Origin of the sequence: Bacillus sp. FSL E2-0195 (assembly GCF_038003645.1) — a bacterium.
Lineage (GTDB): Bacteria > Bacillota > Bacilli > Bacillales > Bacillaceae_G > Bacillus_A > Bacillus_A mycoides.
This window is the reverse complement of record NZ_JBBOPN010000001.1, coordinates 1,170,071-1,285,413: the sequence shown is the minus strand read 5'-3', so window position 1 is coordinate 1,285,413 and position 115,343 is coordinate 1,170,071. Positions and strand designations below refer to the sequence as shown.

119 protein-coding genes, 1 tRNA gene, 1 riboswitch and 2 other annotated features (2 of these 123 running past the window's edge) are annotated in these 115,343 nt (G+C 36.2%); of the genes, 46 read left to right on the top strand and 74 right to left on the bottom strand.

From position 1 onward, the window contains the following. From phaP to MHH59_RS06565, 6 genes are all read left to right on the top strand, one after another. Positions 1–76, top strand: the 3' end of a protein-coding gene (gene phaP, locus MHH59_RS06590) for a polyhydroxyalkanoic acid inclusion protein PhaP (protein WP_002011575.1). It extends 449 nt beyond the left edge of the window; the window shows 76 of its 525 coding nt (coding positions 450–525); the start codon falls outside the window, past its left edge; it ends in the stop codon at positions 74–76. A 101-nt stretch (positions 77–177) separates the two neighbouring features. After that, positions 178–621 carry a MaoC family dehydratase gene (locus MHH59_RS06585; protein WP_002186362.1) on the top strand — a complete coding sequence of 148 codons (444 nt, stop codon included), beginning with the start codon at positions 178–180 and terminating at the stop codon, positions 619–621. A gap of 142 nt (positions 622–763) precedes the next feature. After that, positions 764–949: an alpha/beta-type small acid-soluble spore protein gene (locus MHH59_RS06580; RefSeq protein ID WP_000241212.1), complete on the top strand. Its 186-nt coding sequence runs from the start codon at positions 764–766 to the stop codon at positions 947–949. A gap of 113 nt (positions 950–1,062) precedes the next feature. After that, positions 1,063–2,382, top strand: a complete 1,320-nt coding sequence (locus tag MHH59_RS06575) for a TrkH family potassium uptake protein (protein ID WP_002126145.1) — start codon at positions 1,063–1,065, stop codon at positions 2,380–2,382. Between the two features lie 38 nt (positions 2,383–2,420). Beyond that, a riboswitch (yybP-ykoY riboswitch) is annotated at positions 2,421–2,593 on the top strand. A 79-nt stretch (positions 2,594–2,672) separates the two neighbouring features. Next, positions 2,673–3,467: a TerC family protein gene (locus tag MHH59_RS06570; protein WP_002011580.1), complete on the top strand. Its 795-nt coding sequence runs from the start codon at positions 2,673–2,675 to the stop codon at positions 3,465–3,467. Positions 3,468–3,676: 209 nt separating this feature from the next. Beyond that, the gene (locus MHH59_RS06565; RefSeq protein ID WP_002011581.1) at positions 3,677–4,528 is read left to right on the top strand and encodes a formate/nitrite transporter family protein; all 852 of its coding nucleotides are present in this window, start codon (positions 3,677–3,679) and stop codon (positions 4,526–4,528) included. A 27-nt stretch (positions 4,529–4,555) separates the two neighbouring features. On the opposite strand, the gene MHH59_RS06560 is transcribed toward MHH59_RS06565, so the two are convergent. The 9 genes from MHH59_RS06560 to MHH59_RS06520 all read right to left on the bottom strand — a co-directional run bounded on the left by MHH59_RS06560 (position 4,556) and on the right by MHH59_RS06520 (position 12,718). Continuing rightward, on the bottom strand, positions 4,556–4,870 hold the full coding sequence (locus tag MHH59_RS06560; protein WP_098632980.1) for a cyclic-phosphate processing receiver domain-containing protein: 315 nt from the start codon (positions 4,868–4,870) through the stop codon (positions 4,556–4,558). Between the two features lie 14 nt (positions 4,871–4,884). Further along, positions 4,885–5,607, bottom strand: a complete 723-nt coding sequence (locus MHH59_RS06555; RefSeq protein ID WP_340850979.1) for a prepilin peptidase — start codon at positions 5,605–5,607, stop codon at positions 4,885–4,887. Between the two features lie 112 nt (positions 5,608–5,719). Then, positions 5,720–6,430 carry a LutC/YkgG family protein gene (locus MHH59_RS06550; protein WP_002126142.1) on the bottom strand — a complete coding sequence of 237 codons (711 nt, stop codon included), beginning with the start codon at positions 6,428–6,430 and terminating at the stop codon, positions 5,720–5,722. Next, complete coding sequence (locus tag MHH59_RS06545; protein ID WP_002011586.1) at positions 6,430–7,851, bottom strand: LutB/LldF family L-lactate oxidation iron-sulfur protein; 1,422 nt, start codon at positions 7,849–7,851, stop codon at positions 6,430–6,432. Before MHH59_RS06545 ends, MHH59_RS06550 begins: the two co-directional genes overlap by 1 nt. Positions 7,852–7,867: 16 nt before the next feature. After that, a complete protein-coding gene (locus tag MHH59_RS06540) occupies positions 7,868–8,587 on the bottom strand; it encodes a (Fe-S)-binding protein (protein WP_002011587.1) in 720 nt (239 codons plus the stop codon). 168 nt (positions 8,588–8,755) lie between these two features. Continuing rightward, entirely contained in the window at positions 8,756–9,445 is a 690-nt protein-coding gene (locus MHH59_RS06535) for a FadR/GntR family transcriptional regulator (protein ID WP_201053587.1), read from the bottom strand. A 229-nt stretch (positions 9,446–9,674) separates the two neighbouring features. Beyond that, positions 9,675–11,075 (bottom strand): sensor histidine kinase, encoded by a 1,401-nt coding sequence (locus MHH59_RS06530; protein WP_002011591.1) that lies wholly within the window; start codon positions 11,073–11,075, stop codon positions 9,675–9,677. A gap of 3 nt (positions 11,076–11,078) precedes the next feature. Then, positions 11,079–11,750: a response regulator transcription factor gene (locus tag MHH59_RS06525; protein ID WP_002126137.1), complete on the bottom strand. Its 672-nt coding sequence runs from the start codon at positions 11,748–11,750 to the stop codon at positions 11,079–11,081. After that, positions 11,747–12,718 (bottom strand): YncE family protein, encoded by a 972-nt coding sequence (locus tag MHH59_RS06520; protein ID WP_078178271.1) that lies wholly within the window; start codon positions 12,716–12,718, stop codon positions 11,747–11,749. Before MHH59_RS06520 ends, MHH59_RS06525 begins: the two co-directional genes overlap by 4 nt. A 136-nt stretch (positions 12,719–12,854) precedes the next feature. On the opposite strand from MHH59_RS06520, the gene MHH59_RS06515 reads away from it, so the two are divergent. From MHH59_RS06515 to MHH59_RS06500, 4 genes are all read left to right on the top strand, one after another. After that, on the top strand, positions 12,855–13,970 hold the full coding sequence (locus tag MHH59_RS06515; protein ID WP_002140915.1) for a CdaR family transcriptional regulator: 1,116 nt from the start codon (positions 12,855–12,857) through the stop codon (positions 13,968–13,970). A 117-nt stretch (positions 13,971–14,087) separates the two neighbouring features. Further along, positions 14,088–15,500: a glycolate oxidase subunit GlcD gene (gene glcD / locus MHH59_RS06510; RefSeq protein ID WP_002168855.1), complete on the top strand. Its 1,413-nt coding sequence runs from the start codon at positions 14,088–14,090 to the stop codon at positions 15,498–15,500. Further along, positions 15,497–16,825, top strand: a complete 1,329-nt coding sequence (locus MHH59_RS06505) for a (Fe-S)-binding protein (RefSeq protein ID WP_078178272.1) — start codon at positions 15,497–15,499, stop codon at positions 16,823–16,825. The genes glcD and MHH59_RS06505 overlap by 4 nt, the downstream gene beginning before the upstream one ends. A 465-nt stretch (positions 16,826–17,290) precedes the next feature. Beyond that, positions 17,291–18,121 carry a CAP domain-containing protein gene (locus MHH59_RS06500; RefSeq protein ID WP_002030537.1) on the top strand — a complete coding sequence of 277 codons (831 nt, stop codon included), beginning with the start codon at positions 17,291–17,293 and terminating at the stop codon, positions 18,119–18,121. A 35-nt stretch (positions 18,122–18,156) separates the two neighbouring features. Here the strand turns inward: MHH59_RS06500 and MHH59_RS06495 are convergent, their stop codons facing one another. The 11 genes from MHH59_RS06495 to inhA1 all read right to left on the bottom strand — a co-directional run bounded on the left by MHH59_RS06495 (position 18,157) and on the right by inhA1 (position 31,277). Next, positions 18,157–18,762 carry a DUF1648 domain-containing protein gene (locus tag MHH59_RS06495; RefSeq protein ID WP_002126129.1) on the bottom strand — a complete coding sequence of 202 codons (606 nt, stop codon included), beginning with the start codon at positions 18,760–18,762 and terminating at the stop codon, positions 18,157–18,159. Positions 18,763–18,853: 91 nt separating this feature from the next. Next, positions 18,854–19,777 carry an RluA family pseudouridine synthase gene (locus tag MHH59_RS06490; protein WP_002126127.1) on the bottom strand — a complete coding sequence of 308 codons (924 nt, stop codon included), beginning with the start codon at positions 19,775–19,777 and terminating at the stop codon, positions 18,854–18,856. A 100-nt stretch (positions 19,778–19,877) separates the two neighbouring features. Then, positions 19,878–20,294, bottom strand: coding sequence for a hypothetical protein (locus MHH59_RS06485; RefSeq protein WP_002126125.1), 417 nt, complete (start codon positions 20,292–20,294; stop codon positions 19,878–19,880). A 99-nt stretch (positions 20,295–20,393) separates the two neighbouring features. Further along, complete coding sequence (locus MHH59_RS06480) at positions 20,394–22,586, bottom strand: MMPL family transporter (RefSeq protein ID WP_002166118.1); 2,193 nt, start codon at positions 22,584–22,586, stop codon at positions 20,394–20,396. A 110-nt stretch (positions 22,587–22,696) separates the two neighbouring features. After that, positions 22,697–23,344, bottom strand: coding sequence for a phosphatase PAP2 family protein (locus MHH59_RS06475; RefSeq protein ID WP_002011488.1), 648 nt, complete (start codon positions 23,342–23,344; stop codon positions 22,697–22,699). Positions 23,345–23,403: 59 nt separating this feature from the next. Further along, positions 23,404–24,453 (bottom strand): spermidine/putrescine ABC transporter substrate-binding protein PotD, encoded by a 1,050-nt coding sequence (potD, locus tag MHH59_RS06470; RefSeq protein WP_002011485.1) that lies wholly within the window; start codon positions 24,451–24,453, stop codon positions 23,404–23,406. A 38-nt stretch (positions 24,454–24,491) separates the two neighbouring features. Further along, entirely contained in the window at positions 24,492–25,292 is an 801-nt protein-coding gene (gene potC / locus MHH59_RS06465; protein WP_002011483.1) for a spermidine/putrescine ABC transporter permease PotC, read from the bottom strand. 6 nt (positions 25,293–25,298) lie between these two features. Next, the gene (gene potB / locus MHH59_RS06460; protein ID WP_002126118.1) at positions 25,299–26,147 is read right to left on the bottom strand and encodes a spermidine/putrescine ABC transporter permease PotB; all 849 of its coding nucleotides are present in this window, start codon (positions 26,145–26,147) and stop codon (positions 25,299–25,301) included. Then, on the bottom strand, positions 26,144–27,127 hold the full coding sequence (gene potA, locus MHH59_RS06455; protein ID WP_002030425.1) for a spermidine/putrescine ABC transporter ATP-binding protein PotA: 984 nt from the start codon (positions 27,125–27,127) through the stop codon (positions 26,144–26,146). The genes potB and potA overlap by 4 nt, the downstream gene beginning before the upstream one ends. 237 nt (positions 27,128–27,364) lie before the next feature. Continuing rightward, complete coding sequence (locus tag MHH59_RS06450; protein WP_078178273.1) at positions 27,365–28,732, bottom strand: aldehyde dehydrogenase; 1,368 nt, start codon at positions 28,730–28,732, stop codon at positions 27,365–27,367. A gap of 157 nt (positions 28,733–28,889) precedes the next feature. Beyond that, positions 28,890–31,277 carry a M6 family metalloprotease immune inhibitor InhA1 gene (gene inhA1, locus MHH59_RS06445; protein WP_002126109.1) on the bottom strand — a complete coding sequence of 796 codons (2,388 nt, stop codon included), beginning with the start codon at positions 31,275–31,277 and terminating at the stop codon, positions 28,890–28,892. A gap of 342 nt (positions 31,278–31,619) precedes the next feature. Here inhA1 and MHH59_RS06440 point away from each other — a divergent pair, with 342 nt between their 5' ends. After that, complete coding sequence (locus MHH59_RS06440; RefSeq protein WP_002011474.1) at positions 31,620–31,754, top strand: anti-repressor SinI family protein; 135 nt, start codon at positions 31,620–31,622, stop codon at positions 31,752–31,754. A gap of 79 nt (positions 31,755–31,833) precedes the next feature. Beyond that, positions 31,834–32,157, top strand: coding sequence for a helix-turn-helix domain-containing protein (locus MHH59_RS06435; RefSeq protein ID WP_002030429.1), 324 nt, complete (start codon positions 31,834–31,836; stop codon positions 32,155–32,157). Positions 32,158–32,239: 82 nt separating this feature from the next. On the opposite strand, the gene calY is transcribed toward MHH59_RS06435, so the two are convergent. The 6 genes from calY to MHH59_RS06405 all read right to left on the bottom strand — a co-directional run bounded on the left by calY (position 32,240) and on the right by MHH59_RS06405 (position 37,357). After that, positions 32,240–32,833 carry a biofilm matrix protein CalY gene (gene calY, locus MHH59_RS06430; RefSeq protein ID WP_002030430.1) on the bottom strand — a complete coding sequence of 198 codons (594 nt, stop codon included), beginning with the start codon at positions 32,831–32,833 and terminating at the stop codon, positions 32,240–32,242. Between the two features lie 442 nt (positions 32,834–33,275). Further along, a complete protein-coding gene (locus MHH59_RS06425) occupies positions 33,276–34,109 on the bottom strand; it encodes a DUF4047 domain-containing protein (RefSeq protein WP_201055823.1) in 834 nt (277 codons plus the stop codon). A gap of 161 nt (positions 34,110–34,270) precedes the next feature. Further along, positions 34,271–34,858 carry a CalY family protein gene (locus tag MHH59_RS06420; protein WP_000172837.1) on the bottom strand — a complete coding sequence of 196 codons (588 nt, stop codon included), beginning with the start codon at positions 34,856–34,858 and terminating at the stop codon, positions 34,271–34,273. Positions 34,859–34,922: 64 nt separating this feature from the next. Continuing rightward, positions 34,923–35,492 carry a signal peptidase I SipW gene (gene sipW, locus MHH59_RS06415; RefSeq protein ID WP_002064334.1) on the bottom strand — a complete coding sequence of 190 codons (570 nt, stop codon included), beginning with the start codon at positions 35,490–35,492 and terminating at the stop codon, positions 34,923–34,925. 196 nt (positions 35,493–35,688) lie between these two features. Next, positions 35,689–36,975, bottom strand: a complete 1,287-nt coding sequence (locus MHH59_RS06410) for a D-alanyl-D-alanine carboxypeptidase family protein (RefSeq protein ID WP_002126097.1) — start codon at positions 36,973–36,975, stop codon at positions 35,689–35,691. A gap of 154 nt (positions 36,976–37,129) precedes the next feature. Beyond that, complete coding sequence (locus tag MHH59_RS06405) at positions 37,130–37,357, bottom strand: hypothetical protein (RefSeq protein ID WP_000251865.1); 228 nt, start codon at positions 37,355–37,357, stop codon at positions 37,130–37,132. 283 nt (positions 37,358–37,640) lie between these two features. On the opposite strand from MHH59_RS06405, the gene MHH59_RS06400 reads away from it, so the two are divergent. Then, complete coding sequence (locus MHH59_RS06400) at positions 37,641–37,865, top strand: hypothetical protein (protein ID WP_050000095.1); 225 nt, start codon at positions 37,641–37,643, stop codon at positions 37,863–37,865. Between the two features lie 188 nt (positions 37,866–38,053). Continuing rightward, positions 38,054–38,126 (top strand) — tRNA-Val (locus MHH59_RS06395). A 641-nt stretch (positions 38,127–38,767) separates the two neighbouring features. Here the strand turns inward: MHH59_RS06395 and MHH59_RS06390 are convergent. The 7 genes from MHH59_RS06390 to MHH59_RS06360 form a co-directional block, all read right to left on the bottom strand. Next, positions 38,768–40,009, bottom strand: coding sequence for an ABC transporter permease (locus tag MHH59_RS06390; RefSeq protein WP_078179202.1), 1,242 nt, complete (start codon positions 40,007–40,009; stop codon positions 38,768–38,770). Continuing rightward, on the bottom strand, positions 40,002–40,901 hold the full coding sequence (locus MHH59_RS06385) for an ABC transporter ATP-binding protein (RefSeq protein ID WP_078179203.1): 900 nt from the start codon (positions 40,899–40,901) through the stop codon (positions 40,002–40,004). Before MHH59_RS06385 ends, MHH59_RS06390 begins: the two co-directional genes overlap by 8 nt. A gap of 32 nt (positions 40,902–40,933) precedes the next feature. After that, positions 40,934–41,092 (bottom strand): SDR family oxidoreductase, encoded by a 159-nt coding sequence (locus MHH59_RS06380; RefSeq protein ID WP_078179204.1) that lies wholly within the window; start codon positions 41,090–41,092, stop codon positions 40,934–40,936. 263 nt (positions 41,093–41,355) lie between these two features. Beyond that, positions 41,356–41,715 carry a hypothetical protein gene (locus MHH59_RS06375; RefSeq protein ID WP_078179205.1) on the bottom strand — a complete coding sequence of 120 codons (360 nt, stop codon included), beginning with the start codon at positions 41,713–41,715 and terminating at the stop codon, positions 41,356–41,358. Between the two features lie 127 nt (positions 41,716–41,842). Continuing rightward, entirely contained in the window at positions 41,843–42,025 is a 183-nt protein-coding gene (locus MHH59_RS06370; RefSeq protein WP_002086895.1) for a DUF3976 domain-containing protein, read from the bottom strand. A gap of 28 nt (positions 42,026–42,053) precedes the next feature. Next, positions 42,054–42,431, bottom strand: a complete 378-nt coding sequence (locus MHH59_RS06365; RefSeq protein WP_002140897.1) for a hypothetical protein — start codon at positions 42,429–42,431, stop codon at positions 42,054–42,056. Then, complete coding sequence (locus MHH59_RS06360) at positions 42,428–42,643, bottom strand: helix-turn-helix transcriptional regulator (RefSeq protein WP_002140896.1); 216 nt, start codon at positions 42,641–42,643, stop codon at positions 42,428–42,430. The genes MHH59_RS06365 and MHH59_RS06360 overlap by 4 nt, the downstream gene beginning before the upstream one ends. 826 nt (positions 42,644–43,469) lie before the next feature. Between MHH59_RS06360 and odhA the strand changes: the two genes are divergently transcribed. From odhA to MHH59_RS06330, 6 genes are all read left to right on the top strand, one after another. Continuing rightward, complete coding sequence (odhA, locus tag MHH59_RS06355; RefSeq protein ID WP_098632986.1) at positions 43,470–46,337, top strand: 2-oxoglutarate dehydrogenase E1 component; 2,868 nt, start codon at positions 43,470–43,472, stop codon at positions 46,335–46,337. A 128-nt stretch (positions 46,338–46,465) separates the two neighbouring features. Then, positions 46,466–47,722 carry a 2-oxoglutarate dehydrogenase complex dihydrolipoyllysine-residue succinyltransferase gene (gene odhB / locus MHH59_RS06350; RefSeq protein WP_002168867.1) on the top strand — a complete coding sequence of 419 codons (1,257 nt, stop codon included), beginning with the start codon at positions 46,466–46,468 and terminating at the stop codon, positions 47,720–47,722. A 125-nt stretch (positions 47,723–47,847) separates the two neighbouring features. Beyond that, positions 47,848–49,767: a putative thiazole-containing bacteriocin maturation protein gene (locus MHH59_RS06345; RefSeq protein WP_002186383.1), complete on the top strand. Its 1,920-nt coding sequence runs from the start codon at positions 47,848–47,850 to the stop codon at positions 49,765–49,767. Further along, a complete protein-coding gene (locus MHH59_RS06340; RefSeq protein WP_199626847.1) occupies positions 49,764–51,713 on the top strand; it encodes a TOMM precursor leader peptide-binding protein in 1,950 nt (649 codons plus the stop codon). The genes MHH59_RS06345 and MHH59_RS06340 overlap by 4 nt, the downstream gene beginning before the upstream one ends. A 22-nt stretch (positions 51,714–51,735) precedes the next feature. Continuing rightward, the gene (locus MHH59_RS06335; protein WP_340850975.1) at positions 51,736–53,298 is read left to right on the top strand and encodes a SagB family peptide dehydrogenase; all 1,563 of its coding nucleotides are present in this window, start codon (positions 51,736–51,738) and stop codon (positions 53,296–53,298) included. A gap of 92 nt (positions 53,299–53,390) precedes the next feature. Then, entirely contained in the window at positions 53,391–53,981 is a 591-nt protein-coding gene (locus MHH59_RS06330; protein ID WP_201055814.1) for a class I SAM-dependent methyltransferase, read from the top strand. Positions 53,982–54,013: 32 nt separating this feature from the next. Here the strand turns inward: MHH59_RS06330 and MHH59_RS06325 are convergent, their stop codons facing one another. Continuing rightward, positions 54,014–54,424 (bottom strand): DUF3908 family protein, encoded by a 411-nt coding sequence (locus MHH59_RS06325; protein WP_002126019.1) that lies wholly within the window; start codon positions 54,422–54,424, stop codon positions 54,014–54,016. 159 nt (positions 54,425–54,583) lie between these two features. Further along, positions 54,584–55,918: an FAD-dependent oxidoreductase gene (locus MHH59_RS06320; protein WP_340850974.1), complete on the bottom strand. Its 1,335-nt coding sequence runs from the start codon at positions 55,916–55,918 to the stop codon at positions 54,584–54,586. A 199-nt stretch (positions 55,919–56,117) separates the two neighbouring features. Here MHH59_RS06320 and MHH59_RS06315 point away from each other — a divergent pair, with 199 nt between their 5' ends. Then, positions 56,118–56,540, top strand: a complete 423-nt coding sequence (locus tag MHH59_RS06315; protein ID WP_002188801.1) for a hypothetical protein — start codon at positions 56,118–56,120, stop codon at positions 56,538–56,540. A gap of 43 nt (positions 56,541–56,583) precedes the next feature. Here MHH59_RS06315 and MHH59_RS06310 read toward each other — a convergent pair whose 3' ends face one another. Next, a complete protein-coding gene (locus MHH59_RS06310) occupies positions 56,584–57,819 on the bottom strand; it encodes a TcaA 3rd/4th domain-containing protein (protein ID WP_002186387.1) in 1,236 nt (411 codons plus the stop codon). A gap of 19 nt (positions 57,820–57,838) precedes the next feature. Next, the gene (locus tag MHH59_RS06305; RefSeq protein ID WP_002126012.1) at positions 57,839–58,621 is read right to left on the bottom strand and encodes a zinc ribbon domain-containing protein; all 783 of its coding nucleotides are present in this window, start codon (positions 58,619–58,621) and stop codon (positions 57,839–57,841) included. Between the two features lie 200 nt (positions 58,622–58,821). Here MHH59_RS06305 and MHH59_RS06300 point away from each other — a divergent pair, with 200 nt between their 5' ends. Next, positions 58,822–59,655 carry a hypothetical protein gene (locus tag MHH59_RS06300; RefSeq protein WP_078178304.1) on the top strand — a complete coding sequence of 278 codons (834 nt, stop codon included), beginning with the start codon at positions 58,822–58,824 and terminating at the stop codon, positions 59,653–59,655. 14 nt (positions 59,656–59,669) lie between these two features. Here MHH59_RS06300 and MHH59_RS06295 read toward each other — a convergent pair whose 3' ends face one another. From MHH59_RS06295 to trpE, 10 genes are all read right to left on the bottom strand, one after another. Continuing rightward, the gene (locus tag MHH59_RS06295; protein WP_201055810.1) at positions 59,670–60,353 is read right to left on the bottom strand and encodes a DUF2278 family protein; all 684 of its coding nucleotides are present in this window, start codon (positions 60,351–60,353) and stop codon (positions 59,670–59,672) included. Between the two features lie 91 nt (positions 60,354–60,444). Continuing rightward, entirely contained in the window at positions 60,445–61,944 is a 1,500-nt protein-coding gene (locus MHH59_RS06290; RefSeq protein ID WP_003188030.1) for an L-lactate permease, read from the bottom strand. 127 nt (positions 61,945–62,071) lie between these two features. After that, entirely contained in the window at positions 62,072–62,422 is a 351-nt protein-coding gene (locus tag MHH59_RS06285; RefSeq protein WP_016126699.1) for a DUF4029 domain-containing protein, read from the bottom strand. Between the two features lie 74 nt (positions 62,423–62,496). After that, on the bottom strand, positions 62,497–63,273 hold the full coding sequence (gene trpA / locus MHH59_RS06280; protein ID WP_201055808.1) for a tryptophan synthase subunit alpha: 777 nt from the start codon (positions 63,271–63,273) through the stop codon (positions 62,497–62,499). Positions 63,274–63,276: 3 nt separating this feature from the next. Beyond that, positions 63,277–64,470 carry a tryptophan synthase subunit beta gene (trpB, locus tag MHH59_RS06275; RefSeq protein ID WP_002086917.1) on the bottom strand — a complete coding sequence of 398 codons (1,194 nt, stop codon included), beginning with the start codon at positions 64,468–64,470 and terminating at the stop codon, positions 63,277–63,279. Continuing rightward, positions 64,467–65,081 (bottom strand): phosphoribosylanthranilate isomerase, encoded by a 615-nt coding sequence (locus MHH59_RS06270; RefSeq protein WP_002126000.1) that lies wholly within the window; start codon positions 65,079–65,081, stop codon positions 64,467–64,469. The genes trpB and MHH59_RS06270 overlap by 4 nt, the downstream gene beginning before the upstream one ends. Continuing rightward, positions 65,078–65,839, bottom strand: a complete 762-nt coding sequence (gene trpC, locus MHH59_RS06265) for an indole-3-glycerol phosphate synthase TrpC (protein WP_002125998.1) — start codon at positions 65,837–65,839, stop codon at positions 65,078–65,080. The genes MHH59_RS06270 and trpC overlap by 4 nt, the downstream gene beginning before the upstream one ends. A gap of 1 nt (position 65,840) precedes the next feature. Then, positions 65,841–66,866, bottom strand: coding sequence for an anthranilate phosphoribosyltransferase (gene trpD / locus MHH59_RS06260; RefSeq protein WP_002125997.1), 1,026 nt, complete (start codon positions 66,864–66,866; stop codon positions 65,841–65,843). Then, entirely contained in the window at positions 66,863–67,450 is a 588-nt protein-coding gene (locus MHH59_RS06255; protein ID WP_201055807.1) for an anthranilate synthase component II, read from the bottom strand. The genes trpD and MHH59_RS06255 overlap by 4 nt, the downstream gene beginning before the upstream one ends. Continuing rightward, the gene (gene trpE / locus MHH59_RS06250) at positions 67,447–68,865 is read right to left on the bottom strand and encodes an anthranilate synthase component I (protein WP_002125995.1); all 1,419 of its coding nucleotides are present in this window, start codon (positions 68,863–68,865) and stop codon (positions 67,447–67,449) included. The genes MHH59_RS06255 and trpE overlap by 4 nt, the downstream gene beginning before the upstream one ends. Before the next feature lie 51 nt (positions 68,866–68,916). Next, positions 68,917–69,161, bottom strand: a binding site (T-box leader). A 42-nt stretch (positions 69,162–69,203) separates the two neighbouring features. Next, positions 69,204–69,441: a binding site (T-box leader), on the bottom strand. 306 nt (positions 69,442–69,747) lie between these two features. Here trpE and putP point away from each other — a divergent pair. Together putP and MHH59_RS06240 are read left to right on the top strand one after the other, a co-directional pair. Further along, on the top strand, positions 69,748–71,226 hold the full coding sequence (gene putP, locus MHH59_RS06245) for a sodium/proline symporter PutP (protein WP_002125993.1): 1,479 nt from the start codon (positions 69,748–69,750) through the stop codon (positions 71,224–71,226). A gap of 158 nt (positions 71,227–71,384) precedes the next feature. Continuing rightward, positions 71,385–71,783, top strand: a complete 399-nt coding sequence (locus tag MHH59_RS06240; RefSeq protein ID WP_002125992.1) for an Ig-like domain-containing protein — start codon at positions 71,385–71,387, stop codon at positions 71,781–71,783. A gap of 24 nt (positions 71,784–71,807) precedes the next feature. Here MHH59_RS06240 and MHH59_RS06235 read toward each other — a convergent pair whose 3' ends face one another. Next, positions 71,808–72,203 (bottom strand): PH domain-containing protein, encoded by a 396-nt coding sequence (locus MHH59_RS06235; protein WP_002186408.1) that lies wholly within the window; start codon positions 72,201–72,203, stop codon positions 71,808–71,810. Between the two features lie 87 nt (positions 72,204–72,290). Here MHH59_RS06235 and MHH59_RS06230 point away from each other — a divergent pair, with 87 nt between their 5' ends. Then, positions 72,291–72,962 (top strand): DUF4386 domain-containing protein, encoded by a 672-nt coding sequence (locus MHH59_RS06230; protein WP_088038128.1) that lies wholly within the window; start codon positions 72,291–72,293, stop codon positions 72,960–72,962. Here MHH59_RS06230 and MHH59_RS06225 read toward each other — a convergent pair. Further along, positions 72,952–73,527 carry a Crp/Fnr family transcriptional regulator gene (locus MHH59_RS06225; RefSeq protein ID WP_078178308.1) on the bottom strand — a complete coding sequence of 192 codons (576 nt, stop codon included), beginning with the start codon at positions 73,525–73,527 and terminating at the stop codon, positions 72,952–72,954. The genes MHH59_RS06230 and MHH59_RS06225 overlap by 11 nt on opposite strands. 181 nt (positions 73,528–73,708) lie before the next feature. Then, the gene (locus MHH59_RS06220; RefSeq protein WP_002030492.1) at positions 73,709–74,620 is read right to left on the bottom strand and encodes a DMT family transporter; all 912 of its coding nucleotides are present in this window, start codon (positions 74,618–74,620) and stop codon (positions 73,709–73,711) included. A 203-nt stretch (positions 74,621–74,823) separates the two neighbouring features. Here MHH59_RS06220 and MHH59_RS06215 point away from each other — a divergent pair, with 203 nt between their 5' ends. The 6 genes from MHH59_RS06215 to exsF all read left to right on the top strand — a co-directional run bounded on the left by MHH59_RS06215 (position 74,824) and on the right by exsF (position 80,039). Continuing rightward, the gene (locus MHH59_RS06215; protein WP_002030493.1) at positions 74,824–75,555 is read left to right on the top strand and encodes an alpha/beta hydrolase; all 732 of its coding nucleotides are present in this window, start codon (positions 74,824–74,826) and stop codon (positions 75,553–75,555) included. A gap of 90 nt (positions 75,556–75,645) precedes the next feature. Then, on the top strand, positions 75,646–76,164 hold the full coding sequence (locus MHH59_RS06210) for a YjcG family protein (RefSeq protein ID WP_002011397.1): 519 nt from the start codon (positions 75,646–75,648) through the stop codon (positions 76,162–76,164). 1 nt (position 76,165) lies between these two features. After that, the gene (locus MHH59_RS06205) at positions 76,166–76,588 is read left to right on the top strand and encodes a GNAT family N-acetyltransferase (RefSeq protein WP_050000080.1); all 423 of its coding nucleotides are present in this window, start codon (positions 76,166–76,168) and stop codon (positions 76,586–76,588) included. A gap of 99 nt (positions 76,589–76,687) precedes the next feature. Next, positions 76,688–78,754 (top strand): ATP-dependent helicase, encoded by a 2,067-nt coding sequence (locus tag MHH59_RS06200; protein ID WP_340850970.1) that lies wholly within the window; start codon positions 76,688–76,690, stop codon positions 78,752–78,754. Between the two features lie 143 nt (positions 78,755–78,897). Beyond that, the gene (cotY, locus tag MHH59_RS06195) at positions 78,898–79,368 is read left to right on the top strand and encodes a spore coat protein CotY (protein WP_002011392.1); all 471 of its coding nucleotides are present in this window, start codon (positions 78,898–78,900) and stop codon (positions 79,366–79,368) included. 167 nt (positions 79,369–79,535) lie between these two features. Next, on the top strand, positions 79,536–80,039 hold the full coding sequence (gene exsF, locus MHH59_RS06190) for an exosporium protein ExsF (RefSeq protein WP_002011391.1): 504 nt from the start codon (positions 79,536–79,538) through the stop codon (positions 80,037–80,039). A 76-nt stretch (positions 80,040–80,115) separates the two neighbouring features. Here exsF and MHH59_RS06185 read toward each other — a convergent pair whose 3' ends face one another. After that, positions 80,116–80,301: a hypothetical protein gene (locus tag MHH59_RS06185; protein ID WP_033708144.1), complete on the bottom strand. Its 186-nt coding sequence runs from the start codon at positions 80,299–80,301 to the stop codon at positions 80,116–80,118. Between the two features lie 164 nt (positions 80,302–80,465). After that, entirely contained in the window at positions 80,466–80,825 is a 360-nt protein-coding gene (locus MHH59_RS06180; protein ID WP_000899658.1) for a DUF1360 domain-containing protein, read from the bottom strand. 124 nt (positions 80,826–80,949) lie between these two features. Between MHH59_RS06180 and exsY the strand changes: the two genes are divergently transcribed. Continuing rightward, entirely contained in the window at positions 80,950–81,414 is a 465-nt protein-coding gene (gene exsY, locus MHH59_RS06175) for an exosporium assembly protein ExsY (RefSeq protein WP_002125979.1), read from the top strand. Positions 81,415–81,462: 48 nt separating this feature from the next. Here exsY and MHH59_RS06170 read toward each other — a convergent pair whose 3' ends face one another. The 10 genes from MHH59_RS06170 to MHH59_RS06125 all read right to left on the bottom strand — a co-directional run bounded on the left by MHH59_RS06170 (position 81,463) and on the right by MHH59_RS06125 (position 89,484). After that, positions 81,463–81,981, bottom strand: a complete 519-nt coding sequence (locus MHH59_RS06170) for a spore coat CotO family protein (protein ID WP_003187999.1) — start codon at positions 81,979–81,981, stop codon at positions 81,463–81,465. Positions 81,982–82,128: 147 nt separating this feature from the next. Beyond that, on the bottom strand, positions 82,129–82,899 hold the full coding sequence (fabI, locus tag MHH59_RS06165) for an enoyl-ACP reductase FabI (RefSeq protein ID WP_002011384.1): 771 nt from the start codon (positions 82,897–82,899) through the stop codon (positions 82,129–82,131). A 108-nt stretch (positions 82,900–83,007) separates the two neighbouring features. Beyond that, positions 83,008–83,862 carry a dTDP-4-dehydrorhamnose reductase gene (gene rfbD, locus MHH59_RS06160; protein ID WP_340850968.1) on the bottom strand — a complete coding sequence of 285 codons (855 nt, stop codon included), beginning with the start codon at positions 83,860–83,862 and terminating at the stop codon, positions 83,008–83,010. An 11-nt stretch (positions 83,863–83,873) separates the two neighbouring features. Then, positions 83,874–84,845 carry a dTDP-glucose 4,6-dehydratase gene (gene rfbB, locus MHH59_RS06155; RefSeq protein WP_002125972.1) on the bottom strand — a complete coding sequence of 324 codons (972 nt, stop codon included), beginning with the start codon at positions 84,843–84,845 and terminating at the stop codon, positions 83,874–83,876. A gap of 15 nt (positions 84,846–84,860) precedes the next feature. After that, a complete protein-coding gene (rfbC, locus tag MHH59_RS06150) occupies positions 84,861–85,406 on the bottom strand; it encodes a dTDP-4-dehydrorhamnose 3,5-epimerase (protein WP_002011381.1) in 546 nt (181 codons plus the stop codon). An 8-nt stretch (positions 85,407–85,414) separates the two neighbouring features. Then, positions 85,415–86,152: a sugar phosphate nucleotidyltransferase gene (locus MHH59_RS06145; protein WP_002030415.1), complete on the bottom strand. Its 738-nt coding sequence runs from the start codon at positions 86,150–86,152 to the stop codon at positions 85,415–85,417. Positions 86,153–86,166: 14 nt separating this feature from the next. After that, the gene (locus tag MHH59_RS06140; protein WP_340850965.1) at positions 86,167–86,847 is read right to left on the bottom strand and encodes a glycosyltransferase family protein; all 681 of its coding nucleotides are present in this window, start codon (positions 86,845–86,847) and stop codon (positions 86,167–86,169) included. An 11-nt stretch (positions 86,848–86,858) separates the two neighbouring features. After that, entirely contained in the window at positions 86,859–87,545 is a 687-nt protein-coding gene (locus tag MHH59_RS06135) for a glycosyltransferase family protein (RefSeq protein ID WP_002140852.1), read from the bottom strand. Beyond that, a complete protein-coding gene (locus tag MHH59_RS06130) occupies positions 87,542–88,231 on the bottom strand; it encodes a class I SAM-dependent methyltransferase (RefSeq protein ID WP_002125965.1) in 690 nt (229 codons plus the stop codon). Before MHH59_RS06130 ends, MHH59_RS06135 begins: the two co-directional genes overlap by 4 nt. 155 nt (positions 88,232–88,386) lie before the next feature. After that, entirely contained in the window at positions 88,387–89,484 is a 1,098-nt protein-coding gene (locus tag MHH59_RS06125) for a tetratricopeptide repeat-containing glycosyltransferase family 2 protein (protein WP_142273870.1), read from the bottom strand. 165 nt (positions 89,485–89,649) lie between these two features. On the opposite strand from MHH59_RS06125, the gene MHH59_RS06120 reads away from it, so the two are divergent. The 7 genes from MHH59_RS06120 to MHH59_RS06090 all read left to right on the top strand — a co-directional run bounded on the left by MHH59_RS06120 (position 89,650) and on the right by MHH59_RS06090 (position 97,114). Further along, positions 89,650–90,501 (top strand): BclA C-terminal domain-containing protein, encoded by an 852-nt coding sequence (locus MHH59_RS06120; protein ID WP_340850963.1) that lies wholly within the window; start codon positions 89,650–89,652, stop codon positions 90,499–90,501. A gap of 122 nt (positions 90,502–90,623) precedes the next feature. Beyond that, on the top strand, positions 90,624–91,469 hold the full coding sequence (locus tag MHH59_RS06115) for a TylF/MycF family methyltransferase (RefSeq protein WP_002064272.1): 846 nt from the start codon (positions 90,624–90,626) through the stop codon (positions 91,467–91,469). Positions 91,470–91,693: 224 nt separating this feature from the next. Continuing rightward, positions 91,694–92,452, top strand: coding sequence for a class I SAM-dependent methyltransferase (locus MHH59_RS06110; protein WP_078178311.1), 759 nt, complete (start codon positions 91,694–91,696; stop codon positions 92,450–92,452). 6 nt (positions 92,453–92,458) lie between these two features. Beyond that, positions 92,459–93,385, top strand: coding sequence for a glycosyltransferase family 2 protein (locus tag MHH59_RS06105; protein ID WP_078178312.1), 927 nt, complete (start codon positions 92,459–92,461; stop codon positions 93,383–93,385). 130 nt (positions 93,386–93,515) lie between these two features. Then, the gene (locus tag MHH59_RS06100) at positions 93,516–94,676 is read left to right on the top strand and encodes an FtsW/RodA/SpoVE family cell cycle protein (RefSeq protein WP_340850961.1); all 1,161 of its coding nucleotides are present in this window, start codon (positions 93,516–93,518) and stop codon (positions 94,674–94,676) included. 79 nt (positions 94,677–94,755) lie between these two features. After that, positions 94,756–95,496, top strand: a complete 741-nt coding sequence (gene prpE, locus MHH59_RS06095) for a bis(5'-nucleosyl)-tetraphosphatase PrpE (RefSeq protein WP_002125956.1) — start codon at positions 94,756–94,758, stop codon at positions 95,494–95,496. Between the two features lie 223 nt (positions 95,497–95,719). Further along, positions 95,720–97,114 (top strand): peptidase G2 autoproteolytic cleavage domain-containing protein, encoded by a 1,395-nt coding sequence (locus MHH59_RS06090; RefSeq protein ID WP_328070224.1) that lies wholly within the window; start codon positions 95,720–95,722, stop codon positions 97,112–97,114. Between the two features lie 45 nt (positions 97,115–97,159). Here MHH59_RS06090 and MHH59_RS06085 read toward each other — a convergent pair whose 3' ends face one another. Genes MHH59_RS06085 through MHH59_RS06070 form a run of 4 tightly spaced genes read right to left on the bottom strand, consistent with a single transcriptional unit; the run spans position 97,160 to position 99,925 of the window. Continuing rightward, complete coding sequence (locus tag MHH59_RS06085; protein ID WP_087995517.1) at positions 97,160–98,053, bottom strand: RluA family pseudouridine synthase; 894 nt, start codon at positions 98,051–98,053, stop codon at positions 97,160–97,162. 15 nt (positions 98,054–98,068) lie between these two features. Further along, positions 98,069–98,866, bottom strand: coding sequence for an NAD kinase (locus tag MHH59_RS06080; protein ID WP_002011365.1), 798 nt, complete (start codon positions 98,864–98,866; stop codon positions 98,069–98,071). A gap of 18 nt (positions 98,867–98,884) precedes the next feature. Further along, positions 98,885–99,523, bottom strand: a complete 639-nt coding sequence (locus MHH59_RS06075; protein ID WP_002125951.1) for a GTP pyrophosphokinase — start codon at positions 99,521–99,523, stop codon at positions 98,885–98,887. A 30-nt stretch (positions 99,524–99,553) separates the two neighbouring features. Then, positions 99,554–99,925 carry a UPF0738 family protein gene (locus MHH59_RS06070; protein WP_002011362.1) on the bottom strand — a complete coding sequence of 124 codons (372 nt, stop codon included), beginning with the start codon at positions 99,923–99,925 and terminating at the stop codon, positions 99,554–99,556. A 144-nt stretch (positions 99,926–100,069) separates the two neighbouring features. Here MHH59_RS06070 and MHH59_RS06065 point away from each other — a divergent pair, with 144 nt between their 5' ends. From MHH59_RS06065 to MHH59_RS06050, 4 genes are all read left to right on the top strand, one after another. Next, complete coding sequence (locus tag MHH59_RS06065; RefSeq protein WP_002064261.1) at positions 100,070–100,648, top strand: CYTH domain-containing protein; 579 nt, start codon at positions 100,070–100,072, stop codon at positions 100,646–100,648. 185 nt (positions 100,649–100,833) lie between these two features. Continuing rightward, positions 100,834–101,232, top strand: a complete 399-nt coding sequence (locus tag MHH59_RS06060) for a globin domain-containing protein (RefSeq protein WP_000043388.1) — start codon at positions 100,834–100,836, stop codon at positions 101,230–101,232. Further along, positions 101,232–102,125, top strand: a complete 894-nt coding sequence (locus tag MHH59_RS06055; RefSeq protein WP_002125944.1) for a ClpXP adapter SpxH family protein — start codon at positions 101,232–101,234, stop codon at positions 102,123–102,125. Before MHH59_RS06060 ends, MHH59_RS06055 begins: the two co-directional genes overlap by 1 nt. A 229-nt stretch (positions 102,126–102,354) precedes the next feature. Next, positions 102,355–102,528, top strand: a complete 174-nt coding sequence (locus MHH59_RS06050; RefSeq protein WP_000748141.1) for a hypothetical protein — start codon at positions 102,355–102,357, stop codon at positions 102,526–102,528. Between the two features lie 132 nt (positions 102,529–102,660). Here MHH59_RS06050 and pepF read toward each other — a convergent pair whose 3' ends face one another. From pepF to mecA, 4 genes are all read right to left on the bottom strand, one after another. Continuing rightward, positions 102,661–104,487, bottom strand: a complete 1,827-nt coding sequence (gene pepF / locus MHH59_RS06045) for an oligoendopeptidase F (protein ID WP_002134970.1) — start codon at positions 104,485–104,487, stop codon at positions 102,661–102,663. A gap of 50 nt (positions 104,488–104,537) precedes the next feature. Beyond that, entirely contained in the window at positions 104,538–105,773 is a 1,236-nt protein-coding gene (locus tag MHH59_RS06040) for a competence protein CoiA (RefSeq protein WP_340850959.1), read from the bottom strand. A 91-nt stretch (positions 105,774–105,864) separates the two neighbouring features. Then, entirely contained in the window at positions 105,865–107,409 is a 1,545-nt protein-coding gene (locus MHH59_RS06035; RefSeq protein WP_002064255.1) for a cardiolipin synthase, read from the bottom strand. A 72-nt stretch (positions 107,410–107,481) separates the two neighbouring features. After that, the gene (gene mecA, locus MHH59_RS06030; RefSeq protein WP_002011351.1) at positions 107,482–108,165 is read right to left on the bottom strand and encodes an adaptor protein MecA; all 684 of its coding nucleotides are present in this window, start codon (positions 108,163–108,165) and stop codon (positions 107,482–107,484) included. Between the two features lie 436 nt (positions 108,166–108,601). Here mecA and MHH59_RS06025 point away from each other — a divergent pair, with 436 nt between their 5' ends. After that, positions 108,602–109,276: a TerC family protein gene (locus MHH59_RS06025; RefSeq protein WP_002030376.1), complete on the top strand. Its 675-nt coding sequence runs from the start codon at positions 108,602–108,604 to the stop codon at positions 109,274–109,276. Positions 109,277–109,327: 51 nt separating this feature from the next. On the opposite strand, the gene spx is transcribed toward MHH59_RS06025, so the two are convergent. After that, the gene (gene spx / locus MHH59_RS06020) at positions 109,328–109,723 is read right to left on the bottom strand and encodes a transcriptional regulator Spx (protein WP_002011348.1); all 396 of its coding nucleotides are present in this window, start codon (positions 109,721–109,723) and stop codon (positions 109,328–109,330) included. A gap of 579 nt (positions 109,724–110,302) precedes the next feature. On the opposite strand from spx, the gene MHH59_RS06015 reads away from it, so the two are divergent. Further along, the gene (locus MHH59_RS06015; RefSeq protein WP_000559981.1) at positions 110,303–110,506 is read left to right on the top strand and encodes a hypothetical protein; all 204 of its coding nucleotides are present in this window, start codon (positions 110,303–110,305) and stop codon (positions 110,504–110,506) included. A gap of 28 nt (positions 110,507–110,534) precedes the next feature. On the opposite strand, the gene MHH59_RS06010 is transcribed toward MHH59_RS06015, so the two are convergent. Next, positions 110,535–112,181: a peptide ABC transporter substrate-binding protein gene (locus MHH59_RS06010; protein ID WP_113937680.1), complete on the bottom strand. Its 1,647-nt coding sequence runs from the start codon at positions 112,179–112,181 to the stop codon at positions 110,535–110,537. A gap of 355 nt (positions 112,182–112,536) precedes the next feature. Here MHH59_RS06010 and MHH59_RS06005 point away from each other — a divergent pair, with 355 nt between their 5' ends. Continuing rightward, positions 112,537–113,982, top strand: coding sequence for an MATE family efflux transporter (locus MHH59_RS06005; protein WP_340850957.1), 1,446 nt, complete (start codon positions 112,537–112,539; stop codon positions 113,980–113,982). A gap of 191 nt (positions 113,983–114,173) precedes the next feature. Here the strand turns inward: MHH59_RS06005 and MHH59_RS06000 are convergent, their stop codons facing one another. Then, positions 114,174–115,109, bottom strand: a complete 936-nt coding sequence (locus MHH59_RS06000) for an ABC transporter ATP-binding protein (protein WP_002086978.1) — start codon at positions 115,107–115,109, stop codon at positions 114,174–114,176. Then, positions 115,102–115,343 carry the 3' end of an ABC transporter ATP-binding protein gene (locus MHH59_RS05995; RefSeq protein WP_002011337.1) on the bottom strand. The gene runs 802 nt beyond the window's last position, so the window shows 242 of its 1,044 coding nt (coding positions 803–1,044); its start codon lies off the right edge, out of view — the gene reads right to left on this strand; it ends in the stop codon at positions 115,102–115,104. Before MHH59_RS05995 ends, MHH59_RS06000 begins: the two co-directional genes overlap by 8 nt.

The following is a 115,343-nucleotide window of genomic DNA, read 5'->3' as shown; positions in this document are numbered from 1 at the left end:
GTTCAAGTCCAAACAACTAGAACTCGCAAAGCAGTTCGAGGAAAACTCAAAAAATCTATTTACTTCCATCAAGTAAGAAAAATGTGGCAACTAACTGCAGCACAAACAAAACTCTTTCTTCCTCCTACTACATCAAGATGGCTTACATTTTTCGATATGGAAAAGAAGGAGGACAAAATGAATCCATTTCAAGAAGCACAAACTGTTCCGGAGCTTCGTTACGATGAGATTCAAGTCGGTGATCAAGCATCACTTACAAAAAAAATTACGGATGAGGACGTTATCAATTTTGCAAAATTGACTGGAGATGTAAATCCTATTCACATTCTAGACTCTTTTGCAAAAACGACAATGTTCAAAGAACGTATTGCCCATGGCATGCTCGTTTCAAGTTTTATTTCTACCATTCTTGGAACGAAACTTCCTGGCAAAAATACGATTTATTTATCACAAAACGTTTCATTCCGTGCTCCTGTCAAAATCGGTGATACAATTCGCGTTGTGGCAGAAGTTATTAAAAAACGGGACGATAAAAAAATTATCACATTGCAAACAAACATATATAATCAATCTGATGATATTGTCGTAGAAGGTACAGCGACAATACTGAAAAAAGAGTAGCAAATTTGCTACTCTTTTTTCTATCCAAGAACTTCTAATCACACCGTTTACTTCCGTGTATGAGTACGTCGTTTACACATAAAATAACATTACCAGATAGCACTTAGCTAAACTGGATTACTCTTTAAGGATGTGTATCAACATGGTGAAAACAAACAAATTACTAGTTCCGGGTGCAGAGCAAGCACTTGAACAATTCAAATATGAAATCGCACAAGAATTCGGTGTAAGCTTAGGATCTAATACAGCATCTCGTTCTAACGGATCAGTTGGCGGTGAAGTAACGAAACGTCTTGTTGCTTTAGCTCAACAACAATTACGCGGATAAATATATAACCTATGGCTTAGAGGCAGATATTCTCTGCCTCTTTCTTTTTTAACATACATAATAGTGCTTCTTCACATACTAGTAAGAGCAAATAGAAAGGAACGATATGTGAAATGAAACGGATTAACATTAGCATGAGTCCTCCCCGTGTTCTTACTGTATCTTTTATTATGCTATCAATTATCGGTACATGCCTATTGAAATTGCCAATTGCTACAACAACGTCTATTTCATGGCTCGATGCTTTATTTACAACGGTTTCTGCTTGTACGGTTACAGGGCTTGGTGTTGTGGACACTGGTAAAGTATTTACCTTATTTGGCCAATGTGTCATTTTAACACTTATACAAGTTGGCGGGCTTGGCATTATGAGCTTTGCTGTTTTAATCGCAATTATGCTCGGCAGAAAAATCGGCCTTCAAAACCGGATTTTATTACAACAAGCATTAAACCAAACAAATGTCGGCGGAATCATTCGTCTTGCAAAAGCATTATTTTTATTTTCTTTTACTGTAGAATGTATCGCTACTTTACTTCTCTCTTTTGAATGGGTACCAAAATACGGGGTTGCCAAAGGTATATATTATAGCTTTTTTCATTCTATCTCAGCCTTTAACAATGCTGGGTTTTCTGTGTGGAGCGATAATTTAATGCCATACTCCCATAGCATTCTCGTCAATCTCGTTATTTCTTCCCTCATTATTTTAGGTGGGATTGGTTTTACGGTTATCGTAGATATAAAAAGAAAGAAAAACTTTAAAAACCTTACTTTGCACTCAAAGCTTATGCTCTCTTCTACTCTAATCGTCAATATTATTGCTACAGCTTTTATCTTTATATTTGAGTTCCATAATTCAATTTCCATGAGAGGTTTTACACCATTTGAAGAAGGTATGGCTGCTTATTTTCAAGCGGTTTCAACACGTACTGCCGGGTTTAATACTGTTGATATCTCTGCATTATCAAAACCTTCACTTTTATTAATGATGCTTCTTATGTTTATTGGTGCTGGCAGTGCTTCAACTGGTGGTGGGATTAAGTTAACGACTTTTTTGATTATGTTTTTCGGCGTATTTAAATTTTTGCAAGAACAAGATGATATTGTCGTGTTTAAAAAATCCATTAAAGATACGCTCATTGTCAAATCATTAACGATTACTATTATTTCAATTTCTTTTATTTTTCTTTCCATTTTAATTTTAAGCATCACTGAGAAGGTTCCTTTATTAATGAGTGCTTTTGAAGTATTTTCAGCATTTGGAACTGTCGGCCTTAGCATGAATTTGACGCCACACTTAACAATCATCGGCAAAACAATTATTATCTTTATGATGTTTTTTGGAAAGATGGGGCCTTTAACATTAGCCTTTTCATTTGCACGTAAAAAACAAAGAAAAATAAAATATCCAAACGAAGATATTTTAACAGGTTGACAACCGTATAAATTATCCATATAATGAGAGTACAATAGCATATCTCCAAAGGGGAGTAGCGTCCAAGAACTATTTCTTGGAAACAAAGTCGTCATTACGTAGAACTTAGTTCTTCCGGCTTTGTTGGCATTTTCATTACATATGTCTAGCAAGACCTTTGCCTATCAACGGCAGAGGTCTTTTTTGTTTTCAAATTCCTTCCACCGTTGATACGCAGGAGTATGGGGAAACTAAACAGTGGGGAACTTCTTCACTTGTTTAGTCTTTATAGAAATGAGAGGAGAATGTACATGGATGTATCATTATTATTGGAGTATGGTTGGGTATTACTCATCCTAATTGCACTAGAGGGGATTTTAGCGGCTGATAACGCTCTCGTTCTCGCAATTATGGTAAAACATTTACCAGAAGAAAAACGAAAGAAAGCACTATTTTATGGATTAGCAGGAGCGTTCGTTTTCCGCTTCGGATCACTATTTATGATTTCGTTCCTAGTAGATGTATGGCAAGTGCAAGCAATTGGTGCGATTTATCTTATGTTTATCGCGGGGAATCACTTATTTAAAACGTATGTTAAAAAGAATACACATGAAGAAACAGAAGAAAAAGAAGCAAAGAAAAAACAAGAGAACTTTTGGTGGACTGTATTTAAAGTCGAAGTTGCTGATATCGCCTTCGCAGTTGATTCAATTTTAGCTGCTGTTGCATTAGCAGTGACTTTACCGAAAACAGGATTAGGTACGATTGGTAGTCTTGATACAGGTCAATTTATCGTTATCTTTACAGGTGGACTTATCGGATTAGTTATAATGCGATTTGCAGCAACTGCTTTCGTACAAATATTAAAACGTAAACCAGGACTTGAAACTGCAGCATTTTTAATTGTAGGTTGGGTTGGTGTGAAATTAACAGTTTATACGCTAGCACACCCTGCTTTAAATGTCCTTCCGCATTCATTCCCAGAATCCACTCCGTGGAAGCTTACATTCTGGATTGTATTAGTTGGAATCGCAGTTTGCGGTTGGTTCTTCTCGAAAGAAGTAGAAGTAAAAGTAGAAAAGAATTTAGACGAAAAAGCGCTGTAATTACAGCGCTTTTTCTTTTTTCTCGTTTCAATTCCCCTCTCTATTTTCAAAAAAAATTCCATTATACTACCTTTTGTAAACGCTTCCCTTCTAGATGTATGTCCTTTTTGTGAAATATTGCACAAACTTATTGAAACTATGAACAAATCCATGTACCTTATTCATATAAGGAGTATTTATAGACGATGTATTAAAGGAGCGTATTACTCATGCTAGAACAAGGATTAGATTACGTTGTAAAACTGGCTAAGAGCAAAAAACAAATGCTAGATATAAATCCAATGCAATATTTCATTCGTGCTGCACTTGCGGGCATTTATATCGGTTTTATTATTGTACTATGTTTTAAATTAGGTAACTTTTTTCATATTGCAGATTCACCAGCAACATATTTAGCTTCCTCCATGTTTTTCGGAATTGCTCTCGTACTTATTATATATGGCGGCGCTGAATTATTTACTGGCAATACGATGTACTTCACAGTGGCAACTTTAAGAAAAGAAACAACGATTTCTGATACACTTCGCAACTGGGTTGCTTGTTATGCAGGTAACTTAGCTGGCGCTTTATTCTTTGCCTTACTATTTTACGCAACTGGAATTTTCGAAGCAATTGATCACAGTCATTTAATGAATAAAGTTGTTGAAGGAAAGATGAATACACCTACAATGCAATTATTCTTTAAAGCGATTTTATGTAACTGGCTCGTATGTCTTGCCTGCTTCTTACCTTCTCAAGTGAAAGGTGACACAGCAAAAATATTAATGATGATGATGCTCGTTTTCACTTTCTTTTTATCTGGTTATGAGCATAGCATTGCAAACTTATCACTGTTTGCTTTATCTTTAGTATCACCACATCCTGAGACAATTTCTTTTGCGGGCGCTATTCATAACTTAATTCCAGTTACAATCGGTAACATTATTGGCGGATCCGTATTTGTCGGTATGGTATATCATTACTTAACAAAGAAAGCACCTGTTGTTGAACAAGAGAAAACTCAATTAGTTGGAGCTCAAACGGAGGAAATTATTCCTTTACAAGCACATATGAAACATTAAAAACTCCAAAGTTTTACTTTGGAGTTTTTAGCTCCCTACATATTTCAAGGCAATATAAGGATTAATTCCCCCGTTTTCCTTCCCTCTCTCTATGCTCTTTTTCATCTGATGCATACCGATGACATCATTTGTATGAAGGTGGTGAATTTCATTAACATATAAACCTTCGTTGCAGAAAGCTTCTACGAAATCTAACCCACTTTTTTGTCGCCATCCCATATTATAATCGAGGGAAATAATATTCACCTCATTATCCCTAACAATTTGCAAGGCAGATTCTACTGTAGTTGCCAAAACATATCCGTATGGGCAACTTCTTTGATCATCCATATATACATTCATTTTCTATCTCCTCTCTATTTTGCATATGTGACCAACACATAACATATTGCTCCAAGGCTAATAAAGGGTCCGAACGGAATTGGAGTTCTTATGTTTATACGTTTTAGCGCTATACCTATCCCGAAAAAACAAAGACTAAAGCAAGATGCTAAAAATAAAGTTATAAAAACCCCTTTCACTCCGACTATACATCCGAGTAACGAAAGTAATTTCACATCACCTCCGCCAAGACCATCTGGATAAATCTTTTGCATGCAATATAACAAAATGAATATAGTTCCACTACCAGCTAAACTATCTATCCAAGTAACTAACGGTACAAAAATACATTCTAAAATAAGCAAAAGCGCAAACCAAATTAAAATACGATTAGGTATTAGCATATATACTAAATCTGTAACTGAAATAATTAGAAGTAACGAAAAAAGCGATAAAATGATGATGAGCTCTCTTTCCATTCCAATTACATATACAGTAAGAAAAAATAAACTGCCTGTAACAAATTCAAATACTATGTACAAACTTGAGATTTTGCTCTTACAATTCGTACAACGCCCTTTTTGTATACAAAATGAAATGATTGGAATAAGTTCTTTCGGCTCTAACGTATACTTGCAGTAATGACAGTACGAACGCGGTGTAATAATAGATTCCCCTACTGGAACTCTCATCGCAATCACCATAAAAAAAGAACCAAACACCATACCTATTAACAATGCATATAAATAAGTGAACATCCCTTCCTCTCCTTTCCAAAAGAACATAACAAAAAAAGGAGAGAACTTCTACTTCATATTATCTTTATTCTATTAAAAAAGCAGGCCGTTTTCCGGCCTGCTTTCCCCTATTTTATACGATGAAATATACTGCTTTTAACGGCCCGTGTACTCCGACAACAAGATTCATTTCAATATCCGCAGAGTTACTTGGTCCTGTAATAAAGTTAATACAAGATGCGACTGCTTCACCTTTTTCCACACGAGAGTTCATATGTTGAACTGCCTGTGTAATACGCGGTACAAGTGTTTCACGTGGAATAATAGCAAAGTATACAGTCGGTAAAAAGTGTAAAGAACGCCCTTGTCCTTTATGACTTTGTACAACAATCGTACCAGATTCAGCTAAAGTATAATCACTAAATGCAATACCGATATTCGCTTTTTCCGCTATACGCATATTCTCTTCTTTTTTCTCAGGATCCCATACATTTACCTCAACATTTTGCTTTGGAAGCTCTTCTTTAAATAAAGAAGTCAATCCATAGGAATCAAAACGTTCATCTGCTGATAATATAATAGGTCCTCCGCCGTTTTCAACGATTACTTTTTGAATATCTTCACGTAAGCGGTCGTTTGTCGTTTCCACAACAGTTGTATGAATGTTTGTACATTGCTTTTTAAATACTTCTAACAATTCTTCTTGTGAATAATCTTTTAACGTTTCAACATTCACATTACTTTTCCATGCTGGACGTTCTACGCCTTCTGTTTTACGCGCGCGCCCAAGTTCTTTTGCGATATTATCTAGAAAGGACTCACGGTTTTGAATTAATCCTGTCATTATTTGTCCCCGCCTTTCTTATGATCTTTATACCAATCACGGAATCGTTCTTTACTTGGAGCTGGGAATTCACGAATATCCGTCCAGTTTTTAAGTGGTCCAACACCTTTTGATACACGGTTACCAGATGTAAATGGACTCATTGCTGCCGGTGCCATTTTCGATCCCATTTTATATAAAGCTGCTGAAGAAGCACCCATACTAAACATTTTCATTGCTAATTTTTCTGCAAGTGGGGCACGACCTTCTTGCTCAACGATGACTTGACGATGTTTTAATAATAAATCATGTAATGGAATTTTTACTGGACAAGCTTCTGTACATGCTCCGCATAAACTAGATGCATAAGGAAGCTCTTTGTAATCGTCATACCCACCTAAAAGTGGTGTTAATACCGCACCGATTGGTCCTGAATAAATAGATCCATACGAATGTCCACCAACGTGACGATATACGGGACATACGTTAACACAAGCGGCACAACGAATACATTGCAATATTGAACGGAATTCCGATCCAAGAATTTGAGAGCGGCCATTATCAACAACGACTAAATGAAACTCTTCTGGTCCATCTACCTCTTCCTCTTGAATTGGTCCTGCTACTGTTACATAACTTGTTAATTTTTGACCTACCGCACTACGACATAGTAAACCAACTAAAACATCTAATTCTTCCATTGTCGGAACCATACGTTCCATACCCATTACTGCAATTTGTGTTTTCGGAATCGACATGACAAGATCGGCATTACCTTCGTTCGTCACTAAACAAAGAGAGCCAGTATTTGCAACAGCGAAGTTACAACCTGTCACACCAATTTCTGCATCCATAAATTTCTCACGAAGTTGTTTACGAACAAACTTTGTCATTTCGTATGGATCATCAGAATTTTCATATCCAAGTTTTTCTTTAAATACATCACGAATTTGCGTTCTGTTTTTATGAAGTGCAGGCGCAATAATATGTGATGGTGGATCGTTATCTACTTGCAAGATATACTCTCCCAAGTCACTCTCTAACACTTCACAACCAATCTCTTCAAGGGCATGATTCATACTAATTTCTTCAGTTACCATTGATTTTGATTTTACAACTTTCTTCGCTTGTTTCTTTTTTGCAACGTCTTGAATATACTTTGCTGCATCCTCTTTCGTTTTCGCAAAGTAAACGTGACCGCCTCTTTTTGATACATTTTCACTTAACTGCATTAAATAATAATCAAGATTTTCTAACGTATGTTGACGAATTTGTTCACCTAGTTCACGCCACTCTTCCCAGTTTCCCAACTCGTCAGCTGCTTTTAATCGATTTGTATATAAACGCGTTTGTGCAGAAGATACCGCTCCGCGCATAAACGAATCTTGAATTCCATCGCCAACGCGATCATTAAATTTTTTCTCACTGATTTTCATAGACATAGCTTATGTTCCCCCTTCATGAGCGACTATTCAAGACCTCAGCAATATGCATTACTTTTACTTCTTTTCCTAAACGCTCAATACGTCCGCCAATGTTTAACAAACACCCACAATCTGCACCGATTAAATAATCAGCACCTGTTTCCATTACACTATCTACTTTTTCATCTACCATTTGCTCAGAAATTGGAGTCATCTTAACTGAAAACGTTCCCCCAAACCCACAACAATTTTGCACGTTCGGCAGTTCTCTCACAATTAATCCTTTTACGCTTGATAATAAAATTCCTGGTGCCTCTTTTACTCCAAGCAGGCGTGTCATATGACAAGATTTATGAATAGTAGCTATCCCTGGTAAACTTGCACCAACATCTGTAACTTTTAAAACATCTACAATAAATTGTGTAAATTCATATGTTTTATCAGCAACCTTTTGTGCACGTTTAGCCCACTTCGGATCATCTTTAAAAACATGCGGATACTCATGAAACATTGTCGCACAAGATCCAGATGGCGTAACAATATATTCTGCATCTTCGAAAGTTTCAATCATATGTTTCATCGCTTCTTTTGCTGCTTCTACATGGCCGCTATTATAAGCAGGCTGACCACAACAAACTTGTGCTTCTGGAAATTCAATTTCACAACCTAAACGCTCCAATACTTCAACTGTTGCTTTACCGACGTTTGTTTCAAACATATCGACTAAACAAGTAACAAATAAAGTAACTTTCATAACTATAATTCCCCCTCATTACAACTCCGCCAAAAATCATATGGTCATCAGATGACTAAGATTAGAAGAAGTAGGCTCAACCATGGCCTATCCTCTCCCTCTTCTAAAGAAAACGCTTACTTAATCTCTCTCTATTTTATCAGAAAATTAGATTTTTAAAAGATTAAATTACGAATTTATATCGCTTTTACCTGTGACAATATGTTCTACATTTGTTAAATGATCTAGCATCGCTTGCTGCGCTAATTCCACATCTTGCTTTAACACCGCATCATATATAGATTGATGCTCTTCTAAAAGTCGTTCTGATGTTGTTTGTTCACCATATAAAATAATGCGTCTTGATTCACCAATCGTTTCAGCAATCATCTCTGAAACATGATTCATGAGCTCAAGCAAGATGTTATTATGCGAAGATTCTGCAATTCCCATATGAAAATGAAAGTCTGCTTTTTCGCCAGCCTTCTCATCTCCAATGCTCTTTGCCATTTCATCTAACCACTGCTTCATATTTTGCAAATTAGCTTCCGTACGTTTTGCCGCTGCCGCTCGAACTGCCCCCACTTCGAGCACCTTCCGTACTTCTAATAAATTCAAAATATCCTCTTTCTTCATTAATAACTTGTTATTTAGTGATTTTGTTAATGAAGAAGGATCGAAATTCCTTACATATGTACCTTCTCCTTGTTTCATTTCAATTAAGCCCATTGCTCTTAGTGCACTTAGCGCTTCACGAACAGCAGATCTGCCAACTTGAAACTGCTCAGCTAATTGATGAACAGGAAGTAGTTTGTCACCAGGTTTTAACGTACCATTTTTAATCATTGTTAAAATAGCTTCAGATACTTCTTCGTAAATTTTTTTCGGTTTAATAGATTTGTACTCCAGTTAAATCACCTCAGTATCTTCCAAACAACAATTGTAACGTTTTATAAGAACTTAGCATCCATAACTATTTTAGAACGAATTAGTAAGAAGTACAAATGTTTTGTTCATAAAATAGTCAAATTTTTGATATTTGTTTGATATTAATTAATACATTTACGCGTAACTATTTACCTTCAATATGAAGAGCATATTCCAAAAGTTAGAATATGCTCTCCTCATCTTGTGCTTTTAATTTAATACTAACTGTCGTGCCCTTACCTTTTTCACTTTCTATTCTCCACTCACCGTCATGTATATGAACAATTTGCCTTACAATTGCAAGACCTAAACCTGTTCCACCGTGTTGACGACTTCTCGCTTTATCTACTCGGTAAAAGCGTTCCCCCAGATTTTCTAAATGCTCTCTATCAATACCTATTCCTGTATCTTTTATGTGCAATTCACAATAATCATCGATTTGCTTTAATGTTATTATGATATCCCCGTTTTGATTTGTATAACGTATCGCATTATCTAATACATTATGAAGTACTTGTTGCATACGATCCTCATCAATCATTACGATAATTTCAGGATTTAAATTCGTTGAAATACGAAGGTTTTTTTCTACAAACTGTAACTCGTACGTATTTAGTACATCTTCAATAAGCTGTGAAAAAACGATAGGTTGTTTCTTTAAGGGAAAGTGTTCACCTTCTAGCTGCGCTAGATCTAATAAATCATGAACGAGGCGCTGCATGCGACCTGCCTCTTTATGAATAAGTTGCGTTACTTTTTCCTGCTGCGGCCCCTTCGCTACACCGTCTAAAATAGCTTCACTATATCCTTTAATATAACTAAGCGGTGTTCTAAGTTCATGCGAAACATTAGCTAAAAATTCCTTACGCTTTACATCTTCTGTTTCTAAGGAATTTGCCATTTTATTAAAGGCTTTTCCCAATCGTCCAATTTCATCTTCTGAAGAAATTGTAATCCGCTCTGAGAAATCTCCAGTAGCCAAATGATTTGCAACTCGTTCCATTTGCGAAAGCGGTCTCGTAATGGCGATAATAATTTTTCTACCAATCCATATTGTAATTAAAATCATTGCAAGTGCTAACGGCGCTAAAATAAGACCCATATCAAATATTAAGTCTTTTATACTTTTTAAAGGAATATAAGAGTATACAATACCAACTAATTTTTTATTATCTAAAACAGGGATGACAACACCCATAATATTACGATCAAAATGTTCTTCATACCCTATCTTTGTCACAGTTTTCCCATCTAATAGCGCCTGTCTATCCCCTTCACTTATAAGAGAATGATGGTGAACATCAAAAGGCAAACATGCGCTTAAATCACGCGGATTGTATACGAAAAGGACATCTGAACTAGATATTTGATCATATGCCCTTACTTTCTCTTCAAAAGTGGATACTCCTTCACGTTTATCATATTGCGTGGCAAGACGTTTCCCTTCCATTACTAATGAATCTTTTAAATTATCAACGTATAACTTTTCATATGAGTATAAAGATACAAAATAAAGAAAGGAAACTGTTACACATACTGCACATACTACTGTAAGCCAAAGCTTTTGTACCATCGTAAACATACGTTACACCTCAAATTTATAACCTACACCCCAAACCGTTTGAATGTAGTTTCCACTTTCTCCTAGCTTTAGACGCATCGTTTTCACATGCGTATCTACCGTTCTTGTACTTCCTGCATAATCATATCCCCACACCTTTTCAAGCAATTGTTCCCGGCTAAATACTTGTCCATTATGTTGGCAAAGAAAATATAGTAAATCGAACTCTTTTACCGTAAGAGGAATCGTCTCACCATTCGTCTCGACCCTCCTACTTTTTTCATTAATAAGAATCGGTCCAAATTGAATCTCTTCTTGCTGTTCTTGCTTTGTATATCGTCTTAAAACAGCTTCCATACGAGCAATTAGTTCCCCGGGACTAAATGGCTTTACAATATAATCATCTGCTCCCATACGTAAGCCGTTCACCCTATTCCACTCTTCACCTTTTGCTGTTAAAAATATAATAGGTACATCCGACGTTTTTCGAATCTCTTTACAAACTGAAAGCCCATCCATCTCAGGCATCATAATATCTAGTACAACGAAATCGTAATGATCCGTCTCTAATTTTCGAAGTGCCTCTTTTCCATTTTCAGCTTCTCCCCACTCGTATCCGAAGTTATCTAAGTACATTCCGACAAGTTGCCTCATATCACTTTCGTCATCTACGACTAGCACGTTATATTTACTCATTGTCCTTCCCCTTCTCTCTCTATGAGTTGAAACGGTCCTTTTCCGACTTTAATTGTTTGTTTTATTTTCATATTCTTCATATCCATTACGCATACTTCATCGCTATCATAACTAGCTACATATCCTTCTGCACCGCTTTTCAAAAATGCAAATGGATTAGATCCTACTTCTGCAAATCCTACCTCTTGATACGTACTTGCATCAAACTTTCTAAGCGTATTTGAACCGTGACTTAGCGCATATACATACTTATCATCCTTTGTTATATTCACAGGCATAAACGGAGCATGTAAAGAACGCATCATCTCTCCGCTCTGTAAAGAATACACTAATACTTTCTCATTCACTTGACTTCCATCACCATGTCCACCAATCCATATTTCTTTCCCATCAGCGCTAACCGTTGCTCCTGTTGATGCTGGTGGAATCATAAAGGACTGTATCACTTCTTTTTTCATTGTATCAATGGTCGTTAGTTTCGTATCATAAAAGTTGAGTACAGATAACTGGTTATGATGCTCTACCATCGTTATCGGCCCTTTTCCTGTTGAAACACTCCCTGTCTCTTTTCCTTTTATCGTAAAGAACCTTACCTTTTGTTCATTTTGATCGGCAGCAAATAATTGTGTTCCATCATCTGATGCGATAACATTAGCAATTCCTTTTCCAATCTTATATTTGTCCACTTGTCTTCCTTCTGCTAGTGAATATACATACATATATTCTAATTGCTTACCATAAACAAGTATTTCCTCGCCATTTGGAAGTAGCGTAACCCCCGCAATCGGCTCATTTAATTCCCATGTTGTTAATAGCTTCTTTGTTTTTTTATCAATAAAACTAATACTACCTTCCTTTATATTCGTTGTTATAATAACACTTTTATCTTTAGCAATCGGTGTATACGAACTTCCTTGACACCCTACTAATAGAAATAAAAAACAGAGAAGAAAAATATACTTTCTCAAAAGATTCCCTCCATCTTCGGATGATTTCGTTATAATTGTAAAATAACAAATAAATGTGTGGAAAATGTGAAATCTTCCTTTATTAATAAACTTACATATATAATGTACAACAAATAGAATTTGAGGTGTGTAAATTATGCTTTTTCCTGATTTAGCGAATAAAATTGTACGTGAAGTACGCAGATTAATTACTGAAAACATTATTATTATTAATATACAAGGCGTTATTATCGCAAGTACAGATGCGGAAAGAATCGGTCAATTTCATGAAGGTGCACTCCGCTGTGCGAAACAAAAGAAAACTGTCATTATTACAAAAGACGATGAACGACGACTGCAAGGTGTAAAAGCTGGGATGAACCTTCCTTTACTATTCCATGACGAAGTAATCGGCGTGATTGGAATTACAGGAGAACCTGAAAATATTTCACAATACGGAGAAATATTACGTAAGATGACCGAATTATTAATTCATGAAAACTACTTTTTAGAACAACTAGAACTTGAGCACCGTTCTTATGAAGCATTTGTCTTTGATTGGCTTCAAAATACAGACTGGTCTCCAAGTTTTCTCGATCGTGCAAAAACGCTTGGCATTGATTTATATAAGAAGAAACAACTTATTTTATTATCAATCGCCCAAGATAATACGATGCTCCAGCGTAAAATTTGGCAACATATGCGCAACATTTTAGCAAAAGAAAATTTATTTGTTCGCTGGGGAAATGATCGGTTTATTTTGTTTACAACAATCCAATCCAAAGAGCAAACCTTTCAATTTTTAAAACGGTTAAAACAAGACTGTGAAACTTTATTTTCTATTACTTTATATATCGGGATTGGACAAACAGTTACGCCAAGCAATATGAACTTATCGTACGAACAAGCATTACGCGCCCTTTCAGTATCACTTGAAACGAAAAAAATTGTATTTAATGAAGATTTACGTTTAGAAATGTGCTTACAAGATATTTCTACTGAAACTCGAGAACAGTTTCTAGAGCGTACCATTGAAAACTTAGTATCATCTCCTGAGCTTATGCACACTTTACGTTTATTTATCGATTATAACCAATCTTATAAGCAGACAGCTGAGCAATTACATATACACATTAACACATTGCATTACAGGCTAAAAAAGATTGAAGAACATACAGGACTTGACCCGAAACAATTCAAAGATTTAAATGTTTTATACTTCGCACTCCTCTTATTAGATAATCACACAAAAAATAACGATAAAATAGATTAATCTTTAGATGATTGTACATAGAAAGAATCCTCCAACTTTTTTATCATTATAATGAAAGCACTGTTACAACGTTTTTTATTATGACGAAATACGTTAACAGTTTGAGGGGGATTTCCAATGTTAGAAAAGCAAATTATTGATTCATTCGTATCTATTGTTGGCGAAGATAATGTAGATACATCCAATATGGGGCGTTTAACTTATAGTTATGATGCCACTCCAAACTTCCAAGCGATGCCTGATGCAGTCATCGCTCCTCGTAATACAAATGAAATAGCAGACGTGTTAAAAGTGTGTAACACTCATAAAATCCCAGTATACGTTCGCGGGTCTGGAACAAATCTTTGCGCTGGAACGTGTCCACTTGAAGGTGGTATCGTCCTTATTTTCCGCCATATGAACAATATTTTAGAAATTGACGAAGAGAATTTAACAATTACTGTACAAGCTGGTGTTATTACACTTGATATTATTAAAGCAGTAGAAGAAAAAGCTTTATTTTATCCACCAGATCCAAGCTCTATGAAAATTTCTACAATCGGCGGTAACATTAATGAAAACTCCGGCGGATTACGTGGTTTAAAATATGGCGTAACACGTGATTATGTAATGGGGCTTGAACTTGTCTTACCGAACGGCGATATCATTCGTACTGGCGGTAAATTAGCAAAAGATGTAGCTGGTTATGATTTAACTCGTTTATTTATTGGTTCTGAAGGAACACTTGGTGTTGTTACGGAAGCTATATTAAAACTTGTCCCTATGCCTGAAACGAAGAAAACGATGCTTGCGCTATATGAAGATATTAACGAAGCTGCTCGAGCTGTTTCTGCTATTATTGCAAATAAAATTATTCCGGCGACACTTGAGTTTTTAGACCAACCAACAATTGAAGTTGTAGAAGAGTTTGCACAAATCGGTTTACCAACTGACGTTAAAGCAATTTTATTAATTGAACAAGATGGCCCGCCCGAGGTTGTCAATCGCGATATCGAAAAAATGGCTAACGTTTGCCGTGCTATGAATGCGGTCGATGTTCGCGTTGCAAAAGATGAAGCCGAAGCAGATGCGCTTCGTACAGCACGCCGTAGTGCACTATCAGCACTTGCAAGACTAAAACCGACAACAATATTAGAAGATGCAACTGTACCACGTTCACAAATCGCTCCAATGGTTGAAGCAATTAATGCAATTGCAAAGAAATATAATATTCCTATTTGTACTTTTGGTCATGCTGGTGATGGTAATTTGCATCCGACTTGTATGACAGATGCCCGTAATGAAGAAGAAATGCATCGTGCCGAACAAGCTTTTGCTGAAATATTTGCGAAAGCGATTGAGCTTGGTGGTACGATTACTGGTGAACATGGTGTTGGCGCAATGAAAGCTCCGTATTTAGAAATGAAATTAGGTAAAGAAGGTATTGCTGCTATGCAAGGGATTAAACAAGCCTTCGACCCAAACAACATTATGAATCCTGGAAAGATGTTCGCGAAAGACTCTCGTAAAAGAGTGGTGGTTGAGCGATGACCACATTAAATAAAGAAAACATTCAAAAGGAATTTAAAGAACGATTAAGTGAAGATGAACTACTAAACTGTATGCGATGCGGCTTTTGTTTACCAACTTGCCCTACTTACATTCAATCTGGGTATAAAGAAGCACATTCCCCACGCGGACGTATCGCCTTAATGAAAGCCGTCGTTGATGGTTTAATTGAGCCGGATGAAGATGTTGAAGATACATTAAATGTTTGCCTTGGCTGCCGCGCTTGTGAACCTGTTTGTCCATCTGGTGTGAATTATGGACATTTATTAGAAGAAGCTCGTGATATTATTAATCAAAATAAAAAGTTCTCCATGCCCGTGAGAGCTGTTCGTAAAGTTGTTTTTGAAGGACTATTCCCGCATCAAAACCGAATGCGAACATTAACAGGACTAATCGGATTTTACCAGCGTTCTGGTTTACAAACGCTAACACATAAAACAGGTATTATGAAGTTATTCCCTGAAACACTTGCAACGATGGACCTCGTTTTGCCAAAAGTCCCTAAAATGAAAGCAATGAAAGATCGTCCTGAATTTTTACCTGCTGAGGTGGCAAAGAAGAAACAAGTTGCATTCTTCACAGGCTGTTTAATGGATACGATGTTTTTAGAAACAAATAACGCAACGATGAAACTTCTTCAGTTAGCTGGTTGTGATATCGTTATTCCGAAAACACAAAGTTGCTGCGGGGCATTACATGGGCATGCTGGTGAAAAGAGTGGAGCAAAAGAATTAGCAAAACGAAATATAGAAGCATTCGAAGATTTAAACATCGACTATATTATTACGAATGCAGGTGGTTGCGGAGCTTACCTCGTAGACTATGATTATCTGTTAAAAGATGATCCCAAATGGGCTGAACGCGCAAAGCAATTTGTTTCTAAAATTAAAGATATTACTGCTATACTAGTAGAACTAGATTTCCATAAACGTAATGACTTACGACTCACGCCGCAAATCATTACGTATCAAGACTCTTGTCATTTACGCAATGTTATGCGAACATCTTCGGAACCTCGTATGTTACTAGAGGCCATTCAAGGCGCAACATACCGCGAAATGAAAGATGCGGACCGTTGCTGTGGTTCTGCTGGTATTTATAATATTGTCCATTCGGAGTTATCAATGGAATTTCTAGATTACAAAATGGACCGTGTACATGAAACAGATGCAGCGACAATTGTTACTGCAAACCCTGGATGTCTATTACAAATGAAACTAGGTATTGAACGTGAAGGTCTTTCTCATAAAATGAGAGGAATTCACATTGTTGATCTATTATTAGAAGCAATTGAAACCAACTCGTAATAACTCGTAACATACGTAATAATAGGAAAACGGCTATCTCCTTCGTCTACGTAAAGAGATAGCCGCTTTTTTGTCCGCTACAACATTAAAAATATGTTACTTTATTATAAAAAAGAACAACAGAAACATTACAGTTTTGTAAAAATACATCCAGTATATTCCTCAAAAAAATGCTAAAATCATTGATACAATAGGATTCTTCATTTTTAATATAGGTACATTTATCCAAAAACCCCCTCTTAAAACCAAGTATAAAAATGCTAAAAATTCCTTTTATACTCTATGTTTCTCTTATTTCATCCCTTTCCTCCTCTTAGGATAAATTAGGAAATTTTTAAGTCTATGAATTTTTTTCCATCTTTTTTCTCGCAAATTGTATGCTACGATGAATTGGTCAGTCAGACAGGCTGTCAAAAACAAATCGTGTGAAAACAAATTAAAACTTTATATAGGGGGACACACATCATGAAAAAGCGTGTTTTATTATCTGTAGCTGCTGCAACAGCTCTTACTTTAGGAGTATCTTCTTTAGATGCACAAGCTGCAACAGTACAACCATCTAACATAAAGGTTCAAAATATTCAGCATTCAAAAATGATGATGAAGCAAATGAGCCAACAAGAATTACAAGCATTCTTACAATCTATGGGAGTTGAATCATTAGCACAATGGAACCAAGGACAATTCCAACAAGATTGCTTCATTCCTGGTCAACAGCCTACTGAAAATGTTGTTACTGAACAACCAACAGCTAAGCCAGAAGCTCAAAAGCCTGCTGAGGAAACTCAAAAACCAGCTGAACAAAAGCCTGCTGAAGAAGTTGCTAAACCAGAAGCTCAAAAACCAGCTGAAAACAACAATACTCAAAACGAAACACAAAAACCTGCTGAGCAAAAGCCTGCTGAAGAAGCAAAATCTTTAAGCGAATTCGAACAACGCGTTGTTGAATTAACAAACGCCGAGCGTACAAAACAAGGCTTATCAGCATTACAAATCGATACTGAATTAAGCAAAGTAGCACGCATTAAGTCTGAAGATATGCAAAAAAACAACTACTTTGATCATAACAGCCCTACATACGGGTCTCCGTTTGACATGATGAAAAAATTTGGTATTTCTTATAAATCTGCAGGTGAAAACATCGCCCAAGGACAACGTACTCCAGAAGAAGTTGTACAAGCTTGGATGAACAGTGCCGGACACCGTGCAAACATCTTAAATAGTGGCTTCACTCATATCGGTGTTGGCTATGTAGAAAGCGGCAACTACTGGACACAACAATTTATTACGAAATAAATAAAAAAAGAGTCTTCTAGAAGAAGACTCTTTTTTTATGTTTCATAGCTTTCTAATATGTATGCGTATAAAATGTAGAACATAAACAAAATAGACCCGCAGCTTATTACACTAATTAACAAGTAAAATCCCCACTTCAGGCTCAAAAGCAACGAAAATAATATGCTACATGCCATCACTTGAAAGATTCGCCTACTAACTAAACGGATTTTTTGTAATTTGATCGGTTCTTTCTCTCTATCCTTCACCTTTTTAAACACTTTACTAAACATAAAAAGAAACATACTAATTCCAATCGTTAGTCCTGTCTGAAAGGATATAATACTTCCCAAATTAATAAAGAGAATTAGTATATGGACAAACATCATAAATAAAGTAATACTCTTTATAAATCCATTTATAATGAAATACTCTCCTTCATTAAACTTATATATATTATGTAAAATAACATATACTAATCCATGTAAAATAATAATAAGGACAGGGATAAATAATACGACAACTTGTTTACTCATAAACTCGTTCGCTCCACCATTCTCGTTCCAATGCACTGCCATACGAGTTGGTAAATATGGATAAATACATAGAGTAAGTAAAAGACAAGCGAAAAATATCCCTAGCATATATTTATATTTGATCAAGTAATTCTCACCTCTCTTTTCTCTTAACGGCTTCGCCTCTTTCAGAGAAATCCCTGCAAAAATCTACCTTTTTCAACTTTAAACTTACACTTTACCTATTTTCTCTTTCAAATTTTTTCATTGTATCGTTTAAATTTGTAGGGAAAGGTACGTCAACAACGATCTCTTCTTTCGTAATCGGATGCAAAAAATTAATCTTCATCGCATGTAACGCTTGCCCGGACATATATGTTGTTTGCCCACCATATAATACATCCCCAACTAATGGATTTCCATTATAGCTCATATGAACGCGAATTTGATGCGTTCTACCAGTTTCTAACTGTAACGTTACGAGCGTCGCATTTTGTTTTTTAAAATATTTCTCTACTTTATAATACGTTATAGCTTGGTCTCCCTTTGGAGAAACACGACGCCTTGTAGCATGATGTCGATCTCTTCCGATAGCTGCATCAATTGTCCCCTGCTTCTTTTTTACTTTTCCTTCAACAAGTGCCATATACGTTCTTTTGATTTTCCGTTCCATTAATAAACGATCCATAATTGCACCCGCAATTCTATGTTTTGCGAATACAACACCACCTGTCGTATCTTTATCTAATCTATGGATATGCCGAACCTTCGTCTCTAAACCTTGCATTTGAAAATGAAAAGCAACAAGATTAGCAAGTGTTCCCGTCCCATTTTTTTCAGAAGGATGTGTATCCATTTGCCCCTGCTTATTTACAATGAGTACGTGATCGTCTTCAAACACTACATTTAATTCACCATATTCCGGCTCTACGCCGTACTCCTCCTCCATAAACATATGAACTTGTAACTTATCTCCTTCTTTTAAAAGTTCATTCCATCTCCTTTGTTCTCCGTTAACCGTAACACCTTTTTCCATACGAAGCTGATGTAATAACTTTTTTGGTACTTCCCATTCTACTTTTAACAACGACTCAATACTTATACCATTCCACGTCGCTGGAACCGTAATTTCGCACCATTCGCCCTTTTTCTTTGTTTCCATACTATAATCACCTTATTTCTATTGATTCTCTCATTGTAACGGAAAACATAATTTGATGCACCGTCAAAAATAGAGGACAGCCTTATAATCGACTGTCCCCTCACGCTCTAAGCCTTTTCATTTCCTGCAACACTTCTTCAGCTTTTTGTTCATACAATAAATCTTTAAAGAAATCCGCCAATCGTTTATAGTCGTTGTACGTATCTAATAAGTCGTCTATTTTCTCTCCTTTCATAACTTGTTGCTTTTGCTTCATTTTTACTGGATAGCGATACCCCGATACTTCTTGTATTTTGTAATACTCATCCTCTACTTGAATGACTTTTACAAGTTCCTCTTCTTCCGCATCCATCGTATACCCGTCAAAGTCTCTAAGCAGTTCATAAATAATATGAGTCCATTCATCTTTTGGGTAAAACCCTTTTTCCAACCGATAACCGACAATGCGATACATATGCCCATCGTTTTCAGCAAACTGTACTGTATCATTTAGCTTAAACTTAAAATAACGAAACATTGCCTTCACCTACTTGTATGTAATGTTCTTATCACATACTATGCGCAAAATATGGGCCCTGCTATTCATAAAAAAAACTCATCTTATAGATGAGTTTTTTTATGATGATTTTTCTCTTTTCTTTCGAAATGGTAGCCACCAGTTCCAATCCCCAAACAATTTCATTAAACTTGGTACGAGCATAAGACGGATAATTGTTGCATCAAGAAATATTGCTAATGCAACCCCAAGCCCCATCTGCTTTACTGGTAAAATATCAGTAAAGGCGAACGCACCGGTAACAACAATCATAATTAAAGCGGCGGACGTAATAATCCTACTTGTCGAAACAAGCCCTTCTAACGTTGCTTGATCGTTATCCCCTGTTTCTTCATAGAGCTCATGAATACGTGAAATAAGAAATACTTCATAATCCATGCTAAGCCCAAATACGAGGCCGAAAATAAAGATTGGTAATACAAATAAAACTGAACTCTCTTCTAATCCGAAATGACCACCTTCAAATAACCAAATTACAATTCCAATTGTTGCACTTAAACTAAGTACGTTCATAATAATAGCTTTAATTGGAATGAGTATAGAGCGGAATGCGAATAATAAAATGACAAAGGTTGATCCAAATATAACAGACATACCAATTGCAACTTTATCTTTAATTTCATCTTCTAACTCTTGCTGGAACGTCGTCATACCGCCCAAATAATAAGTAACATCATTTTCTTTATAATTCTTTTTGAAATCACGAACCCATTGTTTTGCGGTTTCTGTACTTGGCTTCGTATCCAAAAAGACTTCCATTGTTGTTTTATTCCCTTTCGTATACGCTTCAAATACAGGAGCTATTTTCGCAGCCTCTGGCGACTGTAACATTCCAGCAACTTGATCTGCTTTCATTCCATTTAGCCCGTCATATACACTTTTCACCTTATATACTTGCTTATCGTCTTTTAACTTTTGAACAACAGCTTCTATCTTTTGTAAACTTTCTTTTTCTGTTATATCTTTCTTCGTCTCTACTACTAATGTCACATCAGCGTGTGTTTGGACAGTTTTATTAAAGGCTTCTTCATACTTCTCAAATGCAACTCTCGTATCACTCTTTTCAGGTAACGCTTCAACACCAGGAAACTGCAAGTTAGCTGTACGTAGCGGTAATAAACAAATAACAATAAATGTTGTAACAACAATAATCATGACGATTGGATGTTTCATTACAAACTGTGCAAATTTACGCCATACATTTGATGGCGTAGGCGCCGCCTGATTCTTTTTTAATATCCTTTTACCAATTAAAGATAATAGCGCCGGAAGAAGTGTGAGCGAAAACAAAATGCTCATAATAACGACAATCATCCCGCTAATAGCAACAGACTGAATATAATCTATCTTAAAGAAAAATAAGCCTGATAAACCGACGAATACACATAACCCTGAAAATACGATAGCACGCCCTGCCGTTTGATACGTAATCGCTATCGCTTCTTTCACTGTTCTCTTCGCAACTTCCTCTCGAAAACGATTTACAAATAACAGTGCGAAATCAATTGATAATGCGAGCCCAATCATCGGTGCAACATTTAACACGAAAATAGATAGCTCTTTATCACTACCTATAAAATATAAAATCCCCATCGTACTAATGACACTAAGCGCGCCATTTACAATCGGTAAAATAGACGCAATCAGACTACCAAATGAGAATAATAGTACGAGAAAAGCAATAGGTAATCCAATCATCTCTGCTACTTTTAAATCATTTTGCGTTCTTTCATTAATCTCTTGATTAATTTTCGGATATCCTGTCGGTGTTACTTTTAATACGCTATTACTTTCCTTCTCGATTTTCCCGGCAAATTGTAATGTCTTTTCCATTCGTTCTTTATTTGTTTTCCCGGAAAATAAAATCGTCGCATAACCGATATCATCTTGTAACATCTCTTTATTTTGCATTGGATGATGGAAAGATTCGTATTTTTCTTTCTCTTCAATTTGATTTATTATCCCCTCTATACGCTTTTGGAACTCCTCATGCGAAGTATCCTTTTCCTTCTCAAAAACGAGTAAAAGTGTATCTTGAGACTGCTTAAAATCCTTATCTAAAATTTCTTTCGTCTTTTGATAATCCCCTTCTGTTTGGAAACCATCACCGCCCAATACTCCTGGAAGTTTTGGAGCAAAAATACCGAGCACTATCGCAAGTAGTAGTAATGCTACAATTACTGTATAACGAAATTGATACAAAAAAGTTCCTAACTTCCCCCACTTATCAATTTTATGTACATTTGTCTTCACACATTTTCACCTACTTTATATAATTCACTTGTCATTTATACTTTATCACATCTCCCCATAAACAAAAAACGTCTAGAAAAACTATAATACTAGTTTTTCTAGACGTTTTTTTATCTCTCGTTATTAAGTCCCAATCTCTCGGTAAGTAAACGATGACAATAAATTGCGATGATTAACAAAATGCCACCTGCACAGTAACCAGCTAAAATATCAGTCGGGTAATGAACATTTAAAATAACTCTACTTAATCCAATCAATATAATTAATATGCCCATCGAAATCGTAATACCACATTTTCCAGCTACACTCTTCAAATTGGCAGCAATGATATAGGCAAGAAAACCGAATGTTATAATAGATAGCATTGCATGTCCGCTTGGGAAGCTATACCCAAGTGCGTCAAGTGCCTCATTTAATGATGGGCGGTCTCTTTTTACAATTTCTTTTATTCCCTTATTAACAAGGTGTGTCGTTAATATAGCCATTGGATACACAATCATAGCAGCATAATAACGCTTTTTCCAAAAAACGAGCAAGCTTATAATTAGTGTCGTTATAACTCCAATTGCAGATCCTAGCTTTGTAAAGTATGAGAAGAATGTAAGTGAGCTTTCCGTTTGTAATCCTTTTACCATATCACGTACGTATGTATCCATCATTGTAACACCACCTACATGTACCCTCCAAGCGATGATGCTAAATAGAACAAACAATAAAATGATACACATTAACTCATACTGATGTAACTTTTTCTTCAATCGACTTCCTCCTACTATGAAAAAATGCGATTTCTACTTTAGAAACCGCATTTTCTTACTTATTTACCTTTTGTTTTCAGCTCTGTCCAGTAGCGATCGTAGTCTTTTAACTTATCGTCTACATCAACAAGCCACTCTGTACGATCTAATTCTTCTTTTGTTAAGAAGATCATGTGATTATCACGATATTCTTTACTATGAAGAGGATGAGCTTTTTCATTTGGATTACTGTAACCAATTGACTCGTAGTTTTTCACACTTACTTTTTCATCTAATAAGTAGTTCATAAACTTCTCTGCAAGTTCTTTATTTTTCGCACCTTTTGGAATTGCTAACGTATCAGCCCAAATTGTGCCACCTTCTTTTGGTACAACGTATCCTACATCTTTATTGTCTTTCGCAATGAATGCTGCGTCTCCAGACCAAACTGTCCCGATCCAAGCATCTTCTGTAATGAATTTTTGTTTAATATTATCTGTATCGAATGCTAATAAGTTTGGAAGTAGCTTCTGCAAATCAGCAGACGCTGTCTTTAACTGTGCATCCTCTTTCGTGCTATTAGAGAAACCGTTTTTCTTAAGTCCCATTCCTAATACTTCACGAGAATCGTTTAATAAAGTAACATGTCCTTTATATTTCTCGTTCCATAAATCATTCCAGCTTGTAGGTGTTTCTTTCACATACTTTTTATTGTATGCAATTCCTGTTACACCCCAAGTATATACTAGAGAATACTTATTCTCTGGATCAAACGCAGGTGTTTTAAAGTTAGACACAAGGTTCTCGATGTTCGGGATATTCTTCTTATCTAAAGGCGCTAATAAGTCCATCTTCGCCATCGTTTTCACCATGTAATCAGATGGCTGAATTAAATCATATGTCGCGCCACCAGCTTGTAATTTCGCAAGCATTTCTTCATTACTTGCATATTTATCGTAGTTAATTTTCACGTTATATTTCTTTTCAAAATCTTTTAAAACTTGCTCATCAAAATTGTCCGCCCAGCTATAAATGTTTAATTCTTCTTTTTTCTCACCACAACCAGCAAGTACACCTGCAGCAAGACTGAAGCTAATTGCTATACCAGCTAATCTCTTCACTAATTTCATCGGTTTATTACCTCCTCGTTCTTTCTATATCATTCGTATTATAAAGGAAGGTGTCCTCCAGAGTTCTCTTCACCGTCTGCACCTTTATTACGGAAAATTTCCGATAGCACCATTAATCCTACAATTACAACAATTAATATTGTAGAAAGAGCATTAATTTCAGGCGATACTCCACGCTTAACCATACTATAAATGTATAATGGCAATGTTGTTGATCCTGGTCCTGATACGAAAAAACTAATTACAAAATCATCAATCGATAATGTGAATGTTAATAATGCGGCTGAAATAACTCCTGGTGCAATTGCTGGAAACGTTACATAACGAAACGTTTGCCACGGCGTTGCTCCTAAATCGTTTGCAGCCTCTTCTAAATCACGTCCCATACCAGAAAGACGTGCCGCTAAAATAACAACAACAAATGAAATACTGAATGTAATGTGTGCAATAATAATTGTTGTTTTTCCAAGTTCCATACCTAATTGACTAAATAGGATAAGTAAAGATAATCCCATTAAAATATCAGGAATTAAAATTGGTAAATATACAAGACCGTTAATGGCCCCTTCAAAACGATATTTGTAACGGTGTAATGCAATAGCAAAAATCACACCAAGAACTGTCGTCACAATTGTCGTTATAACAGCAATCGTCATACTATTTACAAACGCATCAATAACATCTTGTTTTTGAAATAAATCTGTATACCAATGGAGTGTAAAGCCCTCCCATTCCGCATTAATGCGAGAATCGTTGAAGGAATATACCATTAAAACCATCATTGGAAAATACAAAAACAATAAGATTAACCAAGAATAAGAAACTAAAAACTTCTTCATTTTTGCCTATTCCCCTCCGTTTCCATCATATTTATATACTTTCGTTGCACGATAATATAAGTAAATTAACAGAACAGAGAATAGAACAACAATCATAGATAACGCGGAACCAAATGGCCAGTCACGTGAACCTAAGAATTGGTTTTGAATTACGTTTCCGATTAATGCTACTTTCGATCCACCCATAACGTCTGATACAACAAACATTCCGATAGAAGAAACGAATACTAAAATAGAACCAGTTGTAATCCCTGACATCGTCATCGGTACTGTTACATTCCAAAATGCCTTTACTGGTGTTGCTCCTAAATCATAAGCCGCCTCTAGCTTACGCTTATCAAGCTGCTCAATTGCTGCATACACTGGTAAAATCATAAATGGTAATAAAGAATATACCATTCCGAGTATTACAGAAGGCGTATTATATAGCAGATTTAAAGGTTCACTAATAATACCTAGTTTCAATAGCAATGTGTTTACAAGACCTTGTGAACGTAAAATAACAATCCATGCGTATGAACGAACAAGAAAGTTAATCCAGAACGGAATCGTTGCCAATAATAGAAGGATAGAACGATATTTACGATCAACAATTGTAATTGTATAGGCGAATGGATAACCGATTAATAAACATAGTACTGTCGTAATAACAGCTATCTTCACTGTTTCCCATAACGTCCCCATATATAATGGATCAAACACACGTGCTATGTTATCTAATGTAAATTTCATTTCCACTGTCCCGTATGCTCCGCGCTGCATGAAGGCAAATGCTAATACGAACAGAAGTGGAATTAGGAAGAAGAGTAACAGCCATACGACTGTAGGTAATGCGAGTAATTTCCCTTTCTTCAATTTAAGGTCACCTCGTCCTCTTGCTCCCAGCCTACATATACATTATCTCCAATGCTCCACTGCGTTGCTTCTTCAGCAGTTTGGTATGCCATTAGTAATTCCGCTGTTTTCTCCTCACGTACATATAGCTTTTCCATATTTCCAACAAATTCAATATCTTCAATATGTCCAAGATGGTATTCTTTTAAAATTGGCTCTTCAACCGAGCGAACTTTTACATTTTCAGGGCGAACTGCTACGTAGTTTTCCCCATTTTTCACGATATTATTTTCACCGATAAACGTCGCAACAAACAATGTTTTCGGCTTATTGTAAATTTCCTTAGGCGTGCCGACTTGTTCGATATGCCCTTTATTCATAACGACAATACGATCACTCATACTCATCGCTTCTTCTTGATCGTGCGTTACATATATGAACGTAATTCCTAAATTACGTTGTAAGTTTTTCAATTCACGTTGCAAATCTTTTCTTAACTTAAAGTCAAGCGCTCCAAGTGGCTCATCTAATAGTAATACACGTGGGTTGTTTACAATTGCTCTTGCAATTGCTACACGCTGCTGCTGTCCACCAGAAAGCTTCGAAGGTTTACGATTACGGAACTCAAGTAACTGCGTTAAACGCATTGCCTCTTCCGCACGTTCTTTCTGTTCTGCTGCTGATACTTTTTGCATTTTCATACCGAAACAAATATTTTTTTCAACATTCATATGTGGGAATAGTGCGTAATGTTGGAACACTAAATTCATATGACGCTTGTATGGCGGCAAATCGTTAATCTTTTCATCATCTAATAAAAGATTCCCTTTAGTTGGGGTTTCAAATCCTGCGATCATACGAAGTAAAGTCGTTTTCCCGCAACCACTCGGTCCTAAAATTGTTAAAAATTCTCCTTCTTTAATATCTAAAGAAAGAGGGGGGATAATCACTTGATTTCCAAAATGTTTTTCTACTGCTTCAACTTTAATAATCTTTTTCATTTTCCCGTCCTATCTACCTTAAATTTTAATTTTTATATTCATGAATAAATATTTATGTTCTATAGACTATTTTTTTGTTTCGATCCAAACAAAAATGGTTGTTTAGCAGCGTTCTCTTCTATTCTTTATGTAGTATGTTTGATTCATTTTCGCATGATACATATGTCGAACAGAAAAACCCCTTCAGTTGCGAAGGGGTTTTTATCATACGGCTACGCCTACTGATAAACACCATCATCATTTTAACAACTTTCGTATGAATTTTAAAGCACTTTTTGTAGAAGAGTAACGAATTTTCATGTCGAATGCTGTAGATTGGGACAAAATGCTTTTATAATGGGAAAAAGTCCGAAAACTTTGTTCACCATGATAGCTGCCTAATCCACTACTTCCAACGCCCCCAAAAGGTAAATATGGCGTTGCAAGATGATATACGACATCATTTATACATCCTCCGCCATATGAAATATTACTCGTCACTTTCTTTTGCACTTTTCTATCTTCAGAAAATACATATAGTGCTAACGGCTTTGGATGGTGCTGAATCGTTTCAATTACCTCTTCTATTTTGTCATATTCTATAATTGGTAAAATCGGCCCAAAAATTTCATCTTCCATAACAGCACTTTGCCATGTAACATTCGTTAACACTGTCGGTTCGATGTGTAATGTTTCTTTCGTATAATTCCCGCCAATCACAGGTTTACCATCTTGCAAAAATGTACATAAACGTTCAAAATGACGCTCACTCACAATTCGCACATAATTGTCATTTTGCAAAGCATCTTTTCCATATTGCTCTGCGATTTCATGTCTTAATGCCTCGATTAACTGCTCTTTCACTGAAGAATGAACGTACATATAATCAGGCGCTACACACGTCTGCCCAGCATTCAAAAACTTGCCCCAAACGATACGTCTTGCGGTTACATCTAGCTTTGCATCTTTATGTACAATACATGGGCTTTTCCCGCCAAGCTCTAACGTAAGAGGCGTTAATTTTTTCGCCGCTGCTTCCATAACAACTTTTCCGACACCAACACTACCTGTAAAGAAAATATAGTCAAACGATTCCTTTAAAAGTGCAGTGCTTTCCTGAGCACCGCCTTCTACTACCGATACAAGCTCTTCTGGGAATAATTCACCTAACATTCTCGTAAGCACTTTTGAAACGTTTGGCGTTAACTCTGACGGCTTTAAAACGACTGTATTGCCAGCTGCCAATGCTCCTACAAGTGGTGCAATTGCTAATTGAAACGGATAGTTCCACGGTGCGATAATAAGCGTCACACCATACGGTTCTGGCACCACTTTCCCCTTCGATCCAAAATGAGTAAGAGCTGTGCGAACACGCTTTGGTTTACTCCAAGATGAAATATGCTTCATTTGAAAAGAAATCTCTTTTAGTACATATCCAATTTCTGTTGTAAATGATTCGTGAACTGATTTATTCAAATCTAATTTCAACGCTTGAAAAATCTCACCTTCAAAACGCTGAATTCCATCATAAAGCTTTTTTAAATTATTTTTTCTTGTTTCTATACTTCTCGTATATCCATTATAAAAATATTGCTTTTGTTTATTTACAATAGAAGAAATGCTCATCTATTCACCTTCTCCCACTATTTTTATCCAATTCTTTCATTATTTATATAGAACTTTTTTACTCGTAAAATTACATTATATATAATTTTTTCTTTTATATAAAATTCATTGCTCACAAAAAACTACCGAAAGAAAATCTCCCGGTAGTTTTACTGTATTAACGGTATAAACGAACAGCACCTGCAGAATTATCATCAGCTTGTCCTACTACTTCAAACTTCAGACCAAGCTTCGGTAAAATACGTCCTGCATCTGGAATCTGCTCATTAATATACTTTTTAGAGTCATCGAACTTCGGTACCCCTGGTAATCCATCGTATACGAATGTTCCACGCGTTGGAGATACAACTTTCCAAGCTGGCGTTTTGTCGAATGAGAACGCCGCATCAGCAATTTGGAATCGCGTACTGCTTGTAAATGTTGGTTTGCCATTTAAAGTTCCTGCAATTGCTTCTGGATGAGAGTCAACTACACCAAGGAAACCATGTCCTGGATGTACGCCAACCCAGTTATCTGTGTAAGCTGAATCCGCATACCATACAACCATACCAGTGTTATATACTGGACCGCGAGCAAATTTCAATGCGTTATCTGAACCCGCATAGTTTCTCCACTCTACATAGTAGTTATGCTTTTTCTTATCCATTCCGTTAGATGCAACGAAACCGTCCAATTTGAATTGTGGTGTACCTTCTGCATCATCAGAGAATGCAACATTTCCATCTACAGTTAGTGACGCATTATCAAGTGTAAATCCATTTAACGCCAATCCACCGTCTGTAATATATTCAAATACTAGTTTCACTTTCTTACCTTTGAATTGACTTAAATCATATGATTTATCAACCCATTTTCCATTTGTCGTAGCTGCATTTCCACTATTTGCTTTCTCACCAATTCTTTCAATCAACGTTTTTTGTCCATCTTCTGTTACAGCGTGTACTTCAAGGAAATCGTACTCTGCTTCGATTTCATACAATGACTTATAATCGAATTTTGCAGTCGTTGCTTTCGTTAAATCGAATAGTGGCGTTTCCATCGTTGTATGAAGGTCATCACCTTTTGTGCTGTAGTAATACTGTTTACCAAATGCAGGCTGAATTCCTTTTACATCTTTATCTGGTAAGTTAACACGAATCAGACCTGGACGATCTGACTTCGTAACACTTTGGTCTAAGTATGTTGCCAGACCGATACCTTTATTTAATTTCTCGTAATCTACTTCTACGATATTCGCCCAGTTACCACCGATTGTTTTTTGGAAAAACTCTTTATTTTGTGGTGATAAACTCGTTGGCGTTGTTCCTGCGATTTTACCAGCCCAGCTTCCGCCACTCATAATAGACCAAGCTTCAACCGGTTCACCATCACCGCTATACTGTGTATCATACTCATCTGGAAGACCTAAATCATGGCCATATTCATGTGCGAATACACCAACCGCGCCATCTTCTGGTTCAATTGTGTAGTCGAATGCTGCCATATTTCCGCCCCAATATGGAACTTTCGCTTGTGTACCTTCAATTGCGAATGGTTTTGGTCCAACTGTCCAGCGATGTGACCAAATTGCATCATCACCTAATTTACCACCGCCAGCTTCTTGTCCAACACCCGCATGAATAATCATTAAGTGATCGATTAAACCGTCCGGTTGATTTTGATTCCCATCACCATTTACATCATATTGATCGAACTGATCAAACTGTGATAAATCAAGTCCGCTATCTACAGCCGCTTTTAATGCATCTTTTACTAGATCACGTGGTCCTTTTGGTCCTTTATTATCATGACCTGTACCAGCATCTGCACCGTAATCAGCAGCTTTACCTGGAACTGTTAACCATTTTGTGACTGTTCCGTCCACTGTGTAACTACCACCTGATTGCTCTTCGTAATATTGTTTAAACGTTTCGATTTTGCTTCCATCCTCTAACGCGAATGGCTCATTACCGAATAACATTTTTTCATAATGTTCTTTGTTAAAATCGTTAGAATACATGTAGCCAGGCTCTTTATCAATATTGTTATGCTTGAAATCAGCGTACTCTACAAGTAAAACAAGTACTTTATCTTTACGAACTTCACCGTTATACTCTTTTTGCTTAGCAGGTGAAGTTGGTACTTTCCCATTTAAGCCTCCTCTAACTGGACCTGTTCCTGCTGTAGTCCCGTTTGCTGGCTGCTCTGATTTTTCTTTCGTATCTGCCTTTGCATCTTTCACTTTCTTTAAAAAGTCAGATGCATCTTTCGTAAGTTGGTCCCCACTTGCCGCTTCTTTCCCAGGATTTTCACCCTTCTTTTTCTCTACATACTTTTCGACAGCTTTCTTTGTTTCTGTCCCTGAAGCAGATGAATCAATTACCCCACGTTTTTTTAGCGCATTTGCTAATCTCTCTTCTGGGATTAAGTGATCATCAACTGGGCTTGTAGCTGTCTTGTTCTCCGGCGTTTCAGCATATACAGACTGGCTTCCAGCACCAAACGACAAGCCTAGAACAGCTGTCAAAGCAATTGATGATAACACTTTAAATGGTTTCTTTTTCATCCCTTATTGCCTCCCCTAATATAAAATATGTATTACACACTCTATATTATTAAAAATTCAATATATTTTCAATATTTAGTTATATTATGTAATTTTTTTAATATATTTGTAAAAATTTCATAGTTAGTATACGAATATATCACAATTCAACAATGTTTTCAGAAAATATTGAAAATATTTGTCAGAAACTTTATAATCGCCATAGAGGGAATTTAATGGGGATTTTATCTTTGTTTCATCTACAAAATATTTGATAATTCACTATATAAAATACAAAATCCGATTGCATTATCATATATTCTGTAGCAGCGATTATGACCACTAATTAGGGAGGAATTACATTTGTACAAAGATAAGGCTGACTCACTAGATCAAGAATGGATTGATTTAATACTTGAAGCTCTAGATGCTGGCATTGCCCTGCAAGATATTGAACACTTTTTTCAACGTATGAAGCATACGAGCCAGGCTCAATAGCCTCGTTCTTTTTAACGAAGTTTATGTTATAATAATCACATCATAAGACGACTACATATTGATAGAAAGGTGCGCAAATATGATAGGAGAACGTATAAAACGCCTTCGTTTACAAAAAGGCATTTCATTAACAGAACTCGCCGAAAAAGCTGGTGTCGCTAAATCTTACATTAGTTCTATAGAACGGAATTTACAAAAAAACCCTTCTATTCAGTTTCTTGAAAAAATTGCAGCTGTTCTACAAATTCCAGTTGATACTTTACTTCACGATGAAACAACAACGGAGGGTCACCTAGACTCCGAATGGACACAGCTCGTTAAAGATGCGATGAGCTCTGGTGTCTCAAAAGAACAGTTTCGTGAATTTCTCGAATTTACACAATGGAAGAAAAATCAACAATAATACATATAAAAGAGTGCTTAAAACGGGCACTTCTTTTTTTCTTTATAAAAAAAAGCGGGGAATCCCCCGCTTTTTTTATTTATTATTTTTCTTCTCCATCTGTTTGGTTAGCATTGAATGTCCATTCTAAGTTCAATGAATCGCCTTGGAATTTGTTTTGATCTTGACCATTCTCTTCGAATACAAATTGTACCCATAGATAGTCCTCTGTACCAGCTTCTAAGCCACCTTTTTCTCCCCACTCAGGAGCAAAGATGTCTTTAGCTAAAAGATCTGGATCAGCATTTTGTAAATCAGCTAAAGTTGTTTCATATACAGGCTCGCTTTGTTTATCCCAGTTCCAAAGGAATTTCACTTTAATATGCTTACCGAAGTCTTCACCAGCATTATCACCTTTTGCATCTTTCACAGTATACTTTGTCGCTAATTTAACATCTTTAATTGCTAAAGTACCGTCGTTCTTTAATAAGAACTCTTTCTTAACAGAATCCCCTGGTTTTAAATCTTTAATATCTACAAGCGTTTTAGGGTTTAATGTAAGATCTAACGTCCCAGCTGCAAATGTATTGTTTGATACTTCTTTATCGCTAAAGTAAGCGAATGTTCCTCCACCAATTAAAGATAACCCCAATGCTGCTGATGCAACTCCCATACCTAATTTCTTTTTCAGACTCACAATCAATTCCCCCTAGCTGTTTTTTGTATTTTTATCTCTTATTTCAAAATAAGAGGTGTAACTAAAACTATATTAGCTTAGCTAATATTTGTTCTTTTTTTAAAACCTTAAGTTCATTATAACGAACAAGACTATATAAATACAATATATATTTTGATTATTTTTATTTCTCAACATTTTTTCCTTTTTTTCAGAAAAGTATTGAGAAATAAAGTGAAACCTTAATCAGTGTTTTTCTGTCCATCCCCACTGATCATTAACCTTCACCAAGCGGTGGGCTGCCAACTAACTTCCTCGCATTCGTTAAATTTTTAGGTGAAGACCTATACCCACGAATAGTGAAATAAGAAAAACAAAGCAAATAGGTGAGTCGTAAGGCTCTCTCACCTATTTGTCTTATCATTGTATTTATTCCTTCCGAAATGCTGCTGTATTTTACTTACTATTCCTTCTGTTCTTCCTGCTTCTTACTCTCTTCTAGTTTTTTCGCCTCTTCTTGCTTCTTACTCTCTTCTAGTTTTTTCGCCTCTTTCTGCTTCTTACTCTCTTCTAGCTTTTTCGCCTCTTCTTGTTTCTTGCTCTCTTCTAGCTTTTTCGCTTCTTCTTGCTTCTTACTCTCTTCTAACTTTTTCGCCTCTTCTTGTTTCTTGCTCTCTTCTAGCTTTTTCGCTTCTTCTTGCTTCTTACTCTCTTCTAATTTCTTTTGCTTCTCAGCCTCACTCACTTGCTTTGCTGTTTCATCTACTAATAATTTTTCAAAAGCTTGAATTTGTTTATCAATCACCTGTAAATTAACCTCTTTATCAACATACTCACAGTGCTCTTTAACTATATGAAAACCAGCATTCACATACGAGAATACTTGCTTATTAGATTCACTTTTATTTCCCTTTAACTCTTCTTTCACTTTGTTATAAGGATTTTCTATTGATACATATACCTTTTGTAACAGTTCCCTCTCAGTAACAATTTTCTCACGTCCTTGCTTCCACGTAACAAGCGCCTGTTCTAATTCTTGAGTGGAAGTGAAAGTTACTTTCGATTTCATCTCTTCATACTCATGCAAAATTACTTCCTTATGTTGCTTAGCTTGTTCTGTCAACTGATCAACTGTTTTTGGAAAAATACTTGCTGTAGAAATAGTAGCCTGCACTTTCGTCTCATGAATGAAAGCTGCCTCTGTATAAGTCATCATTTGAGAACCTAAATAAAAAGTAATAGAGCACAAACATGGCAATATAAGCATCTTTTTGAATTTGCGAGGTGCCTTCAGCATTTTAATCTCTCCTATCTAACAACTTGTTCTTTATCAAGAACTATACCTTTATTATAATAAAGTGAATTACAAAATGATATAAAAATTATGTTTCTTTTTACATTTCTCTTTTAACACAAAAAGAGACTACCACTTTTGATAGTCTCTTTTTGTTGTCATTATTATTTCGTTTCACCATCGCCTTGCTGTGCATCAAACGTCCAAGTTAATTGTAACTTATCGCCTTGGAATTCATTTTGGTCTTTTTTATTATCAACGAATTCAAATTTCACTTTGAATTTATCAGATTTACCTGCAGAAATACCTTTTTCATCCCAGAACCAAGCAGCTAAATCATTATTTACTGCTGTAAGTGTATCACCCTTCAATTTATCTAATGTAGTTTCTTTCACAATCGTCTCATGCTTATCTACATTTTTTAAGAATGTTACTTTAATATGTTTACCAAAATCATCTTTATTATCTTTCTTCGTATCTTCTACATTATAGTCTGTTTTTAATAGAACCTTTTTAATATCTAAAGAGCCTTTATTTTCTAGTTTAAATTCTTTTTCAATTGTATCACCAGGTTTTAAATTCGATACATTAACAACTGTTGATGGATTTAATGATAAATCAAGCGTACCAGCCGCAAATGTATTATTTGACACTTCTTTATCGCTAAAGAATGCAAATGTTCCTCCACCAACTAATGCTGCTCCTAATACTGCTGATGCGATACCCATTCCTAATTTTTTCTTTAAAGTCATGTCCATATCCCCTTAATATATATATATTTGTTAACTTCCTAAACGGAAAGTATAACCAAACGAACTAGACGGATTGTTCTACTTTTTTATCTTTCTTTTCTCCGTCAATGCTACGAATAGCGCCAAAAATAGAAATTGCGGAATAGCCAAGTAAAAAGACTCCAGGAATAATGAGAAGTAATGCTGCTCCCGCTTTTGAACTCGCATAATTCAGTCCATAACCAACGTATGGAACTGTAATATCTGCATACTTTCCAATTACATTCTCTGCAAGTACTGGTGCTAAATCTGGTCCGTTGTTGTTATCCCCTTTTGTTTCATACATTACTTTTCCATTTGTATCTTTCACACCGATAATACGGTGAGTGATAATTTTGTCATCTTTCTCTTTAAACGTAATAACATCACCTTTTTTATATTTAGAACCATCTTTCGTTGGCTCTATCGCAATGATTGATCCTGTTAAAAATGTTGGTTCCATCGATCCTGAAAGAACGCTCTTAAACTGATATCCCATCACTGTTGGATCCCCGCCACTCGCTTTTGAAGAAATAACTACAAAAGCTAAACAAACCATTACCGCAAATAAAACAAATGAGATAACGTTGCTAATCACCTTCCAAATTAATTTCATCGTCTCTCTCCCTCTCCGTTGTTTTATGTTATTTGAAGTATACAATATTCATTTAGTTCTCTAACAAGAACACAAGTAAATAATATAACGAACGATTTGGAAATGCAATAAGAAAATTTACAATTATTAGTTAAATCATTTTTGAAATGCATACAAAAAAGACCGTGACAAAATCTCATCACGGTCTACTAGCAATTTATTTTTCTTCTGATTTCATCCCTTGGTTATTTCGGCGCAGCACTACATATAAAATCGCTCCAAATAATAAAATCGCACCTATTCCAACACTTATCACTTTCACATTCGATTCCTTTACTTCAGGTGCAACTGTATCTTTTTTAGGCATCGCAAAAGTAACATCTTCTTTTGAAAGAACATTTATAGTCGCAATCGTTTGATTATTCTTTATAATATCTACCGCACCAACTACTTCACCGCGATGAATTCCTTTTTGATACAAAGATTCTTTATCCACTGAATTAACCCGAAAAGCCGTTTTTATATTTTTCCCTTCATCTTTCTTTAGCATAAGCTCTGCACTTTTTTCCAGCTCAGAATCAACATCTTTATTTAAATACTTTGCCTTTTGGTGCCAACTATGTTTATCTAGTACAGTTTGCTTCGTAAATTGCCCAAAAGAATATTCCGCCATCTGCTTCAAATCTTCATAAATTTCAGGTCTTTGAGAAGCCATTACTACATTTATAATACGATTACCATCCTTCTCATTTAATAAAACGAGCGTATTGCGTGCTTCATTCGTAAATCCTGTCTTACCACCCATACTATATGGATTTTCAAAATAAGTAGACTTATTAAAAATAGAAACTGTTTGCGTAGATGTCGTAACCGTCGTTCTTTTCGTATTCATCGCTTGTAAAATTTCAGGATACTTTTGCACACCTCTCGTAATCATGGCCATATCATATGGCGTCGTATAATGATTTGGATCATGCAATCCATTTGGCGTTACAAAATGACTATCTTTAGCCCCTAATTGCTTCGCCCTTTCATTCATCATATTGGCGAAGTTTTCAACACTTCCTCCAATACGCTCCGCAATCGCATACGACACATCATTCGCACTCAGCACCATTAAAATCATAAGTGCAGTATTTCTATTAATAGTCTCACCAGGGTGAAACTCAATTTGATAATTACTCTTCTCTTGATCTAATGCTAATTGTGAAAACGTAAATTGATCCTCTGGCTTCGTATGCTCCATCAGTAAAATCGCCGTTAACACTTTCGTCATACTAGCAGGGAACGCACGATGATGTGCATTTTTGTCGTACAACATATCTCCTGTTTTCGCATCAATCGTAGTCGCAAACTGACTAAAAACATTCGGCCCTTCCGCAGGTGGAGGTGCCACTTGCTCCGGATTTACTCCAATATTCGTCTCAGCATATAACGTCATAGGTGTCAAAAAAAATAAACAAATAACCATAACAAAAACCGAAATTTTCTTAAAATTTACCATATGACTCTCCCTTTTCCCTTTACTTTCACATTCTATAAAATACCTCTACCAACCTATATGTAATTTGTATTAATTTGGAAGAATATTCACTTTTTTTACTATATCACACTTTTACGATTAGGAACATAAATATACAACAAAAAATAAGAAGGAATTACTCTTTCTTATCCTTCTCATCAATCAATGAGTCTATTAAATTTTGACTAGCTTCCTCAGGTGTAATCTCATCTGTCATCCCCATAAACGACCAACCTTTAGAATCGACCCACTCAACAAACTCTTGTAAAAACTCATCATGTGTAACATCCACATCAAGAATTGAGCCATTAATCGAAATCGTTCTATTTCTAGATACGCGCATCTTGAACGTTTTTCTTACCATTACAATAATTCTCCCTCTACTTCTGAATATTTATAAATATCTTGTACTTCTTTTATACATGATTTCTTGAAAATTGTAAAAAGGATATATTGGCCAATTTGCATATTAAAAATGAAAATCTCTTATTATATAACCCTCACACTACATTCATTTAGTCATAAATTACGGAATACATCCATATAAAAAAACAAACCAACTTATATTCTATCACACCAACTACACTTGACTTTAGTACGATCAAATAGAATATATTAGAAAACACCTTAAAATGAGGAGGAACTCCATGGCGCGTTGTACATATTGTAAAACGAAGTGGAAAGTAAAAGATGTATGGTCGATACTCGTGACATTTGAAAAAGATTGTCCGTATTGCTTCGGAAGACAATATCTATCAAGGAAAACATTGAACGCTATGCCAGAACTTATAAGCTTACCTTTACACTTCTTATTCCCTTTTCTTGTTGACTTAAGCGATGAAGGTCCTTTGGATTGGTATCGAAAAAAATAATAGAACCGCTTTATTCGAACTCACTTTTCATTAAATTCTCTACTTATATATTCCTTAATACACTACTAGCGTGATTCCAACTATTTTCCCATCAAAACATTAATATAAAATATTGTAAAATTTCAGTTAATTATATATAATTACTTTAGCATAAAGATTAAAGATGCTGTTACATACGCATTTTTGAAGATTCCGTAGCTCAGCAGGGAGAGCGCCACCTTGACAGGGTGGAGGTCGCTGGTTCGAGGCCAGTCGGGGTCATATGAGAAACCCCTTGATAGTCACGGGGCTTTCTTTATGTAGCAAATCAATATATTATTTTTATAATAAATTTTTTATATACTGTTCAAGATTTGATCAATAGCTCTCTTTTGGTTAACGATTAATTTTTCATATGAAAATAGACTTATGATTTTAAATCTCTTATTAGATTTGAGTCAATATTTTAGACAAAAAAATTCAATCTAAGCTAACTTTATTTTATGTGATTTACTTCTATTTATAATATCGTTCACCGTGATATAGCAAAGTGCGATTCTAAACTTGTAATATTCAACATGTCTTCAAAAAGCAGTAAATATATCAACTTCTTTCAACTTATATTCATTTCGATTGAAACATTGCGTAAGATTCTGTGAAACTTCCAGTTCATCAATCGCTAATATTATATTTATACCATTTCCCCTACTTCTTTTCCTCAATTTTTGAGAAAGACATAAATTATATCAATCATAGCTCTGCGTTGTTCGCCAGAACTCAATTCTTCACTCTCTTCTTGGGAGCTTTTTAAAGTTTTCTTTAAAAAATAGTCTAATACAATAATTTATATATATAAATTATTGTAACAACAAAGAACTACATAGATTAACTATGTAGTCTTTTTAAATATGAATAAGCCAATCTTATTTTTTCCCTAACTTGATTGCCTTTTTTATATTACTGAATGCACCTTTACCATATAATAATACGCCACCGCGGTAAACACGACTCGTTAAACCAATCATCATACATATTGTTGCTAATAGAATCGCTAATGCAAGCGCAATCTCCCATACTGGGATATTGAGGAATCCAATTCGTACGAGCATAACAATAGGAGTAAAGAAAGGTATATAGCTAGTAATGGTAACAACCGTGCTGCTTGGATTTGACATTCCATAAAGTGCGATATACAAAGCAGCAATTAACATAAATGTCAGCGGCATAACAGCTTGAGAAGATTCCTCTATACGACTAATAACAGAGCCGAGTAGACAAGATAATGAGCCATATAATAAGAATCCTAATGTGAAGAATAGAATCCCATAAAACACTAGAGTAGGAGCAACAGAATTTAAATCAATACTATTTAAAATATCATTTTTCGATTCATTAATTGCTGTTTTATACCCTACAGTTGCGACCAAGCCCCAAATTATTATTTGTGTAATACCTGCCAATAATGTTGAGAAGAGCTTCGCATATAAATGTTTTGTAGGCGAAATACTTGAAACAACTAACTCCATTACACGAGAAGATTTTTCTGTTGCAACATCTGTAGCTAATTGTGCAGCATACATTAATATCATTACATAATTTAGCATGATAAAGGTATTAATTAAAATTCCTACACCCTCTGTATGTTCTCCATCTTTAACCTTATCTGAAACAGTTTTGGTTTGTATTTCTACTGGCGTTGTTAACACCTTTAATTCATCTTGCGATAGATTCAATTGCTGAGCGAAATTAGAAGATTGTATTTGAGATAAAATAGTTTGAACCTTGCTAACATCTTGCTGATTTACATCTGTCTCAGTTATATACGTAGCCTTTAATTGTTTATTATCCAATTCCTCTACAACGATTGCATATGTATAATCACCATCTTTAACACCTGATTCTGCTTTTTGTTTATCCGTACTATGTTTAACATGTATCTTACTATCGACATTTTTAAACACTTGTTGAATTGTTGTATATAATTCTTCTTTTTCTGTAACAACGACAACTTGCTCTTCCTCGTTACCTACAAAATAGTTATAAATTTTTTCAAAATTCATCATTCCTATAATTAACATAGAAATCATGATTGTAATAACAATATATGATGTAGCTTTTACCTTAGATTTATAGTTTTGTAAAAAAATCGTCCAGAAACTATTCATGCTGTGCACCTACTTTCGCAATAAAGATATCATTTAATGTAGGCTCTTCTACTGCAAACTTTTTAACATAACCTAATTTCGTTATCTCTTTAAATAAAACATGCGAAACTTCTTCATATGAAATTTTAAGGGTAACTGCATTTTTACGTTTCTTCATACTTTCTACACCTTTTATTTCTTTCAAATGTTCAAAGTCATGATCGCCAACGATTACAACGTTCTTTTTACCAAAATCACTTTTAATTTTGGCAATGTCACCCTGAACAACAGGTACTCCTTTGTGCATGATACAAATGTGTTGGCATAACTCTTCCACATGTTCCATACGATGTGAACTAAAAAGAATCGACGACCCTTGTTTTTGCATATCAAGAACAGCGTCTTTTAACATTTCAACATTTACTGGGTCTAAACCACTAAATGGTTCATCTAAAATTAAGAGTTCAGGCTTATGTATAATCGCTGTTATCAGCTGGATTTTTTGCTGATTCCCTTTAGAAAGTTCTCCTACCTTCTTGTTCAGATGCTCAGTTATATTAAAACGCTCCAGCCAATAGTGAAGTTCTTTTTCTGCATCTTTACTTTTCATGTTCTTTAGTTTTGCAAAAAAATTAACTTGTTCTTTGACAGTCATTTTCGCATAAAGACCACGTTCTTCTGGTAAATACCCAATCTTATCCGTAACACCATAATTTATAGGTTTACCATTCCATGAAATGGTTCCGCTTGATTTCGATAAAAGGCCAAGTATCATTCGAAATGTAGTCGTTTTACCTGCTCCATTCCCGCCCAAGAATCCAAAAATTTCACCTTTTGGTATCTCGATATTCAAATTATTCACTGCAACATGCTCGTCAAATTTCTTTGTTAAATCTTTAATTAGTAAACTCATTATCCACACCCTTAATTCCCAAGATGATTTATTTATACAATTGTATATCCATAGTCAACCACAATATTTTGCCCTCTAATGGCATCACTTTTATCAGACATTAAAAATAAGATGACATTTGTAACATCTGAAATTTCAACAAATTTCCTATATGGAATCTTTTTTAATAACTTATTTCCTTCAAAAATCATTCATTACCAACAAATGTTATATTTTTCATTATAAGGTTAGCATAAGATTTAGAATAACCAATATGCAATTTTGCATATTTTAATATTTTCATAAAGTGTTTCTTCGGAAAAATTTTCGTTATGTACTTTAAAATAACTTATAGGCACATTTAAGCTGCTCAATAGATAAATCATTCGCTTCTATCTTTTCAAAAGTTCCTGCTTTCCATCTCATAACGCTCACTACTCTCTATTAAAAATTTGTTTCTTCATTATTATAGTACTTACTTTAACATCGGCCTTACTACTCTACATTCTTCACTATGAGGCTCTTTTACGAGTATGGGCAGCCTTTTATCCTCTTCTTCTAAAATCATTTCAAATACTTCTGTTTTTTCTTCAAATATGCTGGATTCACTATCTTTAGTAGGCTTTTTGCTTGTTTCAATTTTCTTCGTCACTTCGCCAAGTTTTTGCCCAACTTCTTCTGCTTTGGCAGGTTCATTCGTAACGTAGTATTCTTGTTGCTCCCTTACTAACATAGGTGGCACTTGTTCTCGTTTGTTACATATGATATAAGTAATACTAGCTATCAGTAGTAGACATATTGCTATAAAGAAGATAGCCTTTTTTTCATATACTATTCTCCTTATCTATCATTTTATTGGATTATATAATACAATATATAGATAGAAAATGGATTTTATGGTAATTTTTAGTTTTATTTTCAAAAAGAAAAACCTTACAAAAGTAAGGTTCCATTTTTAAATTCTATAGTGACTGATTTATTAAAACGATCATTACGATAATCGCTATAAACATAACAACTAAACAGCCGATCATTTTATAAAATCCTCGTTTCGTTAACGTTCCGCCTTGAACGTCTTTACGAATAAATAAGAATACCGCTAAAAATAATACAAGCCCCATGCCAAAAGCATACATCATTTGCATATGTTAATCTTCCTTTCTCTTTTACATCTTAATATCTTTTCGATAAAACAACAAACGATATAAAAACTGTACTCATCGTAAGTGCCATAAGTATGTTCAATAGTTCAGTAGCAGATAGTGTAATTATTTTTAAGTTTAAGCCGAAAGAGAAAAGAAGATAATATGCGGTTAATGCAAAAAAGCTGAAGAACATTCCTTTATAACGAATAAGTTTCATTCGCTCATCTTTTTCTTTAAATTGCGGGTGTAAGTAACTTAAGCAAAAACACATAATCATCATCGCAAGCAATGTATACGTTGGAGCCGGTGGTGCAGAATGCGTCATTATACCTGTTAATATCATAAATCCACTCATAAATAGAAAAATAATTCCCATAATAACGAAGTACTTTTGTGAATAATTCATCCTTTCTCCCCCTCTTCTTTTCCTTCATAAATAAATACATGTTCTATCGTTGTCTGAAATGCTTTTGCAATTTCAAATGCTAATGGAAGTGATGGATCATATTTTCCCTTTTCAATTGAAATGATGGTTTGTCTGGAAACTCCAAGTTTCTCAGCCAATTTTTCTTGAGATAATCCAAATTTTTTTCGGTATTCAACCATTTTATTTTCCAAGGAAATTTCTCCCTCCTTCCTTATACCGAGTATATATGTAAAGTAAACTTTACGTCAAGTTTCCTTTACATTCATTTCGTCTATTTTTCATTCTATTTATATAGAAGAAACTTTTTCAAATTCAGCACGTCTATTTTGAAATGAAACATGGAACAATGTATATAGCCGTTACTATATCTCCTCTCCGTTTTTATGAAAATTTAATATCTCCATATTTGTTTTATCCTTTTAAAATGTTTCATTCTGCTCTTTATCGGGTGAAATGCGCTATTGTTTTTACGTTGTTTTTCGCCATATTTATAGAAACTAACGATTTATGAAGCATTTTTTATGTTTAGCCACTTTTTTTGTAGAAATCCTTCATTTTCCTTTCGATATTTAACACTATCGAGATAAAGTTTATGGTAAATTCATAATTTTTTATTTTTTATACTATATTCCGTTATATTGTTGTATAATATCAATGAAAGCGCTTATTATTCCAATATACATAATTCGAACTAAACTTTATCGAAACATTCTGATAGTTATACTTATATTTAAATGCAACAATTATAGTTATTAATGTAGGTATACCAAATATATCCACCCCGTTTTCCCGTGAAATTACTTTATAACATGAAAGATTAACTTGGGTGATAAGTTATTGTGAATGTTTTTTTACAAAACAGATAAGTAATAGTGTTTGGTATTATGTAAATTATTGTAATAACATAAGAGTAAAGAAAAACATTTACATTGATTATTGGTTCATCAATTATTGAAAAGAGCAAAATGCACCTTTTTGTATGGAAAAAGGATTATATGCATTGGGAGGTTTAAACAAATGACGAGGAAGAATACAACGACAAACCCTTGGGCCAAGTTCCATGGTCCGAACCTTGGTTATGTTATTGAACAGTATGATCTTTACGTAACTGGAGCAGGTTCTGTTGATCCGGAATTACAAGAGCTTTTTGAAATTTTTGGAGCTCCTTCGTTTCAAGATGATGTCGTAACAGGGGACAACACAGCAACACATTTTTCTCCTCAAAACACAGGGAACATTGAAAAGATTCTTAAAGTCGTTCAACTTGTTGAACAGATCCGTTCTTTCGGGCATACATTGGCTCACATTAATCCGATGGAAGATGCTGCAAACGGACAATCTCTTATCGAGAAAACAATGAACGAACTGAGCGATGCTGACTTGAAAGCGATTCCAGCAAAAACAGTATGGCAAGATGCACCAGAGGGTATTCACACTGCACTTGATGTAATTCATAGATTAAAAGACGTTTATACAAAATCTTTAGCTTATGAATTCTCACATATACAAGATAGTGAAGAACGCGCGTGGTTGCATCAAATGGTGGAATCAAATTCATTGCGTCAACCATTATCAAATAAAAAACGAACTGCTCTTTTAAAACGTTTAACTGCTGTTGAAGGTTTCGAGCAATTCTTGCATAAAACATTCGTTGGTCAAAAACGTTTCTCAATAGAGGGCGTTGATATGCTTGTACCTGTACTAGATGAAATTGTTTCAGAAGGTGCTAAAGGCGGCGTTGAAGATGTCATGATTGGTATGGCTCACCGTGGTCGTCTAAGCGTACTCGCTCACGTATTAGAAAAGCCATATAATCACATGTTTGCAGAATTCAAACATGCAAAAATAGAAGGTGCAGTGGCAAATGCTGGCTGGACTGGCGACGTGAAATACCATTTAGGTAGAGAACAAGTCGTTGGTAATGAAGAGGTTAGCACTCGTGTTACATTAGCAAATAATCCGAGTCATCTTGAGTTCGTTAACCCTGTTGTTGAAGGTTTCGCACGTGCAGCTCAAGAGAATCGTAAAAAATCTGGTCTTCCAGAACAAGATACTACAAAATCATTCGTAATTTTAGTTCATGGTGATGCTGCATTCCCTGGTCAAGGTGTTGTGTCTGAGACACTCAACTTAAGTAGATTGAATGCATACCAAACTGGCGGAACTATTCATGTTATCGCAAATAATGCAGTCGGCTTTACGACTGATAGCTATGATTCTCGTTCTACTAAATATTCAAGCGACCTTGCAAAAGGTTTCGATATTCCGATTGTTCACGTGAATGCTGATGATCCGGAAGCTTGTCTTGCTGCTGCAAACCTTGCGATCCAATATCGTACGCTGTTCAAAAAGGACTTCTTAATCGATTTAATCGGTTACCGCCGATATGGTCATAACGAAATGGATGATCCAGCAGTTACGCAACCACAAGTGTACAAAAAAATTAAAAATCACCCAACTGTAAGAGCAATTTATGCAGATCATTTACAATCTGCTGGCGTTCTGAATGCAGATGAGGTTGAAACAATTACTCAGTTTATACAAGAGGAATTAAAGGCTGAATACGCACAAGTGCCACCAGCTGATACGAGTGCTGCAACAATTCACGTTAAAGTTCCAGAGGTTGTTGCAAAAGGAATTCACCCGATTGACACTGGTGTTTCAATTGAATCACTTCGTGCAATTAATGAAGGACTATTATCTTGGCCTGAAGGCTTTAACGTATATCCAAAAGTGAAGAAAATTCTTGAGCGCCGTAAAGATGCTCTTGAAGAGAACGGTAAAATTGAATGGGCACTTGCTGAATCGTTAGCATTCGCTTCTATTTTGCAAGAAGGTACGCCAATTCGTTTAACTGGTCAAGATTCACAGCGTGGTACATTCGCGCACCGTCATATCGTATTACACGATACTGATACAAACGAAACATATTCACCATTACACCGTTTACCGAACATTAACGCATCATTCTCTGTTCATAACAGTCCGTTATCAGAAGCTGCTGTTGTTGGTTACGAATATGGTTACAACGTATTTGCTCCAGAAACTCTTGTGATGTGGGAAGCTCAATACGGTGACTTCTCAAATACTGCGCAAGCATTATTTGATCAATATGTTTCAGCAGGAAGAGCAAAATGGGGTCAAAAATCTGGTTTAGTTCTTCTATTACCACACGGTTATGAAGGTCAAGGGCCAGAACACTCTAGTGCACGTCCAGAACGTTTCTTACAATTAGCTGCGGAGAACAACTGGACAGTTGCAAACTTAACGAGCGCGGCACAATACTTCCATATCTTGCGCCGTCAAGCATCTATCTTAGGAACAGAAGCTGTTCGACCATTAGTAATTATGACGCCGAAAAGCTTATTACGTCACCCACTTACACTTTCTACAGGTAGTGAGTTAAGTGAAGGACGTTTCCAACCTGCTTTAGAACAAGGAAACCTTGGTGCGAAACCAAATAAAGTAAAACGTCTTGTTTTAAGTACAGGTAAAATGGCAATTGACTTAGCAGCAGAAATCGAAAGTGGTAAGCATGAGTACAGCCTAGATGAAGTTCATATGGTTCGTATCGAGCAGTTGTACCCATTCCCTGCTGAAAAAGTTCAATCTATTATTAAACGCTTTAAAAACTTAGAAGAAATCATTTGGGTTCAAGAAGAACCTCGTAATATGGGCGCATGGCATTACATGGCTCCAATTCTGTTCGAACTAGCTGGGGATAAAGTGAAAACAGGTTACATTGGACGCCCGGATCGTTCTAGCCCATCTGGTGGCGATCCATTCGCTCACAAAGCTGAGCAAGAATTAATCGTTGCACACGCTTTAGATGTGAAGTACAACTTCCGTCAAGATAAACAAGAAATTGAAGTTTTCAGCAACTGAAAGTAACAATGAGTTTTTCAGGCTTGGCTGTGGCAGATAGTCTGCCACAGCCAGGCTAACAATGGAGATTACCGAAGATTAAAGAAGATAAAACACACCGTTAGGCAAATAAGGGGAGGACATTTAAAATGATCGAAATTAAAGTACCTGAGCTTGCAGAATCTATTTCAGAAGGAACTATTTCACAATGGCTTATCAACGTAGGCGACAAAGTTGAGAAAGGTGGCAGCGTTGTTGAGCTTGAGACTGACAAAGTCAATGTAGAAATCATTGCAGAGGATTCAGGTATTGTATCGAAGTTACTAGGCGAACCTGGAGATACAGTTGAAGTTGGTGCTACTATCGCAATTTTAGATGCAAACGGCGCAGCGGTTGAAGTAAGCACACCTGCTCCGGCTAATGAGCAACCAAAACAAGAAACTACTGAAGCACCGAAAGCAGCAGCTCCAAGTGCTGAACAAAATAAAGCGTTGCAAGGTTTACCAAATACAAATCGTCCTATCGCATCACCAGCTGCTCGCAAAATGGCTCGTGAATTAGGAATCGATTTAAACGAAGTACGTAGCACAGATCCACTTGGACGTGTGAGACCACATGATGTACAAGCTCACGCTGCAGCGCCAAAAGAAGCACCAGCTGCTCCAAAACAAAGCCCGGCTCCAGTTGCAAAAACTGAATTTGAAAAACCAGTTGAGCGTGTGAAAATGTCCCGCCGCCGTCAAACAATTGCAAAACGTCTTGTAGAAGTTCAACAAACATCTGCAATGTTAACTACATTTAACGAAGTTGATATGAGTGCAATCATGGAATTACGTAAAGAACGCAAAGATGCTTTCGAGAAAAAACATGATGTACGTCTTGGCTTTATGTCATTCTTCACAAAAGCAGTTGTTGCAGCATTAAAACAGTTCCCATTATTAAATGCTGAAATTCAAGGCGATGAGCTTATCATTAAAAAATTCTATGATATCGGTATTGCAGTAGCAGCTCCAGATGGATTAGTTGTTCCAGTTGTACGCGATGCTAACCAATTGAACTTCGCTGAAATTGAAAGCGAGATTCGTAATTTAGGTCTGAAAGCACGCGATAATAAACTTTCATTAAAAGAGCTACAAGGTGGTACATTTACAATTACAAACGGTGGCGTGTTCGGTTCTCTAATGTCGACACCAATCCTAAATAGTCCACAAGTAGGTATTCTAGGGATGCATAAAATCCAAGTACGTCCAGTTGCAATTGATGCAGAGCGTATGGAAAACCGTCCAATGATGTACCTTGCACTATCTTACGATCACCGTATTGTTGATGGTAAAGAAGCAGTTAGCTTCCTTGTTGCTGTTAAAGATATGCTTGAAGATCCAAAATCATTATTATTAGAAGGTTGATAGATTATTAATCTATTAAAGGCTGTAGAATGAATCATTCTACAGCCTTTTTTCATTATGTTCATACGGGACAAATCACACTACATAGACTAACAATGTATGCCTAAAACGTAAGGGGGATAAACATGAATAACCTTCCAGTTCATGCAAAACTTAAAGCAAATAAGGATACTTTCTTCCTCCCCGATTCAAACGGGGGTGTTTACTTTCGAAATAACTCCAGTTCATTCCGTATGGATGGTGATGGAATTTATGACTGGATTGAGAAATTAATGCCTATGTTTAACGGTAATCATTCTTTGACAGAAATAACCGATGGTCTCCCTCTCCCCTATCAAAATCGTGTATTTGAAATTGGAGAGATTTTATATGAAAATGGTTTCATTCGTGATGTAAGCCAAGATGCTCCCCACGAATTAAACAGTGCATTACTCGACAGATACGCTTCGCAAATTGAGTTTCTAGAAGCTGATTCCCATTCAGGCGCTTTAAAATTCGAAAGGTACCGCGCAGCAAATGTGCTTATAATTGGTTCTGGTGATATGCTTACTTCCCTAGTTTCTTCTTTATTAGAATCTGGTTTACCTACATTCCATTATCTTGTTACAGATCGTGCTGAAACAAACTACGATCGAATTCATGAACTAAGCGAACGTGCATATGCAAATGATGACAATGTACTTATTCAAGAAATAGATATTACAATTGATCGCCCTTTACATGAAGTATTCGAGCCTTTCGACTGGATTTTATACGTTTCCCAAAATGGAGATATTGAAAGTTTAAGAGCAATCCATACTATTTGTAGAGAATTTAAGAAAAATTTCATACCAGCTATGTGCTTATCAAGAATTGGTTTAGCTGGACCCGTCGTAACCGCAGACCGTGAAGAATGCTGGGAATCAGCTTGGCATCGTCTACACGAAACTACTTTACAAAGTGAAAATCCACCTGAACCTTTCTCACCAATTGCATCTGCAATGTTAGCAAATGTTATCGTTTTTGAGTTATTTAAACTTGTCGCTGAAGATTCACATAGGCAGCATAATCCTCAATTCTTTTTATTAAACTTGGAAACACTTGAAGGAAAGTGGCACCCTTTCATAAAACATCTTCTCGCAACCGATGAAATCTTTACAATTGATACGGTGCAAAATCTTCAAGAAAACCTTGCCCAACGTTCCGGACAATATACTTCAACTGAACTTTTTCGTTTTTTTGATACGTTAACTTCTAAAGAAGCTGGCATATTCCACATGTGGGATGAACAAGATTTACACCAATTGCCTTTATCACAGTGCAATATTCAAGTTGCAAATCCATTATCAGACGGACCTACCTCTCCCCTTCCTACTATAACTTGCGGTGGATTAACTCATAATGAAGCACGCCGCGAAGCTGGCTTAACAGGAGTTGAAACATATGTAGCTGAAATGATTCATCGTCTTATCCCCGAACATACTGATATCGGTATTGGTGCTGGGGAAACGATGACAGAAGGTGTATACCGAGCACTCCAAAAACATTTAAATAATAAGTTATATGAACGCCAATCACATATGCTAGAAGAGATTACAGAGCTTTATTTAACCGAAATTCATGATAAACATTGTAGGTTTTACTACGATGCTCTCTCTACAATTCATGAAATACCTAAAGTAGGAATGAGTGAGGAGTTACTTGGTTTTCCTGTCGTTTGGATCGGTATTAATGATAGATGGTATGGTGCGGCAAATATTAATATAACACTCGCATTAAGAAATGCTCTGCAACAAGCACTCCTTCATATTCAAAATGAAGAGATTCCTTATAAAGCTAATATGTTACCGGAATCATCCATTGTTTTATATAGTACGGATCCTGTTAGAGTAGCAATACAAGAAGAGGAAGAAATTCCAGGCGTACAGTCTTTACAAGTTGCTTTGCAAAATTTAACGGAAAACAACTTGTATCCATTCGTTTTTGATTTAGCTATTGAGTCATTTTTAAGAGACAACTTAGACGGTGTATATGGAGTATTAATTGCAAAGGAGGATGACCAATGACTCAAAACATACTACTTATAGGAGATGGCCTACTCACAGACTATGTACATGAGCAATTGTGTAAGCAATATTCACTCATCCGCCAGCATACAATTACAGAAGCTCTCCCTGAAAACATTCATCTTGCTCTCGTTTTACATGACGGGTCTCCTTCTTCCGTACATCGTGATGCTGAGCTTATCTTTCGCTCAAATAATATTCCGTGGCTTCGCGCGTTTACTTCGTTTGGTGAAGGTATTATCGGTCCTTACGTGAAGCCTCTTACAACTGGATGTTCCCACTGCGCTGATGGACGCCGGTTTATAGCTGGCTTTGATCAAAAAGAAATGTGGGAACTACAACGAAAATATGCATTAAAAGCAGAGAACGTGACGAGGCGTGATGTACGCGCCACCCAAAATGGAATGTTACAAATGTGCCAGCTCATTCATGCTGAAACAGAGAAAATATTAGCTCATGGATATTCTTCTTTAGAAAACGAACTCATTTTACTGGACTTACAAACGTTACAATGTACCCGGAATTCGTTTCTTCCAGACCCTCTCTGTCCGGTATGCAGCAATTTGCCTGACGATACAGCAGATGCAGCGCAAATTTCTTTACAACCAAGTTTGAAAACGAGTACTGAAACGTATCGCTGTCGTTCCATTCATGAGCTAAACACATTTTTAACGAGAGACTATTTAGATTACCGGACTGGTATTTTAAACGGTAAAATGCAACATTCTCTATTACCGTTTGCTGATGTCATTATAAACATGCCGTTACTGTTTGGAAATGAAGGTGTCGCGGGCCGGACTCATTCATTTTCACTTAGTGAAGCAACCGCTATTTTAGAAGGATTAGAACGCTATTGCGGTATGTCGCCTCGTGGAAAAAAAACAAATGTACATGGCAGTTTTCGTGAGCTAGAAGATATTGCACTGAATCCCCTCACACTTGGTGTGCATACAAATGAACATTACAATCGTGATAGTTTTCCATTTAAGCCGTTTGATCCTGATTATGAGCAAAACTGGGTATGGGGATATTCTTTATTACAAAGCAGGCCCCTTCTAGTTCCAGAATCAATCGCTTATTATAGCCTTGGTCATAGAGATGCTTTCGTGTATGAAACATCAAATGGATGTGCAATTGGTGGTAGTTTAGAAGAAGCAATTTTTCACGGCATTTTAGAAATTGTAGAGCGTGACGCCTTTTTGCTCACTTGGTATGCCGAATTACCTCTTCCCCGTCTCGATCTTAGTTCAGCCAATGATACTGAATTGCAACTAATGTTGGAACGCTTACGCACAATTACTGGATATGAATTATACGTTTTCAACGCGACGATGGAACATGGTATTCCGAGCATATGGGTCATTGCGAAAAATACAAGGCAAGATGGTATGAATCTCGTCTGTGCTGGCGGCGCACATATGGAACCAATTCGAGCTGTAAAAAATGCAATTCATGAAATAGCGGGCATGTTACTTATAACAGATGAAGAGCTTGAACAAAAAAGAGAGAAATATGAAAACTGTTTACAAGATCCATATCTTGTTTCGCAAATGGAAGATCATAGTATGCTGTACGGATTGAAAGAAGCGGAAGAACGCCTTCACTTCCTTTTACGTGATGATGCTCCAGTGCAAACGTTCCAAGAAATGAAGGTATTACAATCATTTGATATGGATTTAACATCTGATCTTCATCAACTTTTAAACAGGTTACATCAATCTGGACTTGAAGTAATTGTTGTAGATCAAACGGTCCCCCTTATAGAAAAGAACGGCTTACATTGTGTAAAAGTAATTATTCCAGGCATGTTACCGATGACGTTCGGTCACCATCTCACTCGGGTTACAGGACTGGATAGAGTGTATACCGTACCGATGACACTTGGATATTGGGCTGAGCCTTTAACGAATGAAAGTTTAAATCCACATCCGCATCCGTTTCCATAATTCATAGTGAGGGGGAAATTTGATGCAACCTGATACTTTTTTACATCATCTCCATTTTTCTATTAATGAAATTATGTCGTCCGATAAAGAGATTGACTGGGAAGACGCACCACTTCCTTATAAATTATATCGAAATTTACCAGTAATCCCTCTCTCTTTAGAAATCCCATTAACTTTGCGGAATTCTTCTACTAAACCTAACTTAGAGGAAATCGGTCATTATCTTTGGTACTCATTTGGTTTAACACAATTATGTCAGCCTACTATTAACCTAGAAAATAATAAAACAACGACTCTATTTCGAAGATTCATCCCTTCTGGGGGTGCTTTATATCCGAATGAATTATATATGTATTTAAAAATTGATCATTATCCAGACGGCATTTACCATTACGACGCCGCGCACCACCGTCTTATCTTACTTCGTGAAGGAAATTTTGATTCTTATCTTACAGAAGCACTCGGCAATCGTTGTAACATACATTCTTGTTTTGGTGCTGCATTTGTATCCACTATGTTTTGGAAAAACTTCTTTAAATACAATAACTTTTCGTATCGTCTGCAAGGATTAGATAGTGGTGTTCTAATCGGTCAATTACTTGAATGCGCAAAACAATTTGGTTATACAAATGGTGTATATTTTCAGTTTCTAGATCGGGCAATGAATCATTTACTTGGACTGTCAGAAGGTGAAGAAAGTGTGTATGCTGTTATTCCTTTAAGTACAGAACCGAATACAGATTCGTTTCATGATGATCATCACGAAAATAAAACTATTACTTCTCATGACTTGTTGCAGCAAATCCCGCCGTTAACACATGAGCATTTCGTTCGCTCAAAATATGTAGATGAATATCCGATGATAAAAAAAATAAACGCAGCTTCTATGATTGAATCAACAGAACACTTCCAAACATTTACCCGTGAAGAACGACAACAATATAGTGCACACGCTATGCAGCTACCTAAAGTGGAACGTTTATCATATGATTTTTTACAACTTTGTAAAAAACGATATTCACCTGATTCTGACTTCATTTTAACGAAATGGGATGCAGCCGAGCTCGCTACTCTACTACAAGCAGCGAGCCTCTCCTTCCCTTATTACAACGACCTTGATGGCAAATATTTAAATGAAAACGCACGAGTCTCACTATATGGATGTTTTTATAACGTAAAAGACATAGAAAACGGCGCTTACGCTTATAACAGTAGGACACATTCCATACAGCCAATTCGGTACGGAGACCTTCGTTATTCTCTGCAATCCAGTATGACGATGGATAACGTAAACCTTTTTCAAGTACCACTTTGTCTACATGTAATCGGAAATAAAGATTACTATAAAAATAAATTAGGTTATAGAGGATATCGAATTCATCAAATGGAAGCTGGCATGCTCGTTCATAAACTCGTTTTAGCTGCGACCGCTATGGGGATGGGCGGGCATCCGTTACTAAGTTTTGATACAAATTCATGCGATCAATTGTACGGGATTGATGCCGGAAATGAAACTTCACTCATTCAAATTCCGGTTGGGGCGTATCGAGCGCGAAATTGGCTAAAAGGGTCCTTGCATAATTAGAAGCACGCCGATTAATGGCGTGCTTTTTTTAAAGGAGTTAAATTATTAAAAGCGAAATAAATACATATTCTTATATAAAAGGAGAGTTTGAATTGAGTATTTTACAAAGATTAATCGAGCAAGCGAAAAATCCTCGCGGGACAATTGGTTCCTCTATGCTTTGCATTATGAATGCTGCGCATACGAGACTAACAAATTGGGCTTTACAAAAAATACATATACGTGAAAATGCAGTTATTTTAGATATTGGTTGTGGGGGTGGTAAAACCATACAGACTCTTTCAAAACGAACTCCGCTTGGGAAAATATACGGGATCGACTACTCCAATCAAGCTGTTGAAAACTCAAAGAAAGCAAATATGAAGGATGTCAAAGCAGCGAAAGTAATTATTCATCAAGCAAGCGTCTCCTCTATTCCATATCATCCGGACTTCTTTGATCTCATTACCGCTTTTCAAACCCACTACTTTTGGCCTGATGTTGAGAATGATATGAAAGAAGTATTTCGCGTCTTAAAACCGAATGGATCCTTTTTACTAGTCGCTGAAACTTTCAAAATCCAATATCATATGGATAAATTTAAGACGACCAAAGAATTAGTAAACCTTTTTTATGAGACGGGATTTACAAGCGTGAAATATTATGAAGAAAGAGGGTGCCTTTATTTAATAGGAAATAAGTAAAAAAGCAGACCTTTCAAGGTCTGCCTTTTTTACTAGATTACTTTAAAAATACTCTTAATTTGTCTTGCAAATAACCAGTTTTTCGTACCGTAGTTATCATTTAGACTATCTAAATTAATAGCTTTCCCGTTAGAAAACTTTAGTTCTAACGTTGTATTTTTGTCATTTGTTTTTAAGTTGCTATTTGTAATGTCATCATACTTTAATTTTTCAATCTCAATATACTCTTCCTTCTCTTCTCCGATAACGACGTGATCTTGGAAGAAGAAGAATACTTCTACTTTCTTACCGAAACAAAATATGTTTTTCGTATAAATTAATGTCGCGTTATCAAGTCCGACACATACTTCTTTCATCTCTTCAACAACGTTTCCTAAGTCTTCTTCGTTTCTTGCATTTGATTCAGCAATCCATTCTTCGATTGTATTCATGTTAATTGCCATACTGTGCCCCCTGGTTCGTTCATTGCTTTATTAAAAAACAAATACTATATGACAATATAAGCGATACGTACTATGTTTTCAAGGGTGAACGGTATATTCAAAATAAAGTGAAACTTTATTTATTCCCCTTTCACAAAAAAAATAGCACTTAAAAAAGTGCTATTCCGCTCTCCTTGCTGCTTGTTGAATTGGATCCCAAACGCTGTTATATGGTGGTGCGTAACTTAAGTCGACATCTTCTAAATCGTGAATACTCATTTTATTGAAAAGTGCCATCGCGATAACATCAATACGTTTATCTACGCCCTCTTCTCCAATTACTTGACCGCCTAATAATTGTTTCGTATCGGCGTGATATAGTAATTTCAAGTGAAGTGGCAAAGCACTCGAGTAATAGCCCGCCATATTTGTTGAATCTACTTTGACCGTCTTATACGGGATGTTTAGCCCTTTCGCTTCTTTTTCATTTAAGCCTGTTCTTGCGAGCGTCAGATTCATAAATTTAATAATGCCTGTACCTAACGTACCTTTGAATGCTCTGCGTTTATCAACCATGTTGAGTCCGGCAAGTCGCCCTTGTTTATTCGCAGTCGTTCCGAGCGGGATATGGTCATGAATTTCCTTTATAACATGGTAATGTGTTGCACAATCACCAGCAGCATATACGTCTTTCACATTCGTTTGCATATAAGCATTTACTTCAATTGCACCTTTATGGTTTTTACGTATATTTGTCCCCTCAAGAAAATCAGTATTTGACTGTACACCGACAGATACTAAAACGAGATCAGTTTTATACGTCCCTTTATCCGTCTCTAGTTGTTCTACTCTTTCTTTTCCTTTAAACGCTTTTACATTTTCATTCGTTAAAATTTCAATATTATGTTTATCTGCTTCTTTATGTATATATTCCGCCATATCGGCATCATAAATTGTGCCAATATGATCGTTTCGCTCAATCATTCTTACTTTCTTACCAAGTTCGACGAATGTTTCTGCCATCTCTAGTCCAATTGCACCGCCGCCAATAATAGTTACAGCCTCAACTTTATTCGTTTCTAGCGTTTTTAATATGCGCTCAGCATCCGGAATTGTTTTTAAAAGATGAACGCCTTGCAAATCTCGCCCTTCCCATTCTGGCATAACAGGACGCACTCCAGTCGCAATTAATAAACGGTCATACGGAAATTCAAAAACATCTTTCGTCTCCGTATGCTCTGCGTACACCATTTTCTTTTCCGTATCTACTTTCGTTACTTCATGACGTACTTTCGCATCAATTCCATATTTATCACGAAACGTCTTTACATCGCGTGCAATTAACTTTTCAGTAGAAGCAATAACACCACTAATCACATACGGTAATCCGCACTGAGCGTATGAATAGATTTCACCTTTTTCTAACGTTACAACATTTGCAGTTTCATCGTTTCTAACAATTTGCATTGCTGCACTCATACCTGCTGCATCTCCGCCAATAATGACATAGTTCACTTTACCACTCCTTCTTTTTTACATACTCTTTACGATTTCCATATTTTATAGAAATAACCCCTACTTCCATTGTAAAGAAATAGAATTCTATCTACAAATTTGGTGCACAAACCTATGCATGAATAGGTATCCGTCGTGTCTTATAAACAAGATGTTTAATATGCTATAACAGTAACTATTGAAAGTAGGTGAAACATACATGTGCGCCGGCCTTCTCGCTCAAACTCCAGAGGAACCGCAAGAACCGAAAGCCGCCATGCCACTTGATCAAGAATTTTCTATTAACGTAACATTATACAGCGCTCGTGCTTGGTTATCTAATGATGAGACTTTCGCACAAACGATTTGGAAAGGCTCTCGCTTCTCTTCAGCATCACACGCTGGCAAGTCCATCTTACCAATCGGTACTGTTAAAATTGTAAACTTATCTGATGATACAATAACAGTTACTGCCTCATCAGAAAAAGATGATACTCTCAAAATAGTCGTACCCCCTCGTTCTGAAGGTGTTTTAACATCTAGTGCATTATCTGATGTGCAAGCAAGTACATCAGGAGGAGCAAGCAAAGTCACATTCCTCTTTCATATCTTTTTCTCAAGGGATCCTGGTCCAGCTAAATAACCATAGAAAAGGTACAGCTATGCACTGTACCTTTTTCACGCGTTTATTCTCTTGATTTGATCAATTCAACATTATAAGTTTCAATATCTGTTAGCTTTCCTGTAAAATACGGATTTTCTCTATACCAAGACTGTTTTGAAAAATACGCTTGCATATCTTTCGTTTGAAACATATGTCCATGTCTTGCGTATATTTCGTTTCTTGCTATTTTCAATTGTTCTTTCGATAAATATGTTAAGTCCGTACTCGTTAATTTTCGAATATCACTATCAGGGAAGATGAAACCATTATATACATAATGAGTCGTAGGCGGTGGAGTAACATTGTAAACAACTGTTTTTTCTACACTTTTCTTTTGAAATGGAAGATTATAAGCCGAAAGTGCCGTTACCGTTTCTACCTTTGTCGTTTCCCTTCCGTTTTCTCCATTTCGTTCTAAATAAATCGCCGCACTTCCATCAGTCGCTATCGGTCCCCACGTAATTTCTTCTCCAGTCAACGCAGTAACTGGCTTTTGATTCACGTACAATGTTGCACCAGACGCATTCGTTTGAACTGTAATATATTGCCCTTGCAACGTTAAATCTACCGTTACATTATTTTGACTTTGTTTCATAAGTACAACCTTTTCCTCACGTGATAGTTTTACATAGTCATTTTTATATTCAGATTGAAATACTTGAGTTCCAGGAAGAAACGGTCCATATTGCTTCTCAAACTTTTTGTCATTTGTCTTATCAATTTCTTTTCCGTTCAATTTTAAAGATGTACCTTTTTCATTTGTAAGCAGAGTCGTATAATACGTCTTCGCTTTCAATTTATACCGATCAAATAAAAAGAAATGTTTCCCATCTTTCGTTAAAGAAAAATCTGCTCTTTCTATTCCATCCCCTTGTTTTTCACCTTGCCTCAAATATTCTTTCAATTCATTCACGTAAAATGGATTTTCTTTTATATATGAAAATAGAGGCGTTAAACTCTCTCTCGTTACAATAACGGTTGGATCATCTGCCGTGATGATCTCAGCTAATTTCTCCCCGTCCCTCTCTTGTAAAATAGTAATCATTCGGTCTACTTGTGCCGTCTGCTTATAATACGATGATCCATACAAATACAATCCAACAATTACTATAACAAGTAATGTTAAGAGTGTAATGCCAACTTTTGTACCACCGCTCATTTTCTTCTTTACTACAAGACTTTCCCTCTTCATCCCGCAGTTTTGGCAAAATTGCACTCCATCTTCATACTGAGCTCCGCATTTTGTACATACATTCATCCATTCAACCACCTTTTCGTTAGAAGCCTGTTAATCCCCCGATAAAGGTTTGGATTATCGTTTTAATGTAAGACCAAAACACGATAAACGTTGCAATTCCGATTAAAACATTTGCGATAATAAGTGTGTAAACAGGATCTACTCCGCCGTTGTCTAATTTTAATATAGCTACAATTATACTGATTCCCATATACGTTGTAGCCAGCCCTAATAAGATTGGTAAAAAAAAGATTAATAGGAAACTAAATAGAAAAGAAAGAACTAGTATAGCAATAGCTGGCGTCGCTATCGTCCCCCATATACCGAATGATTCAAGAAAAGAAAAAGATGATTTCATCATCTTACCACTTACAAAAATAATAAATCCGACAAATAAAGTTAAAATTAATAAAAAGAAAAAGACCATTACAGATTCTCCAAAAAAAGTAGGAGTAGCTATATCTGGCACTAATGTCCTCGTAACAGTCGCCGCTGCGCTCATCATTCTATAAAAAATACATGCTCCTAAAAAGCAAATAAGCACAAGACTTACAATTCCATTTCGCACTTCAATATTTCCACTTTCCATAATGGCCGATGGTGATTTAAAAGCATTTTTAAAGAACTGAAAATAGCCACTTGCAAATTGTTTCACTTGCTCTACCGTTTCATTCGGACGAGTTTCCTTTACTCGTGCCGGGCGCGATAGCTGCCCTTCTTCTTGCCCACCACTCGCTACCACTTCTTCCGTTAACGAATGTCCACAATTGCCGCAAAACCTTGCTTCCGCTGCATTTTCAGTATTACATGCCGGACATTTCATTCTCTCATCCCTCCTTAAGCATATACCTTATAGGGTGTTACAAATTCAATATATGACTTTGTACATAAAACATGACTACAAGAAAAAGAATATGAAATCCTTCTTTTAAACGAAACTATGTGTGCTAGTAATATAGAAAAATAATGTTATTATGAAACAGAGCAAATAAAGTGAAACTTTAAACAGATTGGATGAAGACAGTGGAATTTGTAAACTCGATTTTTCAAACACTCCTTACAAGTGTGATCCAATTATTTTCTTTAATTGGTGTCATCATTGTAATTGGATTTATATTAGGTTATTTAGAATCTCTCACACGAACGTATTGGTCAAGAGCTTTTGGTAGGAAAGGTTTTCTTTTAACCGCGTGGATTGGTGTTCCCGTTCATGAGCTTGGACATGCAATTATGTGTCTATTATTTCGTCATAAAATTGTAGCAACGCAGTTTTTCCCAACAGATACAAGTCAGGGAGCTTTAGGTTACGTACAACATCAATACAATCAAAAAAGTATATACCAACGAATCGGTAATTTCTTTATCGGCATCGGTCCTATTATTTCTGGGATTACTGCCTTAATACTTTTAATGCGCTATTTCGTACCAGATTCATATTCTTTATTTAATACGAATCTGGAAAAAACTGTTACATCGACTTCTATTAGCTTAGACATGATCCAAAACATGCTAATATCGACGTTTGTATTATTGAAAAGCTTATTTACATTTAGCAATTTATTGAATCCTTCATTTTGGTTATTTTTATTTATCGCTATTTGCATTTCCGCACATATCGCTTTAAGTAAACCAGACATTAAAGGATCAATAGACGGTGTTATCGTCATGTTTATCGTATTATTTTTATTCAATATAATAGCGGGACTGTTTCAGTACGATAGTAACCAACTAATCGGTAAAATGATGAAGTATAATATGTATTTCATCGCGTTTTCTAGTGTGGCGCTTCTTTTCTCTTGTATTTCTACACTTGTGAGTTTTGTGTTTTATAAAATAAGAAGAGGGCGTTCATTGTGAACGCCCTCTTCTCATCAATTATTTCTCTTATAATCACAATGCTCAACCGGAACACGAGCGTGCCCTTCTTCATCGGTACACCATGACTGTGACTGAAAGGCAAGAAAAATACCAATCCACTCTTCCTTCTTCTCAAAGTGAATCAATATCCCACCGTCTTGCCATTTGCCATCATCACCTTGCCATTTCTCTACATTCCCTTGATTCATATGAATATCGTGTATACCGTTTCCAGGTGTAAAGTGGAAATACGAATCCGGAACCTTTTCTTCTGGTCCCCACCTTTCACCAAACGCATAAATAATTGCTTTCTCATCTATTGCTCTTTTTATATAATGTTCTATTTTCTCATTTAAATCATTATCAGATCCCGATTTTTCAGCAGGTAAAGGAATCATTCGCTTTGAATCAAATAAATTACCTCTTACATAATCTAAAGCTACTTTCGGCTCATTGTTTTTCACTTCCGTAAAACCGAACGGTAATGTCGGTAAAATATGAATCGCCTCTGATCGAATATTGTTACTCGCAAAATATAAAACTTCCGACGGATAGCTTTGCGATTTCACGTTAATTGCAATGCGATAATTAACTCCTGCTTCGCCTTGTAAATGAACTTGATAATGAGGTGTTTTCCCTTTTCCAATCTTAGATTGTACAACTGTACCTTTTAATACACCGTAGTTTTTTAAGGGCATCTCTTTCATCTCCTATTCATTTAGTAGAAGCTTTTCATACTTTAGGCATTATCCATATAAAAAGAAAATCCTCCTTTCCCAGGAGGATTTCTTATTTTCTCAACATATACCAAACAATAACCTCCACCACTACAAGCAACACCGCACCAAAAATCATTAACGTCGTCTTCTTTAATAGTTCATTTTCACGATAAGGGATATTACATAAATACGCGCCTAGTGTAATCCGTGATGGACAAGCGATTGTGGCTACTGATGATGCGGTGTTTTGGAGTGTTGTGACATATTGCCACGGGATCGCTACGTTTTGCGCTGTTTGCATTTGTAGCTTTATAAACATCGCATTTGATCCTGCGTTACTACCTGTTAAAAAGCCGCCAATTCCGCCTATGAAAGGAGCAACGAAAACGAAAAACGTCCCAAATGTTTCACCAGCTGTTTTTGCGAGTAATGAATGCATACCAGATGCACCCATTAGTTCTGAAATTGCGATAAACATTGTCGTTGTAATAGCGAAAGGAATCCATTGTTTTATCGTTTGTGAGAGTGATTGTTTAATAATATTTGATGGAATGCGGAAGAAAATAATTGTAAATAAACAAGTCATAGCGAGCCAAAATCCTGGTGAATATAGTAGCTCTAGTTTGTAAGAATATGATTTTAAATCGAGAACTGCATATGACCTAAGAAAATCATGTAATACTGGAACGAGGCGGGAAAGTAAAATACAAACTGTTAAGAATATATAAGGGCTAATAATTTTTATAATAGATACTTCTCTCTCTGCAGTCGCCGCATGTTCTGTTATAAAGTTTTGCTCACTTTTGCCTTTTAATTTAATGATTAGAAAGCCAAATGTAATGGTAACGATAGAACTTAATATCCCTGCAAGTTCAACACTTACGTATGCGTTAGAAAGATAGATTCCGAGAGAAAATAATAGAAAGAATCCTACTCCTTCCTTACACTTTTCTATAACTGCCTGCCAGCCACCGACAACGTATAAAGAAAGGAAGATAAAATATGCGAAAATCGGGATGCTTAATAATGCTGTATTTGTACCAAGAGTTGTGAGCGGCATGTTAATAAGCTGAGAACCGATAATCGTACCCGTTGCCATCGCGCCCCATGAACTTGCAAGTAAACCGATAAACGATAGTAGCACAGCTTGAAACGGTTTATAACCAAGCGAAAGAAAAATAGGTGCTGCGACCATAAAACCAATTCCGAATCCACTTACTGATTCAATAAGTGGACAAATGCCAAAGCACATAAGAAGCATTTGTAGTAAGCGATCGTGCGTAACTTCTTCTAGAAAACGCGCTACTTGATCGATGTACCCCATTTTGTTCATGAGGTGAAATAAAAAAATACCGAAAAATAAAACGTATCCGACAATAAAACAAATTAACCAACCTTTAATCGTTGCGTGCACAGTTTCACTTATCCCTAATTGGAACGTTGGCGAAAGTAAAACGATTCCGACAGAAACGGCATAAGAAATTAATGAAGCCCTTAATGACGTTTGTTTAAACAAAAATAAACAAATAAAAATCATCATAATTGGGATAAGTGCCAACAATATGGCCATGCTATCATCTCTTTTCGTAAAAATTGCAATTTTTAACTATTATATAACAGATGTTATGATTTTCAATTATTTTTATAACAGATTTTAAAAAGGAGCCGCTTGGCTCCTTTTTTGAATAACTAATATTTTATCTTTTATCCTGAAAAACCGTCTGCTGTCCAATCATTTTTTCTAGTACAACAAACACAATATAAGCACATATTACTTGCAATACAATATTCCCAAGTTTTATTAATTCAAATGAATGGATCCATTGGAATAATTCACTTAATAATACAATCGAAACGATACTAAATAGTTCTATACTAATCGAAAATATACATACTTCTAAAATAGATTGCTCTTGTATTCGATTTAATTGGGAAAAGATGAATACATATCCTAAAAACAGAGCCATCAACTCTATTTTCGTCATGCTAATGAGCCAAGCGTATAATGGTACAGTTAAAAAAAGATATAATAGTTTACGTCTTAGCATGCCTTCTCACCCTCTAAGTTATAAGTATTTTCTGTATATTTTAACATTTATTACACAAAAGAAACAGAAGAGACTTAAGCCTCTTCTGTTTCTTTTACTGCATGTATTAACTCACAAATTTCTTCTCGCTTTTCATTTTCTAACAGCTCAATGACTTTACTTCCAACGACAACGCCGTCACATATTGTAATCATTTCTTCAATTTGCTCTCGTGTTGAAATACCGAATCCTGCGACTACTGGTAAGTGGACGTGTGCTTTTACTTTTTCTAAGTAACTACGAATCTCATCTTTAAAGTTTTGACGTACTCCCGTTACGCCCGCTACTGTAACGGCGTAGACGAATCCTTGTGATTCACTCGTAATTTTTTCAATTCGTTCAATAGGGCTCGTTACGGTAACGAGTGGAATTAAAGCGATATTCGCCACGCGAAGGAGCGGTGCAATAATGTCTTGTTCTTCATACGGTAAGTCCGGAACGATAATACCGTCCACCCCTGCTTCAAGACAGCTGTCAATGAAACGTTCCTTTCCGAATACGAGTACTGGATTTAAATATGTCATAAGTACAAATGGAATTTGAACTTCTTGCCTCACCTCTATTAATGCTTGAAAAATACCTTTCAATGTTACACCGCTATCTAATGCTCTTTTTCCTGCCCTTTGAATAGTTGGACCGTCTGCGACTGGATCTGAGAACGGAATACCGATTTCAACGATGCTTGCTCCTGCTTCATCAAGAAAACGAATTCTTTCTTTTAACTTTTCAAGTCCACCATCTCCGCCCATTACATACGGAATAAATGCTTTCTTGCCATTTTCAAACGCTGCTATAATTTTTTCTACTCCCATTTTTTACACCTCTTCCATATAACGTTTTATACTCTCTACATCTTTATCACCGCGGCCGGATAAACAAATGACAAGTCCTTCGTCTTTCTTCATTTGCGGCGCTAGTTTTAAAGCGTATGCAACAGCATGTGAACTTTCTAATGCCGGGATAATCCCTTCTTTTTTCGTTAATAATTGAAATGCTTCTAACGCTTCTTCATCTGTAATGGAATGATAAGAAACGCGGCCAATATCTTTTAGCAAGCTATGTTCTGGCCCAACACCTGGGTAATCCAGCCCTGCCGAAATAGAGTGCGCTTCTTGAATTTGCCCTTCTTCATTTTGCAGAAGGTACATCATCGATCCGTGTAAAACACCGACACTTCCTTTCGTTAAAGTGGCTGCGTGCTTTTCTGTGTGAACACCTTTTCCAGCTGCTTCAACACCGTAAAGAGCAACTTCTTCATCGTGTACGAACGGATAAAACATTCCCATTGCATTACTACCACCGCCAATACAAGCAACGACTGCTTCTGGTAATTTTCCTTCTAACGCTTCGTATTGCTTTTTCGTTTCTTTCCCAATTACACTTTGGAAATCACGAACAATTTGCGGGAATGGATGTGGCCCGAGAACTGATCCCATAATGTAGTGCGTATCGTGTACATGTGAAACCCAGTAACGCAGCGCCTCGTTTACCGCATCTTTCAACGTGCCGCTACCTGCCGCAACGCTTTCTACTTTTGCTCCGAGTAATTCCATTCGAAACACGTTTAATTTTTGTCGTCTCACATCTTCTTCTCCCATGAAGATGACGCATTCTAAACCGAAAAGTGCACATACAGTAGCTGTTGCAACTCCGTGTTGTCCTGCTCCTGTTTCAGCGACAACTTTCTTCTTACCCATTCTTACCGCAAGAAGTGCCTGACCGATTGTATTGTTAATTTTATGAGCTCCCGTATGGTTCAAATCTTCACGTTTCAAATAGATTTTTGCTCCGCCGCAATACTTCGTCATATTTTCAGCGAAATAAAGCGGTGTTTCTCTTCCAACATACGTTTGTAAATAATGATCTAATTCCTTTTGAAACGCTTCATCTTGCATCGCTTCTTTATATGCTTCTTCTAATTCTAATACGGATTGCATTAACGTTTCTGGAACGTATCGTCCTCCGTATATACCGTAATGACCTTTTTCATCTGGATATGCGTAGTTCATTTTGAACACTCCTTCGCTTTTTTAATAAATTGTTTTATTTTCTTTAGATCTTTCTTTCCTTCTGTCTCTACTCCGCTGCTCACATCGATCATATATGGCTGAACGGTTCGAATTGCTTCTTCTATATTAAGGATGTTTAATCCACCAGCTAATATCGTTTTCTCTCGCAACTCGTTTGGCATATGTGCGAGTAACTCCCATGAGAATGTCTTTCCGTTTCCTCCGTGGAACTTTTCTTTCGGGCTATCAAATAACAGATAATCTGTATCGTATTTTTTCGCACATTCAATATCTTTCTCTAAAGCTACTCCTACTGCTTTTATAGACGGAATATTCAATCTCTTAATTTGATGATTGTCTTCATCCCCATGTAGTTGCACATGCGTTAACCCGCACTCCTCTGCAATTTTCTGGATCACTTCTACTGATTCATTTACGAAAACACCTACCTTGAAAACGTGGACTGGAATTTCCCCAATAATTTCTTTCGCTAGCCCTGGGGTGATTTTCCGCTTACTTTCTGCAAAAACAAATCCAATTGCATCTGCTCCGTATTCGCAAGCATGTTTTGCTGTTTCAACATCAGTGATGCCGCAAATTTTCACTTTCATATGTTCACCTTACAGTCTTCGAAAAAGTTACTTATAGAAGATGATGTCATAAGTGCTTCTCCAACTAATACACCTTTTGCACCAGCTCGTTTGACGCGAATAATATCTTCTTTTGAATGAATGCCGCTTTCACTAATCCAAAGTAGGTTTTCCTCATTCAGTCGTTTTCCGAGCTTTTCAGTTTGGCTTAAATCTACTTCAAATGTTTTTAAATTACGGTTGTTAATACCGATAACGTGCGGATTTAATCGGATTGCAATTTCTAATTCCTGTTCATCATGAACTTCAACAATCGCTTCTAATCCTTTTTCTAGCACGTAGTTATAAAGCTCGTTTAATTTCTCTTTTGACAATGCTGCAACAATTAATAAAATAAGATCTGCTCCTGCTTCATACGCTCTATCAATTTGGATTTTATCGATTATAAAATCTTTACATAAAAGCGGAATGTTACTTTCTGCTCTTGCCGTTTCTAAGTCGTGAAACGACCCTTTAAAAAATTGACCGTCTGTTAAAACCGAAACTGCTCCAGCACCGCATTCTTCATATGTTTTCACTTGTTTTGGCACATCAACGTGTAAATTAATATCACCTTTTGATGGAGACGCTCGCTTTACCTCTGCTATTACAGTAAACTGCTCTAAAGCTTTTACAAGTGAGTGTGTTTTCCTTTTTTCTTTCACTGGTGAATATGTTTCATATAACTCCGCAACTTCTACTTTCTTTTGCTCTACAATTTTGTCTAAAATCGTCCCCATTTTAATTCACCCTTTCTAATTTTTCATGGCTTGCTGCAATTAATAAGTTTAGTTTGGCTAATGCTTTTCCAGAGTCAATGCTATGTGCCGCTAGTGTAATTCCTTCTTCAATCGTTTCTGCTCTTCCATTTGCGAAAAGGGCTAGACCTGCATTTAATAAAACAGTATCGCGATAGACACTCTTTTCTCCGCTTAATACTCCGAGTGTAATCTTTGCATTTTCTTTTGAATTCCCACCTCTAATTTCTTCATTTTTCACTCTTGAAAAACCATACTTTTCTGGATCAATACTCATTTCTACTATTTCATTATCTTTTAAAACGACGACATGATTTTCTCCCTGTAATGATGCTTCATCTAAAAAGCCACTTCCGTTTACGACGAGCGCTTGTTTTCTGCCAAGTTTCTGCAATACTTCCGCTACCGGCAATAACATATCTCGCTTATAAATACCGACAAATTGTGTTTCTAAATTAACCGGATTCGTCAACGGTCCAATTAAGTTAAAGATCGTCGGAACGTTTAATTCTTTTCTTATTTTCATAATGCGTCTTAATGCTGGATGCATCGCTGGTGCGAATAAGAAGGCAATCCCTACAATTTCTAATAAGTAGTCAATTTCACCGGGCGTACAACTAATGTTTACACCGAGTTCTTCTAATAAATCAGCACTTCCTGTTTTACTAGAAACAGCGCGGTTTCCATGTTTCGCAACCTTTACACCAGCTCCGGCAAGTACAAATGCCGATGTTGTACTAATATTGAATGTTTGCGCACCGTCACCACCCGTTCCACAATTGTCCATCGCGCCTTTTATATGATTTGAAAACGGTAATGCCTTTTCGCGAAGAGCACGAACGAGACCGTATATTTCTTCTGCTGTTTCGCCTTTCGCTTTCAGCAATACTAAGAAAGCTGCAACTTCACTTTCCAATATGTTGTCACTTAATAAAAGAAGTCCCGCTTCATACATTTCTTCTTCTGTTAAATGTTGTCCCTCTACTAATTTTCGAAGATAACTGTTCATACTCTCTCCTCCTCTTTCACTTCTGCTAAAAAGGCACGTATTAACTTTCCGCCTTCTTCTGTTGCAATTGATTCTGGGTGAAACTGTAATCCGACGAGCGGATAATAGTTGTGACGAACTGCCATGATTTCTCCGTCATCCATCGCTGTCGCAAGTATGTCAAAACACTGCGGCAAACTATTTTGCACTGCGACGAGTGAATGGTAACGCATTGCTGTTAACGGCTGCGTTACGTACGAAAAGATTGACGTTCCGTTATGTTTCACACGCGATGTTTTTCCGTGTTTAATGCGCTCTGCTCTAACAATTTCTCCTCCAAATGCGGATATGATTGCTTGATGGCCAAGGCAAATTCCTAAGATGGGAACGTTCTTATAAAAATGACGAATAACATCGATACAAATTCCAGCATCTTCTGGTTTCCCAGGTCCTGGTGAGAGCACAATTCCTTTCGGCTTCATCTCCTCTAATTGTTCAATTGTTATTTGATCATTTCTTACGACAACAATTTCTTTCTCGTACTCGCCTAATAGTTGATACAAGTTATATGTGAACGAATCATAATTATCGATAAGTACAATCATTTCATAACCTCCAAAAGCGCTCTCGCTTTATTTAATGTTTCTTCATATTCAGCAACCGGGTCTGAATCGTAGACGATACCCGCTCCTGCCTGAACGTACGCTTTCTCGTCTTTTACAACCATCGTTCGAATTGCTAGCGCCATATCAAGATTTCCTGAGAATGAAATATATCCAACTGCTCCGGCGTATACATTTCTTTTTTCATGCTCTAACGTATTAATAATTTCCATCGCTCTAATTTTCGGAGCACCTGATACTGTACCCGCTGGTAAACAATACGCTAATGCATCAAATCCACTTATTCGTTTTCGCAATGTTCCGTAAACTTCAGATACAATGTGCATAACGTGAGAGTATTTTTCTACTTTCATATATTTATCTATCATCACAGATCCAATTTCACTTACTCTGCCAATATCATTTCGCCCTAGGTCCACAAGCATCATATGCTCCGCCCGCTCTTTCTCATTTCCTAACAGTTCTTTTTCGATTTCCTCATCTTCCTGCTCCGTTTTCCCTCTCGGTCTCGTACCCGCAATTGGGTTCGTCATCACTTTATCCTCTCTAACTGATAACAAACTTTCCGGCGAAGAACCGAGTACAACGTAATCTTGAAAGTCGATATAAAACATATATGGCGACGGGTTTGCAATGCGAAGTTTTCGGTATAGTGCAAATGGATCGCCTTTACACTCACTTTTCAAACGCTGAGATAATACGACTTGGAATATGTCCCCGGCTCGTATATGTTCTTTCGCCGTTTCTACCATTTCGCAAAACTCTTTTTCCGTTATGGAAGAAGTGAATGATAATGTTGATTGTATTTCATTTACTTCCGCTTCTTCTCCCTTTAGCACTTCCTCTTTGTATACTTGCAATCTTTCGTATACTTCTTCATAAGAAGCTGAATCGTCTTCCCTGCATACATATACAAATGAAAACTTTTGGCGTAAATGATCGTAAACGGTAAACTCACGATATAGTAAAAGGTGTACTTCTGGAATATTTAATGGATCGTGTAAATCTGCTCCAATGTTTTCATACTGCCGAATGACGTCATAACCAATATAACCAACTGCTCCTCCGCAAAATGGGAATGGACTCTCTACTAGCGATGGTGCGATTACCTCTTCTAACACTTGCAATACGTTACCTTGCAACTTTTCTGTTTGCCCATACATCGTTCGTTCTACTTCTATACCGACGCTTTTCACTTCTCCATATGGATTACACCCTAAGTAAGAATAGCGCCCTTTATCTGGATGAAGCTGTGAGCTTTCTAATAAAAACTTTTTCTTTCCCTTCATACGTCTATATAAAGAAATTGGCGTAATGCTATCTCCTTCTTCTTCAGCGATTACTAAAAATGTTTTTCTTTGTTCTTTTTGCTTCATAAATTCCTCTTTTGTCATCATGCCTTTCACCTCACTCTGAAAAATAAAAAAGTCCCCTACATATCGAAATATGTAGAGGACGATAAATTTACCGTGGTACCACCTCAGGTTGGACGCAAAAGCATCCCGCTTTATTCAGGTACAAAATATATACCTTATCCTTGTAACGGCGGAACCCGGGTTGCCTACTGAAAACAATTGTTCAGCATACCTCTCGTAAGCCCATTCCGTATATGGCACCGCACCGGGCTCCCACCTATTCCCGGCTCTCTGTAACGTCTCCATTATACGTACTCTTCTTACTTAAACGATTTAACATATTTAATTTTTTATACACAAAAAGGGAGTACTCATCCTATAGAAAGGACGGGTACTCCCGTGGTGCCACCTTAATTCGTTACAAACGTAACGCACTTTACCGTATCAAAAACAATACGTGTCTCTTATATCGATGAGATCATGTCGCCAAAGCCTACTTCTTTCGTTTCGGTTTGGAAGCTCCGAAGCCCATTCCACATCAATTCCATACTGATTCGCACCAACCATCAGCTCTCTGACATGTTCATCATGTGTACTCTTCTTCATCAAAGCTTGCATTTTTTTAAGTTTCACTCATTATATTCCTCACGTTTCTAAAAAGTCAATACTTTTTTCGAAAAAAATATTTTTTCTTCGTTCGATATTATATTGACAAAACAACCTGTTTTTATGTAAATATAATAAATACTCTATTAAAATTAAGGTTTTTTGTCAGAAAATCATATATTACAAAAGCGAAACATTGTCAAAAAACGCTTACATTTCAGAAAATTCATATTTCTGAATGGATTTTTCTGAATAATCATGATAGATTATAAATATGCATAACGCATCAAAAGACATGACAAAAGGAAGGGGAACTACATGAGTACGCAGATGTTAACTTTAACTTCTATCTCTATTTACATGCTCGGGATGTTAGTAATCGGCTATTTCGCCTACAAACGAACGTCCAACTTAACAGATTATATGCTTGGCGGGCGTACACTAGGCCCCGCAGTAACAGCATTAAGTGCTGGAGCATCTGATATGAGTGGTTGGCTTTTAATGGGATTACCCGGTGCAATGTTTAGCGTTGGATTAAGTAGTAGTTGGATTGCGATCGGCCTAACATTAGGCGCATACGCAAACTGGCTTTATGTCGCTCCTCGCTTACGTACCTACTCTGAAATTGCAAACAACTCTATTACTATTCCAGAATTTTTGGAACACCGTTTCCACGACAAATCTCACATGCTACGCTTAGTATCCGGACTTGTTATTATGATTTTCTTTACTTTTTATGTAGCTTCAGGACTAGTTTCAGGCGCTGTATTATTTGAAAATTCATTTGGTATGAACTATCATATTGGATTATTCATTGTAGCAGGCGTTGTTGTAGCTTACACATTATTTGGTGGTTTCTTAGCTGTAAGTTGGACAGACTTCGTGCAAGGAATCATTATGGTAGTTGCTCTTATTCTTGTTCCTATCGTAACAATTATGAATGCAAACGGACTTGGACCTGCATTTGATACAATTCGATCTGTAGATCCAACACGTTTAGATATTTTTAAAGGTGCCTCCACTTTAGGAATTGTTTCCTTATTCGCATGGGGCCTTGGTTATGTTGGACAACCTCATATTATCGTACGCTTTATGGCAATTTCTTCTGTAAAAGAACTTAAAAGCGCACGAAGAATTGGTATGAGCTGGATGATTTTCTCTGTTGTCGGAGCTATGTTTACTGGTCTTATCGGTATTGCCTACTATTCACAACAAGATTTGACATTATCTAACCCAGAGACAATTTTCCTTGAGCTTGGAAAAATTTTATTCCATCCACTTATTACTGGATTTTTATTAGCAGCGATTTTAGCTGCAATTATGAGTACAATCTCATCTCAGCTTCTCGTTACTTCAAGTGCTGTAACAGAAGACTTATATCATACATTCTTTAAACGTTCTGCTTCTGATAAAGAGCTTGTATTTGTCGGTCGTATGGCTGTTCTTGGTATCGCCTTAGTTGGGTGCGCATTAGCGTTTAAACAAAATGATACGATTTTAGCTCTTGTTGGATACGCTTGGGCTGGATTTGGCTCTTCATTCGGACCAGCTATTTTATTAAGTCTATATTGGAAACGTATGACGAAATGGGGCGCGCTTGCTGGTATGATTTCTGGTGCCGCGACTGTTATTATATGGACTCAATTTAAATTCTTAACAAACTTCTTATATGAAATGATTCCTGGTTTCACAATTAGTTTACTAGCAATCATAATCGTTAGTTTACTAACTCAACCTTCAAAAGAGGTTGAAGAGCAATTTGAGGATTTCGAAAAACAACATAGTCATAGTCTATAAAAAAGCTTTGCTGTTATCGTAACAGCAGAGCTTTTTTTATTACAGTTCGACAATCTTCTTCTCAAATTTAACAAATTCTTTATGTTTCGTTAAATTTAACATAACACTACTCCTTTATAGTATTAGTATTAGCACTTATACAGAAAGGGGACTCCAACATGTTAGCAGCTTTCCAGCAACAACACATAAGAAAATTTTCACCTATTACAAATACTTCTGCTTCTCGTTTAAACATTCAACCTAATCCACCCAAAATTTCAATTGCTCCTTCTGTTATTTCAGTTATCGGTGTTCATATGGAAAAAAATAAGTTAAAAATAAAAACTGGGCAAAGTACTGAGTTATCAGCTTCCGTTTTACCAATGCAAGCGACGAATAAAGAACTTATTTGGACCAATATGAATTCTGATGTCATCACAATATATCCAAAAGGTGAAACTGTGACGATTACTGGACAAAGTGCGGGAAGAGCAGTCGTAATTGTTACAACTGCTGAAGGAAAATTTCGTGACCTATGCGTCATTCATGTACAACCTTATATGACAAATCCAAAGTAAAAGAGTGGCTTCGTAGCCACTCTTTTACTTTATTTCAATGTGCGGATTTTTACTTTTCACAAGATTAATAAATTGTTCTTTATTTTTAGGAGAAATAATCTCTGTTTCATATGATCCGTAAACAATTTCTAATCGATCGAATGATAACGCATAAGCCGCTATTGGATTTTTTGTATTGGAAATTCGTTTTATGTCTCGTATAAATATACGCTTTTTAACCGGACCTGATGTAATCATAATTATTTCTTCCTTAACGATATATTTTGTTGAAAACCAACTCCAACTAAACAGTATAGCCAACGGAATTGTAAAAAATAAAAGAAAATATTCTCTCCCTGCAAATATGGGAGCAAAACACGCTCCAATGACAACGAAAAAAATCGGATATAACCATACATCTTTTTTTGATGGAAATTCCACTAAACTTCCTCTCCCTTGATTTAAGTCAATGAATCTCCTCCTCTTCCCTATTACAATGAAAACAACATTAGAATAGGAGGACGTATTATGACTGAGCGAAATTTTGCCTTATTTGCAGGCACTTCTCTTCTTATCATGGCATTCACTGCATTTTTTTCTTACGGTTTTGTTCACGGAAATCTCGTTGTACCAAGTAATGCGAGCACGACACTCCATAATATTCAAACTTCAAGTTCACTTTTCAAAGCAGAAATTTTCGGATGGATTATCATTTTTATTACGGATATTATCGCCTCGTGGGCTCTTTATTTCTTTCTAAAACCTATCCATACTAGCCTCTCATTACTAGCTGCCTGTCTTCGTCTTATGTATACAGCTATACTTGGGATTGCTATATTCAATTTAACATTTGTATTACTTCTTTCAAAAAGCACAGTTGCTAATTCAGAAGCATATACAATGTTATTTCTAGAAGCTTTTGAATACATTTGGTCTGTAGGATTAATCATTTTCGGCTTACATCTTCTCACCTTAGGATATGTAACCTTTCAATCTAAAAACATACCGAAGACTATTAGTATATTACTGCTCATTGCTGCAATCGGCTATATCATCATTAACGTAATGAATACGATGTTTTCACAATATGATGCGATTATTTCCATTCTTAACGTTGTCTTTCAACTACCGATGATCACAGGTGAACTAGGATTTAGTATATGGCTATTGCTTAGAGGTGGAAAAAACTCTACTGTTTGAGTCGTTTCTTAATTCTGCTTAATGATTCTGGCGTAATACCTAGATAACTTGCCAATTGATATTGAGGAACACGATCGATTAAATGCGGTCGTTTTTGTAATAATGATTTGTAGCGCTCTTCTGGTGTCGATGTAATAAATAATGTAAGTTCTTCTTGTACTTCACCAAAATTGTATTCAATCATTTGGCGCGTCATTTCTTCTAACTGTGAATATTTCTTATACATGTCCTTTTCACTATACAGATCGCCAACTACAACTAGACAATCTTCTAGGCACGTTAACGTATGTGGGGATAATTTATCTTGTTTATGATGATTGAAATTTGCGATTGCTTGTTCTTCTGTATAAAAATTTGATGTAACTTCTTTTCCAGATTCATCTATACAATGTTGCCTCACGCATCCTTTTAATACAAAATAACATTTAGACGGAACATCTCCTTGTCTTAAGAGCACTGTTCCTTTTTTATACTCTTCAATTTGTAATTCTTCTACGATCATGCGCTGCTGCTCTTCACTTAATGTTGTAAGATTTGTCATGTATTTCATTAAAGTCTCTTTCATTTGGTCTCTCCTTCCCCCTCTATATTTGTATGAGAAACGTATGATTTAACTCCACTATATATTATCTTTTTTCATGCTACATGGCGGGAATTCCCCCTATTAATCTGTTTTATTTTCTGCATGGAACAAAAAAAAGAGAAGTTACCAATAACTTCTCTTTTCGTATATTAGAATAAACTCGTTATAATTCCTGTGTATAAGCCGGTTCGTTCACCACATTTTTTGCTGTTCGCTTTTGTTGCTGTAGTAAGAAAACAGATACACCAAACAATACGAGCATGCTACCGATAATTTGCATTGCATTTAATTTTTCTCCAAGTAAGAAGAACGCTAGTATAGATGCCCCAACTGGTTCTCCTAAAATGCTCATTGAAATCGTTGTTGCATTTACGTAATTTAATAACCAATTATTAATGACGTGTGACACTGTCGGTACAATCGCAAGTAAAAGAAAAATACTCCAATCCCACTTCGTATAGCCTGTAAATGGCACTTGAAGTATAACGTTATAAATCGCTATAAATATACCAGCGAAGGCAAATACAGTGAAACTATAAATCCAATGAGATACTTTCTTTACTGTCGTTTGTCCGATAAATAAATAACCGACAACTGCTATTACACTTAAAAAGGATAATATATCCCCATAAATTGCTTGCTCACTTAGCCCTAAATCTCCCCAGCCAATACACATTACGCCTAGTATCGCAATTCCCATCGTCGCAATTGCTGAATAGGTTGTTCTTTCTTTAAATAAGAAAAAACCTCCCACTAAAGATACGATCGGTTGAAGTGCTAAAATAATCGTCGAACTAGCAACTGTCGTATGCTTTAAGGATTCAAACCATAGAAGAAAATGAAGAGCTAAAAAGAAACCAGATCCAATTAAAAATCCCCAATCTTTTATTTGAATCCTACTAAACTCTTCCCGTTTTTTCCAAACGATCGGCAGCATAATAAGTACGATAATCCATAATCGATACATACTTAAAACGGAAGATGGTGCTGAGGACATCTTTGCAAAAACAGCTGCGAATGAAATTGCTATAATGGAAATTGCTAGTGGTAGTGCGATTGATCTTTCTTGTTTCAAATCCTGTCTCCCCTCTCACCTGTAAAAAATCCCACTTCATTATATCCGTTTTCTTTCACAACTTAAATACTAATTTTTTAGATTCTTCGTACCATTATGGTAAAATAGAAATTAAGGCACCTATTAGTGATTATTTCTTTCCTTTTCACTACAAGCGTCGCTCTTACAATCATTACAGTAAATTTTTATTTAGGGGGATATACATGAATCAAACAATAGGGAGAATTGAAGAAATTTCATTTTTTAGTACATCACTTCAAGAGGAGCTTACACTTCTTGTTTATTTACCAGTAAATTACACACCTCTCCATAAGCATACGGTTGTTATTGCACAAGATGGTAGAGATTATTTTCAGCTTGGTAAAGCGCACCGTGTAATTGAGCGCCTTCGCGAAACTGAAGAAATTGACCGCACAATTATTGTCGGTATTCCATATAAAAATGTACACGATCGTAAGGAAAAATATTTCCCAAATGATGTAAAGAATGCTGCTTACATTCGCTTCCTTGCTCACGAGCTTGCTCCATATATTGATGCAAATTATCCAACGTATCAAATGGGTAAAGGACGCGTTTTAATTGGAGATTCTCTCGGCGGTACAGTTTCCTTCATGACCGCACTTATGTATCCGCATACATTTGGTAAGGTCGTTATGCAATCACCATTTGTTGATGAAACAGTCATGAACTTAGCAAAAGATTTCAAAAATCCGGGGGCGCTAGATCTTTATCACGTAATTGGGACCGAAGAAACAGCTGTCAAGCGTACAGACGGACAAGTATCTGATTTCGTAGAACCAAATCGCGAGTTAAATAAACTACTTACAGATAGAAATTTCATCACGCATTATGAAGAGTTTGAAGGGAATCACACATGGAAATATTGGCAAGCAGATTTACCAAAAGCATTTTCTCATATTCTATCAATGAAATAATAGAGAGCGGTATTCAGAATAATTTGATATAATAGATAAAGAGATTTATTCTCAAAATCTAACTAGACTTGCAAAGGGAGGAATTGGAACATGAAATTAGGAATTGTAATTTTTCCATCAAAAATGATTCAAGATAAAGCGAACGGATTACGTAAACGTTATGATCCGCATTACGCATTAGTTCCGCCACATATTACATTGAAAACACCCTTTGAGACGCAAGATGAACAATTAGAATCGATTGTGAATGAGTTACATACAATCGCAAATAAAACGAACCCTTTCACCCTTCATGTTGGGAAAGTCGGTTCATTCGCACCTGTTAATAATGTTCTTTATTTTAAAGTAGAAAAAACACCTGAACTTACTTTCTTAAATGAAGAAATGCATAATGGTTTCTTTACACAAGAGCGCGAGTACTCTTTCGTACCTCATTTAACAATCGGTCAAGACTTATCAGACGCAGAGCACGCTGATGTATTAGGTCGATTACGTATGAAAGATTTCTATTATGAGCAACCAATCGATCGTTTCCACCTTCTATACCAATTAGAAAATGGAACGTGGACTGTACATGAAACATTCCACCTCGGAAAGGAGAACAACTAATTTGCACGCACAAATCGTACAAACGGACGAACAACTAAATGATGCATTCTCTGTACGTAAGCAAGTATTTGTAAATGAACAACAGGTTTCTGCAGAAGAAGAGTATGATGAGTTTGAAGAGATTTCAACACACGTTGTTATATATGATAATGATGTTCCAGTTGGTGCTGGTCGCTTCCGCATCGTTGATGGAATAGGAAAAATGGAGCGCATTTGCGTACTAGCTTCCCATCGCCAAAAAGGCATTGGCAAAATCATTATGGATGCACTTGAAGCGCATGCAAAAGAAGAGTCTCTACCGAAATTGAAACTCCATGCTCAAACACATGCTGAAGTTTTCTATAAGAAGCTAGGATACGTGACGGCTTCTGATGTGTTTATGGAAGCAAATATCCCGCACGTCGTAATGATAAAAGAATTATAATTTTGTAGCAGGAGGTAGCCCCTCCTGTTTTTTACATTGCTATTTTCTTTTTCTTCCGCTAAAGTTAAATGTTGATGCTATAGTTTTGAAGGTGAATATATGACACAAGAAAAATTTTCACAAAAACCGTTAACACACGCTGGCATTCCGCAAGCGGCGTATCATATTCCGAAAACATCTACCCATTTAATTATGAAAGAAGATGCAGATGCGGCGTATTTCCGCGCTTTAGAACAGCAAGGTGTTTATTTAAATGAAAAACAGTTAGAAGCAGTGCAAACGACAGAAGGACCTGTCCTTACACTAGCTGGTGCTGGAAGTGGTAAAACATCTGTTTTAACAACTCGCGTTGGTTATTTAGTTAATGTAAAACATGTCCATCCGCGAAATATTTTGCTGCTGACGTTTACACAAAAAGCAGCTGAAGAAATTCGAAGCCGTGTAGCGAATTTACCTGGTATGAATCATGCTGCAAGTAGCTATGTCGTTGCTGGTACATTCCACTCTGTCTTTTTAAAATTGCTTCGTAGTCAAGGATATAATCAGCAAATTTTAGCAAATGAAAAACATAAACAAATTATGATAAAGAAAATTTTGAAAGAATTGCGCTTAAAAGACGATTATGATGCCGAAACGATACTCGCTATGATTTCACTTGAGAAAAACAAATTGAATCGTCCGAAAGATGTAAAAGCGAAAACACCGGTTGAACAAGAGTTCAAAGAAGTATACGAACGTTTCGAAGAGGTAAAACAACGACACAATTATATCGATTTTGACGACATCTTATTAGAAATGTATTATATGTTAGAAAATAACGCTCCCCTGCTTACTCAATTACAAGAGCGTTTTCATTACATTGAAGTAGATGAGTTTCAAGATACGTCGTATGCACAATATGAAATTGTAAAATTGTTAGCCACGCCGAGAAATAATTTATTTATCGCAGGTGATGACGATCAAGCGATTTACGGCTGGCGAGGGGCAAGTCACCAAATTATTTTATCTTTTCCAAAGGAATTTGATAATACTACGATTATCGCACTTAATACGAATTATCGATCTAATCCATTTATCGTAGGACTTGGAAATGAAGTTATTAAGCTCAATCAAGAACGTTTTGATAAAGAGCTATATTCTGTTCGTAACGATGGCATACAGCCGTTTTATGCACGACCTGCGACAACTCTTGATGAAGCAAATCAAATTTTGCAACTCATTCAGGAAAAAGTAGATAGTGGTGAACGAAATTATAAAGATTTTTGTTTATTATATCGTACACATTCTGTAAGCCGTTCTTTACTTGATCAGCTTACAATTCATAAGATTCCATTTATTAAACATGGAGCGAGCCAATCGTTCTACGAACATTCTTTAATTAGGCCCGTATTAGATCACTTACGACTCGTGCTTGAACCGTTCCGCCTCGAATCACTTTCAAATATATTACCAACAATGTATATTGGCCGTGATGAGTGCATTTCATTTATTGAACGTGAACAATGGAAATATGGTGAGGGCCGTTTCCCTTCTCTTCTTCATTTTCTATTACTAAACCCAAGCTTGAAACCTTTTCAAGTTAAAAAAGTAAATGAGCGAATCGATTTTATTAAGTTTATAAAAGAACTTGAACCGAAAAAAGCATTGAAAGAAATTATTCATGGTAAAGGAAAGTATTTAGAGTACTTACAAAGTAATGATCGTTCTTCCTTTACGATGCATAAGGACATACAAGAAGAAATGTTAGAAGAATTAATGGAATCAGCAACTCGCTTTACGGATATTCCAGCTTACTTACAATTTATTAACGAGGCCATTCAAGGTCAAAAAGAAATGGAAGCATTAAAAACAATGCCGCAAAAAGATGCTGTATCGCTTATGTCAATTCATAACGCGAAAGGCCTTGAGTTTCCATGCGTCTTTTTACTCGGAGCAAGCGATGGTATATTGCCGCATACTTCTTCTTTAAAAGATGCAAATGACCGTGTGACGGAGACTTCTGAAGCATTAGAAGAAGAACGACGATTACTCTATGTCGCCATTACACGCGCAAAAGAAGAACTTTACATTTCCTCCCCGCAATTTTTCAGAGGAAAGAAACTAGATATATCTCGTTTTCTATATACTACGCAAAAAGATTTACCTGAAAAGACATCCATTAAATAATGGGTGTCTTTTTCCATATCACGATATGTACATCCCCTCTATATAAATTCCCTGTTTCTATCCTGAGAATTAACGTAATATCAACCATATCCCGTTCATATTGTAATAGTGTATGTCAGAACTCACGATAAGGAGTGAACATAATGAGCTGCAATTGTAATGAAGATCATCAACACCATGATTGTGATTTCAACTGTGTATCTAATGTCGTTCGTTTTATACATGAACTACAAGAATGTGCAACCACAACATGTGGATCTGGTTGCGAAGTTCCATTTTTAGGAGCACATAACACTGCATCAGTAGCGAATACACGTCCTTTTATTTTATACACAAAAGCTGGAACACCTTTTGAAGCATTTGCACCATCTGCAAGCCTTACTAGCTGCCAATCTCCAATTTTCCGTGTAGAGAGTATAGATGATGATGACTGTGCTGTATTGCGTGTATTAACTGTAGTTTTAGGTGATGGTACCTCTGTACCACCTGGTGACGATCCAATCTGTACATTTTTAGCTGTACCAAATGCAAGATTAGTATCAACCTCCTCTTGTATTACTGTTGATTTAAGTTGCTTCTGCGCTATTCAATGCTTACGCGATGTTTCTATATAAAACTGAATACTAATTTAAGCATGGATTGGGTGGCAGATGATTCTGCCACCCAATCCATGCTTAAAAGGTATTATTATGTATTTTTTATAAAATTGGGAACTTGTCTAGAACATAGAACCTGTCCTTTTCATTAACTAAAAGTAGAAACAGATAAAGGAGTGAAAAACATGTTCTCTTCTGATTGCGAATTTAATAACATTGATTGTGAGGCGAAACCAGCTAGTACACTACCTGCCTTCGGTTTTGCTTTCAACGCTTCTGCACCTCAGTTCGCTTCACTATTCACACCACTACTATTACCTAGCGTAAGTCCAAACCCAAATATTACTGTTCCTGTAATAAATAATACAGTAAGTGTCGGAGACGGTATTCGAATTCAAGTAGCTGGTATTTATCAAATCAGTTATACATTAACGATCAGTCTTGATAACGTTCCTACTGCACCAGAAGCTGGTCGTTTCTTCTTATCATTAGGTACACCAGCTAACATTATTCCTGGATCAGGTACAGCGGTTCGCTCTAACGTTATTGGTACTGGTGAAGTAGACGTATCCAGTGGTGTTATTCTTATTAACTTAAACCCTGGTGACTTAATTCAAATTGTACCAGTTGAACTGCTTGGAACTGTAGACATCCGTGCTGCAGCATTAACAGTTGCACAAATTAGCTAGTAAAAAGCGGTATTTCTTAATTGAAATACCGCTTTTTATTTTTACAATAAAAAACACTCACCGTAACATGAGTGTTTCATTCTTCATATTGTTTTATTGTATTCTTCTTTTTCCCACAGTTGCATCCCTTTTTTTTCACAAACCCTTGTTGCTGTAACTGTTCTTGATATGCCTGTTGGTGTGCTTGTTGCTGTTGCTGTATGTTATACCACTGCTGTAGATCATATGAATTTTGCCTTGGATTATTGCTCACAGCAAACATCTCCTCTACTGTCAATTCTGTCTATTTACTATATGAACAACTCTTTATTTCCGTTCCCGCATCCTCTTAAACTCCGCTTTTTCTAACATCATGAAGATTTATCCCGATTGGTGCGGGCTGATAATTAGCGGGGGATGCCCCACACTGATTAAATTTTCACTTTATTATTCTCCCATAAAATATCCTGTAATTGTTTCAATGATCGCTGCTGCACCTGCAATGGCTAATAATGCTAGTACAGGCTCTGCAACAATAGGAATCCATTTATATAAAACTAATAAAAAAGCACTAACCCACACACCTGTACACCAATAGCAGCTTAATAATTCTCCAATCCACTTTCTTAATCCTTTCCCTTTCACCTTTGTAAAAGTCGATACACTTCCATCAGGCTCTGTAATCTCTAACTCATCAATAAACGGTCTTCGCAAAAAAGCTGTAATTTTATCATAAACAATAAGACGAGTTAACCTAAATGCAGCTAGCGCAAAAATAAAAAATAAAAGCCAGCTTGTAAATAACATAATTCCACCTTCCCTATCCTCTTTAGCCTATTTAAAAAAAAAGGTCTTAAGATTGTGACCAAATCTACCCCACTCCAATATCTTATTAATGTAAATACAAACAAGAAGATAAGGAGTGACATTAATGAGTTGTAACGAAAATAAACACCATAGCTCTTCTCACTGCGTAGTTGACGTCGTAAAATTCATCAATGAACTACAAGATTGCTCTAGTTCAACATGTGGTTCTGGTTGTGAAATTCCATTTTTAGGAGCACACAATACAGCAGCAGTAGCAAATACACGCCCTTTTATTTTATACACAAAAGCTGGAACGCCATTTGAAGCATTTGCACCATCTTCAAGCCTTACTAGCTGCCAATCTCCAATTTTCCGTGTAGAAAGCGTAGATGACGATAGCTGTGCTGTCCTACGTGTGTTAACTGTAGTATTAGGTGATGGGTCTCCTGTACCACCTGGCGACGATCCAATTTGTACGTTTTTAGCTATACCAAATGCAAGATTAATCTCGACATCTACTTGCATTACTGTTGATTTAAGCTGCTTCTGTGCTATTCAGTGCTTACGCGACGTTTCTATAGTTAAGTAAACTAAAAAACTATTGGGGTGGTAGAAGCTTTCTACCACCTTTACATATTTAAAAGCCGGCCATATCAATCGATTTGATGTCTTCTATAGATAATCGAATATCTCTCATACTATTTGGTGGCATAATGGATACAATGCCATTACGGTAAGATATAATCGATCCTATATATGAGACGGTCGTCGTTCTTATTCTACATCTTATTTTTGGAATGTAATGAGGACGATTTAATAAAAAATGAATTTTTTCTTCATTATTCATATCCTTAAAGGATTTATTGTAAGGGACCGTTCTCACTTGCTCTTCCTCTACTTTTTCTTCCACCTCCACTTTAGGCTCCTCTCGTGGTTCTTGTTTCTCTTGTTCTACCACTTCTTCCACAGCACTACTTACAATACTTTCATTTCTGTTACTTTGCTCTTTTTGATCCTCATCTTCGAAATTCGTTAAAATAATTCTTTTTATTTTCGGTGCAGCGAGTTCTAAATTTACTTGTGCAATATATAACAACGGTTTTCCAACTGTTGAACTTTTATTTTTATTCTTCACACTCGTCCCTCCCACTTCCATACGTAGCTGGATAAATCGTGTACTATTATAGTTATATTCATAACGTGGCTAGAACTTTCGTTAAAAATCGTTCTTTCTGGGAACAATTAAAAAGGACAGTCTCAACGTTTAGAGACTGTCCTTTTTAAACTTTAATTCCTATTATATTTATCCTAAAATATGATATCCTGAATCAACATGAATGTTTTCACCTGTTACTCCGCGTGCTAAATCACTGAATAAGAATACTGCTGTATCTCCAACTTCTTCTGGAGTCGTCGCACGACGAAGTGGTGCGCGTTCCTCAATTTCTTTTAAGATTGAGTTAAAGTCGCCTACACCTTTCGCAGATAACGTACGAATTGGTCCTGCAGAAATAGCGTTAACGCGAATGCCATGTTGTCCTAAATCGTTCGCTAAATATTTCACGCTAGCTTCTAACGAAGCTTTCGCAACACCCATAACGTTATAGTTTTTCACAACGCGCTCGCCGCCAAGGTATGTTAAAGTTAAAATATTTCCGCCTTCTGTCATCACTTTCTTCGCTTCTCTTGCTACAGCTGTTAAAGAGAATGCACTAATATTTTGTGCAAGTAAAAATCCATCGCGAGAAGTATCTACAAATTCGCCTTTTAAATCATCACGATTTGCAAAAGCAATACAGTGTGCAACACCGTGAATTGTACCAACTTCTTGCTTAATAGTTTCAAAGCAAGCTGTAAGTTCTTCATCATTCGTTACATCACAAGGTAATACAAGTGATTCTTGTCCTTCTAATGTTTCCGCTAGTTCACGAACGTTTCTTTCTAAACGCTCTCCTGCATATGTGAATATTAATTTTGCACCTGCATTATGCAAAGAGCGAGCAATTCCCCATGCAATACTTCTTTGGTTCGCAACGCCCATAACAACAAATGTTTTCCCTTGTAATAGTTCCATGATATATCCTCCCAGAAATACTTATACTTGTTATTAGTACCTGATACTATAATTATAGTACCATAAAACCTCTTAAAGGCAAACAAAAAAGTCACTAACATAAATTTGTTAATGACTTTTTGTTTCTATAAAAAACCTTTCTAATCCTTCTTCCCAAGTAGGCATTTGTAAAAAACCATTTAATCGTAGCATGTTATGTTGAAAGATAGAATATTTTGGTCTCGCAGCCGCCGATCCGAATTCTTCAGTTGAAACAGGTAATACATTCACTTTCATATTTGCATACGAAAATATTTTTTGGGCAAATTCAAACCAAGAACATGATCCTCTATTGGATACGTGATACGTACCGTATAAAGAAGTGTGAATGAGCTTATTAATCATTATATTTAAATCTGCCACGTACGTAGGAGAGCCAATTTGATCCGCTACAACAGATATGTTTTCTCTCTCTTTTCCTAATCGTAGCATCGTTTTCACAAAATTATTTCCATACTTACCATACAACCACGATGTACGAACTATAAAATATTTATTATGTAACTCTTTTACGAACTGCTCTCCTGCAAATTTAGAAGCTCCATATATATTTATCGGTGCTGGATTATGAAATTCATGATAGCCATCCGGTTTGTCACCTGGAAATACATAATCGGTACTGACATACACTAACTTAGCCCCTACTAATTGTGAAGCAACCGCTACATTTCGAGCTCCAATCGCATTTATTAAGTAAGCAAGATCCTGTTCTTTCTCAGCACCATCTACCTTCGTATACGCTGCACAATGAACAATTGTATGTGGCTTTATTTCTTGTACCACTTGCTTAATTCGGGATATATTTGTTACATCTAATAACTTTTTATCAAATGGATATATGTCATATTCCTCAGAATTCAACTCTTCTTGTAGTTGCTTCCCTAGCTGACCGTTCGCTCCCGTTATGATAATCCGTTCTTTCATCTACATGCCCCTTACTTTTCTTTTAGTGGTTTCCACCAGTCTACATTGTTTTTATACCATTCCACCGTTTCTTTTAATCCTTGTTCGAACGTATACTTCGGTTCCCATTCAAACTCATTCTTCATTTTTTGTGCATCAATCGCATAACGACGGTCGTGACCTAAACGGTCTGTTACAAATTCAATATCTTTTTTCGTTTTTCCTAAAAGTTTTATAATTTGTTCCACAACATCTACATTTGTTTTTTCGTTATTTCCGCCGATATTATACACCTCTCCTACACATCCCTTATGCAAAACGGTGTCAATTGCACTACAATGATCCGTTACATGCAGCCAATCCCTTACATTCAATCCATCACCATATAATGGTAGTTTCTTTCCTTCAAGCGCATTCGTAACCATTAACGGAATTAATTTCTCAGGATATTGGTACGGTCCGTAGTTATTAGAACAACGCGTTATAATAACCGGTAATTGATACGTTTCATAATAAGATAAGGCTATCATGTCGCTACTCGCTTTACTTGAAGAATATGGACTATTAGGAGCTAGCGGGGTTTCCTCGGTAAACTTTCCTGTTTTCCCTAAAGAACCGTATACTTCATCTGTTGATACTTGCACGAGTTTAATATGTGAATATTTTTTCACTAACTCCAACAGCGTGACTGTACCTATTACATTCGTATCATAAAAAGGAATTGGGTTTTCAATACTACGATCCACATGTGATTCAGCTGCGAAATTTACAATTACTTGCACGTCACGTTCCTTAACAACATGTTCCAGCAGCTCTCCATTTTGGATTTTCCCTTTTACAAATGAGTAGTTAGGATTTTCTTGAATAGACTTTACATTATTTAAATTCCCGCTATATGTTAATGCATCGTAATTAATGATTTTATATGTTTCATAGTTTTTTAACATATAGTGAATGAAATTACTTCCAATAAATCCAGCTCCACCTGTAACTAATATATTCATAAACAACTCTCCTACTTAAAAACTATCTTCATATTCCTGAAGTAATGGTAATATTCGATCCTTATCGGACAAGATAGGATTTGTTACCGGCCATGGAATTGATAATTCTTTATCTTCCCAAAGCAAACCGGAATCGTGATCAGCACTATAATACTCATCTACTTTATACATAACAATTGTATGAGGTACAAGTGTACAAAAACCATGAGCAAATCCTTTCGGCACTAATAATTGCCTATGATTATCCGCACTTAAAATATAACCTCTCCACTTTTTAAATGTAGGTGAATCTTTTCGCAAATCAACGATAACATCATATATTGCACCTTGCATAACTTGAATGAGTTTCGTTTGTGCTTTCGGATTTTTTTGAAAGTGTAGCCCTCGAATCGTCCCCGAATGCGCTGAATAAGATACGTTATCTTGCAGAAATGAATGCGTAATCCCTAACGATTCTAGCATCTTCTTATTATAACTTTCAGTAAAAAAACCTCGCTCGTCTTCAAACAATCTCGGTTCTAACAATTTCGCATCGGTAAAATTTGTTTCTACAACTTTCATATTTTCACCTATTCTCCATTAAACTGTTTCCCAAAGTTTATATCCCGCGCTAACGTATTCGCTCTTTGAAGAGAAGCATGCGTTCCCGCATCAGTCCACCAGCCGCTCATTTCATTATAAGTAAGTACTCCTCGTTTTAAATACCAATTATTTATATCTGTAATTTCAAGTTCCCCTCTTGCGGAAGGTTTTAATTCTTTTATATAAGAAAAGACTTTCGAATCATACAAATAAATTCCCGTAACAGCATAAGAACTTTTCGGCTCATTCGGCTTTTCTTCAATTCCAATTATTTTTCGGCCTTGAATATGCGCTACACCAAATCGCTCGGGATCTTCTACAGATTGAAGCAGCACTTTAGCCCCTTCTTTTTGACTTGTAAACTCTTCAACATACGGGCAAATATCATCTGAAAAGATATTATCTCCTAATATAACTACCATCCGATCATTTCCTACGAAATCTTCACAAAGTCCTAGTGCCTGCGCAATCCCACCCGCCTTATCTTGCACACGATACGTAAAGGATACACCAAACTCTTGACCACTTCCTAGAAAGCTCACAACATCTCCCATATGCTCTTTACCGGTAATAATCATAATATCTGTAATTTCACATCGCTTCAGCTTATATACCGCATGATAAATCATCGGATACCGCCCAACGGGAAGTAAATGTTTATTCGTTACTTTCGTTATTGGATATAATCTCGATCCTGTCCCGCCTGCTAAAATAATCCCTTTCATCCTTCATCTCTCCCTTATGATGGAGATAGCACCTCTTTATAATGTTCCACAAAAATTTCCCGGTATTTCTCATATGTATCCGCATCAAACTCATCTCCGTTGTAATGAATACACCATAGATTTGCTTGATTAGGGATACCAATTAAATATCCAGCCTTTTGAAATTCTAAAGACTGTGACACATCATAGAAATGAAATCCTTGAAACAAATCCTCTCGCCACGGAATATCATACTGCGTTGCCATGAGTAAACCATCGATTGCTTGCACTGACATAAAAGATTGTTTTCCATAAAAACCCAGATCGAAATTTAATAATTGATAATTCTGTCTTCTGTACTCAATCACTTTCCCTACTAAATTTTTCCCTTCCCACCATATCCCGTTACTCGGTAAAAACTGAGCACCAGCTACTCCAATTAAACCAAGCTTTTCATTTTCTTTAAAAAGAGAAATGAGGGTACAAAACATATCACGATTAATAAGGTAAGTATCTTGATGTATATATACTTTATATTTCGCCGGATATGAAAGTGCTCGATTGTACGCACTTGCCATACTTTTCGCATCTCGTATCGGAAAAATTTGCACTACATAGCCAGGGGGAACAACAATGTTTCTTATTTGCCTTTCGCATTGCTCGAAAAGCTCTTCATTATTTACACAAACAACAACTAATATTGTATGATCTTTCATTTTGTAGCCCTCTATTCTTCCTTATTCACATCTGACATATAGTTCTCTACAAATACTTTTCTATACTTTTCATAGTTCGTCATATTTACATCGAAATGATAATGAATACACCAAGCATCACGCTGCACAGGGACACCGACTGTATACCCAGCTTTTTTAAATTCAAAAGATTGGGATACATCATAAAAATCAAACCCATCAAATAAGTCCTCTCGCCACGGAATATCATATTGTGTCGCCATCAATAAACCGTCAATACATTCCACAGGAATAAATGTTTTCGATTCATGAAATGGTTGCTCTAAACTTGCCATATAAAACAAATCGTTCATATAACCAATGACTTTCCCGACAATCCCACGCCCTTCGTTCCATACACCATTTGGAGGAACATATTGGGATCCAACCATCCCAATCATCCCAAGATGTTCATGCTCCTCAAATAATTGAATTAATCCGTATAGAAAGGCTCCATTTATAATAAAGACATCTTGGTGTAAATACACTTTATACTTCGCTGGATGTGAAATGGCTTGATTGTATCCGCTCGTCATACTTTTTGCATTTCGAATCGGCATAAATTGTATAGTATACCCAGGAGGTACTGCCAATTTCAATATATGTCGCGCACATTGTGCATACAATTTCCGATCATTTATACATGTAACAAATAGTATTGTTTTTTCTGCAGCACTCATAACTGTGATTTTTCTGCTTCAATAATATATTGAAATACAACTGTCTCAGCCATGAAGCCACTTCCAAGACGATACTTTTTACAAATTCCATATAACTCTTCAATAAGTGGCTCATATATTTTATGATCAACATATACACGATCTACTTTACTAATAGAATATCCTGCTTTTAAAAACATTCTTAGCATTTCATTAAAAGTAAAGAAACGAATATGCGTTTTATCTAATAATCCATATTCTGTATACGTCCAATTTCCAGCGAGTAAGGGAGCTAATACTGAAATGTGCGCAACGTTTGGTATGCTAGCTAAAATCACACCATTTTCTTTTATATATGGCTTTACTTTCTTTATAACAGCCCACGGATCAAATAAATGCTCTAATACATCCCCGAATATGACACAATCAAATTGTTCCTTCTCATAAGGAAGATCCATTGTTTCTATATCACCTAAAATAACATGATCTAGTTTTTCTTTCGCTTTTTCGGCAGCCTCTGGGAACGCCTCAATTCCTGATACACGTGCTCCATTTTCTTTTATAGCCGCTCCTAATGCACCGCTCGAGCAACCAATATCAAGAACTTCTTGCCATTCCTTTTTTATATGCTTGAATAAATTAGGGTTTATCGCATTATAATAATGTTCAGATTTTTCTTCGTATAAAGAACTTTTCTCCCGATTCATTTCACACACTCCTTATGCAAATTGAATTTGAAATATAAACAAAAGATATTCTACAAAGGATGCCATCTCTATTGGTTGCATTACCGATAATCTAATATATAGCCATTCTACTATCATTAGAATAGCGACAAGTCATTTCCTAAAAATAGAACAAATTACATTTTATATTGTTTATCATAGATGCCTCTAAAATATTTACGGTTATATTCAATCGCAGCATTATTCGGAACATAAGAAGCTGCCAATTCATTATAATAATAAGCTTTATCTTGATCTCCTAATCTGCTATAACAAATACACATTTGTAAATATGGAATCCACGTATAACTAGCCGGACTGTGAAAAGGACTATCCTCTGCTAGCGGCACTTCAGTTGCTAGCTTAAACCAAAATATCGCTTCATTATACTTTTGTTGTTCCATATATACATATCCTATTCTTGTACAATTCTCTCCTCTAGGAATACCATAACGAAACGACTTCGTACAAGTTTCAACTGCCTTCTCCCAGTCTCCTAACTTCGCATAACAATCTCCTAACTTACCACATGCATAAATTTTCTCTTCATGCCATCCTTCCTCTTGATTAAGAAATGTTTCATACAGAAGAACCGCATCGTCGTATTTTTGATTATCCATAGATTCATTACCGTAATAAAATAAATCTCTCGGGCTTAATTCTTCTCCAGCTGCTACAGCATTTTGAAAAATTTTCAAATTACGATTCGTTATTTCTTTTTCTTTCTTATGTGTAATGGCGACATTACTATTGTAAATCTCACCAGAAACAGCTAAATACTCATGCACCTTTCCAAACCATTGAAATTGTTTTTCACGCTTCACAAGTCGGTATCTTCTTGTGCAATATAAAGGTTTCCCATTAGAATCCATTACAAGATAATAAGGCATAGAAACAGCGTCAACTTTACCATCTAACTCTCGTTTTAATGTTTTCAGTGATTCTTGAGCTTCCTCTAATAACACATCATCAGCATCTAACCATAATATATATTCTTGCGTTGCTTTTGAAAACGCAAAATTTCTAGCTGCCGCAAAATCATCAACCCACGGAAAATCGTGTATGTTAGAAGTGTATTTTGCTACAATTTCCTTCGTTCGATCAGTGGATCCTGTATCAACTACAATAATTTCATCAACAATTTTTTCTACCGCGTCCAAACATCGATCTATTGTATTTTCCTCATCGCGAACAATCATACATAGACTAATTGTAATTCCTTGCTTGTTCAACATAATCACCCTCTTCCAACTCAATCATATGTTATACATACAATAAACTTTCCATTTTTTTAACTTGTTCAAGCTATTTAAGATTTCTTTTTAATAATTCAAATGTCCGTGTCATTTTCTTGCGATTTTGCATCTACTATATAATGAAAGCTTTATGGAGGTGAATTTATGTCAAATAATAATTATTCAGATGGCTTAAATCCTGATGAATTCTTATCAGCTAGTGCATTTGATCCTAATCTTGTAGGTCCAACTTTACCACCAATACCACCGTTTACACTTCCAACCGGGCCAACTGGGCCTACTGGGCCTACTGGACCGACTGGACCTACCGTACCTACTGGGCCAACTGGGCCTACTGGACCGACTGGACCGACTGGACCGACTGGACCGACTGGGCCTACTGGGCCTACTGGGCCTACTGGAGACACTGGTACAACTGGCGCGACTGGACCGACTGGACCGACTGGGCCTACTGGAGACACTGGCGCAACTGGACCGACTGGGCCTACTGGAGACACTGGCGCAACTGGACCGACTGGGCCTACTGGAGACACTGGTGCCACTGGTGCCACTGGACCGACTGGACCGACTGGACCGACTGGGCCATCTGGATTAGGACTTCCAGCAGGATTGTACGCATTTAACTCTGCTACAATTAGCGTAGCTCTTGGAATTAATGAGCCAGTACCATTTAATACTGTTGGATCTCAGTTTGGTACAGCAATTTCTCAATTAGATGCCGATACTTTCATCATAAGTGAAACTGGATTCTACAAAATTACTGTTATCGCATATACTGCATTAGTAAGTGTATTAGGTAGCCTTGCAATTCAAGTTAACGGTGTCAATGTACCAGGTGCCGGAACAAGTTTAATCTCACTTGGAGCACCTCTCGTTATCCAAGCGATTACACAAATTACAATAACTCCATCAATGGTTGAAGCAGTTGTTACAGGACTTGGCTTATCGCTAGCTCTTGGTACTAGTGCATCAATTATTATTGAAAAAATTGCTTAATTTTTTACTTAGCAGTAAAACTGATATCAGTTTTACTGCTTTTTCAATTATGAATTCAATCATGAAACCTTCACTACCTACATAATCATATTGTTGTATGACATTTCGCAGGAGGCATCTATATGGAAAATAAATCTGCTGTCCAGCTTTATCTCGAGTTGTTAAAGAAAACAATTCTGTTTGAAATATGGCTAGAGTATGAGCCATATTTACCTGCTTCGTTACATATATCTAAGGAACTTCCATACGAACCCGTTACAGTTCCACTCCCTTTATTTATTAAACAATATGCAGAAAATCATAATTTAAAAATTATTAAACCTAACGTTTTAAAAAGCGAACGTCAAGACGGAATGGATTGGCCAAGAGCAGCACACAGTATGATCGGCCGGGAACGCATGAATCAATTACATGAAGCATTAGAAACAGTTGTCCGTGAAAATATAGAAGGTGATTTTATTGAAACAGGTGTGTGGCGCGGGGGATCGTGCATTTTTATGAATGGTTTTTTACAAGCAAACAACATTACTGATCGCAATGTATGGGTTGCCGATTCATTTGAGGGCCTCCCAACACCAAATATAGAACAATACCCGAGAGATTTCGGCGATTACTTACACAGCTTTGATTATTTACGTGTTTCTTTAGAACAAGTACAAGAAAACTTTAGAAAATACGATTTATTAAATGACCAGGTAAAGTTTTTAAAAGGTTGGTTTAAAGATACTTTACCCTCAGCACCGATAGAAAAAATTGCGATTGCTCGCCTTGACGGTGATATGTATGAATCAACGATGGATGGTCTCGTAAACTTATACGATAAAGTTTCTAAGGGCGGCTATATAATTATCGATGATTACGGACTACCACCATGCGCTGAGGCTGTGACAGACTTTAGAAATCAAAGAAACTTAAAAGCTCCTATTACTAAAATTGATGTATTCGGGGTTTATTGGCGAAAAGAATAGGGCGAAACTTTATTCAGTTAAGGTTTCTCCATCTCACACTAATTATTGGCCTTCGCCAATAGCATGATAAATAAAAACAAAGGCTCCCATTACTATTTCCAGTTGTTCTAGGGAGCTTTTTACATATCGCAACAGTTCTAATATCGTTTCCCCTCCCACTATAAAATGGTAGCTGCATATTAAAAATGTTGGTTCCCTGTTTACTACAAGGAAGGAGTGAAATTATGAGCGAGCTTGAAAAAAAAATCGCATTAATCCCACCTCCCGAACTCGTCCAATATGTAGGGGGCGACTTTCAAAAGGTTGGAAAAGAATTCATAAAGTATTTTATTCAAATTGGTAGTTTAAAATCCAATGAAACAGTGTTAGATGTAGGTTGTGGTGTCGGCCGAATGGCGGTCCCATTAATGAATTACTTAAGCGATGATGGAGCTTATTATGGATTTGACTTATTTAAAGATGGCATTACATGGTGCAAAAATAATATTTCAGCTGCCCGTAGCAATTTCCATTTTGAACACGTTGATATATATAATCAATTCTACAACCCAGAAGGAAAAGAAGATGCTTCTCAATACAAATTTCCATATGAAGACGATTCATTCGATTTTATTTTTTTAACTTCTGTATTTACCCATCTCCTTCCGAAAGAATTAGAACATTACGTATCTGAGATTGTACGTGTTCTAAAAAAAGATGGGAGATGTTTTATTACCTTCTTTCTCATTAACCCTGAATCATCCTATTACTTAAATTCTGGGCTAAGTACATTAGGTTTTTATCATCAAATTGAAAATTGTTATGTTGTGAATAAAGATATTCCTAATTTCGCAGTTGCCTATCCTGAAGAAGATATCCGCACCTTATTAAATAAACATGGCTTAGAGGTAATTAATAAACCGCATTATGGTTTATGGTGCGGCAGAAATGAGTATACAAGTTATCAAGATATCGTTCTTACAAAAAAAGCTTCTGAAAGGTAGTTTCGTATGAATAATAAAAAAAAGTCACCTCTCGTTTCCATCCTTATTCCCACTTATAATCGACCACATTATTTCAAAATTGCTCTAGAAAGTGCATTAGCACAAACTTATCCAAACATTGAAATTATTATAGGAGACGATAGTACAAATGATGAAACAGAAATCTTAATAAATGAACAGTATTTACCTAATTATAAAAACATAACATACATTCGAAATACCACTACTTTAGGACAATTTCATAACGATCTTATGCTCTTAGAGAAATCTAATGGGGAGTATATAAATTTTTTAATGGACGATGATGTGTTTTATAATCATAAAATACAAAAAATGATGGCTTATTTTGAGCAAGACACAAATAAAAATCTCGCTCTTATAACTTCTTATCGAGTACGTATTGATGATCACGGGAATTTAATTGGAGATGCTCATCCAACACAAAGATTATATAGCGAAGACATTCAATTAAACGGAATATTTTTAGGCGACTGGATGTTAAAAGGTGGACATAACATTATCGGTGAGCCTACAACTATTCTGTTTAGAAAACAGTTACTCACTGAACCTTTCGGCACGCTAAAAGGAAGGCACTATTCTTGTAGTGTCGATATGGCATCATGGATTTCCTTACTTTCTAAAGGAGACGCAGTATACATATCCGAACCTTTAAGCCAATTTCGCTACCATACTGGGCAACAAATACACAGCAAGCTCCTTGAAGGATCTGAGGATTTTACGCACCTCGTTATAACTTCAAAAGAATACGGATTTTTACAAGATAATACAGATTATAGACTAGGTCTAATTAGCGCTTATAAATGGTGTAAAAATTCCTTAGAATATTATAGCCAGCTACCAAACCTCATTCCAGATGCACATGTACGTCTTTCCCATTGTTTGGACATAATTATAAAAGAGCTACATCATTAGTCTATTCTGCGAAAATAAAATGTGTGAGCTTTACGTGAATAATGCGTATAGTTCATACATTCTTTTTAAACTATGTGATGCACCAACTAAAACCCACTAATATAGAGAGCAGTAGAAAGGAATTCATACAGTGAAAGATCCGAACACTCAATATCAAATAGACTACATATTAATATTCATTTTATTTGCCATTGGGATTGTTAGCTGCTTTGCTATCGCAAGTGCACAAGCTTCTTTACCACTATTTTTACAAAACGTAAATTTTGTATTAAAACAAATCCAATGGTATGCCATTGGATTTATCGCCATTGGTGTTATTATGGTTATTGATTTCGATCGCTATAAACAAATTGCTTGGTATTTATATAGCTTTGCACTCATACTTCTAATTGGCCTAGAACTTCAAGTTCCTGGCGCCGTTACAATTAAAGGGGCTACCGCGTGGTACAGACTTCCAGGCATCGGAAACTTTCAGCCTTCTGAAATTATGAAATTATTTTTGATTATCGTCGTTGGACGAATTATAGCGAATCATAATGAAAAATACCTTTTTCGGACAACTCGTGAAGATTTCATTTTACTTTTAAAAATATTTGCAGCTAGTTTACCTCCACTACTTCTAATCGCAAAAGAACCTGATTTAGGAAACACAATGGTCATTTCAGCGATGCTTGCAACAATGGTTTTAGTTTCTGGTATACGTTGGCGCTTTATCCTCGGATTAACCTCCGGTATTTTCGCCATAGGCTCTACCTTAACATATATTTATTTCACGCATACAGAGTTCTTTAAAGAGCACATTCTAAAAGAATATCAATTAAATCGCTTCTATGGTTGGCTTGCACCTTATGAATATGACGCACAAGGATACCAATTAAGACAAGCATTTTTAGCTACTGGATCAGGAGAGATGCAAGGAAAAGGATGGGAAAATAGACAAGTATATTTTCCAGAGCCACATACAGATTTTATTTTTACAAATATCGCTGAACAATTCGGTTTTTTAGGAGCAAGTGTTATTATTTCATTTTTTTTCTTACTCATTTACCGAATGATCCATATCGCTTTAGAAAGCAATGAACCTTTCGGTAGTTATATTTGCGCTGGTACGATTGGAATGTTTACGTTCCAAGTATTCCAAAATATTGGGATGACAATTGGTTTACTCCCTATTACAGGAATAACGTTACCGCTTATGAGCTACGGCGGGAGTTCACTGCTCACATATATGGTTGCTATTGGATTTATTTTAAACGTACGCTCAAGAACTAAAATCTTTATGTTTAAATGAACCATATCGAAAAACGGTATGGTTTTTTTCTATGTCCATTTTAGATATACTAATGAAAAAATGAGCTGGAGGTTTAAATATGAAATATGACATTATAGGTGATATTCACGGATGCTTCCAAGAGTTTCAAGATTTAACAACGAAACTAGGGTATAGCTGGGATAGTGGTATCCCAATTCATAACGCAAAACGAAGGCTTGCATTCGTTGGTGATATTACAGACCGAGGTCCTCATTCATTACGGATGATTGAAATTGTATGGGAGCTCGTAATAAATAGAAAAGATGCTTATTATGCTCCAGGGAATCACTGTAATAAACTGTATCGTTTCTTCCTTGGACGTAATGTTACAATCGCTCATGGGCTCGAAACAACTGTTGCAGAATATGAAGCATTGCCTTCTAATAAGCAACAAATAATAAAAGAAAAATTCATTACTCTTTACGAACAATCACCGCTATATCACATACTGGATGAAAAAAAATTAACCGTCTGTCACGCTGGTATTCGGCAAGATTACATAGGAAGACAAGATAAAAAAGTAGAAACCTTTGTATTATATGGTGATATTACAGGCGAAAAACACCCTGACGGCTCACCTGTCCGCCAAGATTGGGCGAAAGAGTATAAGGGTGAAACATGGATTGTTTATGGACATACACCTGTCAATGAACCTCGCTTTGTGAATCATACAGTCAATATTGATACTGGTGCTGTATTTGGTGGTAAACTAACTGGACTACGTTACCCTGAGTTGGAGACCGTTTCTGTCCCTTCTTCCCTACCTTTTGTCCCTGAAAAGTTCCGCCCAATTTCATAAAGTGAAACTTTAATCAGTGGGGGTTTTGTTCATCCCCCACTGATTATTAGCCCGCACCAATCGGGATAAATACCTCTACTTAATACAATTCACGATTTGCAGAGGATCATGGTGTTTTCTAGACATATTCCACACTAAAACTAGATAAAGCAATTAAAAAAAGATGCAATAAAGTGCATCTTTTTTTAATTGCACGGCATATACTGTCGCAGGAGGTGACGGAATGAAGAAAAAATCTTCTAAACAAAAAAGAAAATTCCACCCTTTATACCATCCCATGTATGGAATTAACAACTGGTGCAGTATTCGAGCTGCAGCTATAGAAGAAATAGAAGAACAAGAGTCATCAAAAAAAAGCAAACCGAGAGAAAAATATATCTCTTTAGAAAATGCTGTTATGAGGCGAATTATAGATAGCAGGAAAATAAAAGCAAAACACAAAAAGAAGCTCGCTTCTAATAATGATGAACCTGTGCTTAATTCGGAAAAGATACAAGAAAATATAGAAGAAAACATTCCTGCAGCAATAAAGGAAAAAGTACAACCAGAAATTCCAGCTACTATTATAAATCAAGTAAAAAAAATAAAAGAAGCATTAATCTCGGGCAACGATGTACAAATAGAAAGATCCGCCCCTATTCAGGCTCCTGTACCTACACCTATAAAAAAAGAAAATAACAAAGGAGCTCGTCACGCATATAAAGAAGGACTTCAATCTAAAGCTGATGGAATCGCTTCACATGCAGAAGGGCTTCTTACACATGCAACGGGTCCCTTTTCTCATGCAGAAGGCACAAAAACAAAGGCAACTGGACATAGTTCGCATAGCGAAGGAAGTGAAACGACAGCAGGCGGCTCTTATTCTCATGCAGAAGGAAAACATGCAATTGCTTTGGGCGAAGCAGCACATGCAGAAGGAACCGCAACTATCGCTAACGGATTCTCATCTCATGCGGAAGGAAATCATACATCAACAGCTAATTTTGCAGGCAGCCATATTATGGGGAAATTTGGTACAGCAGAAGAAGCTTATTCCTGGTTTATCGCAAATGGGACAAATGACACTGATTATAATATAGGTGCCAAATGGCTTGCCCATAACGGAGAAATGTATATCGATGGTGCTTCTTACAATGCAGGTGGTACTGATTTTGCACAAATGTTTGAGGCAGCAGATCATAGCCCTATTGATATCGGCTATTTCATTACATTTAGTAGCGAAGAAAAAATTCGAAAAGCTACTTCAAATGATACATTCATATTAGGCATATCCAGCGCTACTCCTGCTCTCATAGGAAATAGCGGTGCTTTAAGTTGGCAAAAACGCTATAAAACAGATAGCTTCGGAAAACGTCAATATACGCGTACGGATACGCAAGAAATACGACCTCTTTTAAATACAGAATGGGATCCAGCTTGTAAGTATATATCAAGAAGAGACCGTACTGAGTGGCTTCCTGTCGGATTAATTGGACAAATGTTAGTACGTGATGACGGCACTTGCGAAACACACGGATATTGTCGTCCGAATGATGACGGCATTGCCACGAAAGCTGAAAGTGGCTTTTTCGTTATAAAACGTACTGGTGAAAATCAAATTTTAATATTATTTCGCTAAAAAAAGGGAACAAAATTCTTTTTATGATAAGAATTTTGTTCCCTTTTAATTGTTATGTAAAGCGTATTGCATATCCTCTGGGATACTTACGGTAAAAGTCATTCCCTTTTCTAAAATAGGATGATAAAACGTCAAAGATGTACTATGCAGCGCTTGACGTTTTATCACATCTCTTTGGCCACCGTATAGATCATCCCCAAGTAGCGGATTTCCTATATATGCCATATGTACACGAATTTGATGTGTTCTTCCTGTCTCGAGCTCAAGCGCTACATGCGTCTTATCGGAAGAACTCTCCATCACTCTAAAATGAGTAACAGCTCTTTGACCATCTTCACAGACAGTTCGCTCGATAATACTATCCGCTTTTCGTCCGATTGGCGCGTCAATCGTTCCTACTTCTTCTAAAATAGTCCCATGAACGATTGCCTCATACGTTCGTTTCACCCCTTTTTGTTGATGCTGCTTCGATAAAAGGTGGTGAACGAATCTATTTTTCGCAATTAACATAAGCCCTGAAGTATCACGGTCTAACCTCGTCACAATGTGCACCGTACTTGCAAGATTTTGTTTATCATAATGATATAAAAGAGCGTTTGCAATACTTCCTGACGGGTGCTCCCTAGACGGAATCGCCGACATATTTGCTTCTTTATTTATAACAAGAACCGCATCATCTTCATATACGATACATAAAGGGATATCTTCCACTTCCATCCCTTCACTTCTTTCCTCCACTGGAAAAAAGATTTGTAACTCTTCACCAGCTTGTAACTTGTGACGAACACTTGTGTGTTGACCGTTTACTTCAATTGCTCCCCCGCGGAACTTTATATCCGTTAAAGCAGCTTTCGAAATCCCTTTTGTTTTCAAAAATTCTCTAACTAAAGTTCCCTCTTCAGCCAGCCCTATATCCCATTTCAATGTAAATCTGTTCAAATATATAAACCCTCTCTATTTATCTGCAACAAACGAGTCACGAACACGTTTCCAGAATGGGAACGGACGGAAACGAACAAATCGTACTTTCTCGTTTGCAACGCGATACTGAATTGATTTCACATCTTGATGAACCATCGTCAAATGATCCACGGTAATTTGCATGTTCATTCCTGCAGCCGGCTTTAAAACGCATGTATGATGCTTCGGCAGTACGAGCGGCGAACCTACCGTACGAAATACACGATTGTTGATAGATGCCATTTCTGCAATTTGAATCGCTTCAATAGAAGGGTGAATAATTGCTCCGCCAAGCGCCTTATTATACGCGGTACTTCCTGAAGGAGTAGAAATACAAAGACCATCTCCGCGAAACGTTTCGAAATACTCTCCGCGTATTTCCACTTCTGTTACTAATGTACCTTCTGCACTTTTTACAGTCGCTTCATTCATCGCCAAATACTGCGACTCTTTACTACCATTCACATAGCGAATAATCACTTCTAAAAGTGGATATTCCACCACTTGGAACGGTGTTTTAGCGATTGCAATCACCAACTTCTCTACTTCCGTCGGTAACCAATCTGCATAGAAACCTAAATGCCCTGTATGTACACCAACAAATGCGGTTTCATCTAATCGATTATAGTAACGATGGAATGCATATAAAAGCGTTCCATCTCCCCCAACAGAAATTACAATATCAGGTTCCTTTTCATCCATTGTAAACCCAAAATCTAACAAGTATTCTTTCATCGTACTTGCTAGTGTATCTGATGATTGATCTCCCTTTGACATAATTGTAAATTTCATCGCCCAACACCCTTTAGTTTATGATTCAGAATCTTTCGTTTCCTGCTTTCGTGAAAAGACCTTTTGCGCTTCTTGAATTTCAAGACGAATGGAAGACATTTCTTCATCTAATAAAAATGCCGCTTCCGCTGCACGTTGTAAGCGTATTTTAATATCTTCAGGAAAACGTCCACTATATTTGTAATTTAAAGAATGCTCAATCGTTGCCCAAAAATTCATTGCTAACGTGCGAATTTGAATTTCAACTAACACTTTTTTCTCCCCCTGTATCGTTTGAACAGGATAACTAATGACAACGTGGTAAGAGCGATAGCCGCTATCTTTCTTTTGCGTTACATAATCACGTTCTTCTACAATGTCAAAATCATTTCGTTTTCGAAGATATTCTACAACAGGCTTAATCTCATCTACGAATTGACACATCATTCGAAGGCCCGCGATGTCCTGCATATCTTCTCTAATTCGGTCTAGCGGTACATTTCTCTTCTCCGCTTTATCAATAATACTTGCAACCGACTTTACCCTTCCTGTTACAAACTCAATTGGAGAATGCTCCGTTAACATTGCAAATTGAGTACGCATTCCTTTTAGTTTCACTTTCAGCTCCGCCACCGCTTGGTGATACGGTGCTAAAAATTCTTCCCAATTACGATTCATTTCAACCACCACCAAAATCAATCCATTTGCTTATAGAAACACTTTTTCTACAGCAGTTACTAGTTCTTCTCCGTAATTTGCATTACCTTCAATATTTTCAACTAAATATTCTACTTCTTCTTTTAATCCTTCTAATTCTATTTCAACATCATTCACGCGAATAAACATCGCTGTATCTTTATTCATCGCTTCATGCATTGCTTCCCAGCATGTATGCGGAATACTTACATAAATGAAAGATGATTCATTTTCTAAGATATATAAAAATGATAAATTGTCTGAGTCTACAAGTACGTGATTACGCGCACTTAACTCCTTTACCTCTATTTCAGTATTTTCCGCACAAAAAATAAGCGCATTCTCTCTCGTTTCTACGCTCTTAACTTGAATTTTATTTTGCATACTCGAACTCCTCCATCTCAACTTCCTGTCTTACTTAACAGTATTATTGTATCATAACATGGACGCAAACAAATAAAACATTGAACCAAATTTGCGAAAAAGCGATAATGTGGAAAGAATTATTTTTCAAAAGGAGCGCATACAATGACACAAGAAATTGAAATTGAATTTAAAAATATGGTTACAGAGGAAGAATTCCAAACATTATGCAAATCTTTTTCTATTGAAGCATTTACAAAACAAGTAAATCACTACTTTGAAACGCCTCACTTCTCTTTAAAAGATACGGGCTCTGCACTTCGTATTCGTCATAAAGATGGAACTTATACATTAACATTAAAACAACCTGCTGAAATTGGTTTATTAGAAACTCATCAGTCTGTAACAGAAAAAGAAGCACAACTTATGATGGAAACAAACACAATCATTCAAGGAACTGTAATGGATCAGCTACACAAATTACAAATTCCCGTTTCCTCTTTAACTTATATGGGTAGTTTAACAACAGAAAGAGCTGAAATATTATTTGAAGGCGGAACGCTTGTCTTTGATCATAGTTTCTATTACAATCACGATGATTATGAAATTGAATACGAAGTGCAAGATGAAAAGACCGGTAAAGCAGCATTTATAAGGTTATTAAAGCAACATAACGTACCAGTTCGTCATACAAACAACAAAGTAAAACGCTTTTTCCTTGCCAAACAAAACGAAGAGCGCTAAAGTAAAATTTCCATCAGTGAAGAAGAGCTGTACTTACGGCTACATTTCACCTTTTTGAAAAGCAAAAGATTTATTAGCAACATATAGAATAAGTAAAGAATGTTATGAAGGCTGTTTAGTTGCTCTTCATAACATTCCATTGCTACAATAGATATACATTTCATGGAAAAAGGGGTTTATAAAGGATGAGCAAGCAACCGATGACACCATTTGAAGCAATCGGCGGTGAACAATGCATTGCAACATTAGTGGATACATTTTATTCCTATGTCAGTGAACACCCTGACTTATCTCCGATCTTCCCGGATGATTTAACAGAAACTGCTAGGAAGCAGAAACAATTTTTAACACAATATTTAGGTGGTCCTAATTTATACACTGAAGAACATGGGCATCCTATGCTAAGAGCACGCCATCTTCCGTTTGAGATTACTCCAAAACGCGCAGAAGCTTGGCTGTCATGTATGGAGCAAGCAATGGATGATACAGGAGTGCACGGTCATATAAGAGAGTTTGTTTTTGAACGTTTAGCATTAACTGCTCAACATATGGTCAATACTCCAAATGAAACAGGTGAAGTGTAATGGATAAGCAGGAAGCAAAGCATATAAATATGCCTTCTCCTTCCACATGCGAGCATAAATCTGTAGAAGCATATTTATTTATTGATCCACTTTGTAAAGATTGCTGGGATATCGAGCCATTTATTATTAAACTATGGCTTGAGTATGGGAAATACTTCTCTATTCGTCATATAGTAACAGGAAAAGTGGACGGGGCAAACGCTTCCTCACACAAATGGAATAAACCTGCTAATATTCGATTTGTGTGGGAAAAGACAACAAGTTTACAAGGTTTTTCATGTGATGGAAAAGTACATATGCAAGAGGCGTCGTCAACACCGTATTTAGTTTCGATGGCAATTAAGGCGGCGGAGTTGCAAGGCCGAAAAGCAGGTTCGAAGTTTTTGCGAAAACTCCAAGAATACATTTTTCTTGAAAATGTATCAAACCCTGACTGTGAATTATTGCTTACATGTGCTAAAGATAGTGGCATTGATGTAGAGGAATTTAAAAAAGACCTACACTCAGTTAGCGCAAAAAAAGCTTTCCAATGCGACCTAAAATTCACAAATGAGATGCATATTACAGAAATACCTTCCCTCCTATTTTTTCATGCAAATTCAGACGAGGAAGGTATTAAAATCACAGGGATTTATTCCTATGATGTATACGTACAGCTATTAAAAGAACTGGTAAAATGCGAAATTGAGCCAGAACCATTACCTCCTTTAGAAGCATTACTAGAAGCAACACAATTTATTTCTTCAAAGGAAATCTCATTTATATATGACTGCCCTCAGCAAGAAATAGAGCGTGAACTAAAAAAATTACAACTAAAACGAAAAGTACAAATGATTGAAGTGAAGTGCGAGCGTTATTGGAAATGGATAGCAACAGAAAAAGACCTGGTGTAAACACCAGGTCTTTTTCTTTACGGCTTATAAAAATATTAAAGGGGATGGGAGAAATTTTCACGTTCAAACAAAGGGGTATATGTTTGTATGTGAATTCGTTCACGCTTATTATATTACAAGATTCGACGTCAGATGACAACCCCTTTTGTCGAATTTCACATTTTTGTCACATTCTAAACGTTTTCATTCTTGAATAAGCTATAAAAAAAGCAATTTAGGAGGTTTCCTTATGAAAAAATCTCATATTTTTCTTATCTTTCTATGTGTTATTGTTTCTTTTTTCTTGTATATCCTCTCTCTATTACAAGCTTTCCCTAAAATTATTGCCTTTCCTCTTTTATTCGGAGTTATCGTCATCGCTGTCTCTTATTTCAACTATAGAAAACGATTTAAAGGATTTTAATTAAAAAAATCAACTGTAAAACTGCCTTCTAATTTAGAAAAAGTAAGGAAATCCTCCTTATTTTATCGACAAATATCGACAAAAACATTTTCAAACAAAAAAGACGAGGATAAAATCCCTCGTCTTTTCTCATTACTTTTCTTCAAATAATAACGCTTCTAATTCATTTAATTTCTCTTCAAATACTTGAAGTGCCTCTTTCACTGGTTCAGGAGATGCCATATCAACTCCTGCTTTTTTCAACACTTCAATTGGATAATCGGAGCTTCCCGCTTTTAAGAATTCGTTAATGTAACGTTCTACTGCTGGTTGCCCTTCTTCTAAAATTTGTTTAGATAACGCAGTCGCTGCACTAAATCCTGTTGCGTATTGATATACGTAATAGTTGTAATAGAAGTGCGGAATACGAGACCATTCTAAACCGATTTCTTTATCGATTACTAAAGCATCCCCGAAATATTTCTTATTTAAATCGTAGTAGATCTCCGTTAACATATCTGGCGTAACCGCATGTCCTTCTTGTACTTTTTTATGAATGATATGCTCGAACTCTGCAAACATTGTTTGACGGAATACAGTACCACGGAATCCTTCTAAATAATGATTTAATAAATATAGACGCTCTTTTTTATCTTCTGTCGTTTTTAATAAATAATCATTTAGAAGCGCTTCATTACAAGTTGATGCTACCTCTGCAACGAAGATTGAATAATCACCGTATACGTGTGGCTGTGTCTTTCTTGTGTAATAACTATGCACCGAATGACCAAACTCATGAGCAAGTGTATATAAATTATTTACATTATCATGCCAGTTCATTAAAATATACGGATTTGTTCCGTATGCACCAGATGAATATGCTCCGCTTCGTTTGCCTTTATTCTCGTACACATCTACCCAGCGATTTTCATATGCTTCTTTTAAAATTTCAACATATTCATCACCAAGTACGTTTAAAGATTTTAATAACAGGTCTTGCGCTTCTTCATACTTCACATTCATTTTCACTTCTTGTACAAGTGGTGTATATAAATCGTACATATGAAGCTCATCAAGTCCTAGTGCACGCTTACGAATATCAATGTAACGGTGTAATAAATGTAAGTTGTCATTTACCGTTTCAACGAGTTGATCGTATACTGCTTCAGGAATATTATTATTGCTTAATGCTGCTTGGCGAGCAGAGTCATATTTACGAATACGTGCATTGAAATTATTACGTTTCACTGCCCCGCTTAACGTACTTGCAAATGTGTTCTTAAATTTCCCATACGTTTCAAATACAGCTTTGAATGCATCTTCGCGAACACGACGATCATCACTTTCTAAAAACTGAATGTAACGGCCATGTGTTATTTCTACCTCTTCTCCATCCTCACCTTTAATAGATGGGAATTTCAAATCCGCATTATTCAACATACCGAATGTATTACTTGATGCACTCATCACTTCAGATGCTTCTGCTAATAACGCTTCCTCTGCCTCAGATAATACGTGCGGGCGTTGACGTGTAATTTCTTCTAATGCATGCTCATATACACTTAGTTCTCGATTTTCTTGTAAAAATGTTTGCAATGTATCTTCTGAAATAGATAAAATTTCAGGTACGATATACGCTGTGCTACTAGATACTTGTGAGTATAAATTTGTTGCGCGATCATTCAGTGCTTGATACACAGAGTTTGTTGTATCTTGATCGTAACGCATATGTGCATATGTATATAGCTTACCTAATCGCATTGAAATTTCATCTTCATATTGTAATGCCTCAAGCAAATTGTCTGCAGAGTCGCCAAGCTTCCCTTTAAATTCAGTTAACTTTGGCAATAGCTCTTTAATAGCTTGGAATTCTTTTTCCCATTCTGCATCTGTTTGGAAAATATCTTCTAATCGCCATGTGCTTGCTTCTTCAATCTCATTGCGATCTGGTAATGTTTTTGCTTTATTTTGTTCAGACATTCTGTAAGCCCTCCTTTAAATATCTCTACTTAAGTACAATTCTGTTTTTCTTATGTAATTCCTTCACGTTCATTCTTTATTATATCCCCTTTTTCTTCTCTCATGTTGAACTTTGTCTCAAATAGAGATAGCGCATAAGTTAGGCAAATCTCATCATATTTCCTAACTTCCTCCTCCGCCTGTAACATAACTATATTCCTCATTTTTCGGTACGTATAAGTCCCTACTTTATGCAACACGCCTACAAAACATAAAAAAGTCATATATTCAGTAACCGCTACTTTCCATATATGTTGTGAAAAGTACGGAAGTAAGCGCATTTCCGTATTTTTTTTTACATAACTACACACATATTGAAGGGAAATACAATTCCCTACCGCAAGCTCACCTATACACTTCATGTATAGAAAAGCTTGCCATGTAAATGGATTTGTTTGAAAAGCAAACGCGGATGGGAGCGGAACACCGATTTCAGAAGGAAAGCTCGCTGGGGTACATTTATATTGATATAAGAGGCGGAGTAGTGACTTATGATTATAATTCCAGATAGATAGAGCGTTTTGCCGAAAATGGTTCTTTTTTCTCTTCCATTCTTGTCCTAATACCTCTTTTTGGAAAGGAACAGAGGAAAAGAGCATGTCAACAGTAGTCGTATCAGTTGGTAAATAAATAGTATGTGAGAAAGAGACATTTGTAGAAAACGGAGTGATAAATGCGCATTTCATAAACGATTTTTGTTTCGGACAGAAGAAAATAAGAAATGGCTGAGGATAAGATTGTAAGGAGAACGCCAGAAGTGAGGAAAATTTCATCCAATATGCAGATTGCTTTTTTAATTGATTTCCACCAATGATCCAGATGACCTGTATACCAGCTTGCCAATACGAGTATGTTCGTTTAGAAAGCTGCTCTACGGAGAGATTTGCACATTGATATTCAATCGCAATTTTTCGATCCGCTCTCTCTACGTAAATATCTGGCCGTTGCTTGATTACTGGCAGATAATGCTCTATATCGACATGAAAATCTTGATGTTTTAACCATCTATATAACAATTCTTTACCGTGCATATGATACATAGATTCTGCTTCATAAAAGATAAGACATGAATCCACTTTCTTATGAGCAAAATGCCAGCTCTTTTGTGTTCCTAATTTCATTTGCACTTCTTTTCCGCAAGCTGTACAAAAGAATTTTTCTCGTTTACGCATTTCGCGTAAACGTTCTTCATCCCGGTTATATAATAGATGAATTTTCTCTCCGTTTTCTCTCCTTGCAATAAACATCCACCATCACACCCTTTCAACTTCTTGTATTCTACAATTTACTACAAATTCCTCTCAAAAAAAGAGATGTCCTAAATTAGGACATCTCTTTCTATAATAAAGGTGATAATAACCGATACGTCGATTCAACAATCCGCCTATGAAGACGTCTCTTATGAAATCGGTCAACATGAATTTCACTGGATTCTTCTAAATCGTCTTTAAAATCTTGAACGAGCTTTCGAATGCTACCTGTATCATATAAAAAGGCATTTACTTCAAAGTTTAAATGAAAACTTCTCATATCCATATTAGCTGTCCCAATTGATGCGAGATCAGAATCCACGATGACAACTTTACTATGAAGAAAACCTTTTTCATATTCATATATTTTTACTCCTGCATCTAATAACTCCGGAAAGTACGATCTTGATGCATAAAAGACAGTCCGCTTATCTGGCTTACTTGGCATTAACAAACGAACATCAATACCAGCAAGTGCAGCTACTTTTAATGCAGATAAAATATCATCATCTGGGATAAAGTATGGTGTTGCAATCCAAATCGATTTCCTAGCTGAAGCAATCATTGCAAAATATAAATGTTTAATTGTTTCCCATTTATTATCCGGTCCACCTCCAACAAGTTGGACTCCGCCCCAATGATCACCCTCAACTGCTTCCGCTTGTAAATATTCAGGTGCTAATACCGCCTCACCAGTCATATAAAACCAGTCTTGAAGGAAAATTAGCTGTAAACTTTGAACTGCTTCACCGCGTAAATATAAATGCGTGTCTCGCCAAAAACCGAAATATTTATCCTTCCCTAAATACTCATCACCAATATTTAATCCACCTACAAACCCTTCATTTCCATCTATAATAACGATTTTTCGGTGGTTTCGATAATTAATTTTATCGTTTAAAATTGGAAAGCGCACAGGGAAAAATGGAATCATTTCTACTCCTGCATCATTCAATTCTTCAATATACGAATTTGATAATTTAAAGCTTCCAACCGCGTCGTATAAAAAACGAACGACAACGCCTTCTTTTGATTTTTTTATTAAAATATCTTTAATTTCTGTACCTAGCTTGTCATCACGCACAATGTAATACTCCATATGAATGTGGTGTTTCGCTCGATTTAACCCATCTAAAATTGCCTGAAACGTTTCATCTCCATTTGTTAATGTCCTCGTTTCAGTTTGAAATGAAATATTTAAAGCACCTAGTCGATCTGCTAAACGAAATAACAATTCTTGATGCTTATGATTTCGTAAAATCCGTTCTTCGTAATCTTCGTGTCCCTTATATTGTAAGAACGCCTGTTCATCGAGTAATGCCTTCTTTTGGAACATTCTTTTTCTACGAAAATTTTGTCCAAATAAAAGATAAGCAAAGAAACCGAACACCGGAAAAATACCTAGTACGATTAACCACGTAAGTGTTTTAGACGGATGGCGGTTTTCTAAGAAAATAACACATCCAATTAAAAATGCGGAAACCGTAAATAAAATACTAATAATACCTAAAATAGAAACATCCTTTATCCCAATGACATCCGAATAAAATGCTACATCAATAAACATGCGTAATGAAACAAATAATGCGAACAATAGTAGAAAAAAGAAAAGTAGTTTTAACGTGTTTTTCATCTCTTACCTCCTTACTAAGAAAGCCTTCCTATTCTTCATAAAAAAAGCCGATTTCATACTATAGAAATCGGCCTACATTTTAGGAGGAAAATTGTTGCGAATTGTCTCAAGCGCACGCTCTTTCACAACCTGTTTCCCATACTCACTTACACGGTGAATCGTTAAAGTAGATTCTTCTCCATATTCTAAAACAATACTTAAAATACGATCAATTTCTTCTTCATCATGTAGCACTTCATCGAATTCCACATATACATAATATCGGTCCTCAAATGAATGTAATTCATCTTTTATATCTTCAAAGATAAGACGATGACTTAATGAAATAACATCTTCAAAATCATTAAACTTAATTAAAAAGCCAAACGTACCATCTTCATTAAAGTTTGTTCCTACTTGTTCTTCTACCTCTTCCACTAATTCTTGCTGGAATAATGATTCGATGCCTTCATCTAGAGGAATGTCTATAATTTTGTCTACACCTATTGGTAGTTCCAGCTTTTGTCCATCCTTTGAAAGCTCCGCTTTCGTTACAAGTACTTCAATCCCTTTATCGACTGCTTGCACTTGGATCCATAACGGCCCATCGATAAAGAAATCATCATGATCACGAGCTTCGTCCATCATCTCCCAAAAGAGCTCTTCACTTCGTTCGCGATCATACCAAATTTCTTCACGATTAAACCCTCTATCCTCTATATCAATGTACGTAATAAAAAATTTCATCGTATGGTCATTAATTCTTTCAATATCCAAAATACAACGCTCCCTTCCTGCTTAGAATTGTTATGAAGGGATTCCCCACTCATATGACAAAACAATAGATTCTTGTACTCTCATTTTATGATAAGATTCTCCAGAAGGGAAATAAAATCGATTTATTTTACAAAAATAGTTATATACCTATCTGTATTCGACTTTTTACATAAAGTGAAACAATAATCAGTATTTTTTTCATCCTCCACTGATTATTAGCTCGCACCAATCGGAATAAATATACCATTATACTAATTCACTGCTCGCAAAAAATTTGGACATACATTCCCATATTCCCTCGTACACTGTAATAAAGTGAAACTTCTATTAGAGGTGATTATTTTGTCCCTGGGAGCGCGGGATCAAAACTAGACAAACTTTCTTCACCACATACATATATTTCGCTTATTAAAACATCATAAATGGAGGCAGACGAATGGACTTAGAGTTTTTAACATCTGTACTACTGATTGTCGGTATCGATGTTGTACTAGGTGGCGATAACGCAATTGTCATCGCACTAGCTAGCCGAAATTTACCTGAAGCAAAACGAAATAAAGCCATTTTGATTGGTACTATGTTAGCAATTGTGCTACGAATTCTCCTCACGATACTAGCTGTCTATTTACTTGATATCCCATTTTTACAACTCACCGGCGGAATTTTACTTACATTAATTGCGGTCAATTTACTCACTGATAATAACAACGATCTTTCTTCTATCAAAGGAAAAACGACTTTATTCCAAGCTGTGCGTACAATTGTATTCGCGGATCTCGTTATGGGGTTTGACAATGTTATTGCCATTGCAGGAGCAGCTCACGGAAGACTTTCACTCGTAATTATCGGTTTATTCATTTCTATCCCGATTATCATTTGGGGAAGCAAACTTATTTTAATACTCATGGAACGCTTTCCATTTCTCATTTATTGCGGAGCAGCAGTTCTCGCCTATACAGCAGGAAAAATGATTACACATGAAGACAGACTTGCAACGTTTTTTCATCATAATCCTAGTTTTGCCACAAGTATCCCTTATTTGTTCATTTTCACCATTTTATGCATAGGCTTTATCGTTCAACAAGTGCGATTACGTAATGTTAAACAGTAAAAAAAAAACCTTCTACTCTATAATAGGTAGAAGGTTTTCATATTATTATAATTAATTTACAAGACGCTGTGCTTCACGTAATTGGAACGTTCTTACTGTACGTGGTAAGAAACGACGGATTTCATCTTCGTTGTAACCTACTTGAAGGCGTTTTTCGTCAATCATAATTGGACGACGTAAAATACCTGGATAGTCACGAATCATCTTATATAAATCTTGAAGTGGTAAAGACTCTAAGTTCACATTCAATTCTTGGAAAACTTTTGAACGAGTAGAAATAATCTCATCCGTTCCGCTTTCTGTCATACGTAAAATCTCTTTAATCTCATCAATCGTTAATGGATCTGAGAAAATATTACGTTCTGTATAAGGAATATGATTTTCCTCTAGCCATAATTTCGCCTTTCTACAAGACGTACAGCTTGGAGAACTATATAATGTTACCATACAAAGCTCACTCTCCTTAAAGAGTACAAATTCTGTACTAATTACAGTTTAAATTTCTAACTTCCGCAATTTTTCGCGATAACTTGTCTTATAGCAAAGTAAAAAATCGCAATTCATGTAAGCAACAATAATTACTTTTAATAAGTAACTTCTATAATCATTATACAATAGTTTTTGCAAGAAATATACAGTGAATTTACTGCTAGTTGAGAAAATTTCTCCGTGTACTCCACTGCTATGCAACATGATTATACTGAGTAAAACTGTCCTTTAACAACGGTCTTCAACCCTTTTGATACTTACTTTCTACAATAATCTTCACTTGATATACAATTACAGTTTCATAATCTTCCCCATTAAAAAGAGAGCGTTTTCTTACCTTTTCCCGACAAAACAATTGAGAAATGTAAGACTCTAAAGGTTAGAAATAAAAGGAACATTTGTTCTTATTTTAACAAATCTCTCCGCTCATGTCTATATGCTTTCTAAAGTAAATCGAATATTTTTCTGACATTTCTTTCTTTTTTACCATTTATCTCATACAATAAAAATACAGACAGACAAAGGGGGAATTTGCATATGATCGCTTTTTTTACTGATTTTATCATTGTTGCTACCCTCATCATCGGAATAACAGCATTGATTGGTGTCATTACAAATAGCATCGGTGAAAAACTCTTTGGTGGGAAAGAAAAAATGAAGTTTGTTAACAAAAGTTTAGATGTACAATCTGGCTGGAACCAAGTTGGCGGAAAAGGCATTTATAAAAAACGTACGTACTAAAAAAAGCAGGTAATCACCTGCTTTTTTCTTATTTTCCTACTGATGCCCATTTAAAGCTTACATCGGGGCCATATTTATGGTTGTACATATCTTTAATTGTTTCTCTTTGTAAATATGCTCTACCACGTTGATATACCGGAACAATCGCAGCGTCATCAAGTAACATTTTTTCTGCTTCAAGTAAGTTTTTCCAACGAGCATTTACGTCGCTTCCATCTTTCTTCGCTTTCATAATAATCTCATCGTACTTCGGATTAGAATACTTCATTTTGTTTTGCGCTCCGTCAGTTACAAACATATCAAGATATGTAACTGGATCTGGGAAGTCTGCCCCCCATCCAGAGAATGACATTACATAATCGCCTGCATCTTCTAATTTTAGTTTTTGTGCGAATGGTTGTTGTTTAATTTTCACTGTTAAGCCTGGTAAATTCTTTTCTAACTCACCTTTTAAATATTCACCAGTTTTCTTCGATAATTCAACGTCTTCATTTAACATCTCTAATTCAATTTCATTTTTACCAAGCTCTTTTTTACCAGCTTCCCAATACTTTTTCGCTTCTTTTACATTTGGTTTTATAATATCTCCATTTTCAGCACGGAAATCTTTTTTATCCGGACCTTTAATGAAATTATCAGGAATTAATCCTGTCGCTGGCCTAGAACCGTTATTTAATAATGTATCAACGAATGGTTTACGATCAAAGCCAAGTGAAATTGCTTTACGAATATTTTTATTTGCTAAAGATGGGTCTTTTTGATTTAAACGAAGGAAGAATACAGATGTCTCTTCTACTGTTTTGAAATCTGGTTTTCCTTTATATTTATCGATGAACTCTGCTAATAACGTCGCTCGATCGACTGCGTTTGTTTCATATAAATTAATTGGCGTAGACGTATCTTTTACAATATTAAAGTTTACTTCCTCAAGTTTCACTTCTTTATTGTCCCAATACGATGGGCTCTTTGTCATTTTGAAACTACGTTCATGTTGCCAATCACTTAATGTAAATGGACCGTTGTAAAGTGTTGTATTTGCTTCTAAACCAAACTTCGTCCCTTGCTCTTTCACATACTTTTCATTAACAGGATAGAAGATTGGATAGACCATTAAATCAATAAGATATGGGATAGAATTATCTAATTCTACTTCTAATGTATGATCATCAATCGCTTTCACGCCTAATTGGTCTGGACTCATCTCTTTTTTATTAATTTTCTCAGCATTTTTTATATCGTACATAATGTACGCCGATTTCGCAGCTGTATCTGGATTAATTGCTCTTTGCCATGCATACACGAAATCTTTCGCCGTTACAGGTTCACCATTTGACCATTTTGCATCTTCACGTAATTTAAATGTATACTTTTTACCGTCTTCTGACTTTTGGAATTCTTTCGCTACACCTGGAACTAATTTATCATCTTTCCCAAGGCGGTATAGACCTTCCATCGTATTGTTCATTACTTTTGAAGAAACTGCATCAGCTGATAACGCTGGGTCCATCGTTGGAATTTCTTGCGTTTCAATTAAGTTTATAACTTGCTTCGCACCGCTTTTCCCGCTATCCCCTTTTGCATTCGCTTGCGGTTCATCTTTTTGGTAGCCACATGCCCCTAAAATCATGCTCATTGCTACTGTTGATGCTACAAAAACTGGTATCTTTTTTTTCATACTTCCACCCTCCAAAAAAATGTTAGCCCTTTCATTTTCAAACAGAAAGAAATATATATATATGTTCTAATAATTCGTATTATACACACAAATATATTCTTTGTATATTTATATTTCTATTTTATTAAAATTTTCTGTCAACACCACGTGCATTTGTAAACGTTTCACACTGCGTTTTTATTGAACTAAAGTGTTAAAAATGACAACTTTTATACTTTTCTAAATTATCAGAGAAAAATAAATTTTATATTCTATAATATCTTGTGCATAATTATTCCTCCTTTTTTGTCATAAAATGAAGGTTTATTCATATTGAAAATATGTAGGCTAAAATAAGTGCAAAGGATATGAAAGTGTGTTACGATACACTTTGCTAAAAATAGATATCGGTAAAGAGGGGACGGACATGACAGCAATTCGCTCAAAAAACAGGCCAACAGAGAAATTAAGTTTATTCTTATTAACATGGCCTATTTTTCTAGAAGTTTTTCTTTTTATGCTGATGGGGATCGCTGATACTTTCATGTTAAGTGCATTATCAGACGATGCTGTATCTGGGGTTGGTGCAGCGAATCAATACCTTCATATCGCGATTTTAGTACTAGAAGTCATAGGAAATGGTGCAGCTATCGTTGTATCCCAATACCTCGGTTCTAAACGCTTTATGGAAGCATCAAAAATATCAGCATTAGCCGTCACATTAAATTTAGTGGTCGGACTCATTATAAGCGCTGGTTTTCTTTTATTTTCAAAACATATGATGATGGCAATGAATTTACAAGGCGATGTACTAACGTATGCACAAAGCTATCTATCCATCGTCGGAGGAGCTATTTTCCTTCAAGCTATTATTAACTCATTAGCCGCAATTATCCGCGTTCACGGCTTTACAAAGCAAGCGATGTTTGTTTCGCTTGGAATGAATATTATTCATATCGCCGGAAACTACGTACTTATTTTCGGGAAATTCGGTTTCCCTGAACTTGGTGTGCAAGGAGCCGCGATTTCTTCCGCTGTCAGCCGGTTAATCGCACTTATCGTTTTCTTCTGGTTACTGTACCGCGTTATGGAATACCGTGTGAAATTACAATATTACTTCACTTTATCAAAAGAATATGTTAGCAAAATTTTAAAGATCGGCATTCCATCTGCATTCGAACAAGTCATGTATCAAGCTTGTCAAATTGTCTTCTTATATTACGCAACATACTTAGGTACGGAATCGTTAGCTGCAAGACAATACGCTACTAACATTTCCATGTTCACTTATTTATTCGCCATTGCTATCGGTATGGGAACAGCTATTATCGTTGGACGCCTAGTTGGCGGAAATGAAAAGGATGAAGCTTACACACGCGTATGGAAAAGTGTACAATGGGCGATTGGTGTAACTTTATTTATGGTCATGCTCGTTGTTACATTCCGCACACAATTAATGGGACTATTTACGGATAATCCTCATATTATCGCTCTAGGGGCAAGCGTTCTTTTACTAAGTGTACTACTTGAAACAGGACGGACGATGAACATCGTCATCATTAATTCACTTCGTGCAGCTGGCGATGCAAAATACCCTGTTTTAATCGGCGCATTCTCCATGGTGTTAATGAGCTTACCACTCGGTTACTTTTTCGCCTTCCATTTAGACATGGGGCTCGTTGGTATTTGGCTAGCGATTGCTATCGACGAATGGACGCGAGCAATTATTATGTTCTTCCGCTGGAGAAGTAGATCGTGGGAAAATTATGCACTTGTTAAACCAAATGAGCAAGATGAGAGTGTTTCTGTTCAAGCGCAGTAAAATAAAAGTGTTTCTAAATGAAGAAAAAGGCGGCTGGATTTCAGTCGCCTTTTCTTCATTCTTGGAAACTCTTAATTTGCTGTCTTTAAACCGAAAAAGAACTTGGATAAAATCTCTTTATACTAAATTAAGTTTAATTAGTATAAAAAAATAGAGCCATCCTTCTTTAATAGCAGAATGGCTCTACTTTATTATTGATAGATTTCTTTATATTTCTTATACTCTGCTTCAGAACATAATACAAAATGTCCTGGGCGAATTTCACGCATTGTTGGTGCTTCCTCACCATATTGATGTTGAGATGGATCGTATACGATACGTTTACGATTGCGCTCATAATCTGGATCTGGAAGCGGAATTGCAGATAGTAGTGATTTTGTATATGGATGCATTGGATTCGCATATAACTCTTCACTTGTTGTCAACTCAACGATTTGACCACGGTACATTACACCAATGCGATCACTAATGTATTTTACCATTGATAAATCATGGGCGATGAATAAGTATGTTAAACCTTTTTCTCTTTGTAACTGTTTCAGTAAGTTTACAACTTGCGCCTGAATCGATACGTCAAGTGCTGAGATTGGTTCATCAGCAATGATAAATTCAGGTTCTACAGCTAGCGCACGAGCGATACCGATACGTTGACGTTGTCCGCCTGAGAATTCATGCGGGAAACGGTTTGCGTGCTCTTTATTTAAACCAACTGTATTTAATAATTCATGAACACGGTCCATACGCTCTTTTTTGCCTTTTGCTAGTCCGTGAATATCAATACCTTCTGCAATAATATCCCCTACTGTCATACGAGGATTTAATGATGCATATGGATCTTGGAAAATCATTTGCATTTTACGGTTGAACTTCTTCAGCTCGGCACGTGATTTTTTACCATGTACATTTTCACCATCGAACAACACTTCACCAGCAGTTGCATCATATAAACGAATAATCGTTCTTCCAGTTGTCGATTTACCACAACCTGATTCTCCTACAAGACCAAATGTTTCTCCGCGGTAAATATCAAATGAAATATCATTAACCGCTTTGACAACACCACCACTCACGTCGAAGTGCTGCTTTACATTTTTTACTTCAATTAATTTCTCACGTTGTTTAGTCATGTTGTTCACCTGCTTTCATTTGAAGAATGCGTTTTTCAACGACTGCCGGTGGTTTTACTTCTGGAGCTTGCTCGTGAAGTAACCAAGTTGCCGCATAGTGTGTATCACTTACTTTAAATAAAGGTGGGTCCATTTCAAAATCAATTTTCAATGCCTGCGGGTTACGTGGTGCAAAAGCATCACCCTTTGGCGGTTTTAATAAGTCTGGAGGCGTTCCTGGAATCGCATATAGCT

What these genes read in the sequence shown, in the direction of transcription:
- MHH59_RS06530 (WP_002011591.1), bottom strand. Translation starts at nt 11,075, where the DNA reads ATGTTTACGATGGTACAAAAGCTTTGGCTTACAGTAGTATGTGCAGTA.
- MHH59_RS06140 (WP_340850965.1), bottom strand. Translation starts at nt 86,847, where the DNA reads ATGAAAGATCATACAATATTAGTTGTTGTTTGTGTAAATAATGAAGAG.
- MHH59_RS06525 (WP_002126137.1), bottom strand. Translation starts at nt 11,750, where the DNA reads ATGAGTAAATATAACGTGCTAGTCGTAGATGACGAAAGTGATATGAGG.
- MHH59_RS06335 (WP_340850975.1), top strand. Translation starts at nt 51,736, where the DNA reads ATGCAACCTGATACTTTTTTACATCATCTCCATTTTTCTATTAATGAA.
- MHH59_RS06060 (WP_000043388.1), top strand. Translation starts at nt 100,834, where the DNA reads ATGAGCAAGCAACCGATGACACCATTTGAAGCAATCGGCGGTGAACAA.
- MHH59_RS06135 (WP_002140852.1), bottom strand. Translation starts at nt 87,545, where the DNA reads ATGAGTGCTGCAGAAAAAACAATACTATTTGTTACATGTATAAATGAT.
- MHH59_RS06130 (WP_002125965.1), bottom strand. Translation starts at nt 88,231, where the DNA reads ATGAATCGGGAGAAAAGTTCTTTATACGAAGAAAAATCTGAACATTAT.
- MHH59_RS06120 (WP_340850963.1), top strand. Translation starts at nt 89,650, where the DNA reads ATGTCAAATAATAATTATTCAGATGGCTTAAATCCTGATGAATTCTTA.
- MHH59_RS06295 (WP_201055810.1), bottom strand. Translation starts at nt 60,353, where the DNA reads ATGCCCTTAAAAAACTACGGTGTATTAAAAGGTACAGTTGTACAATCT.
- MHH59_RS06230 (WP_088038128.1), top strand. Translation starts at nt 72,291, where the DNA reads ATGACTGAGCGAAATTTTGCCTTATTTGCAGGCACTTCTCTTCTTATC.
- MHH59_RS06290 (WP_003188030.1), bottom strand. Translation starts at nt 61,944, where the DNA reads ATGGCCATATTGTTGGCACTTATCCCAATTATGATGATTTTTATTTGT.
- potC (WP_002011483.1), bottom strand. Translation starts at nt 25,292, where the DNA reads ATGAAGAAGTTTTTAGTTTCTTATTCTTGGTTAATCTTATTGTTTTTG.
- trpE (WP_002125995.1), bottom strand. Translation starts at nt 68,865, where the DNA reads ATGATGACAAAAGAGGAATTTATGAAGCAAAAAGAACAAAGAAAAACA.
- fabI (WP_002011384.1), bottom strand. Translation starts at nt 82,899, where the DNA reads ATGGAACTATTACAAGGGAAAACATTTGTTGTTATGGGCGTTGCGAAC.
- MHH59_RS06370 (WP_002086895.1), bottom strand. Translation starts at nt 42,025, where the DNA reads ATGCAAATGATGTATGCTTTTGGCATGGGGCTTGTATTATTTTTAGCG.
- MHH59_RS06420 (WP_000172837.1), bottom strand. Translation starts at nt 34,858, where the DNA reads ATGACTTTAAAGAAAAAATTAGGAATGGGTATCGCATCAGCAGTATTA.
- MHH59_RS06485 (WP_002126125.1), bottom strand. Translation starts at nt 20,294, where the DNA reads ATGTTTCGTTATTTTAAGTTTAAGCTAAATGATACAGTACAGTTTGCT.
- rfbC (WP_002011381.1), bottom strand. Translation starts at nt 85,406, where the DNA reads ATGAAAGTTGTAGAAACAAATTTTACCGATGCGAAATTGTTAGAACCG.
- MHH59_RS06285 (WP_016126699.1), bottom strand. Translation starts at nt 62,422, where the DNA reads ATGCTAAGACGTAAACTATTATATCTTTTTTTAACTGTACCATTATAC.
- cotY (WP_002011392.1), top strand. Translation starts at nt 78,898, where the DNA reads ATGAGCTGCAATTGTAATGAAGATCATCAACACCATGATTGTGATTTC.
- inhA1 (WP_002126109.1), bottom strand. Translation starts at nt 31,277, where the DNA reads ATGAAAAAGAAACCATTTAAAGTGTTATCATCAATTGCTTTGACAGCT.
- MHH59_RS06225 (WP_078178308.1), bottom strand. Translation starts at nt 73,527, where the DNA reads ATGAAAGAGACTTTAATGAAATACATGACAAATCTTACAACATTAAGT.
- MHH59_RS06345 (WP_002186383.1), top strand. Translation starts at nt 47,848, where the DNA reads ATGAATAACCTTCCAGTTCATGCAAAACTTAAAGCAAATAAGGATACT.
- MHH59_RS06000 (WP_002086978.1), bottom strand. Translation starts at nt 115,109, where the DNA reads ATGACTAAACAACGTGAGAAATTAATTGAAGTAAAAAATGTAAAGCAG.
- MHH59_RS06380 (WP_078179204.1), bottom strand. Translation starts at nt 41,092, where the DNA reads ATGATTTTTGAAGGAAATAAGTTATTAAAAAAGATTCCATATAGGAAA.
- MHH59_RS06170 (WP_003187999.1), bottom strand. Translation starts at nt 81,981, where the DNA reads ATGGAAGTGGGAGGGACGAGTGTGAAGAATAAAAATAAAAGTTCAACA.
- MHH59_RS06180 (WP_000899658.1), bottom strand. Translation starts at nt 80,825, where the DNA reads ATGTTATTTACAAGCTGGCTTTTATTTTTTATTTTTGCGCTAGCTGCA.
- trpA (WP_201055808.1), bottom strand. Translation starts at nt 63,273, where the DNA reads ATGGGAGTAGAAAAAATTATAGCAGCGTTTGAAAATGGCAAGAAAGCA.
- MHH59_RS06105 (WP_078178312.1), top strand. Translation starts at nt 92,459, where the DNA reads ATGAATAATAAAAAAAAGTCACCTCTCGTTTCCATCCTTATTCCCACT.
- prpE (WP_002125956.1), top strand. Translation starts at nt 94,756, where the DNA reads ATGAAATATGACATTATAGGTGATATTCACGGATGCTTCCAAGAGTTT.
- MHH59_RS06310 (WP_002186387.1), bottom strand. Translation starts at nt 57,819, where the DNA reads ATGAATGTATGTACAAAATGCGGAGCTCAGTATGAAGATGGAGTGCAA.
- trpB (WP_002086917.1), bottom strand. Translation starts at nt 64,470, where the DNA reads ATGAACTACGCATATCCAGATGAAAAAGGTCATTACGGTATATACGGA.
- rfbD (WP_340850968.1), bottom strand. Translation starts at nt 83,862, where the DNA reads ATGAAAGAACGGATTATCATAACGGGAGCGAACGGTCAGCTAGGGAAG.
- rfbB (WP_002125972.1), bottom strand. Translation starts at nt 84,845, where the DNA reads ATGAATATATTAGTTACAGGTGGAGCTGGATTTATTGGAAGTAATTTC.
- MHH59_RS06385 (WP_078179203.1), bottom strand. Translation starts at nt 40,901, where the DNA reads ATGAGTTTACTAATTAAAGATTTAACAAAGAAATTTGACGAGCATGTT.
- trpD (WP_002125997.1), bottom strand. Translation starts at nt 66,866, where the DNA reads ATGAACAGTTATCTTCGAAAATTAGTAGAGGGACAACATTTAACAGAA.
- MHH59_RS06270 (WP_002126000.1), bottom strand. Translation starts at nt 65,081, where the DNA reads ATGAAAGTGAAAATTTGCGGCATCACTGATGTTGAAACAGCAAAACAT.
- MHH59_RS06570 (WP_002011580.1), top strand. Translation starts at nt 2,673, where the DNA reads ATGGATGTATCATTATTATTGGAGTATGGTTGGGTATTACTCATCCTA.
- MHH59_RS06400 (WP_050000095.1), top strand. Translation starts at nt 37,641, where the DNA reads ATGGCGCGTTGTACATATTGTAAAACGAAGTGGAAAGTAAAAGATGTA.
- potD (WP_002011485.1), bottom strand. Translation starts at nt 24,453, where the DNA reads ATGAAATTAGTGAAGAGATTAGCTGGTATAGCAATTAGCTTCAGTCTT.
- MHH59_RS06010 (WP_113937680.1), bottom strand. Translation starts at nt 112,181, where the DNA reads ATGAAAAAAAAGATACCAGTTTTTGTAGCATCAACAGTAGCAATGAGC.
- MHH59_RS06565 (WP_002011581.1), top strand. Translation starts at nt 3,677, where the DNA reads ATGCTAGAACAAGGATTAGATTACGTTGTAAAACTGGCTAAGAGCAAA.
- MHH59_RS06560 (WP_098632980.1), bottom strand. Translation starts at nt 4,870, where the DNA reads ATGAATGTATATATGGATGATCAAAGAAGTTGCCCATACGGATATGTT.
- MHH59_RS06210 (WP_002011397.1), top strand. Translation starts at nt 75,646, where the DNA reads ATGAAATTAGGAATTGTAATTTTTCCATCAAAAATGATTCAAGATAAA.
- MHH59_RS06545 (WP_002011586.1), bottom strand. Translation starts at nt 7,851, where the DNA reads ATGTCTATGAAAATCAGTGAGAAAAAATTTAATGATCGCGTTGGCGAT.
- MHH59_RS06215 (WP_002030493.1), top strand. Translation starts at nt 74,824, where the DNA reads ATGAATCAAACAATAGGGAGAATTGAAGAAATTTCATTTTTTAGTACA.
- MHH59_RS06575 (WP_002126145.1), top strand. Translation starts at nt 1,063, where the DNA reads ATGAAACGGATTAACATTAGCATGAGTCCTCCCCGTGTTCTTACTGTA.
- trpC (WP_002125998.1), bottom strand. Translation starts at nt 65,839, where the DNA reads ATGGGGACGATTTTAGACAAAATTGTAGAGCAAAAGAAAGTAGAAGTT.
- MHH59_RS06490 (WP_002126127.1), bottom strand. Translation starts at nt 19,777, where the DNA reads ATGGAAACAAAGAAAAAGGGCGAATGGTGCGAAATTACGGTTCCAGCG.
- MHH59_RS06315 (WP_002188801.1), top strand. Translation starts at nt 56,118, where the DNA reads ATGTGCGCCGGCCTTCTCGCTCAAACTCCAGAGGAACCGCAAGAACCG.
- MHH59_RS06405 (WP_000251865.1), bottom strand. Translation starts at nt 37,357, where the DNA reads ATGGTAAGAAAAACGTTCAAGATGCGCGTATCTAGAAATAGAACGATT.
- MHH59_RS06065 (WP_002064261.1), top strand. Translation starts at nt 100,070, where the DNA reads ATGACACAAGAAATTGAAATTGAATTTAAAAATATGGTTACAGAGGAA.
- MHH59_RS06365 (WP_002140897.1), bottom strand. Translation starts at nt 42,431, where the DNA reads ATGAATTATTCACAAAAGTACTTCGTTATTATGGGAATTATTTTTCTA.
- MHH59_RS06050 (WP_000748141.1), top strand. Translation starts at nt 102,355, where the DNA reads ATGAAAAAATCTCATATTTTTCTTATCTTTCTATGTGTTATTGTTTCT.
- MHH59_RS06110 (WP_078178311.1), top strand. Translation starts at nt 91,694, where the DNA reads ATGAGCGAGCTTGAAAAAAAAATCGCATTAATCCCACCTCCCGAACTC.
- odhA (WP_098632986.1), top strand. Translation starts at nt 43,470, where the DNA reads ATGACGAGGAAGAATACAACGACAAACCCTTGGGCCAAGTTCCATGGT.
- MHH59_RS06145 (WP_002030415.1), bottom strand. Translation starts at nt 86,152, where the DNA reads ATGAAAGGGATTATTTTAGCAGGCGGGACAGGATCGAGATTATATCCA.
- sipW (WP_002064334.1), bottom strand. Translation starts at nt 35,492, where the DNA reads ATGAAATTAATTTGGAAGGTGATTAGCAACGTTATCTCATTTGTTTTA.
- putP (WP_002125993.1), top strand. Translation starts at nt 69,748, where the DNA reads ATGAGTACGCAGATGTTAACTTTAACTTCTATCTCTATTTACATGCTC.
- MHH59_RS06325 (WP_002126019.1), bottom strand. Translation starts at nt 54,424, where the DNA reads ATGGCAATTAACATGAATACAATCGAAGAATGGATTGCTGAATCAAAT.
- MHH59_RS06255 (WP_201055807.1), bottom strand. Translation starts at nt 67,450, where the DNA reads ATGATTGTACTTATCGATAATTATGATTCGTTCACATATAACTTGTAT.
- MHH59_RS06115 (WP_002064272.1), top strand. Translation starts at nt 90,624, where the DNA reads ATGGAAAATAAATCTGCTGTCCAGCTTTATCTCGAGTTGTTAAAGAAA.
- MHH59_RS06240 (WP_002125992.1), top strand. Translation starts at nt 71,385, where the DNA reads ATGTTAGCAGCTTTCCAGCAACAACACATAAGAAAATTTTCACCTATT.
- MHH59_RS06185 (WP_033708144.1), bottom strand. Translation starts at nt 80,301, where the DNA reads ATGTTTGCTGTGAGCAATAATCCAAGGCAAAATTCATATGATCTACAG.
- MHH59_RS06055 (WP_002125944.1), top strand. Translation starts at nt 101,232, where the DNA reads ATGGATAAGCAGGAAGCAAAGCATATAAATATGCCTTCTCCTTCCACA.
- MHH59_RS06585 (WP_002186362.1), top strand. Translation starts at nt 178, where the DNA reads ATGAATCCATTTCAAGAAGCACAAACTGTTCCGGAGCTTCGTTACGAT.
- MHH59_RS06540 (WP_002011587.1), bottom strand. Translation starts at nt 8,587, where the DNA reads ATGAAAGTTACTTTATTTGTTACTTGTTTAGTCGATATGTTTGAAACA.
- MHH59_RS06425 (WP_201055823.1), bottom strand. Translation starts at nt 34,109, where the DNA reads ATGCTGAAGGCACCTCGCAAATTCAAAAAGATGCTTATATTGCCATGT.
- MHH59_RS06070 (WP_002011362.1), bottom strand. Translation starts at nt 99,925, where the DNA reads ATGCAAAATAAAATTCAAGTTAAGAGCGTAGAAACGAGAGAGAATGCG.
- MHH59_RS06125 (WP_142273870.1), bottom strand. Translation starts at nt 89,484, where the DNA reads ATGTTGAACAAGCAAGGAATTACAATTAGTCTATGTATGATTGTTCGC.
- MHH59_RS06200 (WP_340850970.1), top strand. Translation starts at nt 76,688, where the DNA reads ATGACACAAGAAAAATTTTCACAAAAACCGTTAACACACGCTGGCATT.
- MHH59_RS06040 (WP_340850959.1), bottom strand. Translation starts at nt 105,773, where the DNA reads ATGTTTATTGCAAGGAGAGAAAACGGAGAGAAAATTCATCTATTATAT.
- MHH59_RS06025 (WP_002030376.1), top strand. Translation starts at nt 108,602, where the DNA reads ATGGACTTAGAGTTTTTAACATCTGTACTACTGATTGTCGGTATCGAT.
- MHH59_RS06035 (WP_002064255.1), bottom strand. Translation starts at nt 107,409, where the DNA reads ATGAAAAACACGTTAAAACTACTTTTCTTTTTTCTACTATTGTTCGCA.
- odhB (WP_002168867.1), top strand. Translation starts at nt 46,466, where the DNA reads ATGATCGAAATTAAAGTACCTGAGCTTGCAGAATCTATTTCAGAAGGA.
- exsY (WP_002125979.1), top strand. Translation starts at nt 80,950, where the DNA reads ATGAGTTGTAACGAAAATAAACACCATAGCTCTTCTCACTGCGTAGTT.
- MHH59_RS06515 (WP_002140915.1), top strand. Translation starts at nt 12,855, where the DNA reads ATGCTTTTTCCTGATTTAGCGAATAAAATTGTACGTGAAGTACGCAGA.
- MHH59_RS06500 (WP_002030537.1), top strand. Translation starts at nt 17,291, where the DNA reads ATGAAAAAGCGTGTTTTATTATCTGTAGCTGCTGCAACAGCTCTTACT.
- MHH59_RS06550 (WP_002126142.1), bottom strand. Translation starts at nt 6,430, where the DNA reads ATGACAGGATTAATTCAAAACCGTGAGTCCTTTCTAGATAATATCGCA.
- MHH59_RS06080 (WP_002011365.1), bottom strand. Translation starts at nt 98,866, where the DNA reads ATGAAATTTACAATTATGTCAAAGGGAGATCAATCATCAGATACACTA.
- potA (WP_002030425.1), bottom strand. Translation starts at nt 27,127, where the DNA reads ATGAAAAAGATTATTAAAGTTGAAGCAGTAGAAAAACATTTTGGAAAT.
- MHH59_RS06410 (WP_002126097.1), bottom strand. Translation starts at nt 36,975, where the DNA reads ATGGTAAATTTTAAGAAAATTTCGGTTTTTGTTATGGTTATTTGTTTA.
- MHH59_RS06390 (WP_078179202.1), bottom strand. Translation starts at nt 40,009, where the DNA reads ATGAATAGTTTCTGGACGATTTTTTTACAAAACTATAAATCTAAGGTA.
- spx (WP_002011348.1), bottom strand. Translation starts at nt 109,723, where the DNA reads ATGGTAACATTATATAGTTCTCCAAGCTGTACGTCTTGTAGAAAGGCG.
- MHH59_RS06075 (WP_002125951.1), bottom strand. Translation starts at nt 99,523, where the DNA reads ATGAATCGTAATTGGGAAGAATTTTTAGCACCGTATCACCAAGCGGTG.
- MHH59_RS06580 (WP_000241212.1), top strand. Translation starts at nt 764, where the DNA reads ATGGTGAAAACAAACAAATTACTAGTTCCGGGTGCAGAGCAAGCACTT.
- pepF (WP_002134970.1), bottom strand. Translation starts at nt 104,487, where the DNA reads ATGTCTGAACAAAATAAAGCAAAAACATTACCAGATCGCAATGAGATT.
- MHH59_RS06555 (WP_340850979.1), bottom strand. Translation starts at nt 5,607, where the DNA reads ATGTTCACTTATTTATATGCATTGTTAATAGGTATGGTGTTTGGTTCT.
- MHH59_RS06505 (WP_078178272.1), top strand. Translation starts at nt 15,497, where the DNA reads ATGACCACATTAAATAAAGAAAACATTCAAAAGGAATTTAAAGAACGA.
- glcD (WP_002168855.1), top strand. Translation starts at nt 14,088, where the DNA reads ATGTTAGAAAAGCAAATTATTGATTCATTCGTATCTATTGTTGGCGAA.
- exsF (WP_002011391.1), top strand. Translation starts at nt 79,536, where the DNA reads ATGTTCTCTTCTGATTGCGAATTTAATAACATTGATTGTGAGGCGAAA.
- MHH59_RS06340 (WP_199626847.1), top strand. Translation starts at nt 49,764, where the DNA reads ATGACTCAAAACATACTACTTATAGGAGATGGCCTACTCACAGACTAT.
- MHH59_RS06090 (WP_328070224.1), top strand. Translation starts at nt 95,720, where the DNA reads ATGAAGAAAAAATCTTCTAAACAAAAAAGAAAATTCCACCCTTTATAC.
- MHH59_RS06450 (WP_078178273.1), bottom strand. Translation starts at nt 28,732, where the DNA reads ATGAGCATTTCTTCTATTGTAAATAAACAAAAGCAATATTTTTATAAT.
- MHH59_RS06015 (WP_000559981.1), top strand. Translation starts at nt 110,303, where the DNA reads ATGATCGCTTTTTTTACTGATTTTATCATTGTTGCTACCCTCATCATC.
- MHH59_RS06435 (WP_002030429.1), top strand. Translation starts at nt 31,834, where the DNA reads ATGATAGGAGAACGTATAAAACGCCTTCGTTTACAAAAAGGCATTTCA.
- MHH59_RS06305 (WP_002126012.1), bottom strand. Translation starts at nt 58,621, where the DNA reads ATGAAATGTCCGGCATGTAATACTGAAAATGCAGCGGAAGCAAGGTTT.